This is a genomic window from Catenuloplanes indicus, from assembly GCF_030813715.1.
GTDB lineage: Bacteria > Actinomycetota > Actinomycetes > Mycobacteriales > Micromonosporaceae > Catenuloplanes > Catenuloplanes indicus.
In genome coordinates, this window is record NZ_JAUSUZ010000001.1 from 4,227,854 (window position 1) to 4,340,911 (window position 113,058).

The following is a 113,058-nucleotide window of genomic DNA, read 5'->3' on the forward strand; positions in this document are numbered from 1 at the left end:
CCGCTCCCGACGCACTCCCAGCGCCCCGCGTCCACGTCCGCCGCACAGCCGGACGACCCGGCCGGTGCGGTCACGCGTCCAGGCGGCCCGGCCGCCGCCATGCAACCAGACAGCCCGATCGACGCCACCACGCAACCGGGCGACACCATCGCTACGCCGCCGGACACCCTGACCGGCGCCACCACGCAGTCGGGTGTCCCGGCTGCGGCGGCGTTCCAGCCGGGGGCCTCGGCCGGCGCAGGTTCCTCCGCCACGCCGCCGGGTGGCGAGCCCGGCACCGCCGCGCAGCCGGGTGGCGGGGTCGCGGCCGACTCCGTCCCACAGGAGGCCGGGGCGGTACCGGTCGCTGGTGCGGCCACCGCATCCGGCGGGACCGATCCGGCCGAGACGTTCGCACCGGCGCCGACGTCCACGCCGGAGGCGACGCCGCCGGCCCCGGACACCACGCGGCCAGCGCCGGAGGCGACGTTCGCGCCGGAGGCGACGCGGATGGCGCCGCCGGTGATCGAGCCGGAGTTCCGGGTCGTTCCGCCGGACCCGCCCGCCGACGACTCCCTCACGGTCGCGTCGCCGGTGCAGGCCGTCCCGGTCCCGGGCCCGGCCCCGGCCCGCACACTCGGCGAGCGCCTGGTCGAGGCCGGCCTCTTCGACAAGGACTACTTCACACCGCGCCGGGAGACCGAAACCCCCGCCGCCGACCAGCCACCGGCGCACGGCGACGTGTGGACCCCGCGTCAGGAGCCGACCCAGACGGAGGCACCCGCCGCCGACCAGCCAGCAGCACACGGCGACGTGTGGAGTGCGCACCAGGAGCCGGCCCGGGCCGAGGCCCAGGCAGCCGCCGGCCTGCCCGCGGCACACGACGACGTACGGGGCACACGCCAGGAGCCGGTTCAGGACGATCCGGCGCGCAGCCCTTCCCCGGCGACCGCTCACGGGGACGTCCCGGCCGCGCCCGCGGAGCAGAGCCGCCCGGCCGGTGACGCGGCCGAGCCGGCGTACCCGGCGCGGGTCTTCCCCCGGATCTTCGATCCGATAGAGCCTCCCGCGGAGATGCCCGGTCTCTTCGAGTCGGCCGGTTCCCGCGCCGCTCCGGCGCCGTCGCTCTTCGAGCCGGTCCGGCAGAAGCTCAGTGAGCCGCCCGCCGAGCAGCCCGCAGCCACCCCTGCCGCGCTGCGTCCCACCGGCACCGCCCCGCAGTGGCCCGCGGACACGCCGCCGGCCGGTCCCGGCACGCCATGGGGCACGCCCGCGGACGTCGCGTCGGCCGCCCCGGGTGCACAGTGGGCCGCCGCCTCGCAGCCACAGGACACCACCTCACGGCAGGCCGAGCCGGGCGGGATGGATGAGGAGCACTCGCAGCGACGCGAGGCCGCCCCGCCGGCCTTCGCCGACCGGCCAGCCGGTGCCGCCGACTCGGCGGCGGCGCACGGCGCCACGCCTGCCTCAGCGGCGCATGGCGCGACTCCGCCTTCGGCGGCGCCGCGGCCGCCGGAGCGTTCAGGGCTGCCCCGGTTCGCCGTCAGCCGCCCGGAGAACAGCACGCTGCCGGATGTGCCGGCTCCGTCCCGGTTCGGCACGGGGCCGGCGCCCGCCGGGCCCAGCCCGCGCGTCAACCCGGCACCGAACGCGACGGGCGATAACGCCGCGCGACCGCAGCTACGGTTCCCCGGTGGTGCCGGTGATGCCCGGGATGCCGGTGCGCACCCGGCAGCCCCGGCGGCGCAGTTCGGTGACCCGGCGGTGACCGGACCGACCGCGCAGCCGGATTCGTGGCCGGTCGCCGGTACCGGACGGCCGGGCTTCCCCGCGCCGGAGACCACCGGGCCGGCTCAGCAGATCCCACCCGGACCGGCTCAGCAACCCCCAGCGGGCCCGGCCGTCCGTCCGCCGAACATCCGGACGGCGAACGACATCGTCGCTCAGGCGGACCTGCGGTTCCCGGCCGCGTCCGCGCAGCCGGACGCACCGGCATCGCGGCCCACCAGCCCGGCGGCGACCGGACTCAGCGCATCGCCGGCCCCGAACGACGCCGCGACGTGGCAGGATGCCGCCGCCTCACACTCGGGCGCCACCAGCACACCGCCGACGCTGCGTTTCCCGGCGGACACCGGCGCACGGCCGGACTTCCCGGCCACCGGCACGGCCACAGCGGATGCCGCCGCCCCGGGCGACCCGCGGCTCTCCGCCGGCGACGCCACCCACCCCGATGCCCAGACGTCGCCGGCCACCGGCCCGACTGCGGCGGACGCCGTCCAGGCTGGCCCGCCGCTATCCGGCGACTCCTCCGCTGACCAGCGCGGTGTGCCGGCCGAAGACAACCGCACCGAGCCGCACCCCGGCTTCCCGGCCGCCGAAGCCGCGCGACCGCTCTCCCCGGCGCCGCGGCCTGTCAGCCCAGCGGCACCCGGCGTCTTTGATCAGCCCGTCCCGGCGCCCCGGCCCGTCGGCCAGGCAGCGCCCGACCTCGCCGACCGGCCAGGTCCAGCACCACGACCCATCAGCCCGGCAACGCCCGGCCCGGTCGGTCAGCCGGGCCCGGTGTCGCGTCTCCCCGAGGCCGACATCACGCGGCCGGCCTCACCCGAGCCGTGGGAAACGGACCCTGCGACGACGGACCTGCGCGCGCCAGAAGCCGCGACCGGCCGCCCGCACTCGCCCACACCGTGGAACGCCGACCCGGCGACGACCGGTCTCCGCGCACAGCCGGACCGTTTCCCGGCCGGGCCGGAGGCGGATGCACCGCGACCGCACTCCCCGTCTTCGTGGGACACCGAACCGGCGACCATGGACCTCCGCGCACAAGCGGCCCGCTTCGCCACCGGACCAGAGGCCGAGGCGGCCCGGCCACACTCCCCGTCCCCGTGGGGAACCGACCCGGCGACCACGAACCTCGGTTCGGCGTCGCCGCGCCGGCCCGCGGAGGGCACGGCCGGCCGGAATGAATCCGGCGGGCGGGCGGAGACGGTGCACGAAGGGGTGCTGTTGCCGCCGGAGGAGCCGCGGGCGGCGCGGAACACCTGGTCGATGCCGGATTCGTGGGGCGCGGACGACGCCTGGTCGGTGACGGATGACTGGGCGCCGACCGCGCCGACTTCCGGTGGCCGTACGGTGCGGCCGGCCCGGGACGACGTGTGGCCCGCGCCGGACGAGCCGGCCGGTGCCTGGGGTTCCGGGTCCGCGTACGAGGCCGGTGCCCCGACCGGCGCCCGGCCGGCGCCCGAGCCCTGGCAGTCCCCGGCCCCGGACGCACCGGCCGCCGCACCGGAGGACGTGGATGTGCCGGCCGCGAAGCCGGAGAAGCGCCGCCGCGGTCTCTTCCGGCGCCGTAACCAGCCCGCTCAGCCGCCGGTGGCGGAGGCGGTCCCGCTGCGGGACGAGGAGTACGTCGACTGGGTCAGCGGCCTCGGCGACCGCTCCGACGAGGACTGACGTGCGAACGGGGGGTCCCGCACCCGGGACCCCCGTCCGGTCAGGACGTCAGCGGCAGGTACACCCGGCCACCCGAGGCGAGGAACTCCTCGCTCTTCTCGTGCATGCCCCGCTCCGCGTACCCGCGCAGCTCTTGGCTGATCTTCATGCTGCAGAACTTCGGGCCGCACATCGAGCAGAAGTGCGCGGTCTTCGCGGGTGCGGCGGGGAGCGTCGCGTCGTGGTACGACCGGGCCGTCTCCGGGTCGAGCGACAGGTTGAACTGGTCCTCCCAGCGGAACTCGAACCGTGCCTTGGACAGCGCGTCGTCCCACGCCTGCGCGCCCGGATGCCCCTTGGCCAGGTCCGCCGCGTGCGCCGCGATCTTGTACGCGATCACGCCCGCTTTCACGTCGTCCCGGTCCGGCAGCCCGAGGTGTTCCTTGGGCGTGACATAGCAGAGCATCGCCGTGCCGAACATGCCGATCATCGCGGCGCCGATCGCGGACGTGATGTGGTCGTACGCCGGCGCGATGTCCGTGGTCAGCGGCCCGAGCGTGTAGAACGGCGCCTCGTGGCACAGCTCCTGCTGCAGATCCACGTTCTCCTTGATCTTGTGCATCGGCACGTGGCCCGGGCCCTCGATCATCACCTGGACGTCGTACTCCCAGGCGATCCGGGTCAGTTCGCCGAGCGTGCGCAGCTCCGCGAACTGCGCCTCGTCGTTCGCGTCCGCGATCGACCCCGGCCGCAGCCCGTCCCCGAGCGAGAACGTCACGTCGTAGCGCGCCAGGATGGCGCACAACTCCGCGAAGTGCGTGTAGAGGAAGTTCTCCTCGTGGTGTGCCAGGCACCAGGCCGCCATGATCGACCCGCCGCGGGAGACGATGCCGGTCACCCGGTTCACCGCGAGCGGTACGTACGCCAGCCGCACCCCGGCGTGCACGGTCATGTAGTCCACGCCCTGCTCGGCCTGCTCGATCACGGTGTCCCGGAAGATCTCCCAGCTCAGCGCGGCCGGGTCACCGTTCACCTTCTCCAGCGCCTGGTAGAGCGGGACGGTGCCGATCGGCACCGGCGAGTTCCGGACGATCGCCTCGCGCGTCTCGTGGATGCGTTTGCCGGTGGACAGGTCCATCACCGTGTCCGCGCCCCAGCGCGTCGCCCAGCTCATCTTCTCCACCTCCTCCGCGATCGAGGAGCTGACCGCGGACGTGCCGATGTTCGCGTTGACCTTCACCAGGAACGCCTTCCCGATGATCATCGGCTCGATCTCCGGGTGGTTGACGTTGGCCGGCAGCACCGCGCGCCCGGCCGCGATCTCGTCCCGGACCAGCTCCGGCGCGACGCCCTCGCGGATCGCCACGAACTCCATCTCCGGCGTGATCACCCCGGCGCGGGCGTACGCGAGCTGGGTCGGCCGCTCACCCGCGAGCGGGGTGCCGGGTCCGCGCACCGGGGCCACGTCGCCGCGCTCGGCGATCCACGGCCCGCGCAGCGGCGGCAGCCCGGCGGCGGGGTCGCTGCCCGGCCCGGACGTGTCGTAGAGCCGCACCGGCTCGCTGCCGTCGGTCAGGTCGACCTCGGCGAACGGCACCCGGACGCCCGGCCGGACACCGTCCACATAGGACTTACGGCGGACAGAAGTCACCACACACCTCCGTGAGAAGAGATCTAGAAAGAGAAGTGGTCCAGCGGTCCTCGGCCGCCGCCCACCTTCCACAGCCGCGCCCCGGCCAGGGCCGCGGCCACATATCGTTTGGCGGTCTCCAGCGCGGCGAACAGGTCGTCGCCGTGCGCGAGCCGGGCCGCGACCGCGGCGGAGAACGTGCAGCCGGTGCCGTGGTCGTTGTCGGTAGGCACCCACGGCGAGCGCAGCAGGCGCACCTCCTCGCCGGTCCAGAGCACGTCGACCGCGTCGCCGTCCTCCTCGCCGCCGGTCACCACCACGCACCGCGCGCCGCTGTCGGCGATCACGCGCGCGGCCGCGGCCATCTCCGCGACCGTCTCCACCGGCGTACCCGCCAGCGCGGCGGCCTCGTCCCGGTTCGGCGTGACCAGCAGCGCGTACGGCAGCACCCGCTCGACCACCGCGAGCGCGCCGAGCCGATGGCCGGACGTGGCGTACAGCACCGGGTCCAGCACCAGGTTGGGCAGCAGCCCGTCGCGGGCCCGCGCGGCCACCTCGTCCGCCACGTCGGCGCCGCCCAGCATCCCGATCTTGACGGCCGCGACCGGCATGTCGTCCAGCACCGCGTCGATCTGCGTGCCGACCACCGCCGCGGGCAGCGGGTGCACGTCCGCGACGCCGCGCGTGTTCTGCGCCGTGATCGCGGTGATCGCCGACGTGCCGTAGACGTGCTGCGCCGCGAACACCTTCAGGTCCGCCTGGATGCCCGCGCCCGCGCCCGAGTCGGAGCCCGCGACGGTCAGCGCGACCGGCGGCGTACTCATGCCGTCACCAGCTCGGCGACCAGCGCCGCGGGATCGGGCGCGCGCATCACGGCACCCATCACGGCCACACCGGCCGCGCCCGCCGCCACACAGGCCCGCGCGGCCGCGCGGGTCTCGATCCCGCCGAGGGCAAAAACCTTCGCCACGGTACGGCCGGCGAGCGCGCGCAGTCCGGACAGGCCCAGCGCCCGGTCGTACGCCGGCTTGGATCTGGTCCGGAAGACCGGCGAGATCGTGACGTAGTCCTCGGTGGTCAGCCGCGCCAGCTCGGCCTCGTCGTGGCAGGAGCGCCCGACCAGCGGCAACCCGGCCGGCGGGACGGGATCAGATGCGCTGAGGTGCACCGCGTCACCGCCGAGCGGGTCCGGCCCGGCCACGATCAGCCGCCCGCCGGCCGGCGCCAGGATAGCCCGCAGCTCGTCGGCCAACCCCCGTCTGCTGGCGGCGGGCAGGTCCTTCTCGCGGAGCAGCACGCAGCGTGCGCCGCCGTCGACCGCCGCTTCGATCGTCGCGGTCAGGCCGTGCGACGCCTGCGCCCGGTCCGTCACCACGATGAGGTTCACAGGTCCGGCCGCCCCTCGTCCGGCGTGGACGCGAGCGCGTGGAAGCGCCGCGGGATGCGGCCGGCGTGCGCGGCCAGGAAACCGGCCTCGACCGCGAGGCGCATCGCGGTCGCCATCCGCTCCGGGTCCTCCGCCCGGGTCACGGCCGTGGCCAGCAGCACCGCGTCGCAGCCGAGCTCCATCGCCAGCGCCGCGTCCGACGCGGTGCCGACGCCGGCGTCCAGGATCACCGGCACGTCCACGGCCTGGCGCAGCAGCCGCAGGTGGTGCGGGTTGCCGATGCCGAGGCCGGAGCCGATCGGCGAGCCGGCCGGCATCACCGCGGCACAGCCGGCGTCCGCGAGGCGACGGGCCAGGATCGGATCGTCGTTCGTGTACGGCAGGACCGTGAACCCGTCCGCGACCAGGCGTTCCGCGGCCGGCACCAGCTCGACGCCGTCCGGCAGCAGCGTGCGCTCGTCGCCGATCACCTCCAGCTTGATCCACGCGGTGCCGAACGCCTCGCGGGCCAGGTGCGCCAGCTTCACCGCTTCCGCCGCGGTCCGGCAGCCGGCCGTGTTCGGCAGCAGCCGCACGCCGGTCCGGCCCACCACGTCCAGCAGCCCGTCCGATGATTTCTGCGCATTTATCCGGCGTAGTGCGACCGTCACCATCTCGGTGCCGGACGCCTTGATCGCCCGTTCCAGCACGTCCAGGTTCGCCGCGCCGCCGGTTCCCAGGATCAGCCGCGAGCCGAATCGCTCGCCGCCGATGATCAGATCGTCCATCTCCTCACCCGCCCTGTGCCGCGCTGAGCACCTCGATGCGGTCCCCGTCGGACAGCGGCGTCTCCGCCCACCGCCCGCGTGGCACCACCTCACCGTTGACCGCGACCGCCACGCCCCGATGCGCGCCGGTCAACTCCGCCACCGCGTCCGCGACCGTGCCCGTCAGGTCGCGCTCGTCACCGTTCACCGTCACGCGCACGCCGTCCTCCGTTCCGTGAGTCACGCCGCCGGTCCGCGAATCGCGCCGCCGCGAACGCGTCCGGTGGCGCCGTGCCGTCCAGCAGCAACGTCGTGATCAGATCCGCGGTGACCGGGGTCAGCAGGATCCCGTGCCGGTAGTGACCGGCCGCCACCACGACCTCGCGACTCCCCGCGGTCCAGTGCCCGAGGACCGGCCGGTTGTCCGGCGAACCCGGTCGCGCGCCGGACTGCGCCTCGACCAGCGCGTACTCCTCGATCTCCGGGATCAGGCCGGCCGCCGCGCGGAGCAGCTCCAGCACCGCGCCCGCGGTCACGTCGTCGTCCGCCCGTTCGTGCGCGGTCGCGCCGACCACCACCTCGCCGTCCCGCCGCGGCACCAGGTAGACCTCGCGGCCGTCCGCGTACCCCCTGATCACGTGCGTGAAGCCGGGCTCCCGGTGCGGTGCGCGCAGCCGCAGCACCTCGCCGCGCACCGGCCGCACCGGCAGGCCGGTCAGCGCCGCCGTACCGCATCCGGCCGCGACCACCACCCGGTCGGCGTACACCTCGGACACGTCCGCGACCCGCCGTCGAACGAACCGCACGCCGGCACGCGCGGCCGCGATCCGCAGCGCCGCGGTCATCCGGCGCGGGTCCACCTGGTGATCACCGGAGATCAGCGCGCCGCCGCGCACCCGCGGGCTCAGCACCGGCTCGTGGGCACGCATCGCCGACGGCGTCAGCGGCTCGACGGCAAGACCCAGATCCCGCTGGTACGTGATGAGGCGCGTCGCGGCGGCCAGGTCGTCCGCGGTCAGTGCCACCGCGAGCGTGCCCTCGGAGCGGTATCCGACGCCGGTCCCGGCGGCGGCCGCCAGCTCCGCGGCGAAGGCGGGCCAGCGCGCGGCCGAGTCGACCAGCAGCGCGGTCAGTTCGGTCTCGCCGAAGTAGGCCTCGCCGATCGGCGCCAGCATCCCGGCCGCCACCTCCCAGGCCCCGTGCACCCCGCCGACCGCCGCCCGCCCGCCGCCGGCCGCCGCCGGTACGTGATCCCGGCCGGTCCACGGCGTGTCCCGGGCACCGGCCGCCACCGGCCCGGCGTGGCCGTCCACCGCCGGCGTGGCGTCGTCGTAGACCGCGACGTCGAATCCGCGCCGGGCGCAGGACCAGGCGATCGACAGTCCGATGGGGCCGCCGCCCACGATGCCGATCTCGGCCCGGCCGGAACGCCGATGGGTGGTCACCGCACACCTCCCCGGGCCGGCTCGGCGTCGTCCTGCCGATCCCGGCCGTGCTGGTCCCGATCGCGCTGATCGTGGTCGACCGCCGCGCGGGCCAGTTCCCGCAGCAGCTCACTCACCGCGCGCCCGGGATCGGCGGCGCCGCTGACCGCGCCGACCACCGCCACGCCGTGTGCGCCGGCCGCGAGCAGCTCCGCCACCCGGGCCGCGGTGACGCCCGCGATCGCGACCACCGGCACCGGCACCGCGCCGGTGACCGCGGCCAGCCCGGCCGGCCCGAGCGGCGACGGCAGCCCGTCCTTCGTGCTGGTCGCGTAGCAGGGCCCCACGCCTAGATAGGACGCGCCGCCCGCGATCGCGGCCCGTCCTACGCCGGAGGTCCGCGCGGTGGCGCCGAGGATCGCGCCCGGCCCGAGCACCCGCCGCGCCGCCGCGACCGGAAGGTCCAGCGCGCCCACGTGCCCGCCGTCCGCGCCCACCGCGAGCGCCACGTGCAGCCGGTCGTTGATCAGGCAGGTCGCGCCGGCCGCGGCGCACAGCTCGCGCACCCGTACCGCCAGCTGGTAGGCGTCCAGGTCGGTGGCGTCGTCCTCGACGCGCACCTGCACGACGAGCGGCCCGGTGGCGGCCCGGACCGCGTCCCCGGCCGCCGCGTGTGCCGCCAGCGCGGCCCGCACGGTGCCGACCGGGTCCCGGCCGGGGCGTGCGTCGGTGATGAGATGCAGTCGTCCTAGGGTCGCGTCCACATCGTCCACATCCTCCCTGCGCCGGCATGATCCGGATCAGGTTCGACGGTCGGGGGCTGCACAGCCCCCCTCTCAGCCCGGTGCACCGGACTCCCGTGGGGTTGTTGTGTTCGTGGCCGACCATACGCCGACGATTACGCAGACGTAAAGCCCCGTGACACAGCGCTCATTGACCTTGTCTCACCGCGCGCGCTGGTCCATGATCGCGCGCGCGGGCGCCCGCTCCGGAGTGTCCGGTCAGGCCACGTCCCAGACCGGCTCCGGCGTCTCGACGACCTCGCCGTCACCCTGGAAGAGCACGAACCGGTCGAACGACCGGGTGAACCAGCGGTCGTGGGTGACGGCCAGGACCGTACCGTCGAAGGCCTTCAAGCCCTCCTCCAGTGCCTCGGCCGAGGCCAGGTCGAGATTGTCGGTCGGCTCGTCGAGCAGCAACAGCGTGGCGCCGGACAGCTCCAGCAGCAGCACCAGGAACCGTGCCTGCTGACCGCCGGAGAGCGTGCCGAAGACCTGGTCGCCCTGCGCTGCCAGCTCGTACCGGTTCAGCACCCGCATCGCGCCGTGCCGGTCCAGCCCGAAGCGGTGCTCGTCGCCGCGCCAGAGGATCTCGACCAGCGTACGGTCGCGCAGCTCGGGCCGGTCGTGCGTCTGCGAGAAGTGACCGGGGCGCACGCGCGCGCCGAGCCGGGCCACGCCGTCGTGCGGTACCGGCTCCAGGACCACGCCGGAGATCGGTTCGGCGTCCGGCTCAGGGTCGGTGCCGCCGCGCGCGAGCAGGCGCAGGAAGTGCGACTTCCCGGTGCCGTTCGCGCCGAGCACGGCCACCCGGTCGCCGTACCAGACCTCCAGATCGAACGGGTACGTCAGCCCGTCCATCTCCAGCTGCTCGCAGACGATCGCCCGCTTGCCGGTGCGCCCACCGCCGAGCCGCATCGCGATCTCCTGGTCCTTCGGCGGCAGCGGCGGTGCCCCGGCCTCCTCAAACTTGCGCAGCCGGGTCTGCGCGGCCTGGTAGCGCGACGCCAGCCCGTCGTTGAACGCGGCCTTGTTCTTCAGCGTGAGGACCAGTTCGCGCAGCTTGACGTGCTCCTCGTCCCAGCGCCGGCGTGCCTCCTCCATCCGCTCGTGCCGGGCGCCGCGCGCGGCGTGCCAGCTGGCGAACCCGCCCGGGTGCGTCCACGCGCCGCCGCCCTCGACCGCCACCACCCGGTCCGCGGTCTGGGCGAGCAGCTCCCGGTCGTGCGACACGTAGAGCACGGACTTGCCGGACTCGCGCAGCCGCGCCTCCAGCCAGCGCTTGCCGGGCACGTCCAGGAAGTTGTCCGGCTCGTCCAGCAGCAGCACCTCGTCGGTGCCGCGGAGCAACAGCTCCAGTGCGAACCGCTTCTGCTGGCCGCCGGAGAGCGTGGCCACCGGCCGGTCGCGGACGCGGTCCCACGGGAGCTTGAGCGCGGCGACGCTGGCGGTGTCGAACGTGACCTCCGCGTCGTACCCGCCGGCCTCGCCCCAGGCGGCGAGCGCGGACGCGTACCCCATCTGGGTCTTCTCGCTCTCCGCCCGGTGCATCGCGGCCTCGGCCGCGGTCAGCCGCGCACCGGCGTCGCGCAGCGCGGGCGGGGAGAGCGACAGCGCGAGGCCGCCGAGCGTGGTCTCGTCCGCGATCATGCCGATGAACTGCCGCATCACTCCCAGGCCACCGACCCGCGCGATGCTGCCCTGCTGCACGGCCAGATCGCCGGCGATCATGCGCAGCAACGTCGTCTTACCGGCGCCGTTCGGCCCGACCAGCGCGATCTTGGCGCCCTCGCCGACGCGGAACGAGACGTCCTCGAACAGCACCCGCCCGTCCGCCAGCGTATGCCCCGCTCCGGCCACGTCCACATATCCCACGGCCGGATGATGGCCGATCCGGTGCCCCGCCGACCAGCCCTTTTCCGCGTCAGGGGCGACTGACCCGCAGGACCCGGTACCCCTTCTGGCTGGCGTGCCGCTCGACGGCCCAACCGCGGTCGGTCAGCCACTGGTGCAGCGAGTCGCCGCCGAGGTGCCGCGCGATGACCAGCCACGCGACGCCGTCCGGCGCGAGCCGCGGCAGCCAGCGGTCGAGCAGGTCGTGCAGCTCCGCCTTACCGATCCGGATCGGCGGATTGCTCCAGATCTGATCGAAGACCACATCAGCGGGTACGTCGTCCGGCGCGTTCACCACGACGCGGCGCGCGGCACCCAGCCGCTCCGCGTTCTCCGCGGTGAGCTCGCGGGCACGCGCGTTGACGTCCACCGCATGGACGGTCGCGGCCGGCGCCTCGGTCGCCAGTACGGCCGTGATCGGGCCGAAGCCACACCCGAGATCGAGGAAGGATCCCTTAACTCCCGGTTCGGGGAGGTTTGCCTTTTTGAGCAGAACGGCCGTACCAGGGTCGAGACGCGCCGCCGAGAAGACGCCACGGGCCGCGACGAGCACGTAGTCCCGTCCCTGAACGGTGAACGACACCTCGTGCCGCCCTGCGGGGGCAGCCGGTTCAGCGCTGAAGTAGTGCTCGGCGGTCACGCCCCGCATTCTTCCTCCCCGCCCGCACGCCGCAGAACCGGGGTTCCAACGCCCGGAACAAGCAAAATGTCTAATCTGTCGACTCGCGCGCTATGTGGATAGAGGCGAACCGGCCAGGATGTCCATTACCCTGTGCGACATGGCGTACGGGCAGCACGGCGAAGCGGACGACGGTCGCCCAGCCGCAGAACACGAACCGCGCTCACGCCGCACCGCCACCCCACCCAGCGGCGCCTGGCCCGCCCTCGAAGTGCCGGGCCCCGACGTCATGCTCTGGGACACCGACCGCACCACCCCGCCCCGCCGCAGCCGCGCCGACTCCACCGCTTCCGGCGGCCGCCGGCGCGCTCCAGAGCCACCGGCCGGCCACCGCCACACCACACCAGCCACGCCGGACCCGTCCGCCCCGGCCCCCGGCGGCCGCGCCACACCGGCCACGGCCAACCCGGCACCCACGGCCCCCGGCCGCTGGGCAGCACCTGACCCGTCGGCGCCCGCGAACCCGGCCGGCGGTGGCCGGGCCGCGGCGGGCATGACGGATCCGGCGGCACCCGCCACCGGCCGCCGGGCAGCACCCGGACCGGCGACGCCCGCGAAAACGGCCGGCGGCGGCCGGGCTGCGGCAGGCATGACAACCCCGGCAGGTCCTGTGGTGCCCGCCCCCGGGCGCCGGGCGGCGGCTGGCGCGCTCAGCAGCCCAGACACCGCAACCGACCTGGCGGGGACCACGAGCCCGGCAACCGCCGGGCGTCGGGCTGCGCCGGATGCGCCGACCGGGTGGCGTGCCGCGCCTGAGGGCACCGGTCCTGTCGAACCGGGGCGGCCGGGCGCCGTGTTCGGTGATCCCCACCCCACCGAGGACGATGCGGCGGCGCTGATCCGCCGCACTACCGGGGAACATTCGACCGGACGACGCGCGGCCCCGGGCGAACCTGCTCCCACCGGTCGCCGGGCGGCCCTGGACGAACCGGTTTCCGCTGGTCGCCGAGCCCGGGTCGACGATCTCGCGATGCCGGGCCACCGCGTCGCCGAGGAGCCGCCCGACCCGCTGCGCCAGGCCGCGCCGGGCGGCAACCCGGCCGGACGCCGGGCGGCGGCGGAGGGCACGGCGTGGTCCGCGCCTCCGGCCGGACGACGTGCGGCGCCCGAGCCCGCCGAACACCCCGCGCCGCGCGGCCGTCGCGCGGCGCCGGAGCTGGCGCCGGAGCCGCCGGCCACCGGCGGCTCACCCGCCGCCGGCGACGGGACGGCTGGGCGGCGCCATGCCGCGACCGACGAACCGGGTGGGCGGCGGCGTGCCGACGGCGAAAGCTCCGGCGGGTTCCGCATCGAGGCCGGACCGGCGGGAACCCCTGCCGCAGGCGGGCGACGGCGTGCGGTCGAGGGAGCGGAAAGTTCCGGATCCTGGCGGCTTCCCGCCCAGCCGGAGCGAACGGCCGAGCCGCAGGCGGGTATCGCCTCAGCCGAGGCGACCGGTGGGCGCCGACGAGCAGCCGACGAGCCCTCCGGCGGCGCGGCGGAACGCTCCGGCGGACATCGGTTCGACCCGGCCGCGGTCACCCCACCGGAACAGCCGACCGGCCGCCGCACGACACAACCCGGTCCAGCCACCGCCGCCGCACCCGGCCAGCCGACCGGCCGCCGCGCGACGCTCGATCCGGCCGCCACCGCCGCGCCCGGCCAGCCGGCCGGGCGTCGCGCGAGGCTCGACCCGCCGGCCGCGTCAGGCGCGCGAGAAGCGCACGAGGCGGGCATGAGTGGCTCTCATGCGCTTCCCGAGGCCGCTGCGGGCCGCCGGGCCGTCCCCGAGCCCGAGAGCGGCCGACGGCCCCCGTCCCCGGACGACGACCGCGCCATCACCGACACGGGCAGCCTCCGGCGACGCCGGGCCGCCGAGGGCAACGCGGTACCGGACGACGACCGGGCCCTCACCGACACCGGCAGCATCCGGCAACGCGGCACCGCAGCGGGCCGCCCGGTACCGGACGACGACCGGGCCCTCACCGACACCGGCAGCCTCCGGCGACGCCGGGCCGCCGAGGGACACGCCGTCCCGGGCGCCGAACCACAACCGGCCGGGCTGCCGCCCGCATGGTCGGCGCCACCGGGGCGGGCCGGGTCGGCGCAGGCGCCACGCGACCGGTTCGCGGCCGACAGGGAGCCGCGTGACCGCGACCCGTCCGGCGACGTGACGGCCGGGCGCGGCCGAAGCCCATGGAGCAGCCTGCCCGAGACCGGCCCCACCGGATCGCCGGGCGACCGGAACGCTCCTGGCGCGGTGCGCCCCCGGGGCGCCTCGACGGCCCCGGGAGCGGAGGTCCGCGGTGCGGCGCCGCACGACGACCCCCAGCGTGGCCGGACCGGGATCCCGGTTCAGGTCCCGCACGAGCCCGCCCGCGCCGCCGTGCCCCCGCCACATGCCGACACACCCGCCGCCGGCCCACGAACGCCGCACACCGACGCTCCGGTGGCACCGCACGACGGCCGCAGAACGCCGCAGGCCAGCGCTCCGGGAGTGCACGCCACCGGACCACGCGCATCGCACCCCGGCGTCGCCGGTGCCGCGCGGCCGGTGCCTCCGGCCGGTCAGGATCCGGCTCAGGGTTCGGCCCGTCCGCCGCGGGTTCCGGCGGACCGCCCGCCACCCGGCGCGGGCCCGTCCGGCGGCAATCCCACGCTCTCCGGCTCGGCCAGGGTGCCGGTCCCCGGCACCGTCCCACCTGCCGGCAGCGCGCCCGCCGCCCCCGTCGCCGGCGGCGTGCCCGTCTCACCCGCACGCGGCGGCGCCTCGGTCCCCGGCCGCGCCCAGCCACCGGGCCAGGCCCAGCCGCCCGGCCAGGCCCAGCCGCCCGGCCAGGCCCAGCGCCCCGGACAAGTCCAGCCACCCCGCCAAGCCCAGCCACCCGGCCAAGGCGCAGCTCCGGATCAAGGACCCACCCCGGCCCAGGGGGCAACCCACGGCCAGATCCAGCCACTCGGCCAAGCGCAACTGCCCGGCCAAGCCCCGCTACCCGGCCGTGCACCCGCCGTCCGGGGTCAGGACCACACCGCCGCCGGCCCGCGCCGGAGCGGCCGCTTCGACAAGCCACGGGACCCGGTCCAGCACCCGGAGGCCTCCGGTCCGCACTACCGGCACGACACGTCCAAGGCCATCCGGCTGAGTTCCGACAGCTCCGGCATCTACCGACCGGCCCAGGACGCCGGCCAGGACCCCGCGGACTCCGGCGGTCACCGCCTGGAATCCGCGTCCGACGTCTCCGGGACCTCCCTCGCCACCCGCCCGCCGAGCACGGTCGCCCGGATCACGCCGACGCCGCCCGAGAACGACAAGAAGCCGGCGGACGACAAGAAACCCGCACCGGAGCCGCGCAAGCCCTGGCAGGTCCTGGTCGGCGCGCTCGCCGTACTGGTGCTGGTGGCCGTGTGCGGTCTGAGTTCGTTCTTCATCCTGGCGGACGAGCAGAGCGGCCGGGACGCCCGCGCGTCCGGCGGGAACGCGCAGGCGACCGCGGAGGCACGCGACATCAGCTCGCGCGGCGTCGACGGCGAGCCGCTGAGCACGAACGAGGTCTTCCCCGCCGCCACCATCGCGATCACGCCGCAGGAACCGCCGTACACGGTGCTGAAGACGGAGCAGCTCGACGACTGCGGCAAGGCCGCGTCCGGCGAGATTCCGCAGCTGCTGAAGGACCTGGGCTGCAACCAGGTGGTCCGCGGCACGATGCGCTCGCCCGACTCCGGCTACCTGGTCACCGCGGGCGTCTTCAACCTGGAGGACGAGACCGGCGCGAAGTGGGCGCACGAGCAGATCAAGGGCATGGTCGACGGCCAGAGGGGCCGGTTCGCCGGGATGAACGCGGGCGCCGGCACCGAGGTGGTGGAGGAGTCGTCCGCGCAGGTCGGCTGGAACATCCGCGGTCATTACCTGGCGTACTGCGTGATCGCCCGCGCGGACGGCGAGAAGATCATTGACGGTGATCCGAAGGCCCGGCAGATCCTCTACGACATGGTCGAGCTGCACCTGCGCAACGGCGTGCTGGAGAAGCGCGCCACCCAGCCGGCTAAGAACTGAGCGTACGGATCCGCCGGGTGGCCTCGGCCCGCGCCGCGAACTCGTCCGCGGCCGGGTAGCCGACCGCGACCAGCGTCAGCCCATGCGCCGGTGCGACCGTTACCTCGCTGGACCGTGCGGTGAGCCGCAGCAGCGAGCCCGGCCACTCCGGCGGCCGGCGCCCGTCGCCGACGTGCAGCATCGCGCCGACCAGGCTGCGCACCATGGCCTGGCAGAACGCGTCCGCCTGCACGGTCGCGACCAGCACCCCGTCGGCGTCGCGATCCCACTCCAGCCGGTTGATCGCCCGTACCGTGGTGGCGTTGTCCTTGCGACGGCAGAACGCGGCGAAGTCGTGCTCGCCGACCAGCCCGGCCGCGGCCGCGTTCAGCAGCGCCGGGTCGAGCCTGCGCGGCCAGGCGAGCGTGTCGTGACGGCGCAGCGGCTCGGCGCCGTGCACCGCGTCCGTGACCCGGTAGTGGTAGCGCCGGAACGTGGCCGAGAACCGCGCGTCGAACGTGTCCGGCACCTCGGTGGCCGCGTGCACCCGCACGTCGCCGGGGAGCAGCGCCGCGAGCCGCCGCAGCAGCGTCGGCGCGGTCGTCTCCCACGCGTCGGCCGGCAGCTCGATGTGACACACCTGCCCGGTCGCGTGCACGCCCGCGTCCGTCCGCCCGGCGACGACCATGCCGAACGCCGTGTCCGCCCCGAAGAGCCGGCCCAGGGCCTCCAGCAGCACCCCCGCGACGGTACGGCGGGTAGGCTGCACCGCCCAGCCGGAGAAGTCGGTGCCGTCGTAGGCGACGTCCAGGCGTACCCGTGGCATGAAAGCTCCTGATCCACGAGCAGGGCCCGGTCCCCAGAAGGAGACCGGGCCCTGCCAGAAAACGGACTTACTTGTCGTCGCCCTCGGCCTGCGTACCGGGACCGTCCGCGTCCTTGTCACCGGAGGCGGAGATCGGCGCGTCGGCGTCCTGGTCGGCGTCGGTGTCCGCGGCGGCCGGAGCGGAGGTCGTGGCCGGAGCCTCGTCCTCGCGGGCCAGCGCCTCGACCTTGTCCTGCTGGCGAGCGGCCTTCTTGGCGGCCTTGGACGGGCCGGTGACGGCCGCGACCTCGAGCGCCTCGACCAGCTCGATGATCGCCATCGGAGCGGCGTCACCGCGGCGCGGCCCGGTCTTCACGATCCGGGTGTAGCCGCCGGGACGGTTCTCGAACCGCGGTGCGATCTTGTCGAACAGCTCGAACACCACGTCCTTGTCGCGGACGACGGTGAGCACCCGCCGGCGCGAGTGCAGGTCGCCGCGCTTGGCCTTGGTGATCAGCTGCTCGGCCAGCGGACGAACCCGCCGCGCCTTGGCTTCCGTGGTCTTGATCTTCCCGTGCCGGAACAGCTCGGTGGCCAGGTTGGCCAGGATGAGCTTCTCGTGCGCGGGTCCGCCGCCGAGGCGGGCTCCCTTGGTGGGCGTAGGCATTTCGGTGCTCCTGAATACGCTTCAGCCGGAGAGAACCCGGCGGGGAAAGTTACAGCTGCTCGGTCTCGCGGTAGTCGTCGCTGTCGTAGTCGACCTCGCCGAACGAGTCCACGACGTTGGTCGGGTCGAAGGAGGGCGCGGAGTCCTTCAGGCCCAGGCCCATGCCGGCCAGCTTCATCTTGACCTCGTCGATGCTCTTCTGCCCGAAATTCCTTATATCGAGGAGATCAGCTTCCGTGCGCCCGATGAGCTCGCCCACGGTGTTGATGCCCTCGCGCTTGAGGCAGTTGTAGGACCGGACCGTGAGGTCCAGCTCCTCGATCGGGAGCGCCAGGTCGGCGGCCAGCTGCGCGTCCTGCGGAGACGGCCCGATGTCGATGCCCTCGGCGGTCTCGTCCAGCTCGCGGCAGAGACCGAACAGCTCGACCAGGGTCGAACCGGCGGACGCCAGCGCGGTACGCGGGGAGATGGACGCCTTGGTCTCGACGTCGATGATCAGCCGGTCGAAGTCCGTGCGCTGCTCGACACGGGTGGCCTCGACGCGGTAGGTCACCTTCATCACCGGCGTGTAGATCGAGTCGACGGGGATCCGCCCGATCTCCGCACCGGCCTGCTTGTTCTGCGCGGCGGTGACGTAGCCACGACCCCGCTCGACGGTCAGCTCCATGTCGAGCCGGCCCTTACCGTTCAGCGTGGCCAGCTTCAGGTCGGGGTTGTGCACGGAGACGCCGGCCGGGGGCTGGATGTCCCCCGCGGTGACGTCGCCCGGGCCCGCCTTGCGCAGGTACATGCTGACCGGCTCGTCGTGCTCGGAGCTGACGCACAGCTCCTTCACGTTCATGACGAGCTCGACCACGTCCTCCTTGACGCCCGGGATCGTGGTGAACTCGTGCAGAACGCCGTCGACCTTGATGCTGGTGACGGCCGCACCCGGGATCGAGGAGAGCAGGGTACGACGGAGCGAGTTGCCGAGCGTGTAGCCGAAGCCGGGCTCGAGCGGCTCGATGATGAACTTCGAGCGGGTCTCGCTGATCGGCTCCTCGGAGAGGGCCGGCCGCTGGGTGATAAGCACAGAACTTCTTCTTTCGTTCGGGGCAGCCGCTATTTGCTGCCCAAACTTGACGACCGGCGGCGCCTCCGCGAGGCGCCGCCGGACAACAGCCTTACTTGGAGTAAAGCTCGACGATCAGCTGCTCCTGGACCTGCGTGTCGATGACCTGCCGGCTCGGGAGCGAGTGGACCAGAACCTTGAACTGGCTCGGGATCGACTCCAGCCACGCCGGAATGGTGCGACCGCCGGCCTGGGCCGACGCGACGACGAACGGGGTCATCTCGCGAGACTTCTCGCGGACCTCGACGATGTCGTGCTCCTTGATCCGGTACGACGGGATGTCGACCTTCTTGCCGTTCACCAGGAAGTGGCCGTGCTTGACCAGCTGCCGCGCCATGTCGCGCGACGAGGCCCAGCCGGACCGGTAGACGACGTTGTCGAGACGGGTCTCCAGGATCTGGAGCAGGACCTCACCGGTCTTGCCCTTCTTGGAGACGGCCTCGTCGTAGTAACCGCGGAACTGCTTCTCCAGCACGCCGTAGACGCGACGGGCCTTCTGCTTCTCGCGGTGCTGGAGCAGGTACTCCGACTCCTTGGTCCGGCCGCGGCCGTGCTGGCCGGGCGGGAACGGACGGGACTCGAAGGGGCACTTCGGTCCGTCGCACTTGCTGCCCTTGAGGAACAGCTTCATCTTCTCGCGCCGGCAACGGCGGCAGTCGGCACCCGTGTAGCGAGCCATTTTCTTCCTCTACCTCTCAGACCCGGCGACGCTTCGGCGGACGGCACCCGTTGTGCGGCTGCGGCGTGACGTCGGAGATCTGCCCGACCTCGAGACCGACGGCCTGCAGCGAACGGATGGCGGTCTCCCGGCCGGAGCCGGGGCCCTTGACGAACACGTCGACCTTGCGCATGCCGTGCTCCATGGCGCGACGCGCGGCGGCCTCGGCGGCCATCTGCGCGGCGAACGGAGTCGACTTGCGGGAGCCCTTGAAGCCCACCTGGCCGGCGGAGGCCCAGGAGATGACAGCACCGGTCGGGTCCGTGATGGACACGATGGTGTTGTTGAAGGTGCTCTTGATGTGCGCCTGCCCGTGGGCGACGTTCTTGCGTTCCTTGCGCCGGACCTTCTTGACTGCGGCCCCAGCGCGTGCCTTGGGTGGCATAAGCTCTCTGCGCTCCTATATGGGTGAGATCGGGACTTACTACTTCTTGCCGGGCTTCTTCTTGCCGGCGACGGTGCGCTTCGGACCCTTGCGGGTACGAGCGTTCGTCCGGGTCCGCTGACCGCGGACCGGAAGACCCCGACGGTGCCGGATGCCGGCGTAGCAGCCGATCTCGACCTTGCGGCGAATATCCGCGGCGACCTCGCGGCGCAGGTCGCCCTCTACCTTGAAGTTCCCCTCGATGTAGTCGCGCAGCTGCACGACTTCCTCATCGGTGAGGTCCTTGGCGCGCTTGTTCGGATCGATGCCGGTCGCGGCCAGCGCCTCGACGGCGCGGGTCCGTCCGACCCCGAAGATGTAGGTGAGCGCGATCTCCATCCGCTTCTCGCGGGGGAGGTCGACGCCGACTAGACGTGCCATGTGCGGGCGTACTCCTCAACTTCTTCTCACGGAGGTCTGCGCCGTCCCCTCCCCCGCACTGGCGCGCGTGCGCCTGCCCGGCGGGGCCCCGGCCTCCGACCGGGGGTGCACCGCGACGAATCGCGGCGGGAACGAACTCAGCTGTCGGGGGCGCGTCGGACCCCGGTCGCCAGAATCAGCCCTGGCGCTGCTTGTGGCGCGGGTCCTCACAAATGATCATGACCCGGCCGTGCCGGCGGATGACGCGGCACTTGTTGCAGATCTTCTTGACGCTCGGCTTGACCTTCACGGTGCGCCTTTGCTGTTCATCCGTGTCACCGGCACGGCACGATAGCCGCCCGGCTGGCACGGGTGACGGACACAGGAAATCCCGCCCCGTCGATCAAATAGCGGTGGGCTTACTTGTACCGATAGACGATGCGCCCACGGGTGAGGTCGTACGGAGAGAGTTCCACGACGACCCGGTCCTCGGGCAGAATGCGGATGTAGTGCTGCCGCATTTTGCCGCTGATGTGAGCCAGCACCTTGTGACCGTTGGCGAGCTCCACCCTGAACATTGCGTTCGGCAGTGGCTCGATCACTCGGCCTTCGATCTCGATGGCTCCGTCTTTCTTCGGCATGTCCTCCGCTACCTGACAATCGGTTATGGGACGAGCACACAACGCCACTCGCGAGACAGAATCGCCTCACGCCAGCCGCGGCCCCGCCACCCACCGAAGCGCTGGTGGACATGACGGAAGGGACGCTGTGCGCCAATCAACGAGTGTACGCCGCGCATTACATCGACACCAAACCGAGGTCACGCATCCCGCGGTCGGGTGTGTCGCGGGCCGCCGATAACCGGACGTAAGGGCCTAAATCACTCGTCGGAGTCACCGTCCTCGGCCGCCTTCAACCGCTTCCGGGCCTGCTTCGCCGCCCACCGCTGCGGCTCACCGTTCGCCAGACCGGCCATCGTCGCGATCACCAGGAAGATCCCCCACGGCCCGGCCACCCAACCCGGCCAGAACGCACCGATGCCGTCGTCACTCTGCACCGCCTGCAGCGCCCAGATCGCCACCACCATCCCGACGACACCCAGATAGGGCGCCCAGTTCTCGATCAGCCAGCGACGCGTCGCATCCAGATACCGCCCGTCCGCCCCGACCGGCCACTCCGGCACCACCACCGCGCCCTGCACCGCACCGGCCGCCGGCACCGCCAGCCGCTGCCGCTCCGCGGGCGCGACATCCGGCAGGTCGGTCAGCAGGGGATCGAGATCGCCGTAGGTCTTGGCCGCGTAGGCCCGGCCGAGCCGCTCATCGAACTCGGCAAGGTCCAGCCGCCCCTCGTTGAGCGCGACGCGCAGCCGCTCCGCGACCGCCTCGCGATCAGCGTCGGCCGCACGCATCTCCTCACGCCCCATGCGTACCAGCATGGCACCGCCCGACAAACCAAATCAAGATCATCAGTGGGTACGGGCGCGGCCCTCCCCGGCCTCTCCTGAGCACCCGGCGCCCACCCGCCCAGACCCGCCGGCGGCGGCCTCCGTCGCCGGTCACCCCCGCGGCGTGCCGCCGGTTCATGCACCCGGTCACCCCCCGCGGCGTACCGCCGGACTACGCACACCGTCAGCTCCGCCGCCCGCCGCCCGCCGCCGGCTCATGCACCCGGTCACCGTCGCGCACTTCGCGCACCGACGCCGGGGCACTACGGAACTCGCGACCGCGCCGGGATATGCCTCAGGCGTCACCCATGTCGCTCCAGCGACGCGGGTGACGCCTGATCAGCTGTGGCCCGCCCGCCCACCGACCTGAGCGGGTGAGCGCGTCAGTTCGTGGCGGGCTGGCGCGCGGTGACCAGATCGCCGAGGCGCTCGCGGCCGCCGTCGACCGCGGTCAGCACCCAGATGCCGTCCTCCAGCAGCGCCATCGAGTGCTCCACGTGCGCCGCCACGGACCGGTCCTTGGTGATCACCGTCCAGCCGTCGGACAGCTCAATCGACTTCGGCGAGCCCAGCGTGATCATCGGCTCGATCGCCAGGCACAGCCCGTTCGTCAGCGAGACGCCCCGCCCCGGCCGGCCGTAGTTCAGCACGTGCGGGTCCTGGTGCATCTCCGTACCGATGCCGTGCCCGCCGTACCCCTCGACGATCCCGTAGCGGCCGCCCGCGCGCACCGCCTGCTCCACCGCGTGCGAGATGTCGGACAGCTTGCCCCGGCCCGACGCCGCACCGCGTGCCGCCGCCGCCAGCCCGGCCCACATCGCGTCCTCCGCGACCGCGGCCATCTTCAGCAGCTCCGGACGCACCTCGCCGACGCCGACCGTGATCGCCGAGTCGCCGTGCCAGCCGTCCAGCACCGCGCCGCAGTCGATCGAGATCAGGTCGCCCTCCTGGAGCACCTGCTTCTCGGACGGGATCGCGTGCACGATCTGCTCGTTCACCGAGGAGCAGATCGACGCCGGGTAGCCGTGGTAGCCCTTGAACGACGGCACCGCGCCGGCGTCCCGGATGACCTTCTCGGCGATCCGGTCCAGGTCCGCGGTGGATACGCCCGGCGCGACCGCCGCACGCATCTGTTCCAGGGCCTCGGCCACGACGAGCCCGGCGGCCCGCATCTTGACTATCTGGTCCGTGGTCTTCAGCTGAATCTTCAGCTGCTGGCGGCGCATGCGTACCCTCTGACTCTCGTGCACGTGTCGGCGCCGCTCAGCGACGCCCTGAACGGCCAGAGCCGGCTCAACCGCGTGTATGCGGCTGGCCGGCTCTCCCCGCTTCGATGGCGGCCGGTTCAGCCGCCGTAGGACCGCAGTGCGTCGATCGCGCGGACCGTGACGTCCTCGACCGGGCCGGTGGCGTCGATGCCGACCAGCTTGCCCTGTGCCCCGTAGTAGTCGACCAGCGGTGCGGTGTCGCGGGCGTAGACCCGCAGCCGCTCCGCGATCGTCTCGGCCTTGTCGTCGTCGCGCTGGAACAGCTCGCCGCCGCACCGGTCGCAGATGTCCTCCCGGGACGGCGCGTCGAACTCGACGTGCCAGATCTTCCCGCAACCACGGCAGGTGCGCCGGCCGGACAGGCGCCGGATCACCTCGTCGTCGTCGACGACGAGCTCCAGCACGATGTCCAGCGCGGTGCCCAGGTCGGCCAGCAGCTTGTCCAGCGCGTTCGCCTGGGGCGTGGTACGCGGGAAGCCGTCCAGCAGGAAGCCGTCCGCGGAGTCCGGCTCGGCCAGCCGCTCCCGGACCATGTTGATCGTGACCTCGTCCGGGACCAGCTGGCCCGCGTCCATGTAGCGCTTGGCCTCGACACCGAGCGGCGTCCCCTGAGCCACGTTCGCCCGGAAGATGTCACCGGTCGAGATCTTCGGCACGGCCAGGTGGGCGGCGATGAACTCGGCCTGGGTCCCTTTGCCCGCCCCCGGGGGACCAACCAGTACGAGTCTCACCTATGCGCCCCCCTGGCTCGCTCGCTCCGCCCGCCCACTAGCGCAGGAACCCTTCGTAGTTCCGCTGCATGAGCTGGCTCTCGATCTGCTTCACCGTCTCCAAGCCCACACCAACCATGATGAGCACCGCGGTGCCACCGAACGGGAAGTTCTGGAACTGGTTGTTGTCGAGCCAGATGAAGAAGAAGTTGGGCAGAATCGAGATCACACCAAGGTACAGCGAACCGGGCAGCGTGATGCGACTAAGGATGAAGTCAAGATAGTCCGCCGTCGGCTTCCCCGGGCGGATACCCGGGACGAAACCACCGTACTTCTTCATGTTCTCCGCAACCTCGGTCGGGTTGAACGTGATGGAGACGTAGAAGTAGGTGAAGAAGATGATCAACAAGAAGTAGATCACGATGTGCATCCACGACGCGGGATCCACGATGTTGTTCTGCACCCAGGTCTGCACCGGCCCCGGGTCGTTCTGGTCGAAGAACTGCAGGATCAGCTGCGGCAGGTAGAGCAGCGAGGACGCGAAGATCACCGGGATGACACCGGCCTGGTTGACCTTCAGCGGGATGTACGTCGAGGTGCCGCCGTACATCTTCCGGCCGATCATGCGCTTCGCGTACTGCACCGGGATGCGACGCTGTGCCTGCTCGATGAAGACGACCAGCGTGATGACCAGCAGGACCATCACGAGAACCGCGATGAACCAGCCCCAGCCGCGGGACTCCTTGATCGCCCAGCCCTCGCTGGGGAGGCGAGCCGCGATCGAGGTGAAGATCAGGACCGACATGCCGTTGCCGACGCCGCGGTCGGTGATCAGCTCGCCGAGCCACATCACCACACCGGTGCCGGCGGTCATCGTGATGACCAGCGCGACCAGGGTGATCCACATCGGCAGCCCGGTGTTCTCCGGGACGATCGGGAACTGGTCGCACTGGTTGCTGAACAGCTGGCCGGACCGCGCCAGGGCCACGAAGGCCGAGGACTGCAGGACCGCGAGGCCGAGCGTCAGGTACCGCGTGTACTGGGTGATCTTCGCCTGGCCGGACTGGCCCTCCTTGCGGAGCTGTTCGAGGCGCGGGATCACCACCGTCAGGAGCTGCAGGATGATCGACGCGGTGATGTAGGGCATGATGCCCAGCGCGAAGACCGACAGGGACAACAGCGCGCCGCCGGAGAACAGGTTCAGCAGCGAGAAGACCCCGCTGGTGGCACCGGACTCCATGACGTCGATGCACTTCTGCACGTTGCTGAACGAGACGCCAGGGCTTGGGAGTGTCGCTCCGAGCCGGTAGACCGCGATGATGGCGACTGTAAACAGCAGCTTTTTGCGCAGGTCAGGCGTGCGGAACGCACTGAGAAAGGCGGAGAGCAACTTCTTCCTCCTGCGCGAGGTAGCCGCCACGATGGCGGTCGGAGCGGGTCCCGGTTGCGACACCCGCGTATCCATGGGCTGGAAACGGACTCTAACAGTCGGCGACGTGCCCGGTCAGCATGGCCGGGCACATACACCGGCCCCGATATTAACGGCACGGCGTAGTCGGTTCGACACCGCGCCTCCCCTTTTAACGGTGCGATGCCTCACCAGACACTACGACGAGGGTGCTGATCCGCCCACCAACGGCAGGCGAATTCAGCACCCTCGTACGCATGTCGTGCTTACAGCTCGGTCGCCGAGCCGCCGGCCGCCGCGATCTTCTCCTTGGCCGACGCGCTGAACGCATCCGCCTTGACCTGGATCGCAACGCCGTTCAGGTCGCCCGTGCCGAGCACCTTGATCGCGTGACCGCGGCGAACCGCGCCCTTCGCGACCAGCTCGTCCGGTCCGACCTCGCCGCCGTTCGGGAACAGCTCGGCGAGCCGGTCCAGGTTCACGACCTGGAAGACGACCTTGTTCTTGTTCTTGAAGCCCTTCATCTTCGGCAGGCGCATGTGGATGGGCATCTGACCACCCTCGAACGCCGCCGAGATGTTCTTGCGGGCCTTGGAACCCTTGGTACCGCGACCGGCGGTCTTGCCCTTGGAGCCCTCACCGCGACCCACGCGGGTCTTGGCCTTCTTGGCTCCGGGCGCCGGCCGGAGGTCATGAATCCGGATGGTCATTAGTCGACCTCCTCCACCTTCACGAGGTGGTTCACCGCGAAGATCATGCCGCGAATCTCCGGCCGATCCTCCTTGACCACCACATCGTTGATCCGCTTCAGGCCGAGCGAACGCAGCGACTCACGCTGGTTGTGCTTGGCGCCGATGGTGGATCGCAGCTGCGTCACCTTCAGGCGAGCCATCTCAGACCCCCGCCCCTGCACGCGCCGCGAGCATGGCGGCCGGAGCGACGTCCTCGACCGGCAGGCCACGACGGGCCGCGACAGCCTCGGGCGACTCGAGCTTCTTGAGAGCCGCGACCGTGGCGTGCACGATGTTGATCGGGTTGGACGAGCCCAGCGACTTCGACAGGATGTCGTGGATGCCCGCGCACTCCAGCACGGCACGCACCGGGCCACCGGCGATGACGCCGGTACCGGCGGAGGCCGGCTTCAGGAGCACGACACCGGCGGCGTCCTCACCCTGCACCGGGTGCGGGATGGACGCGGCGATGCGCGGCACCTTGAAGAAGTGCTTCTTGGCCTCCTCGACACCCTTGGCGATCGCCGCGGGCACCTCCTTGGCCTTGCCGTAGCCGACGCCGACGGTTCCGTCGCCGTCGCCCACGATCACGAGCGCGGTGAAGCTGAAGCGACGACCGCCCTTGACGACCTTCGCGACACGGTTGATCGCGACGACCCGCTCGAGGTGCGGGGTCTTCTCGGCCGGAGCGTTACCCCGGCCACCGTCGCGGCCGCGGCCCTCGCGACGGCCGCCGCCACCTTCAGAACCGCCGGACCCGCCGCCTCGGCGCTGTTGACCTGGCATTGGTCTTCCTTCCTAGAACTCGAGTCCGGCTTCGCGGGCGGCCGTCGCCAGGGCGGCGATGCGCCCCGCGTACCGGTTGCCGCCGCGGTCGAAGACGACCTTGCTGACGCCAGCGGCCTTGGCCCGCTCGGCGAGGAGCGTGCCGACCTTGCCGGCCAGGGCGCTCTTGTCGCCCTCGCCGCCACGGATGGTGGCGTCCATCGTCGAGGCCGACGCGAGGGTGTGCCCCTTGCCGTCGTCCACGACCTGGGCCGTGATGTGCCGCAGGGACCGGGTGACGACCAGGCGAGGACGCTCCTCCGTGCCACGCACGACGGTGCGCAGCCGGAAGTGACGACGCGCGCGGCCGACGGCCCGCTTCGCGGCGATCCCGCCGCCGTTGCGGCGCTTGAGCAGCGTGGCGCTCACTTCTTGCCTGCCTTTCCAGCCTTACGGCGGATGACCTCGCCCTGGTACTTCACGCCCTTGCCCTTGTAGGGCTCCGGCGGACGGATCTTGCGAATGTTCGCGGAGACCTCGCCCACCAGCTGCTTGTCGATGCCGGCCACGTGGAACAGGGTCGGGCGCTCGACGGTGAACGTGATGCCCGCCGGAGGCTGGATCACCACGGGGTGCGAGAAGCCGAGGGCGAACTCGAGGTCGTTGCCCTTGGCGGTGACCCGGTAACCGGTGCCGTTGATCTCCAGCGACTTCCGGTAACCCTCGGTCACGCCGACGATCATGTTGGCGACGAGCGTCCGGCTGAGGCCGTGCAGCTCCTTCGCCTTCCGCTCGTCGTTGGGGCGGCTGACCTGAATGGTGCCGTCCTCAGCGCGCTCAGCGGTGATCGGCTCCGCCAGGGTGTGCGACAGCTCGCCCTTGGGGCCCTTCACCGTGACAACGGCACCGTCGATCTTGACATCGACGTTGGCCGGCACGGCAATAGACTTACGTCCGATTCGCGACATTAGAGCTCTTCCTCACCAGACGTAGGCGAGGACTTCCCCGCCCACCCCTCGCTTGCGGGCCTGCCGGTCGGTGAGCAGCCCCTGGGACGTCGAGATGATCGCCACGCCGAGGCCGCCGAGCACGCGCGGCAGCTCCGGGGACTTGGCGTACACCCGCAGACCGGGCTTGGACACCCGGCGGATGCCGGCGAGGCTGCGCTCGCGGCTCGAGCCGTACTTCAGCTCGACCACCAGCTTCTTGCCGACGACGTCCTCTTCCGGGTCCTCGACCGACCAGCTGGCGATGTAACCCTCGGCCTTGAGGACCTCGGCGATGTTCGCCTTGATCTTCGAGTAGGGCATCGCCACCCGGTCGTGATACGCCTGGTTGGCGTTACGCAGACGCGTGAGCATGTCTGCGATCGGGTCAGTCATGGTCATTGGTTTGTCAGCCTTTCTCGCCGGGGTTCCCAGGCGACGTGCCGGGGCCTACGGCGAAGAGGTGCCACTGTCTTCTCTGTGAAAAGCGCAGCGTGGCGGATGGTTACCAGGAAGCCTTCGACACACCGGGCAGCTCGCCGCGGTGGGCCATCTCCCGGATGCAGACGCGGCACAGACCGAACTTGCGGTAGACGGCCTTCGGCCGGCCGCACCGCTGGCAACGGGTGTACGCGCGCACCGCGAACTTGGGCTTCGCGGCCGCCTTCAGGATCAGCGCCTTCTTGGCCATGTCTCGCTCACTGCTCCTTGAACGGGAAGCCCAGGAGCTTCAGCAGCGCCCGGCCCTCATCGTCGGTCTTCGCCGAGGTCACCACGGTGATGTCCATGCCCCGGGTACGGTCGATCCGGTCCTGGTCGATCTCGTGGAACACCGACTGCTCGGTCAGACCGAACGTGTAGTTGCCGTTGCCGTCGAGCTTGCGCCCGTCGAGACCGCGGAAGTCGCGGATACGCGGGAGCGCGATCGACAGCAGCCGGTCCAGGAACTCCCACATCCGGTCGCCGCGAAGGGTGACCTTCGCGCCGATCGGCATGCCCTCGCGCAGCTTGAACTGCGCGATGGACTTGCGGGCCCGGCGGACCAGCGGCTTCTGACCGGTGATGGTGGCCAGATCACGCACAGCACCGTCGATGAGCTTGGCGTCACGCGCGGCCTCACCGACACCCATGTTGACCACGATCTTCACCAGACCGGGGACCTGCATGGCGTTCGAGTACTCGTACTGCTCACGCAGCTGCGCGATGATCTCGTTGCGGTACCGCGCCTTGAGGCGCGGCAGCGTCTTGGTTTCGGTAGCTGCCGTCATCACAGTTCCTTACCGCTGCGGCGCGAGATACGGATCTTGGTGCCGTTCTCGTCGATCCGGTAGCCCACCCGGGTCCGGTTGCCGTCGGAGTCGACCACCATCACGTTCGAGACGTGAATGGGAGCCTCCTGCGTCACGATGCCACCGGTCTTGGCGCCACGCTGGGTGGTCTGGATGCGCTGGTGCTTCTTGACTCGGTTCACGCCCTCGACCAGGACCTTGTCCAGGCGGGGGTAGGCCGCGATGACCTTACCCCGAACGCCCTTGTCCTTCCCGGCGATGACCTCGACCGTGTCGCCCTTCTTGACCTTCACGGTCACAACACCTCCGGGGCGAGCGAAATGATCTTCATGAACCGCTTGTCCCGCAGCTCGCGGCCCACCGGGCCGAAGATACGGGTGCCACGGGGGTCACCGCCGTCCTTGATGATCACGGCGGCGTTCTCGTCGAAGCGGATGTACGACCCGTCGGGCCGGCGCCGCTCCTTCGCGGTACGGACGACGACCGCCTTGACGACGTCGCCCTTCTTGACACCGGCGCCCGGGATCGCGTCCTTGACGGTGGCCACGATGACGTCGCCGATGCTCGCGTAGCGCCGACCCGAGCCGCCGAGCACCCGGATGCACAGGATCTCCCTGGCACCCGTGTTGTCGGCGACACGCAGTCGCGACTCCTGCTGGATCACGTCTATCTCCTATGTCTGCCAGTTCTCCGCCCGGGAGGGGGCGGAGCTTGGCGGAACCTGGTCCGCGCTAGGCGCGGGCTGATTTCCCGCACCGACACGTGCCGGGGCCGAAGCCCCGGAACCTGTCGGGCTACTTCGCCTTCTCGAGGATCTCGACGATCCGCCACCGCTTGGTGGCGGACAGCGGCCGGGTCTCCATCAGGGAGACGCGGTCGCCGACGCCGGCGGCGTTCTGCTCGTCGTGCACCTTCAGCTTGCGGGTACGACGGATGACCTTGCCGTACAGCGCGTGCTTGACCCGGTCCTCGACCTCGACGACGACGGTCTTGTCCATCTTGTCGCTCACGACAAGGCCCTCACGGACCTTGCGCTGGCGGCGAGCGGCCGTGGCGTTCTCTTCACTCATCACGCAGTCACCTCAGACGGCGCGGACGAGAGACCGAGCTCCCGCTCACGCAGAATCGTGTAGATCCGGGCAATCTCCCGGCGGACGACAGGCAGCCGCCGGTTGTTGTCGAGCTGCCCCGTGGCGCCCTGCACTCGGAGGTTGAACAGCTCCGCCTTGGCCTCCTTGAGCTTCGCGGTCAGCTCCTCATCGGAGAGCTCACGGAACTCGGTGGCCTTGGTACCGGCTGCCATCACGCCTCACCCACTTCGCGCTTCACGATGCGGCACTTCATCGGCAGCTTGTGAATCGCGCGGCGCATCGCCTCACGCGCGATCGCCTCGTTCGGGAAGGACATCTCGAACAGGACGCGGCCCGGCTTGATGTTCGCGACCCACCACTCGGGCGAGCCCTTACCGGAACCCATGCGGGTCTCAGCCGGCTTCTTGGTCAGCGCCTGGTCCGGGAAGACCGTGATCCAGACCTTACCGCCACGCTTGATGTGGCGGGTCATCGCGATACGGGCCGACTCGATCTGCCGGTTGGTGACGTAGGCCGGCTCCAGAGCCTGGATACCGAACTCACCGAACACCACTCGGTTGCCGCCCTTACTCGCACCGTGACGGTCCGGGTGGTGCGGCTTGCGGAAGCCCTTCGGGGGCTTGCGCGGGATCAGCATGTGTCAGCCCTCCTGCTGCGTTTCTGCGACAGCCGGCGCGGCCGCGACGGCCGCGTTGCTGACGGACTCACCGGTCGGCGTGTCCGACTGCTGCTGCGCGGCAGCCGCCGCGCGCCCGGCCTCGGTGCCGCCCGCGGTGGTGCCGGACGAACCGGACCGGCCACGACGCGGCCGCTCGGGCCGGTCGCCACGCTCACGGCGCGGACGGGACGGGGCCGTGTCCTGCGGAGCCTCGCGGCCCGGCACGGCGTCACCCTTGTAGATCCACACCTTCACGCCGATCCGGCCGAAGGTGGTACGGGCCTCGAAGAAGCCGTACTCGATGTTGGCCCGCAGCGTGTGCAGCGGGACGCGACCCTCACGGTAGAACTCCGTGCGGCTCATCTCGGCGCCGCCGAGGCGGCCCGAGACCTGCACCCGGATGCCCTTGCAGACCGGGTTCTTCATCGCGGACTGCATCGCCTTGCGCATGGCACGACGGAAGCTGACCCGGCTGGAGAGCTGCTCGGCAACGCCCTGGGCGACCAGCTGCGCGTCCGACTCGGGGTTCTTGACCTCGAGGATGTTCAGCTGCACCTGCTTGCCGGTGAGCTTCTCCAGCTCGCCACGGATCCGGTCCGCCTCCGCGCCCTTACGGCCGATGACGATGCCCGGACGGGCGGTGTGGATGTCGACGCGGACCCGGTCCCGGGTGCGCTCGATGTCCACCTTGGAGATGCCGGCGCGCTCCAGGCCCCGGGACATCATCCGGCGGATCTTGACATCCTCGCCGATGTAGTCCTTGTAGAGCTTGTCCGCGAACCAGCGGGACTTCCAGTCGGTCGAGATGCCGAGTCGGAACCCGTGCGGGTGAACCTTCTGACCCATTACTCGGCCGCCTCCGTCTCGTTCTTGGGCTGCTCGGCCGCGGGAGCGGCCTTCTTGGCAGCGGCCTTCTTGGCCGGCCGCGCCTTCGGCGCCACAGCCTCGACGGCGATCGTGATGTGGCAGGTGCGCTTGCGGATGCGGTAAGCCCGACCCTGAGCGCGCGGCCGGAACCGCTTGAGCGTCGGGCCCTCGTCCACAAACGCCTCGGCGACCAGCAGCGCGTCAGGATCCAGCCGCTCGTTGTTCTCAGCGTTCGCGATCGCGCTGGCCAGCACCTTGTAGACCGGCTCGCTCGCCGACTGCGGTGCGAACTGCAGCACCGTGAGTGCCTCCTTCGCGGGCAGACCACGAACGAGGTCGACCACCCGACGCGCCTTCATCGGCGAGACGCGCACGTGCCGCGCCACCGCCCGCGCGCCCGGCAGCACCGGAGCGTCGCCTTTTCCTGGCATCGCTGTAACCCCTTGATCCTCTAATCCGTGACTTCTGCTCAGCGCCGGCGGCTCTTGCGGTCGTCCTTCTCGTGACCCTTGAACGTGCGGGTCAGAGCGAACTCACCGAGCTTGTGGCCGACCATCGCCTCGGTGACGAACACCGGGACGTGCTTGCGCCCGTCGTGCACGGCGATCGTGTGCCCGAGCATCTCGGGGATGATCGTCGAGCGACGCGACCAGGTCTTGATGACGTTCTTGGAGCCCTTGTCGTTCTGGACTTCCACCTTCTTGAGCAGGTGGTCGTCGACGAACGGGCCCTTCTTCAGGCTGCGAGGCATGTCAGTTCTCCAGTCCAGCTGTCTCTATCAGCCGCGCTTGCGGGTCGCGTAGCGGCGGCGGACGATCAGCTTGTCGCTCGCCTGGCCCTTGCGGCGGGTACGGCCCTCGGGCTTACCAGCCGGGTTGACCGGGTGGCGACCACCGGAGGTCTTGCCCTCACCACCACCGTGCGGGTGGTCGACCGGGTTCATGGCGACACCACGGACGGTCGGGCGCTTGCCCTTCCACCGCATACGGCCGGCCTTGCCCCAGTTGATGTTCGACTGGTCGGCGTTGCCGATCTCGCCGACGGTGGCGCGGCAGCGCACGTCGACGCGCCGGATCTCACCGGACGGCATACGCAGCGTCGCGTACTGGTCCTCGCGGCCCAGCAGCTGGATGCCGACGCCGGCCGAGCGGGCCAGCTTGGCACCGCCGCCCGGGCGCAGCTCCACCGCGTGCACCTGAGTGCCCACCGGGATGTTGCGCAGCGGCAGGTTGTTGCCGGGCTTGATGTCGGCGCCGACGCCGGCCTCGACCTTGTCGCCCTGCTTCAGGTCCTTCGGAGCGAGGATGTAGCGCTTCTCGCCGTCCAGGTAGTGCAGCAGCGCGATCCGGGCGGTGCGGTTCGGGTCGTACTCGATGTGCGCGACCTTGGCCGGGATGCCGTCCTTGTCCGCCCGCTTGAAGTCGATCAGGCGGTACTGACGCTTGTGGCCACCACCCTGGTGACGGGTCGTGATCCGGCCGTGCGCGTTGCGGCCACCCTTCTTGGGCAGCGGCACGAGCAGCGACTTCTCCGGGGTGGAGCGCGTGATCTCGGCGAAGTCCGCGACGGAGCCACCACGGCGGCCCGGCGTCGTCGGCTTGTACTTACGAATAGGCATGTCCTACACCCCTCAGCTGACCGGGCCGCCGAAGGCCTCGATGCGGTCGCCGTCGGCCAGCTTGACCAGAGCGCGCTTCGTAGCCTTGCGCTGGCCGAAACCGGTCCGCGTCCGCTTCCGCTTGCCCTCGCGGTTCGCAGTGTTCACGGTCAGTACGCGCACGTTGAAGATCTGCTGGATAGCGATCTTGATGGCGGTCTTGTTCGCGTCCGGGTGGACCAGGAACGTGTACCAGTTCTGGTCGAGAACGCTGTAGCTCTTCTCGGAGACCACCGGCGCGATGATGATGTCGCGCGGGTCCGCGATGGTGGTCACTTGTCGCCCTCCTCGGCCTTGCCGGCGCCCGTGAACTCGTCGTAGGCGTCCTTGGTGAAGATCACCGCGGAGGAGTTCAACACGTCGTACGTGTTGAGCTGCCCGACCTCGAGCAGGTGCACGGTCGGCTCGTTGCGCAGCGAGAGCCAGTTCAGCTCGTCCACGCCGGTCAGCACGACCAGGACCTTGGTCTCCTCGGTGACCTTGCGCAGCGTCGCCAGCGCGGCCTTCGTCGACGGCGTCTCGCCGGAGACGAACGCCTCGACCACGAACACCGCGTTGTCGCGGGCCCGGTCCGAGAGGGCGCCCCGCAGCGCGGCGGCCTTCATCTTCTTCGGGGTCCGCTGCGAGTAGTCGCGCGGCACGGGGCCGTGCACGACGCCACCGCCGGCGAACTGCGGCGCACGGGTCGAGCCCTGACGGGCGCGGCCGGTGCCCTTCTGCTTGTACGGCTTCTTGCCGCCGCCGGAGACCTCACCGCGGGTCTTCGCCTTGTGCGTGCCCTGCCGGGCGGCCGCCAGCTGAGCCACCACGACCTGGTGCATCAGCGGGATGTTGGCCTGCACGTCGAAGATCGCCGCGGGCAGCTCGACGGAGCCGGCCTTCGCGCCCTCGGTGTTCAGCACGTCAACGGAGCTCACTTGGCAGCACCCTTCTTGACGGGGGCCTTCGCCGCGGAGCGAACCAGGATCAGCGCGCCCTTGGGGCCGGGAATGGCACCGCGGACGAGCAGCAGGTTGTTCTCCACGTCGACCGCCTGAACGGTCAGGTTCTGCACGGTGTAGCGCGCGCTGCCCATCCGGCCCGCCATGCGGACGCCCTTGAACACGCGACCGGGGGTCGCGCAGGCGCCGATCGAGCCCGGGGAGCGGTGCTTGCGCTCGACACCGTGGCTCGCGCGGAGGCCGTGGAAGCCGTGCCGCTTCATGACACCGGCGAAGCCCTTGCCCTTGGTCCGGCCGGTCACGTCGACCGGGGAACCCACCGGGAACGAGTCGACGGTGACCTCCTGGCCGAGCGAGTACTCGCTGGCGTCGGTCGTCCGCAGCTCGACGATGTGGCGACGCGGCGCGACATCGGCCTTGGCGAAGTGCCCGGCCCGCGGCTTGTTGGCCTTGCGGGGGTCGATCGCACCGAACGCCAGCTGGATCGCGGAGTAGCCGTCCGTGTCAGCGGTGCGGACCTGGGTCACGACGCACGGGCCGGCCTGCACCACGGTCACCGGGACAACCTTGTTGTTGTCCCAGACCTGGGTCATGCCGAGCTTGGCGCCCAGGATGCCCTTCACTTGCCTGTCCATGAGTTCGCAGTCCCTACAGCTTGATCTCGATGTCGACGCCGGCCGGCAGGTCGAGACGCATGAGCGAGTCGACCGTCTTCGGAGTCGGGTCGATGATGTCGATCAGACGCTTGTGCGTACGCATCTCGAAGTGCTCGCGCGAGTCCTTGTACTTGTGCGGCGAACGGATCACGCAGAAACGGTTGATCTCCGTGGGCAGCGGCACCGGGCCCGCGACCTGCGCCCCGGTGCGCGTCACCGTCTCGACGATCTTCCGCGCCGAGGAATCGACGACCTCGTGGTCGTAGGCCTTGAGCCGGATGCGGATCTTCTGTCCCGCCATGGTGGCTTCTGTTTCCTTCTCTCGATGCCGCTACCTGCCGAGTAGAACTCCTCGGCATGCCCCCGGATCAGACTCGGCCGGGTGTTTCACCGGCCGGATTTGACCCGGGGCACAGGGCCCTCGACCCTGTGCTGTCCGACCCCCGCGGTCGGGCGTGTCGCGTTTTAACTTCACGCCCCGCCCCGGAATCCGGAGCAGATTGCCCGTCAGCCCTCGGTGAGGACTTCGTCCGCCGGGATCGGGGCGCCCTGGGCGATCAACCAACTATTCATTGATCAACAAACCCCAGACGCCGGGCGAGGGCGACCGGACATGACACATCCAGCCGCCCCGCGCGGACGCAACCTGACTAGTATGCCGTATTACCGAACGGCAACGCTAATCGGGGTACCTGTTTACTTACTTGATGATCTTCGTGACCGTGCCGGCGCCGACGGTGCGGCCACCCTCACGGATCGCGAACTTCAGGCCCTGCTCCATGGCGATGGGCTGGATCAGCTTGACCGCCATCGAGGTGGAGTCGCCCGGCATGACCATCTCGGTGCCCTCGGGGAGGGTCACGACGCCGGTCACGTCGGTGGTCCGGAAGTAGAACTGCGGACGGTAGTTCTGGAAGAACGGCGTGTGCCGGCCACCCTCCTCCTTGGAGAGGATGTAGACCTGGCCCTCGAACTCCGTGTGCGGAGTCGTGGTGCCCGGCTTGATGACGACCATGCCGCGCTCGACGTCCTCGCGCTTGATGCCGCGGAGGAGCAGACCGACGTTCTCGCCGGCACGCGCCTCGTCCAGCACCTTGCGGAACATCTCGATACCGGTGCAGATCGTCTTGGTCGACTTCTCGCGGATGCCGACGATCTCCACCTCCTCGTTCGGCTTGAGGATACCGCGCTCGGCGCGGCCGGTGACGACCGTTCCACGACCGGTGATCGTGAAGACGTCCTCGATCGGCATGAGGAACGGCTTCTCGGTCTCACGGTCCGGCTGCGGGATCGCGGTGTCGACCGCGTCCATCAGCTCGAGCAGCTTGCCGGTCCACTCCGGGTCGCCCTCCAGCGCCTTGAGCGCCGAGACACGCACGACCGGCAGGTCGTCGCCCGGGAACTCGTAGGTGCTGAGCAGCTCGCGAACCTCGAGCTCAACGAGCTCCAGGAGCTCCTCGTCGTCGACCATGTCGCTCTTGTTGAGCGCCACGACGATGTACGGAACGCCGACCTGGCGGGCCAGGAGCACGTGCTCCTTGGTCTGCGGCATCGGGCCGTCGGTCGCCGCGACCACCAGGATCGCGCCGTCCATCTGCGCGGCACCGGTGATCATGTTCTTGATGTAGTCCGCGTGGCCGGGGCAGTCGACGTGGGCGTAGTGCCGCTTGTCGGTCTGGTACTCGACGTGCGCGATGGAGATCGTGATACCGCGGGCCTTCTCCTCCGGCGCCTTGTCGATCTCGTCGAACGGCGTGTAGGGGTTCAGGTCCGGGTACTTGTCGTGCAGGACCTTGGTGATGGCCGCAGTCAGCGTCGTCTTACCGTGGTCGATGTGACCAATGGTGCCGATGTTGACGTGCGGCTTAGTCCGCTCGAACTTCGCCTTCGCCACTGGGTCCTCCTGTGGACTGTCTGGTTCGTTTGCGCACGGCGCCGGCTGGGGCGCCGCGAACATTGTCGACTGTGCGCCACGGGCCGGATTGGCATCCGGCCCGTGACACTGCGGTCTTTGAGGCCGCTTCGGCCGTCAGGCCAGGTCTCACACAGCCCGCCGAGACGGGCCCGGGGTGGAATTACTCCCCGGTCGCCTTGGCGATGATCTCCTTGGCCACGGACGCGGGGACCTCGGCGTAGGAGTCGAACTGCATGCTGTAGCTCGCCCGGCCCTGGGTCTTCGACCGCAGGTCGCCGACGTAGCCGAACATCTCCGACAGCGGCACCTGAGCGCGGACGACGCGAGCGCCACTCCGCTCCTCCATGGCCTGGATGATGCCGCGGCGGGAGTTGAGGTCACCGATGACGTCACCCATGTTCTCCTCAGGAGTGGTGACCTCAACGGCCATCATCGGCTCGAGCAGCGCCGGGTCGGCCTTGCGGGCCGCCTCCTTCAGCGCCATCGAGCCGGCGATCTTGAACGCCATCTCGGACGAGTCGACCTCGTGGTACTGGCCGTCGACCAGCGTCAGCTTGACGCCGACCAGCGGGTAGCCAGCGAGGATGCCGTACTGCATGGCGTCCTGTGCACCGGCGTCGACCGAAGGGATGAACTCCTTCGGGATGCGACCACCGGTGACCGCGTTCACGAACTCGTACGTCGCGGCGTCGTTGTCCAGCGGCAGCGGCTCAAGGCTGACGATGACGCGGGCGTACTGACCCGAACCACCGGTCTGCTTCTTGTGCGTGAACTCGACCTTCTCCACCTTGCGGCGGATGGTCTCGCGGTACGCCACCTGCGGCTTGCCGACGTTCGCCTCGACGTTGAACTCACGGCGCATGCGGTCCACCAGGATGTCCAGGTGGAGCTCGCCCATGCCGGAGATGACCGTCTGGCCCGTCTCCTCGTCGTTGCGGACGCGGAAGGTCGGGTCCTCCTCGGCCAGGCGCTGGATCGCGGTGCCCAGCTTCTCCTGGTCCGACTTGGTCTTCGGCTCGATCGCCACCGAGATGACCGGCTCCGGGAACGTCATCGACTCGAGGATGACCGGGTTCGCCGGGTCGGACAGCGTGTCACCGGTGGTGGTCTGCTTCAGACCCTGGACCGCGATGATGTCACCGGCCTGCGCCTGGGGGCGCTCCTCACGCTTGTTCGCGTGCATCTGGTAGATCTTGCCGATCCGCTCCTTGCGGTCCTTGGTGGAGTTGACCACCTGAGAACCGGAGTCGAGCGTGCCGGAGTAGACCCGCACGTAGGTGAGCTTGCCCAGGTGCTTGTCCGTCTGGATCTTGAAAGCCAGGCCGGAGAAGGGCTCGTCGTTCGACGGCTTGCGGAACAGCGGCGTCTCGCCGTCGGTCTTGGTGCCCTCGATGGCCGGGATGTCCAGCGGCGACGGCAGGTAGTCCACCACGGCGTCGAGCATGGGCTGGACGCCCTTGTTCTTGAACGCCGAACCGGTGAGCACCGGGTTCGCCTTGCCGGCGATCGTGGCGCGGCGGATGCCGGCCTTGATCTCCTCGATCGAGAGCTCCTCGCCCTCCAGGTACTTCTCCATGATCTCGTCATCGTTCTCGGCGAGCGTCTCGAGAAGCAGCGAGCGCCAGGTCTCGGCGTCCGCCTGGAGGTCCGCCGGGATCTCCTCGATCGCGTAGTCCTCACCCTTCTGGGTCTCACCACGCCAGGTGAGAGCCTTCATGGTGATGAGGTCCACGACACCGATGAAGTCCGACTCGTTGCCGATCGGAATCTGCAGGACCAGGGTGGTGGCGTTGAGCCGGTCCTTCATCATCTGCACGCAGCGGTAGAAGTCCGCGCCGGTCCGGTCGAGCTTGTTGACGAAGCACATACGCGGGACGTTGTACTTGTCGGCCTGCCGCCAGACATTCTCGGTCTGCGGCTCTACGCCGGCGACGCCGTCGTAGACCGCCACCGCGCCGTCCAGCACGCGCAGCGACCGCTCGACCTCGACCGTGAAGTCGACGTGGCCGGGCGTGTCGATGATCTGGATCGTGTGGCCCTTCCACTCGCACTTCGTGGCGGCGGAGGTGATGGTGATGCCACGCTCCTGCTCCTGCTCCATCCAGTCCATGGTGGCCGCGCCATCGTGGACCTCACCGATCTTGTACGTGATACCGGTGTAGAACAGGATTCGCTCAGTAGTCGTGGTCTTACCGGCATCGATGTGCGCCATGATGCCGATGTTGCGTACGTTGGCGAGCGCGTCTGCGGCGGCCACTGTAATCCCTACTTCGTCGTCTCGTCGGGTTGCTGAATCACCCGGCAGGCACCGGATGAGGGTTGCGCCGGGTAATCCAGCGGTGTGCCCGGCGGCCGGCCGAGACCGGCGCCGGGCGGCTGGATTACCAGCGGTAGTGCGCGAAGGCCTTGTTGGACTCGGCCATCTTGTGCGTGTCCTCGCGCCGCTTGACGGCGGCACCGAGGCCATTGCTCGCGTCGAGCAGCTCGTTCTGCAGCCGCTCGATCATGGTCTTCTCGCGACGGGCCTTGGAGTACGTGGTCAGCCAGCGCAGGCCCAGCGTCAGAGCGCGGGACGGGCGGACCTCGACCGGCACCTGGTAGGTCGCGCCACCGACACGGCGGCTGCGGACCTCGAGGGTCGGCTTGACGTTGTCCATGGCGCGCTTGAGCGTCACGACCGGGTCAGTGCCGGTCTTCTCCCGGCAGCCCTCGAGGGCGCCGTAGACGATGCGCTCGGCGAGCGCGCGCTTGCCGTCCATCAGGATCTTGTTCACCAGCTGGGTGACCAGCGGCGAGTTGTAAACCGGGTCCGGCGTCAGCGGCCGACGGGGAGCGGGGCCCTTACGCGGCATGTCAGCTCTTCTCCTTCTTCGCGCCGTAGCGGCTGCGCGCCTGCTTGCGGTTACGCACACCCTGGGTGTCGAGCGAACCGCGGATGATCTTGTAGCGAACGCCCGGCAGGTCCTTCACGCGACCGCCACGCACGAGCACGATCGAGTGCTCCTGCAGGTTGTGACCCACACCCGGGATGTACGCGGTCACCTCGATCTGGCTGCTGAGCTTGACACGAGCGACCTTGCGCAGCGCCGAGTTGGGCTTCTTCGGGGTGGTGGTGTAGACGCGCGTGCAGACTCCGCGACGCTGGGGACTCCCCTTCAGCGCCGGCGTCTTGGTCTTACTCGTCTTCGCCTGGCGGCCCTTGCGGACCAGCTGCTGGATCGTGGGCACCGGGTACTCCGCTCCCTGTCCTGTCCGGGCCCGTGGGCCCGTTAACTTCCGTGGCGGCCGCCCTTGTGGCGACCGGACCGTCTGTCTTACCTACCCGGCTGCGCCGGTCTTGCCTCTTGCTGCCGATCGGGGGGCCTGCTGGGAGTAGGCCTCTCGACCCCCGCGGTCGGGCGTGTCGCCCGGCGCTACGGTCGCGCGGTGAAGACTCGCGCTGGTCTGCCATTGTCGTGGTGCGCATCGCTCATCCGGACTCTGAAATCCGGACCGAACGGCGCACGCACAAGTTGCCCGGGCTAGCCCGGGCACGAAGGGAAAGAGTACCCACCGTGAGGGCGCTGGTCAAAACCGGACGGTAAGGAGAGCTATCTCCCCACTACACGACTCCCAACGGATCTCCGGCTTCGGACCTCACACCCGGCGATCCGGCACCGGGAAACCCGGGATCCAGAACTCCTGATGCTGACACCTTCAGCGACGAACCACTCTGCAAAGCCAAGTGTACCCGGTCCCCAGGGACGCCATTCACTGACTCCCTACATGCCGACGGGCCGCCGGGCAAGTACCTACGACAGGCTCAGCACCACCACGATCAGCAGGGAGAGCAGCGCCACCACGGCCCCGCCACCGCCGAGCGACAGGCCGGCGATCGCCAGCCCGCGGCCGCTGAACCGGATCGACGACGCCTCGGCCGGCCGGCGCACCTGCCGCAGCGCGCCGGTGCCCTGCACCACCGCTCCGACGCCCGCGATCACCGCCAGCAACGCGAACGCACCGGCGACCAGGCCGCCCCAGCCACCCTGCGCGCCGAGCAGCCCGAAGCACGCCACGGCGAACGACACCAGCAGCGCCGCACTCCCGGTGATCAGCGACCCGATCGCGAGCCCGGACACCACCGCGGGCACCTCCAGGTGCACCACCGCGAACGGCGTCTCCGGCACCGGCTCCACCCGCTCCGCGTTCCCCCAGCCCTCCCGCGGCGGCGGCGGAAACCCGTGCAGACCCGTCCGGGGGTACGCCGCGGCCCGCGGCCCGGCCGGCAGCGGCGCACCGGCCATCGCGTACCCCGGGTGCGCCATCACCGCGACCAGCTGCTGCGCCGGCACCGCCGGATATCCCGGGTACGCCGCCGGCGGCGGGCCACCCGGCCCGGGGTGGGCCACCGGCTGCCCGGGGTAACCAGAACCGGCCTGCCCCGGATACGCCGCCGGCTGCCCGGGATACCCGGAACCGAGCGCCACCGGATTCGCCGCCGGCTGGCCGGAATACCCGGAGCCGGGCGCTACCGGATACGCCGCAGGTTGCCCGTAATACCCAGGACCGGCCTGCCCCGGATGCCCGTAGCCCGGATACATCTGCTCGCCGAACGACTGCGCCGGATACCCCTGGCCGGCATGCGGCTGCCCGGAATATGCCTGGGCCCACGAGGCCTGCCCCGGATACGGCTGCCCCGGATACGGCTGCCCCGGATACGGCTGCCCGGGATACGGCTGAGCCGGGGACGCCGACCCGGGATAGGGCTGCCCCGGATACGGCGGATGACCGGGATAGGCCGCGGGGCGCACCGGTCCCGGCGCCGCGTGTGGCGGCATTCCCGCTCCCGGTCCGTTGACGAGCGGCCCGGCTCCCACAGTGGACGGCCCCGGCTGCGCGGCCGCCGCCCCGGAAGCTGCCGGGGTAGGCGCCGGAACCTCCGTGACCGCCGGCCCTGGCTCGGCCGCACCCGCCGGCTCGGCCGCACGCGGCGGCTCGGCCGCATGCACCGGCTCGGGCGCGGACAGCGGCTCGGCCGCGGACGGCGGATCGGGCGCGCGCGACGGCTCGGATCCGGCCGCCGGTCGTTGCCACACGGAATCGGGGTGCCCGCCCTGCGGCTGTTCGGTCACGCCTGTGTTCTCCTCCCACTGTCCCCGCGGCCTCGCGGGGCCTCGCGTGCGTCGAGGGCGTCCGCCGAGCATGGCACAGCGGAGCACGCCCGTGTCAGTCGATGCCGGGCGCGAAGTCCTGCAGCGGTGCGTTGGCGTAGTTGAAGATTCCGACGACCAGCGCCAGCACCAGCGCGCAGGCCGCGAGCGTGATCCCGGACCAGGCGAGCACGGTGCCGCGGCGGATCCACGCGGCCCCGGTCAGGTAACCGCCGGACGCGTACGCCTCGCGCTCCGCCTGCCGGGCCAGCAGCAGCGCGATCGTGGCCGGCACCAGGCCGCCGACCAGCGGCCCGGCGAGGAACGCGATCAGCCCGAGCGCGAATACGGCCGGCGCCTTGGTGGACCGCACCGGCTCCGGATCGAGCGGATGCCGCCCCGGCCCGACCACCGCCTGAGGAAAGCTCATGCACCCATCATCCCTCGCGAAACACCGGAGGCGGGGACGCATCCCGCGTCCCCGCCTCCGGCGGTGGTTCAGAAAACTAGATCAAGCAGCTCAGCGGTACGACCCGAAGTCGAAGTCGTCGAGCGGCACGGCCTGCCCGCTGGCCGGCCCGAAACCGTAGTCGGTCTCCGGGTACCCGGTCATCGAGTAGACCTTGGCCTTCGCCTCCTCGGTCGGCTCGACCCGGACGTTGCGGTACTTGGAGATACCGGTACCGGCCGGGATGAGCTTACCGATGATCACGTTCTCCTTCAGGCCCACGAGCGAGTCGCTGCGCGAGTTGATCGCCGCGTCGGTGAGGACGCGGGTCGTCTCCTGGAAGGAGGCCGCCGACAACCACGAGTCCGTGGCCAGCGACGCCTTCGTGATGCCCATGAGCTGGGGACGGCCGGCGGCCGGCTCCCCGCCCTCGGCGACCAGGCGGCGGTTCTCCGACTCGAAGAGCGCGCGGTCGACCAGCAGGCCCGGCAGGAACTCGGTGGAGCCCGAGTCGATGACGGTGACCCGCTTGAGCATCTGGCGAATGATGATCTCGATGTGCTTGTCGTGGATCAGCACACCCTGCGAGCGGTAGACCTCCTGGACCTCCTGGGTCAGGTGGACCTGGACCGCGCGCGGGCCGAGGATGCGGAGCAGCTCGTGCGGGTCGATGGTGCCCTCGGTGAGCTTCTCGCCGACCTGCACGTGCTCGCCGTCCTGGCGACGGAGCTTGGCGCGCTTCGAGATCTTGTCGTACACGATCTCGTCGCTGCCGTCGTCCGGCACCACAATGATCTTGCGAACCCGCTCGCCGTCCTCGATCCGGACGCGTCCGGGAGTGTCTGCGATCGGCGCCTTGCCCTTGGGCACGCGCGCCTCGAAGATCTCCTGGACACGCGGCAGACCCTGGGTGATGTCCTCACCCGCGACACCACCGGTGTGGAAGGTACGCATCGTCAGCTGCGTACCCGGCTCACCGATGGACTGGGCCGCGATGATGCCGACCGCCTCGCCGACGTCCACGGTCTTACCGGTCGGCAGCGAACGGCCGTAGCACGCCGCGCAGACGCCCAGCTTCGACTCGCAGGTCAGCACGGACCGGACCCGGACGTTCTCGACGCCGGCCGCGTGCAGCTTGTCGACCAGGATCGAGTTGATGTCGGTGCCGCGCTCCGCGACCACCTGGCCGTCCGGCCCGGTGATCGTGTCGGCCAGCGTCCGCGCGTGCACACCGGTCTCGGCGTGCTCGTGGATCTGGAGCACACCGGCCGCGTCCCGCTCGAGCACCTGCATCGGGATCGCGCGCTCGGTGCCGCAGTCCTCCTCACGGATGATCACGTCCTGCGACACGTCCACCAGACGACGGGTCAGGTAACCCGAGTCGGCGGTACGCAGCGCGGTGTCCGCGAGACCCTTGCGGGCACCGTGCGTGGAGATGAAGTACTCCAGCACGGACAGACCCTCCCGGTACGAGGCCTTGATCGGCCGCGGGATGATCTCGCCCTTCGGGTTGGCCACCAGACCACGGATCGCCGCGATCTGACGGAGCTGCAGCAGGTTACCGCGAGCACCCGAGTTGATCATGACCCAGAGCGGGTTGTTCTGCGGCAGCGCGGTGTCCATCTCCTTGGCGACCTCGTTGGTCGCCTTGGTCCAGATCTCGATCAGCTCGCCGCGGCGCTCCTCGGCCGTCATCAGACCGCGCTGGTACTGCTTGTCGATCTGCGCGGCCTCCTTCTCGTACCGCTCGAGGATCGCCGGCTTGCCGGGCGGCGCGACGACGTCGCCCATACCGATGGTCACGCCGGACCAGGTCGCCCAGTGGAAACCGGACTCCTTCAGGGCGTCCAGCGTCGCCGCCAGCGTCACCTTCGGGAAGCGCTCCGCGAGGTCGTTGACGATCGCGGAGAGCTGACCCTTGCGAATCTCGTAGTTGACGTAGCGGTACCCGACCGGCAGCGTCTCGTTGAAGAGCACGCGGCCCAGCGTGGTGTCGACCAGCAGCTGCTGACCCGGCTCCCAGCCCTCCGGCGCGTCCCACTTCTCGCCCTTGGCGCCGTTGTCGACGCTGACCACGTCCCGCAGCCGGATCTTGACCGGGGCACCGAGGGCCAGCTCGCCGTTGTCGAACGCCATCCGCGCCTCGGCGTCCGAGCTGAACACCCGGCCCGCACCCTTGCCCTCGGGCTTGAGGTGGGTCAGGTGGTACAGGCCGATGACCATGTCCTGGGTCGGCATGGTGACCGGCTTGCCGTCGGACGGCTTGAGGATGTTGTTCGAGGACAGCATCAGGATCCGCGCCTCGGCCTGGGCCTCGGCGGACAGCGGCACGTGCACCGCCATCTGGTCGCCGTCGAAGTCCGCGTTGAACGCGGTGCAGACGAGCGGGTGGATCTGGATGGCCTTGCCCTCGACCAGCCGCGGCTCGAAGGCCTGGATGCCGAGACGGTGCAGCGTCGGCGCACGGTTCAGCAGAACCGGGTGCTCCGTGATGACCTCGTCCAGCACGTCCCACACGACCGGGCGCTGACGCTCGACCATGCGCTTGGCCGACTTGATGTTCTGCGCGTGGTTCAGGTCGACCAGGCGCTTCATCACGAACGGCTTGAACAGCTCCAGCGCCATCATGCGAGGCAGGCCGCACTGGTGCAGCTTGAGCTGCGGGCCCACCACGATGACGGAACGGCCGGAGTAGTCCACGCGCTTGCCGAGCAGGTTCTGACGGAACCGGCCCTGCTTGCCCTTGAGCATGTCGGACAGCGACTTCAGCGGGCGGTTACCCGGGCCGGTGACCGGCCGGCCGCGGCGGCCGTTGTCGAACAGCGCGTCGACGGCCTCCTGCAGCATCCGCTTCTCGTTGTTGACGATGATCTCCGGGGCGCCCAGGTCGATCAGGCGCTTGAGCCGGTTGTTCCGGTTGATCACGCGGCGGTACAGGTCGTTCAGGTCGGAGGTCGCGAAGCGGCCACCGTCCAGCTGCACCATCGGGCGCAGGTCCGGCGGGATGACCGGGACGCAGTCCAGGACCATGCCGAGCGGCGAGTTCCGGGTGTTCAGGAACGCCGCCACGACCTTGAGCCGCTTGAGCGCACGGATCTTCCGCTGGCCCTTGCCGGACCGGATGATCTCGCGGAGGTTCTCCGCCTCGGCGTCGAGGTCGAGACCCTCCAGCAGCGCCTTGATCGCCTCGGCGCCCATGCCGCCGGTGAAGTAGTCACCGAAGCGGTCACGGAGCTCGCGGTACAGCAGCTCGTCCGTGACCAGCTGCTTCTTGTCCAGCTTGCGGAAGGTGTCGAGCACCTCGTCAAGCCGGTCGATCTCACGCTGCGCGCGGTCGCGGATCTGGCGCATCTCGCGCTCGCCGGACTCCTTGACCTTGCGGCGCACGTCGGCCTTCGCGCCCTCGGCCTCCAGCTCGGCGAGGTCCTGCTCCAGCTTGGCGGCGCGCTTCTCGATCTCCGAGTCGCGGCTGTTCTCCGACTGGCGCTTCTCCGCGAAGATCTCGTTCTCGATCGTCGAGAGGTCGCGGTGGCGAGCCTCGGTGTCGACGCTCGTCACGACGTACGACGCGAAGTAAATGATCTTTTCGAGGTCCTTCGGCGCCAGGTCCAGCAGGTAGCCGAGCCGGCTCGGGACGCCCTTGAAGTACCAGATGTGGGTCACCGAGGCGGCGAGCTCGATGTGGCCCATCCGCTCACGGCGGACCTTGGAGCGGGTCACCTCGACGCCGCAGCGCTCACAGATGATGCCCTTGAACCGGACCCGCTTGTACTTGCCGCAGTAGCACTCCCAGTCCCGCTGCGGACCGAAGATCTTCTCGCAGAAGAGTCCGTCCTTCTCGGGCTTCAGGGTGCGGTAGTTGATCGTCTCAGGCTTCTTGACCTCACCGTGCGACCACTGCCGGATGTCGTCGGCGGTGGCCAGCCCGATGCGGAGCTCGTCGAAGAAGTTGACGTCGAGCACGTTATATATCCCTCGTGTCGTGTCTTTAAGGCTAGTTGGGCTCCGGGGCAGGTGAGGGGCGGGCGGACCCGCCCCTCACCTGGAACCTCAGACTTCTTCGACGCTGCTCGGCTCGCGCCGGGACAGGTCGATACCCAGCTCCTCCGCGGCCCGGAAGACCTCGTCGTCCGTCTCGCGCATCTCAAGAGCAACGCCGTCGCTGGAGAGCACCTCGACGTTCAGGCACAGCGACTGCAGCTCCTTGAGGAGCACCTTGAAGGACTCCGGGATACCCGGCTCCGGAATGTTCTCGCCCTTGACGATGGCCTCGTACACCTTCACGCGGCCCAGAACGTCGTCGGACTTGATCGTCAGCAGCTCCTGCAGCGCGTAGGCGGCGCCGTAGGCCTGCATGGCCCAGCACTCCATCTCGCCGAAACGCTGACCACCGAACTGCGCCTTACCACCCAGCGGCTGCTGCGTGATCATCGAGTACGGACCGGTCGAGCGAGCGTGGATCTTGTCGTCGACCAGGTGGTTCAGCTTCAGGATGTAGACGTACCCGACCGAGATGGCGTCCGGGATCGGCTCACCCGAGCGGCCGTCGAACAGCTTCGCCTTGCCGGAGCTGCCGATCAGCTGCGTGCCGTCGCGGTTCGGCAGCGTGCTCGCGAGGAGACCGTGAATCTCGTCCTCCCGCGCGCCGTCGAAGACCGGCGTCGCCACGTTCGTGTTCGGCTCGCTGGTGTGCGCGTTGATCGAGCGGAGCTGGCGCTTCCACTCCTCGTCGTCACCCTCGACGTTCCACCCGGTCTTGGCCACCCAACCGAGGTGGGTCTCCAGGACCTGGCCGATGTTCATTCGCGAGGGCACACCCAGCGGGTTGAGCACGATGTCGACCGGCGTGCCGTCCTCCAGGAACGGCATGTCCTCGACCGGCAGGATCTTGGAGATGACGCCCTTGTTGCCGTGCCGGCCCGCGAGCTTGTCACCGTCCTGGATCTTGCGCTTCTGGGCCACGTACACCCGGACCAGCTCGTTCACGCCCGGGGGCAGCTCGTCGCCGTCCTCACGCGAGAACGTCCGGACGCCGATGACCGTGCCGGTCTCGCCGTGCGGCACCTTCAGCGAGGTGTCCCGGACCTCCCGGGCCTTCTCACCGAAGATCGCGCGGAGCAGCCGCTCCTCCGGGGTCAGCTCGGTCTCGCCCTTCGGCGTGACCTTGCCGACCAGGATGTCGCCGGGGACGACCTCGGCGCCGATCCGGATGATGCCCCGCTCGTCCAGGTCCGCCAGCATTTCCTCGCTGACGTTCGGGATGTCGCGGGTGATCTCCTCCGGGCCGAGCTTGGTGTCCCGCGCGTCGACCTCGTGCTCCTCGATGTGGATCGAGGTGAGCACGTCCTGCTGCACGAGGCGCTGCGACAGGATGATCGCGTCCTCGTAGTTGTGGCCCTCCCAGGTCATGAACGCGACCAGGAGGTTCCGGCCGAGGGCCATCTCGCCCTCGTCGGTGCACGGACCGTCCGCGATGACCTGGCCGGCCTCGACCCGGTCACCCTCGAACACGGTCGGCTTCTGGTTGACGCAGGAGCCGGCGTTCGAGCGGCGGAACTTGTGCAGCAGGTAGGTACGACGGTGACCGTCGTCCTGGTGGACCGTGATGTAGTCGGCGCAGAGGTCCTCGACCAGACCGCCGACCTCGGCCACCACCACGTCACCGGCGTCGACCGCGGCACGGTACTCCATGCCGGTGCCGACCAGCGGGGCCTCCGCCTTGACCAGCGGCACGGCCTGACGCTGCATGTTCGCGCCCATGAGCGCGCGGTTCGCGTCGTCGTGCTCGAGGAACGGGATCATCGCGGTGGCGACCGAGGTCATCTGCCGCGGCGAGACGTCCATGTAGTCGACGGACGTGCCGGGCACGAAGTCGACCTCACCGCCCTTACGGCGGACCAGGACCCGCTCCTCCGCGAAGGTGCCGTCGCTCGACAGCGGCGCGTTTGCCTGCGCCTTGACGAACCGGTCCTCCTCGTCGGCGGTCAGGTAGTCGATCTCGTCGGTGACCCGGCCGTCGACCACCTTCCGGTACGGCGTCTCGATGAAGCCGAACGGGTTGACCCGCGCGAACGTCGAGAGCGCACCGATCAGGCCGATGTTCGGGCCTTCCGGCGTCTCGATCGGGCACATCCGGCCGTAGTGGGACGGGTGCACGTCACGGACCTCGAAGCCGGCCCGCTCCCGGGACAGACCACCCGGGCCCAGCGCGGAGAGGCGCCGGCGGTGGGTCAGACCCGCCAGGGGGTTGGTCTGGTCCATGAACTGGGACAGCTGCGACGTACCGAAGAACTCCTTGATCGCCGCCACGACGGGACGGATGTTGATCAGGGTCTGCGGCGTGATCGCCTCGACGTCCTGCGTGGTCATCCGCTCGCGGACGACGCGCTCCATCCGGGACAGGCCCACGCGGACCTGGTTCTGGATGAGCTCGCCGACCGTACGCAGACGACGGTTGCCGAAGTGGTCGATGTCGTCGGCCTCGTAGCCCTCCTCACCCGCGTGCAGGCGAGCGAGGTATTCCACGGTGGCGACGATGTCGTCCTCGGTCAGCACGCCCGTGGTGATCGGGACGTCGATCTCGAGCTTCTTGTTGAACTTGTAACGGCCGACCTTTGCCACGTCGTACCTCTTCGGGTTGAAGAAGAGGTTGTCGAGCAGGGTCTGCGCGTTCTCCCGGGTCGGCGGCTCGCCGGGACGGAGCTTGCGGTAGATGTCGAGCAGGGCCTCGTCCTGCCCGGCGATGTGGTCCTTCTCCAGCGTCGTCATGAGCAGCTCGGACCAGCCGAACTTCTCGCGGATCTGGTCGGCGGACCACCCGATCGCCTTGAGCAGAACCGTGACGGCCTGCCGGCGCTTGCGGTCGATGCGGACACCGACGGTGTCGCGCTTGTCGATGTCGAACTCCAGCCAGGCACCCCGACTCGGGATCACCTTGACGCTGGAGAGATCGCGGTCGGACGTCTTGTCCGGCTGCTTGTCGAAGTAGACGCCGGGCGAGCGGACCAGCTGGCTGACCACGACGCGCTCGGTGCCGTTGATGATGAACGTGCCCTTGGGGGTCATCATCGGGAAGTCACCCATGAACACCGTCTGGCTCTTGATCTCGCCAGTGGTGTTGTTGGTGAACTCCGCGGTCACGAACAGCGGGGCACAGTAGGTCAGGTCCTTCTCCTTGCACTCCTCGATCGAGGCCTTGACCTCGTCGAAGCGCGGTGCGGAGAAGGAGAGGGACATGGTGCCGGAGAAGTCCTCGATGGGACTGATCTCGTCGAGAATCTCCGCAAGGCCCGAACGTGCGTTCGGGTCGTCAGCCGATCGGTTCTGCCAAGCGTCGTTGCCGACAAGCCAGTCAAAGGACTCGTTCTGGATTGCCAGGAGGTTCGGGACCTCAAGATGCTCGGTGATCCTGCCGAAGGAGATTCGGCGGGGAGCGAATGCGCTCGACGTACGACTGGTCTTCGCAGGGCGGGAAGCTGCCAAGATGCGTCCTTCCGAGGACCGGTGCTGCAAAACGGCCGTTATGCGCGCACCCCAACTGACCCCGCATGGGCGGAATGACCGGTCTGAGCATTCCAGGGCAGGGCTGTAGTGAGAAGGCAGCGCAAACTAGCAGTGTAGCCGCACGGCTAACCGCTGTCCAGCCCCCCACCACAGGTCGTCGCGGAACAGGCCGGGCGCACCTGATCGGTGCTCGCCGGGCCGCTCGGAACGCGGCGTGACTCTGTCGGTTCGCCCCCGGTATTACCCGGGTCGGGGCCGTCGCAAGCGCGGAAGGTCTTGCTGCCGTTTAGCGTGCCTGCCCCCACAGCCCACGTCAAGGGCTGCGAGGCGGGTCGGAGCCCGGTGATCGACGACAAGCGTCCGAAACGGGCCACATAAGCCGTAAATCCGGCAATATGCCTGGCGAATCAGAAGGTTTAGTGATCACCTAATACGGTCCGCAATCGGACGATGCCGAACAGCATCCCCCAGCGGCGGTACGGCCGACCTGCCCGACTACGCCGGCCGGCTAAACCGGGCAGCGCCGTACCGATGCCCGGAGCGACCCCGCGAGTGACGAATGCCACTGCGGAACGCCGGAAGGCGGGCGCCCCGGCCGGGACGCCCGCCTTCCGCGGAAACGCAGGACTTACTTGAGGGTGACCTTGGCGCCTTCGCCCTCGAGCTTCTCCTTGGCCTTCTCGGCCGTCTCCTTGTTGACCTTCTCGAGGATGGCCTTCGGCGCCGACTCGACGACGTCCTTGGCCTCCTTCAGGCCCAGGCCGGTCAGCTCGCGCACGACCTTGATGACCTGGATCTTCTTGCCACCGTCGGCCTCGAGGACGACGTCGAACTCGTCCTTCTCCTCCTCCTGCGGCGCGGCGGCGGCCGGGCCGGCCGGGCCCGCGACGGCGACCGGGGCGGCGGCGGTGACGTCGAAGGTCTCCTCGAACTGCTTCACGAACTCGGAGAGCTCGATCAGCGTCATCTCCTTGAACGCGTCGAGCAGCTCGTCGGTGCTGAGCTTCGCCATGTCGGCGGTCCTTCCTCTTGCTTCTGCAACACGCGAGCGGGCTCGCGGGTCAGGTCTGTGGTTGGGGTCTTACCGAGCGCAGAGGGCCTCAGGCGGCCTCCGCGCCCTCCTTCTCACGCTTTTCCTGCAGCGCGGCCGCCGTGCGGACGGCCTTGGACAGCGGCGCCTGGAAGAGCGCAGCGGCCTTGCTGAGGCTGGCCTTCATGCCGCCGGCCAGCTTGGCCAGCAGCACCTCACGGGACTCGAGGTCGGCGAGCTTGTTGACCTCGGCGGCCGAGATGGCCTTGCCCTCGAAAACGCCGCCCTTGATGACGAGCGCGGGGTTGGCCTTCGAGAAATCACGAAGGCTCTTCGCCGCCTCGACGGGGTCGCCGGAAACGAAGGCGAGCGCGGTAGGACCGGTGAACAGCGTGTCGAGGCCCGAGATGCCCGCGTCCGTCGCGGCGCGCTTCGCGAGCGTGTTCTTCGCGACCGCGTAGGTGGTCTCGCGACCCAGCGAGCGCCGCAGCTTGGTCAGCTGCGCGACCGTCAGGCCCCGGTACTCGGTGAGCACGGTGGCGCCCGAGTTACGGAAGTGCTCCGTCAGCTCGGCGACGGCAGTGGCCTTGTCGGCCCGAACCGGCTTGTCCGCCATGTCCCTCCCTTCTCGTTGCTTGCGGCTGGTCTGCCCCGGACAACGAGAAAGCCCCGGCGCAGGACAGCGCACGGGGCCGGGCGCGGCTCGGGAGCCGCGGCGGATCCAACGTTCTAGCGCTCGCCCTGCGCGGGTCGCCCGTCGGACGGGACCTTCGGCCACACCATGAGGCGCGGCGACCAGCGGTCTATGGGTGAAACTCCGACCAAGACTAGCGGCCCGTCCGGTCATCGCCAAATCCGGGGGCGGGCGGGCCCCGTCAGGTTAAATCTTGAGAACTTTTCGCCCCGAAGTCGGACATCCGCTTGCCCTGCGTGCCGACGCGCTCCATGATCAGCCGCCGTGCCCGCAGAGACACCCACCCAGCGTACGGTCGAGAACGGCGATCATGCCGACGCTCCGAAGGCCGGCTCGAACCCGGCTACCCGGCCCGCCGCCCCGCCGGCGTCCGAGGGCCCCGGGAAGTCCTGGTGGCCCGCGATCCGGATCGGCGGTGCGGTCTGGGCCTCCTCCTATCTGGCCTGGATCACCGTCACGCTCTTCACGCAGTACGGCCGGCCGCACGGCAACCCGATCGCGTTCGTGGACCTCATGCGCAGCTGGTGGCGCTACGACGCGATGGTCTTCACCCGGCTCGCCGAGAACGGCTACGGCACCCATCCGGTCGACCCGGCTTTCTTCCCGCTCTACCCGATGCTGGTCCGCGGCGCCGACATGCTGCTGCCCGGCAGCGCGAAGTTCACCGCGATCGCCGTCGCCGCGGTTGCCATGTTCGCCATGTACACGCTGCTCTACCGCCTGACGGAGGTCGAGTTCAGCCCGGCGGTGGCGGTGCGGACCTGCTGGGCGATGGCGGCCTGGCCGGTCGCCTTCTTCCTCGGCATCGGGTACAACGCCTCGTTGTTCATCGCGCTGATGCTGGGCGCGGTCTACGCGATGCGCCGCGGGCACTGGTGGGTGGCCGGCGTGCTCGGCGGGTTCGCGTCCGCGACCCGCTCGGTCGGCGTGCTGCTCGCGCTCGCGTTCGCGTACGAGTACCTGCGCCAGAACGGCTTCCGGTGGCGCTGGAACGTGCTCGCGGTCGGCCTGATGCCGGGCGGCCTGGTCGCGTACGCCGGCTGGTTGTGGTGGCGGTTCGGCGATCCGCTGCTGTTCCTGGAGGCGCAGAAGCCGTGGGGCCGCGAGCTGGACTGGCCGTGGACCGGCATCGTGGACGCGGCCGAGGTGGTCGCCACCGCGCCGCTGGCGCAGAACGGTACGCTGCACAACTTGCTCGACCTTGCCTCGGTGCTGGCGCTGATCGGGCTGCTGACGCTCTGCTTCGCCGGGCCCTGGCGGATGCGCCGCGACCAGTGGATGCTGCCGCTGCTCGGCATCGCGCTGCTGCTCTTCGCGATCTCGTTCCCCGCGGGTGAGAACCGCAACCAGTCGCTGATGTCCGCGCCGCGCTTCGCTCTGGAGGTGTTCCCGGCGTTCATCATCCTGGGTCACCTGAAGCTGCCGACGCAGGTCTACGCGACGGCCGCGCTGATGCTCCAGGGCGTCCTGCTGGCGCACTTCACCGCGGGCGGCTGGGTCGGCTGACCACGCATGCGAAAACGCCCCCGGCCGTCGCGGCCGGGGGCGTTTCTCGTCGAGCGGTACTACTCGGCGTTCTCCACGTTCTTCACGATGTTCGGGTCGACCGGGATACCCGGGCCCATCGTGGTGGTGAAGGTGATCTTCTTCAGGAACTTGCCCTTGGCCGCGGACGGCTTGGCCCGGAGGACCTCGTCCAGCGCGGCGGCGTAGTTCTCCACCAGCTGCGCCTCGGAGAACGAGGCCTTGCCGATGATCAGGTGGAGGTTGGAGTGCTTGTCCACCCGGAAGGTGATCTTGCCGCCCTTGATCTCCGAGACGGCCTTGGTGACGTCCATGGTCACGGTGCCGGTCTTCGGGTTCGGCATCAGGCCGCGCGGGCCCAGGATCCGCGCGATCCGGCCGATCTTGGCCATCTGGTCGGGCGTCGCGATAGCGGCGTCGAAGTCCAGCCAACCACCCTGGATGCGAGCGACGAGCTCGTCGCTGCCGACGGCGTCGGCACCGGCGGCCTCCGCCTCCTCGGCCTTGGCGCCGGCGGCGAACACGATCACGCGGACCGTCTTGCCCGTGCCGTGCGGGAGGTTGACCGTGCCGCGGACCATCTGGTCCGCCTTGCGCGGGTCGACGCCGAGGCGCATCGCGACCTCGACGGTGGGGTCGAACTTCGTGGCGGTCGTCTCCTTGGCGAGCTTGACCGCCTCGGCCGGGGTGTAGAGCTTCGACTTGTCGATCTGCTCCGAGGCCTTCTTGTATGCCTTGCTCAGTGCCATGTTCGGCGTACTCCTGTGGTCATTGGCGGGTCACGCCCGTCTGGCGTGCCCTCCCACGATGGGTGTTACGAGGGAAAGTCAGTCCTTGACCGTGATGCCCATCGACCGGGCGGTGCCGGCGATGATCTTCTCGGCCTGCTCGACGTCGTTCGCGTTCAGGTCGGACATCTTCTTTTCGGCGATCTCGCGCAGCTGGGCGCGGCTGACCGAACCGACCTTGGTGGCCTGCGGGACGCCCGAGCCCTTCTGGACACCGGCGGCCTTGAGCAGCAGACGCGCGGCCGGCGGGGTCTTCAGGACGAACGTGAACGACCGGTCCTCGTAGACACTGATCTCGGCCGGGACGATGTCGCCACGGCTCGACTCGGTCTGCGCGTTGTAGGCCTTGACGAACTCCATGATGTTCACGCCGTGCTGACCCAGCGCGGGGCCGACCGGCGGCGCCGGGGTGGCCTGGCCCGCCGGCAGCTGCAGCGTGAACGTCTTGACCAGCTTCTTCTTGGGAGGCATGTCTCTTCCTGGGCTTCGAAAGGTGCGGCTTTGTCTTCTGACTTCGGCGCATCTGCCGCCGGGAATGCGCCGCTGCCACCTCGCCTAAGGCGGCACAGTCAAACAACCTGATCATCGGACAAGCGGACACGCCGAAGCGTGCCCGCGGGCCGACGTTCAAGACTAGCGCAGTCGACGACGCGCCAGTGTGGGACGGGTCAGATCTTGGAGACCTGGTTGAAGTTCAGCTCGACCGGCGTCTCGCGACCGAAGATCGAAACCAGCACCTTGAGCTTCTGCTGGTCGGCGTTGATCTCGCTGATCGTCGCGGGCAGCGAGGCGAAGGCACCGTCGGTGACCGTGACGGAGTCGCCCTCCTCGAAGTCGAGGACCTTGACCTCCACCTTGGCCTTCTTCTCCTCCTTCTCCACCGCGGGCGCCAGCCACTTCAGCACCTCGTCGAGGGAGAGCGGGGCGGGCCGGTCGGCCCGGTCGGTCGCGCCGACGAAGCCGGTGACGCCCGGAGTGTTCCGGACGCAGGAGTACGACTCCGGCGTGAGCTCCAGCCGGACCAGGATGTAGCCGGGGAAGACCTTGGCGCTGACCTGCTGACGCTTGCCGTTCTTGACCTCGACCTCCTCGCGGACCGGGACCTCCACCTGGTAGATGTAGTCCTCCATGTCCAGCGAGGTGATGCGGGTCTCGAGGTTCGTCTTGACCTTGTTCTCGTAACCGGCGTACGAGTGCACCACGTACCAGTCGCCGGGCGCGTAGCGCAGCTTCTGCCGCAGCTCCGCGACCGGGTCGTAGTCCTCGTCGTCCTCCGCCGGGGCGGCCGCGACCGGCGCGGTCTCGACCTCCGGCTCGCTGGCGGCCTCGGCCGACTCGTCGTCGGCCGCGGCGAGCTCGCCATTGGCCGTGGCGATCGACGACTGCTCGTCGACGCCGTCGGTCTCGTCGTACTCAGGCACGCTTGCTCACTTCCATAAACAAATCGAACTCGGCCGGAACCGGGCGCGGCTCAGCCGAAGATGGCCAGAATGCCCTTGGCGAAGCCGAAGTCCAGCAGGGCCACGATCGTCATCATGACCGCGACGAACACGATCACGACGGCGGTGTAGGTCAGCAGCTCGTTCCGCGTCGGCCAGATGACCTTACGAAGCTCGGCCACGACCTCGCGGAAGAACCGGCCGAGTCGCGCGAACGGGCCGCGGCGGGGCTTCTTCTCCTTGGAGGGGCTGTCGGCCGCCTCGGTCTTGGCCTTGGACAGCGTGGCGGTGCCGCCACGCGAGACCGGCTCGTCCGCGACGTCATCCTCGTCCTCGACGGCGTCCTCGAACGTCTCGTCGTTCAGGTTGTCGTCGGCGGGGTCCTCGCCGCGTCGCTTCCTCTCGGCCACTTCGCCCTCTTCCATCGCGGGGTCGTTGGTCAGACGCAAACGCATGAACGTCGACGCCCTTACACGCCCGCCGCCCGACGGTCCGGGTTGCGGCGGCGGATCCGGCTGACACCGCCCGGGCTCACACCGCGGCCGATCCTCGGCGAAGCTGCCGCAGCCGATCCTCGGCGAAGTTGCCGCACACCACCACCACGGGATCAACGCCGTCTACCAGCGCAATCCCCCGGGCCGGTTAGGCCTTAGGCGCAGGGGTGACAGGACTTGAACCTGCAGCCTGCGGTTTTGGAGACCGCTGCTCTGCCAATTGAGCTACACCCCTTTGAGGAAGTCACGAGTAGTGACTACCCCACGGCGCACCAGTGTACGGGTAGCCGGCGGACTTTCCCAACCGGCCACCCCCATAACTGGCGCACGGCCCCCTCAGGGCCGCTTGATCACGGCCTTGGCCTGGGCCAACACCTTCACTCCGGCGCAGGTCGCGGTCAGGTCGAGCCGCACCAGGCCCGGGTCGTCCGTGTCCTTCGCCACCGCGGAGACCTGAACCTCGGTCCCGTCCTCGGTGTCCGGCACCTCGACCGGACGGGTGAAGCGCACGCCGTACTCGACGATCGCGTCCGGGCGGCCGGCCCACGTGGTGACCGCGCGGCCGACCAGCGCCATGGTGAGCATGCCGTGCGCGATCACGCCCGGTAGGCCGACCTTGGCCGCGAAGCTCTCGCTCCAGTGGATCGGGTTGAAGTCGCCGGAGGCGCCCGCGTACCGCACGAGGTCGGCCCGGGTGACCCGGTAGCGCTGGGTGGGAAGCTCCATGGTGCTCAGCCCTCCTCGCCGCGGACCACGAACATGGTCCAGACCGTGACGACCGCCTCGCCGGCACTGGTGCCGATCTCGCTGCGTGTGGTCAGGAAGTCGTGCCCGCCACGCGCGTTGATGCTCTCGATCGAGTTCACGCACACCAACTCGTCCCCGGCGGTCACCGGACGGCGGTAGGCGAAGCGCTGATCGCCGTGGACGACCCGGCTGTAGTCGACGCCGAGCGCCGGGTCCTCGACGATCTGGCGGCTCGTGGCCATGCTCAGCACCATCGGGAACGTCGGCGGCGCGATCACGTCCGGGTAGCCGAGCGCCCGCGCGGCCTCCGGGTCGTGATAGGCCGGGTCCTCGGCGCCGATCGCGGTCGCGAACTCACGGATCTTCTCGCGCCCCACCTGGTAGGGCGCGCTGGGCGGGTAGCTGCGCCCGGTAAACGACTGGTCCAACCCCATGGGCGGACACCCTACCGGCCGCCTGGACGCACTCAGGGCGCCCCCGGATCAACCGGGGACGCCCTGAGGATGCGTGTGTCTACCGCGACCGGATCAGCGGGTCTCGCGGTGGAGCGTGTGCTTGCCGTCCCGGGGGCAGAACTTCTTCAGCTCGACGCGGTCCGGGTCGTTACGGCGGTTCTTACGCGTGATGTAGTTGCGCTCCTTGCACTCCACACACGCCAAGGTGATCTTGGGACGGACGTCGGTCGCCTTAGCCACGGCGGGGTGCCTTCCTCGAAACGCGGGGTAAAAATCCCTACGACCTGAATACTACGACGTACCAGCGTAGGAGATTGACCACGCGGTACGCAAAGTGGGGGCCGACGTGGTGCACCCCCGGACCGGGGATCAGGACCCCGGACGTAAGTAGCGGTGGCCGGACTTGAACCGGCGACACAGCGATTATGAGCCGCTTGCTCTGCCATCTGAGCTACACCGCCGCGATCCAGGCCGCGTGCCCGCATGGGCGAGCGAAGCCTGAGGGTCGGTTGTCACTCCGACCGAAGAGCCCCCTTACGGAATCGAACCGTAGACCTTCTCCTTACCATGGAGACGCTCTGCCGACTGAGCTAAGGGGGCCTACTCGCCTGGGAGTTTGTCGCTCCCGTGACGTGCAGGCATAAGCGTACACGGCCCCTCTCGCCAGGCGAAATCGGATACCCCCCGGCGCGTCGTGCGGTGCGAACACCCAGCTCAGCGCGGGTTTCAGGGCACCGCTCGGAGCCGGCGGAACTCGCCGGACGGTGTCGCCTCCACCTCGGTCTGCGCCCAGTACCAAGCCTCCAGGCGCTCGTACGGCAGCGGCCGGCTGAACAGGAAGCCCTGGCCGATCTCGCACCCCATGTCGGTGAGCAGATCCAGCGCCAGCTCGCTCTCCACGCCCTCGGCCACCGCACCGAGCCCGAACTGCCGGGCCAGCATCACGGCCGCCCGCACCACCGCCAGGTCGCCCGGGTCCGTCGCCATGCCCTGCACGAAACGCCGATCCACCTTCAGCTCCACGATCGGTAGCTGCCGCAGGTAGCCGAACGAGGACGCGCCCACGCCGAAGTCGTCCACGGAGATCCGGACGCCGAGGTCGCGCAACCGGCGCAGCACCGGCAGCGGCCGCTCGTTCTCCACGGTCAGCGCGGGTTGGCCGATCTCGAACGTGACCCGGCCGGCCGCCACGCCGTAGTGCTCCAGCAGCGCCTTGACCTGCGCCGGGAACTCCGGCTCGTCGAGCAGCCGGGCGGAGATGTTGACCGCGATGGAGAGCGGGTCGTCGGCGTCCGGCCAGTCCCGGCAGCGCTGCAGCCCGGCGCGGAGCACCGCCTCGGTGAGCGCGCCGATCTGCCCGGTGTTCTCCGCCACCGCCACGAAGTCCTCCGGCGAGACCGTGCCGAGCACCGGGTGTTCCCACCGGGCCAGGCACTCCACGCCGACCAGGCGCCGGTCCGCGAGCGTCACCTTGGGCTGGAAGTAGACCTCGATCTCGTCCCGCTCCAGCGCCTGACGCAGGTCGTCCGCGAGGCCGAGCCGGCGGGTGACCCGCGACTCCAGGCCGGCGTGGAAGCGCTGCACGCCGGACGGTGACGTGCGGGCCGTGGCGCAGGCCAGCTTGGCCCGTTGCAGCAGCCGGTCCGCCTTGTCCGCGTGGCCGAACTCGCCGCGGCTGTCGTCCGGGTACACGGCCACGCCGACCGCGACGTCCACCACCAGCGTCAGGTCGTCGATCCGCACCGAGCCGCGGATCTCGTCGCGCAGCCGGGTGGCCAGCTGCGTCGCGGCCTCGACGGACGGCTTGCGCAGCGTGACCACGAACTCGTCACCGGCGGCCCGGCCGACCAGCGCGGCCGGTGGCGCGGCCGCGCGCAGCCGCTCCGCGATCTCGGCCACCAGGCGGTCACCGGCGACCTGGCCGAGCGACTCGTTCACCTCGTGCAGCCGCTCCAGCCGCAGCAGCAGCACCGCGACCACCTCGTCCGGCGCGTTCACCGTGACCGACTCGGCGAGCGCCTCGGTGATCCGCCGGCGGTTCGGCAGCTTCGTGAGCCCGTCGTGGTACGCGTCGTACCGCAACCGATCGACCAGCCGGGAGTTCTCCACCGCGACCGCCGCGTGCGCCGCCACCGTCTCCATCAGCGCGACCGTGGCGGAGTCGAAGTGCGCGTGCCGGTTGCGCTCGCCCGCCACCTCCAGCGTGCCGATCGGCACCTCGCCGGAGAACAGCGGCACGATCATGACCTCCCGCGGGCCGGCCGCGGGCAGCAGCTCGCGCAGCGCCGGGTCGCCGGCCCGGCCGGTGAGCAGGATGCTCTCGCCGGTCTCCAGCGCGCGGCGGCGCAGCGCGGCCGGGGTGACCACGGTGTCCAGCAGACCGTTGGCGTTGTGCCGCGCGCTGAGCAGCACCTCCAGGTGCCGGGAGGAGGCGGGCAGCCAGAGCGTGGACCAGTCCGCGTGGGTGAGCGCCAGCACGCGGCGCAGCAGCACGTCCGGCAGCGCCCGGTCGTGCACCGTGCCCTTCAGGTCGCGGACCAGGTCGTACAGCTCGGAGAGTTTGCGGTGTTGCTCGGTGAACTGCGAGTACGACCGGTAGGCGAAGACGCCGAAGACGACCAGTGCGCCGATGATCGTGAGCGCCCAGGGCGTCTGGTCGATGAGCAGCAGCACGGCCAGGCCGAGCATGATGTTGCCGCAGGTGACGAAGAAGCCGGGCACCGCGATGCGCAGCACCGTGGAGCCGGACAGGTTCCCCTCGACCAGCCCGAGCACCAGCACCACCGCGACCAGGCCGAAGTGGGTGGCGGCCAGCACTCCCGCGATCAGCACGAGCCAGGTGCGCGGCGTGACGTCGGTGCCGACCGAGCCGAGCGCGCGGATCACCACGTACCCGAAGGCCGCGGAGGACGTCGCCAATGTCACGTTGAACCAGAGCCTGGCCGGTATCTCCCGGCGGTACACCCCGATCGCGATCCGCTCGACGCAGCGCAGCACCACCATGGTGAGCGGCGAGATGAAGAAGAACGCGAGGACGATCGCGACCTCGTTGAGCGTGACGTTCAGTCCCTGCCGGCGCGAGGTGGTCCACAGCGTGGTCGCGTCCGTGATCAGGAACAGCGCGAAGAAGATCGGAATGAGCAGCAGGTCGGACTGCGGGATATCCCGGTCGATCTGCGCGACGACGGTGAGAACCACCGTGAGGACGGCGAGCGGGCCGGACACGTACCAGGCGCGCTGCGGGGAGGGTCGTCTGACGGCTTCAGGCACGAACCCTCCTCGCGCGCCAAGATCTCAAGCGAGACCGGCCGGACGGCCGGCTGCGTGATCGGGCGTCACCACTCCCAGCCGTCGCCGGCCACCACGACGACGTCGGACTCGCCGGAGGCGTGGACACCGGCCTCGGAACCCGTCGTCTGCGCCAGGAAGAGGCCCGTAGCGACCGCGGCCACCAGGAGGAGGGCAACAAGGATGAGCTGCTGAGCCTTGGTTCCGACAACACCTGCGGACATCGGGGGACTCCATTTCGCACCGTTTGAGCAGACCCCGTCGGAGCCGGGGTTTTTAGATCGTCCCACACGGTCAGAGGGCCACAAAACCCGCAACCATTGGTCGGACGTTAGTACCGGTAATTCTGTCCGTAAGTACGAGGATGCGCGACCGAATGGCGCTACAAATCCGCAACGACGCTCGCCGGGTCCACCATGCGTGCGCACTACCCACATTGTCCGTTGCCAAGTCCAGCCGCGTGACCATAATGCCTCCAGATCGCACGGCATGGGGCCAAAGCGACAAAGGTTAGAAGCAGGAGGAAAAGCGAATGAAGCTCACCTTCATCCGCAAAACGGTGCTGTCGGGCAACACGAACTGCCCGTCGCTCTACCGCACCGACCGCGACACGTTCGTCGTGCAGGGCTGGCGGGTGACCGACCCGGACGCGCTCGCCCAACTGCAGATCCCGTCACACGAGACGGTGGTCGAAGTGCCGGTGGACGTACTGGCGGAGGTGCTGGCCGCCAAGGTCGGCTGACCTCGCGCGCCTTCTCCCCCACGGTCCGGCCGCTCGCCGGTACGCCACGCGGCCGCAACAGCCCAGTGAGCCGGATCGTTCACGCCGAGGAGCAACGGATTTCACCTCGGCCCCTGACCGATGCCTTTCGGTCAGGGGCCGGCGAGAAATTCGTACCCTCGTCGAAATGATTGTGCATTTGCACGTGCGCACCATTGCATTGGGCCCGGCAAATCGTCAGCACGGCAGCGAACATAGGCTGGGCACTCCACCCCGCCCTGGAGCCGCACGTTGACCGAGAAGCCGCTGCACGCCGACGCAGCCCACAACCGCGCCCGCATCCTCGCGACCGCGACCGAGGTCTTCGCCGCGAAGGGCCCGGCTGCCAGCACCGAGGAGATCGCCGCCCACACCGTCGTCACACTGCTCTCCAGGGACGTCACCGCCGCACCCGCGCTGGCCGGCCCCAACGACGCCGTCGCCACGCTCCTGGAGAACGACCAAACCCGCGCACGGGTACGTCCGGAGATCCACCTCGACGAGGTCACGGCGCTGCTCACCGCGGCCAGCCAGGGCGCACTCACCGCCGCCTGGCCCGCCGGCCTCCAGGCCCGCACGCTCGCCGCCATCTTCACCGGCCTGCGCCCATGACCGCCCGCACCCGGGTCCGCCGCCGGCTCCGCTCGCTCGCCACGCTCGAACTGATCAACATCCCGCTCTGGGCCTGGGTCACGTTCGGCGTCCTCGACATCGCGCCCACCGCCCCCGCGTTGACCGGTTTCGCGCTGTTCGCCCTCCTGCTGCTGCAGGGCGCCGCCTACTGGCTGGCCAAGCTACGACAAACCGGCCGTACCGTTCCCGGCCTGTGGTTCTTCCGCGCCGCCCGCCTGATCAACCCGGCCCTGCTGCTGGCCGGCCTGCTGCTCACCGCGCTGACGCAGTCGTGGCCGGGCTTGTTTTTCACCGCGTTCGCCACCCTCGAACACATCAACTACTTCCACACCCAGCTGATGCACGACACCCGCGCCGACCTCCACCGCCTCACCCGCGTCGGCCTCCGCCGCTCCCACCTGGCCCGCGACCTGGCGGCGTAGCTGCGGCCCAGCGTCTTCACCGCACCGCTACTCGACCCGCCACCACCCGGACGCGCAGGTCACGCCGGATCTTGCGCCCAACCGAAGTCCATCCGCGCGGGGAAGGCCGAGTTCAGCCATGCGGCCACCGCCGCCGGGTTGCCGTAGCCCTTGGCGCGGAGCAGATCGACGATGTCGCGCCCACAGATAACGACAATGGGATGCGCGTCCTCCCGAATTTCCCGATATGCCTGATCGTGGACGAACGACGTCGTCACAAGCACGCCGAACATCCGATGCCGGATCCGGGAGATCAGACGGGACGTCTCTCGCACCCCGACGGACTTGTCCGGCGCGTAGCACTTGGCTTCGAGGGCGAAGTCCAACGGGATCCGGTCAGCGACGGGTCCGAGGTGATAGATCCCAACGGCATCCCGGCCAAAATCCCGGCTCGCACGGGTCACCATCGTCGTACCGGTGTTCGGAGCCATCATCCGCCATAGCTCGACCGCGCAGGCCTCGAAGTCGGTCCAGCGACCCTCGAAGTGCTGCCTCATTGTGGCCAGCATCTGCCGTCCCGTCTCATCCGCCGGCGTCTGGTCAGCACGGCTCCGAACGACTTGGGTCGCTGGCGCTACCAGCGCGTCATATGCGCGACCACGAACCCACTCCGACCACGCCCGCGGGCACGAGTCGGCAAGCGGCTCACCGGCGAGGACCCGATCGATCCAGTGCCGGTCGATCACCGGCACGTTCAAGACGGTGAAGTGCGCACGGTAGTTCTGGAAACGCTTCCCGCCGGTACTGCGCCAGATCGCCTGCAGGTCATCGTCGGCAGCCAGGTTCGCTGCGCCCGGAGCCAGCAGGCCTCGGAAGCTGACCGTGCGCCCTTTCGCTCCTGCCTTGGCGAAGAGCAGAAAAGGTGGAACCTCCCGGCGAGCCGTGTCGTCGGCATGGGTTGCTTCGAACGCGCGCTGGAGAATCAGGTTCCCGGACCGTGGCGTCCGGTGCAGCAGTCCGCCGGGCGTCCGGTTGTCGCCGTAGTAGGTGAAGAGCCCGGTCTTCTCATCCAGAGCATCGGGCCAGTCCGGGTTGCCCCCAGACGTGTAGAGCACCACGAGCTTGACACTTCCCCGGGCCGGCGACCCGCTATACCGAAAGCCACCCTGATTACCGACCGGCAGCAGCCGCTGTAGCGGATCATCGGAAGCGTTGCCGGCTCTGCCGCCTGCGTACTCGGCATCGATGACCAGATCCGCCCTGCTCAGCGCCTCGAAGGGCACCGGACTCCCCGGCAGTGTCATCCCCGCACGATACGACACGATCATCAAGGCATACGCCGATGCTGACCGTCTACCTGTAGCACTCATGGCGCCTCATCAAGCGGGGCGTTGTTCGCGGACGATTCATGTTGATTACCGTCAATCGAGCATGGGTGAGCGCTGTGTTCGAGAAGACGTTATAGATCATCGGCTGGGAGCGGGCCTACCAGGGGAACCTTCCCGGCGACTCCGATCTCTGAGGCCCGGAAGATCTATTACGAGTGTGCTCGCATGAGGACGGTCGAGAGGGCAGGATGAGGCGCATGGCTGTGCCTGGCGAAGGGTTGGCGAAAGGGCTTGCCGTCACCCTCAAGACGATGACCCGCCGGTCGACCACGCAGCAGTACCCGGATGTGCAGCCGGAGCTGCCGCCGCGGTCGCGGGGGGTGATCGCGCTCCTGGAGGAGAACTGCACGGTCTGCATGCTGTGTGCCCGGGAGTGCCCGGACTGGTGCATCTACATCGACTCGCACAAGGAGGAGGTGGTGGTGCCGGGGGCGGCCCGGGCGCGGCAGCGGAACGTGCTGGATCGGTTCGACATCGACTTCTCGCTCTGCATGTACTGCGGGATCTGCATCGAGGCGTGCCCGTTCGACGCGCTGTACTGGACGCCGGAGTTCGAGTACGCGGAGCATGACCTGAGGGATCTGCTGCACGACAAGACGCGGCTGGGTGAGTGGATGGCGACGGTGCCGCCGCCGCCCGCGCACGACCCGAACGGTGAGCCCTCCAAGGAGGAGAAGGCGGCGGGCGCGTGACCGGCGCGGACGTGCTGCTGCTGGCGCTGGGCGCCGTTGCGGTGGGATCGGGCGCGCTGGTGGTGCTGACCGATCATCTGGTCCGGGCCGGGCTCTACCTGGTGGTGTGCCTGGGCGCGGTGGCCGGCCTCTACCTGGTGCTGGCGGCCGAGCTGGTCGCCTGGGTGCAGGTGCTGATCTACGTGGGCGCGGTCGTGGTGCTGTTGCTCTTCGCGGTGATGCTGACCCGCGCGCCGATCGGCCGCTCCGACGACCTGAACCGGCCCGCCTGGCCGGCCGCGATCATCGGCGCCGGCGCGGGGCTGGGGCTGGCGGCGCTGCTGACGGACGCGTTCCGCTGGACCCGCGTCGACATGGAAACCCCGGGCACCGCCGAGCGCATCGGTGAGGCGGTGTTCCAGACCTGGGTGCTGCCGTTCGAGGTGCTGTCGATCCTGCTGCTGTCCGCACTGGTCGGCGCGATCGTGGTGAGCCGGCGCTGATGCATCCCACGATTCCGTACGTGACCGCCGCACTGCTGTTCGGCCTCGGCGTGTTCGGCGTGCTGCGCCGGCGGAACGCGATCCTGCTGCTGATGGCCGTCGAGCTGATGCTGAACGCGGTCAATCTCGTGCTGGTCACCGCCGGCACGGTCACCGGGCAGGTCTTCGCGCTCTTCGTGATCGTGCTGGCCGCGGCCGAGGTCGGCGTGGGGCTGGCGCTGGTTCTGCGGCTCTACCGGCTGCGGACCACCGTGGCCGTGGACGAGATCGACCTGGCGGAGAAGCACTGATGGCGCTGGTCACCTTCATGATCGCTGCTCCGCTGCTGGTCGGTCTGGGCTGCCTGCTGCTGCCGTCGACCAGGCGGGGGCGCTTCCCGGCCGCCGCGTTCGGCATCACCGCGGCCGCGCTCTCGCTGGCGGCCGCGCTCACGCTGCTGGCCACGGCCGGTGAGCCGGTCAGCGGGACGGTGGAGTGGGTCCGGATCGGCGATCTCACGGTCACGCTCGGGCTGCGCGCGGACCTGACCGCGATCCAGGTGTCGGTGGCGGTGACCGCGGTGGCGCTGGCCGTGCAGGTCTACTCGCTCGGCTACCTGCACCACGACGAGCGGTACGCGCCGTACGCCGCCCAGGTCAGCCTGTTCACGGCCGCGATGCTGCTGGTGGTGACCGCGGACGACCTGATCCTGTTGCTGATCGGCTGGGAGGTGATGGGCGCCTGCTCGTACCTGCTGATCGGCCACGACCGCTCGCTGCCGGAGGCGCCGGCCGCGGCCGTGAAGGCGTTCCTGGTCACCCGGGTCGGCGACGTCGGCTTCCTGCTCGGCATCGCGTTCCTGGCCGCGCACGCGGGCACCTTCAAGATCCCGGAAATCCTCGCGGGTACGTACCCGGGCTGGATCGCTCTGCTCCTGCTCGCCGGCGTGGCCGGCAAGAGCGCGCAGTTCCCGCTGCACACCTGGCTGCCGGACGCGATGGCCGGCCCGACGCCGGTCTCCGCGCTGATCCACGCCGCGACCATGGTGGCGTCCGGCGTGTACGTGGTGGCCCGCCTCTACCCGGTCTTCACCCAGACGCCGCTCGCGATGAGCGTGCTGGGCCTGATCGCGGCCGTGACGCTGCTGCTCGGCGCGCTCGCCGCGACCGCGCAGGAGGACATCAAACGCGTGCTGGCCTGGTCGACCGTGTCGCAGATCGGCTACATGACGGCCGCGCTCGCGGTCGGCGCGCCCGGCGCCGCGATCTTCCATCTGCTCACCCACGCCGCGTTCAAGGCACTGCTCTTCCTGGCCGCCGGTTGCGTGATCCACGCGGTCGGCAGCAACCTGATGTCCCGGATGGGCGGCCTGCGGCGGAACATGCCGGACGTCTTCTGGTGCACCGTGATCGGGCTGGGCGCGCTGGCCGGGCTGCCGCCGCTGGCCGGGTTCTGGAGCAAGGAGAGCGTGATCGGCGCCGCGGCCGAGGCGAGCGACGGGCACGGTCAGGTGCCGGCCTGGATCGCGCTGGTCGTCTGGGTCGCCGCGCTGCTCGGCGTGGCACTGACCGCGTGGTACTCGACGCGCCTGCTGCTGCGCGTCTTCTTCGGTCCGGTCCCGGCTGCCCGCGCGGAGGAGCCGGAGCGGCCGGCCACGCCGGAGCCGTCGGTCCGGCCCGCGTTCGTCGGCAAGCCCACCTACCTGGAGCTGGAGGCAGCGCGGAAGGCGAAGGCGCTGGCCCGCAAGGAGGTGCAGGAGGCGGCGGAGACCGCGGAGCCTCCGCCGCCACCGGCGCCACGACCGCTGGACCCGCCCGCGCTGCTGCACTGGCCGGTGATGGCGCTGGCCGTACCGAGCGCGCTGCTGGGACTGGTCGCGCTGCTGCCGGACGCGCGCGCCGGCCTCGGGCTCGCCGCGCCGCACGTCTCGCCGTCGCTGATCCTGGCGCTCGCGCTGCTGGCCGCGGGCGCGGCGACCGCGTGGTGGCTCTGGCGCCGCCGGCCGGACGCGGACCCGGCCGGCGTGCTCGGCCACTTCCGGCCGCTACTCGCCGACGCGTTCCATCTAGATCAAATTCAAGATCTTTCCATGGTACGGCCGACCCGTGAGCTGTCCGCTGTGCTGCTACGCGTCGACGAGTCGGTGGTGGACGGCGCGGTCGAGGGCGCCGGGCGCGGCACCAGCGGTCTCGGCGGACTGCTCGCCCGCGCGCACCGAGCGCCGCTGCCCCGCGCGGCCACCGCACTGCTGGCCGGTGTGGTGCTGATCGGCCTCGCGGCCGCGATCCTCGGCGGTGCCGCATGAACCCGGACGTCTCCGCCGTACTGCTGGTCGCGGTGCTGGCCGTGCCCGGGCTCGGCGCGCTCGCGGTGGCGCTGCTGCCGGCCGCGCGCGACCGTCAGGCCCGGGTGCTCGGCACCGTGATCGCCGCGGTGACGCTGGCCGTTGCCGTGCCGCTGCGGTGGGGTAGCGCGGAGTTCGGCTGGTTCGCGTACACCCCGTCCCAGGCGCCGCCACTGGTGCCGTGGGCGCTGGTCGACCTGCCCTGGGTACCCGCGCTGGATCTGCGGTTCCAGCTCGGGGTGGACGCGATCTCGTACCCGCTGGTGGTGCTGACCGCGCTGCTCACGTTGCTCTGCTGCGGCTACACGGTCTGGCGCGTGCCGCCGGGCGGACCGGGACGGCTGCTCACCGCGCTGCTGCTGGCGATCGAGGTCGGCATTCTCGGCACGTTCCTCGCATTCGACCTGCTCCTGTTCTTCGTGTTCTTCGAGGTCGTGCTGCTGCCGATGTACGCGGTGATCGCGGTCTGGGGCGGCGCGCACTACGGCCCGGACTCGGCCGGCCGCGCACCGCAGCGCGCGGCGGCCCGGAAGTTCGCGCTCTACACGCTCTTCGGTTCGGTGCTGCTGCTGGTCGGCGTGCTGCTCGTGGTGACGTCCGCCGGGACGTCGTCCATGTTCGCGTTCCCGCTGCCGCTGGACCGGGGGACGCAGGTCTTCGCGTTCACGCTGCTGGCGATCGCGTTCGCGGTGAAGAGCCCGCTTTGGCCGCTGCACACCTGGCTGCCGGACGCGCACACGCAGGCGCCGACCGTGGGCAGCGTGATCCTGGCCGGGGTGCTGCTCAAGATGGGTACGTACGGTCTGATCCGGGTCGGGCTCGGCGCCGCACCGGAGGGCGCGCAGGCGGCGTCCGGCGTGCTCGGCGTGCTGGCGGTCGCGGCGATCATCATCGGGTCGCTGGTCTGCCTGGCACAGACCGAGCTGAAGCGGTTGATCGCGTACTCGTCGATCGGGCACATGGGCTTCGTGCTGCTCGGCATCGCCACGCTCACCGCCACCGGGATCCAGGCCGCGCTGCTCGGCAACATCGCCCACGGCGTCATCACCGGGCTCCTGTTCTTCCTGGCCGGGGCCGTGAAGGACCGCGCGCACACCGGCCGGCTGGACGAGTTGGGCGGCCTGCGGGAGAACGCGCCCCGGCTGGCCGGGCTGCTCGGCTTCGCCGCGATCGCGTCGCTCGGGCTGCCCGGGCTGGCCGGGTTCTGGGGCGAGGCGTTCGCGGTGGTCGCGGCCGTGCAGCGGGGCGGCGGGCTGTGGATCACGCTGGCCGTGCTGGCCGCGGCCGGTGGCGCGCTGACCGCGGCGTACCTGCTGCGGCTGCTGCGCCGGGTGACCCACGGACCGGCCTCGCCGGCGGTGTCGCTGCTGGTCCCGTCGTGGTCGGTGGCGGGCGCGCTCGCCGCGGCGGTCGCCTCCCGCACCGGCGGCGACGGCCCTTCCGGGAGCGGCAGCAGCGGCGACGAGGAGGAGCCGGTGGTGGCCGGGCTGCCGGAGCGGCTGGCGCCCGGGTGGCCGACCGCGGCCGAGCTGCTGGCCTGGTCGCCGCTGGTGATCCTGGTGCTGCTGCTCGGCGTGTATCCCGCGCTGGTGCTCTCCGGCACGGACGTGCCGATCGGTGACCTCCTGGAGGCGGTACGCCCGTGACCATCGACCAGATGGCGCTGCTCCCGGCGTACGTCGCCGCCGTGACCGCCGTGCTCGTGCTGCTGATCGACCTGTTCGGGCCGCCGCGCGCGGTCCTCGCCGGTACCGCGGCCGGTGCGGTGCTGACCGCGGCCGCGGCGGTGGTCACCGGCACCGGGCCGGACCGGGGCTCGTTCTGTGCCGGTGACGCCTGCTCGTACCTGGCGACGAACCGCGCCGCGCTGGTCGGCGCGCTGTTCGCGCTGCTGGCCCTGGCGGTGCTGGCGCTCTCCACGCCGATGCTGCGCGCCGGTGCGGTGCCGGTCGGCGAGCACTGCTTCCTGCTCGCCTGCTCGATGACCGGCGGCGTGGTGCTCGGCGCGGCCGGCGACCTGATCACGCTGATCGTGGCGCTGGAGACGCTGACGCTGCCGCTCTACCTGCTGGTCGGGCTGCGCCGCAGCGCCTCGCCGCAGGCGGTCTTCACCGGCGCGGGCGCACCGGCCTACCCGGAGCCGGACCCGGAGGACGGCGACGTGCGGCTGCACGCGGAGGAGGAGGTGGCGGCGGAACAGCTGCGCATGCAGCGCGCCGGTGCGGACTCCGCGGTGACGTTCTTCGTGGTCAGCGTGGTGGCGACGTCGATCACGCTGCTCGGTGCCGCGCTGCTCTACGCCGCGACCGGCGCGCTGCACCTGTCCACGCTGTCGGCCGCGCTCGTCTCCGGCCCGGCCGGCGACGGCGCGCTCGGTTCGGGTCCGGCCGGCGCGCTCGGGGCCGGTGCGCCTGGATCCGCCGGGGTGCCGCCGGGATCCGCCGCGGCACTGGTCGGGGCCGGGTGTGCGCTGCTGGTGGCCGGGCTCGCGTTCAAGGTCGCGGCCGTGCCGTTCCACGCGTGGGCGCCGGCCACCTACGACGGCGCGCCGCTGCCGGTCGCCGCTTACCTCTCCACCGCGTCCAAGCTCGGCGGCGTGGTGGCGCTGCTCGCGGTCGCCGGTGTGCTGCCGGTCGCGGACACCGGCCGGGTGCTGGCCGTGCTCGCGGTGCTGACCATGACGGTCGGCAACGTGGTGGCGCTGCGCCAGACCCGTACCGTCCGCCTGCTGGCCTGGTCGTCCGTCGCGCAGGCCGGATACATCCTGGCGCCGCTCGGCGCGCTCGCGAGCGGGTCCCCGCTTTCGATCGTGGCTGCGTCGCTCGCCTATGCCGCGTTCTTCGTGCTGCTGGAACTGGCCGCGTTCGCCGCCGTGGTGGCACTGCGCCCGGTCGCGGCGGACGGTGGCGACCTGGCCGACTTCCACGGCGTGGCCCGGCGGGCGCCGTGGACCGGCGGGATGCTGGCGTTCGCGCTGATCGGCCTGACCGGGCTGCCACCGGCGCTGGCCGGCCTGTTCGCCAAGGTGACCGTGGTCCGCGCGCTGGTCGACGGCGACGCCGCGTGGCTGGCCCTGGTCGTGGCGCTCAACGCGGTGATCGGCCTGGCCTACTACGTGCGCGTCGCCGCGCTGCTCTACGGCACCCCGACCCGCGACGGATCGGCCGGCACCGGCTGGTCTCACGTCCCGTGGCCGGTCGGCACCGTCCTGGTCATCGCGACCGTGCTCGCCGTCCTGCTCGGCTTCGCCCCGGAGCCCCTGCTGCGCCTCACCGCCCTCTGACCGCGCCCGTCGTTGCGGCGCACGCCGCGGTTCTCGGTGACCAGCGGCGGAACCGGAAGGGAGGCCGCCCGCGGCCGACCGGTGCCCGCGGGAGCGTGCGGGCAGCACCACGCCGGAAGCGGGAAGATCGAGCTTTTGATCTTCGGCCCTTTCAGCCCGTGCTGAGTGATTGCTCAGCCAAGTCACAGCGCGGCGCGGACTATCGAGAAGCACGAACCGGTTTCACCTTGCGTGGGCCACCAGCCCACTCGATGGAGGAGTCACCGTGCACAGTCACCACAACGGACTCAAGACGGCCGCCCTGTTGGGCCTGCTCACGGCCATGATCCTGGGCGTGGGGTACTGGTTCGGCGGCAGCGGCGGCCTGGTCGCCGCCGTCCTGCTCTCGCTCGGCATGAACGCGGCCGGCTACTTCTGGAGCGACCGGATCGCGCTGCGGTCGATGAACGCACGGCCGGTCAGCGAGGCCGAGTTCCCGGCGCTCTACCGGATGGTCCGCGAGCTCGCGACCGAGGCCGGCCAGCCGATGCCGCGGCTCTATGTGAGCCCGACGATGCAGCCGAACGCGTTCGCGACCGGCCGCAACCCGGCGCACGCGGCCGTCGCGGTCACCACCGGCATCACTCAGCTGCTCGACTACCGCGAGCTGCGCGCCGTCATCGGCCATGAACTCTCGCACGTCTACAACCGCGACATCTTGATCTCCAGCGTCGCGGCCGGCCTCGCCGGAATCATCACGATGCTGGCGAACCTGGCGTTCTTCATTCCGCTCGGCGACGACGAGGACGCGCCGAACCCGGCCGTGCTGCTACTCATGATCGTCCTGGGCCCGATCGCGGCCGGCATCATTCAGCTCGCGATCAGCCGCAACCGCGAGTTCGAGGCGGACGCATCCGGCGCCCGGCTCACCCGCGACCCGCTCGCACTGGCCGAGGCCCTCCGCAAGATCTCCTACGGTACGCAGCGCCTCCCGCTGCCGGCCGACGCGAAGATCGCCACGTCCGCGCACCTCATGATCGCCAACCCGCTGTCCGGCGGCGGCCTGTCCGCGCTGTTCTCCACGCACCCACCGATGGAGGAGCGCATCCGCCGCCTCCACGCGATGGCCTGATCCTCACTCCCGCGGCCCCCGCCTTCCCCCGTGGCGGGGGCCGCTTCACGTCCACGGCCCGGCGGCCGGACCTCATCAGCGGCGCCGACACGCCAGCGGCGGCGTCATGGCGACTGACAGCTGGGAGCGCTGGCGTCGGCCGCGGTGTCGTGGCGGCCGGCGGTTGCTGTCGGTGGCGGCGTTCTGTTGGCCAGCGGGGCTGGCACGCGGGCTGCGGTGTCCTGGCTGCCGGCGGTGCTGTCGGCGGCGGCGTTCTGTTAGCCAGCGGCGCTGGCGCGGGGGCGCGGCGTCGTGGTGGTCGGCGGCATCCATGCCCGGTAGCTGCCGCATACGCAGCGTCGCGGCTGGTGAAGCGCCGCGCCCGCGGGACGCTCCGTGCCCGGTGGCTGCCGCGCGCAGTGTCGCGACTGCAAACGCCGCGTCCCGCGGCCGGGGGCCGGGGGCCGGTGAGCATGCCGCCTCGCCACGGAGGGCTCCGGTGTGACCGCGGTGTGACCGAGCCCTCCGTGCGTCAGCGGACGCCCTCGCTCAGCGGTAGTTGGTGAACTGCAGCGCCACGCCGAAGTCCTCCGACTTCAGCAGCGCGATGACCGCCTGCAGGTCGTCCTTCTTCTTGCCGGTCACCCGCAGCGAGTCACCCTGGATCTGCGCCTGCACACCCTTCGGCCCCTCGTCCCGGATCTTCTTGCTGATCTGCTTCGCCTTGTCCGTCGCGATGCCCTGGATGATCTTGCAGTCGATCTTGTGCGTCTTGCCCGACGACCGCGGCTCACCCGCCTCCAGCGACTTCAGCGAGATGTTCCGCTTGATCAGCTTCTCCTTGAAGACCTCCAGGGCAGCATTCACCCGATCCTCGGTCTCCGCCGTGATCGTGACGCCGTCCTCACCCGCCCAGTCGATCTCCGCACCCGTGCCACGGAAGTCGAAGCGCTGACTCAGCTCCTTCGCGGTCTGGCGAAGGGCGTTGTCCACCTCCTGGTGCTCCACCTTGCTGACGATGTCGAACGACGGGTTGGCTGCCATGCCTCTGCTCCTGCTGTTCCTGCTGGGACCTATGAGATTGTCTCGGTCGGGCTCGTTTCCGACCCCGCCCACCCTGCCGACCGTACCCGGTTGCAGACCCCCCGAGGGCTCCCGCTATTCTGGCTCTCGCCAGCGCGTCACGTACGCGGTGGTGCGCCTTGGCGGGTTGCCCGAGCGGCCAATGGGAGCGGACTGTAAATCCGTCGCGAAAGCTACAGAGGTTCGAATCCTCTACCCGCCACCACAGGCAAAGAAAGGCCCCTCACCTGCTGAAACAGCGGGGAGGGGCCTTCTTCGTGGGTCTTACTCGATCGCACGTGATCTGATTCGTCGCGGCGAATGAGCGGCGAGCTTCGAGCAATGTTCAGCCTGTTTCAGTAGCAGCCCATGCCGCAGGTGGTATGGCACGACCACCACGCCGGCCTGGATCTCCTCAGCGGTAGGCCCGCTCGCGCTTCCAGGCGGTCAAACGCGCGTTGCCGGTCACCGCCCGCCCGGGGCGCCGCCTCGTACCGGCAGGTGGATTCGACCCATGGCCGTAAATGAGCGGGCCGGGTTTGCAGGTGGTCGTAGAGCGGCCCGCCGCCAGCCACGCTCAGCAGAGCCGCCCTTGACCGCAGCGGTGTGACCGATGACACCAAAGCCGCCCGGAAGCGTTCTGCCCAAGGCAGGCCGAGCTTGTGGAGTATCGGCTGGCGTCGGAGTCTGGTCTTGGCGATGCGGAACCGGGTCCCGCGGGAGCGTGCGGAGAGCGGCCACGCCGGAAGTAGGAGAGGCTGCTTCTGGTCTGTTGCTAGATCGCCAGCCGGACCGCGGCTGTCAGGACCAGCTGGGCCAGGGCAACCGGGACGAGGATGAGCCAGCAGAGGCGTTGGAGTTGGTCCTCGCGGAGGCGGGGGTAGGAGACGCGGAGCCAGATGATGAGGAAGGCGACCGCGAAGATCTTGGTTAGGGTCCAGAGCCAGCCGAGGGTGTCGTCGGCGAACGGGCCGCGCCAGCCGCCGAGGAAGAGGACGGTGGTGAGGGCGGAGATGACGACGATGCCGACGTATTCGGCAAGCAGGAAGAAGGCGAAGCGGAGCCCGGTGTATTCGGTCAGGTAGCCGAAGACCAGCTCGGAGTCGGCGATCGGCATGTCGAACGGGGGGCGGCGGATCTCGGCGAGTGCGGCGATGAAGAAGACCGCGAGTGCGGGGGCCTGCCAGAGCAGCCACCAGGGGTGCCAGGCCTCGACGATGCCGGGGAGGGACAGCGTGCCGGCGGCCATGGCGACGCTGGCGGCGGCCAGGACCAGCGGGAGTTCGTAGCCGAGCAGCTGTGCGGCGCCGCGGAGGCCGCCGAGCAGGGCGTACTTGTTCGCGGAGGCCCAGGCGGACATCAGGACGGCGACCACGCCGACGCCGACCACGGCGAGGACGAAGAAGAGGCCGATGTCCAGCGGCTGGGCGACCAGGTCGCCGGGGCCGAGCGGGATGACCAGCAGGACCAGCAGGTACGGGACGAGCGCGATCAGCGGGGCGAGTTTGAAGACCGGGGCGTCGGCGGCTCGCGGGGTGACGTCCTCCTTCTGCACGAACTTGACGCCGTCCGCGACGAGCTGGGCCCAGCCGTGGAACGCACCGGCGTACATCGGGCCGAGACGGCCCTGCATGTGCGCCATCACCTTGTGTTCGACCTGGCCGACGATGAGCGGCAGGGTGAGGAACGCGACCACCACGCCGGCGATCCGGATCAGCAGTTCCAGCCAGAGCGGCATGTCAGGCACCGGTCCCGTCGGTTTCCGCGGCCGGCGGCGGTTCCGGCACCGGCATGGTCCCGGGCATGTCCGCGGCCGGTCGCGCGGGTCGCGCGGGTCGCGCAGGTCGCGCGGGGCGGGCCGGGCGCTCCGGGAGCTGGCCGGCCTGCGGTCCCCACTCGTTCGGGTCGGGTACGCCGGGTGGCCGCATCGGTGCGCGTTTGCCACCGCCGGCCGCGGCCTCGCCGGGCTCCTTCGCGCCCGGCCACGGCTTCGCCACCCGGGCGGCCAGCACGAAGTCCTTGCGCAGCGGGTGGCCCTCGAACTCCGGCGGCAGCAGCAGCGGTTTCAGGTCGTGGTGCCCGGTGAACCCGATCCCGAACATCTCGAACGTCTCGCGCTCGTGCCACGCCGCGCCGGGGTAGAGCCCGACGATCGACTCCAGCTCCGGCGCGTCCCGCGGCACCCGGGTGCGGATCAGCACGCCGTCGCGGCGGCGGGTCGACCACAGGTGCGCCACCACCGCGAACCCGCCGTCGAGTTCGTCCACCGCGGAGAGCCAGTCGAAGAAGTCGCAGGCCAGTCCGGCCGGGGACGCGGCCGCCTGACACGCGGCCCACCAGCGCCCGGGCGGCACGTCCACGGTGGCCCGCGCGAACGCGTCACCGGCCGAGACCGACGCCTCGGCGTCGCCGAGGCGGCTGATCAGACGGGTACCGACCTCTTCGGGCGTCATAGACCAGATCCTAGGGACATCGACGGTACGTGTCAGAGCATCGACGACCAGGTTTCTTCGACGAGGTCGCGGCCGTGCGCCCGAACCGGCACCGCATCGTCCAACGCAAATCCCGCTCGGGTGTAGATCCGGCGGGCGGCGGCCATCGCGCTGTACGTGCCGAGCACCATCCGGGTGTAGCCGGCCGCGCGCGCGAACCGGACGCACTCGCCGACCAGCCGCCCGCCCACGCCGAGCCCGCGCGCGGGCGCCTCGACCAGCAGCACACGCAGCTTGGCGGTGGCGTCGTCGGCCCGGACGCACATGATCGACCCGACCGGTTCGCCGGCCACCTCCGCGATCCAGACCGCCTCGCGCGCGGGGTCGTGCGCGGTGGCGAAGTCGGCGACGATCCGCGCCACCCACGCCTCGAACGTCACGTCGAAGCCGTGCTCGGCAGCGTAGACCGCGCCGTGCCGCTGCACGATCCAGCCGAGTTCGCCGGGCCGCGGCCCGCGGAGCGTCACGTCGGCCATGGCCCGAAGAATAGAGCGCCGCCGACGGGGAACATCGGTGGACATGCGGGGACTGACCATCACACCGGGTACGGCCGGATCGCTGCGGCTCGCCGAGGATCTGCCGGAGCCGCCGGAGGACGAGGGCCAGGTGCTCGTCGAGGCGGTCGCGGTCGGCGTCTGCGGCACCGACCGGGAGATCATCGACGGCGACTACGGCGAGGCGCCCGGCGACGGCGACCTGGTGATCGGGCACGAGTCGCTGGGCCGGGTGCTGGCCGACCCGACCGGCGCGTTCCAGGCCGGCGATCTGGTGGCCGGCATCGTCCGCCACCCCGACCCGGTACCGTGCCCGAACTGCGCGGCCGGCGAGTGGGACATGTGCCGCAACGGGCGGTACACCGAGCACGGCATCAAGGGCCGGCACGGGTTCGCACGCGAGCGCTACCGGCTCGAGCCGGACTTCGCGGTACGGCTCGAGCCCGGGCTCGGGCTGGCCGGTGTTCTGCTGGAGCCGGCCAGCGTGCTGGCGAAGGCGTGGGAGCACATCGAGCGGATCGGCGCCCGCTCGGTCTGGCGGCCGGAGACCGTGCTGGTCACCGGCGCCGGCCCGATCGGGCTGCTGGCCGCGCTGCTCGGCACCCAGCGCGGGCTGGACGTGCACGTGCTCGACCACAACACCGAGGGGCACAAGCCGGCGCTGGCCCGCGCGCTGGGCGTGACGTACCACTCCGAGCCGGTCAGCGAGATCGACTTCGAGCCGGACGTGATCATCGAGTGCACAGCGGTGCCGTCGATCGTGCTGGACGTGATGGCGAAGGTCGGCCCGAACGGCATGGCCTGCCTGACCGGCGTCTCCGATCCGGGCCGGCGCAACCAGGTGGACGCGGGCGCGCTCAACCGCGAGCTGGTGCTGGAGAACAACGTGGTCTTCGGCACCGTGAACGCCAACCGCCGGCACTGGGAGGCCGCGGCGGACGCGCTGGCCCGTGCGGACCGCTCCTGGCTGACCGGGCTGATCACCAAGCGGGTGCCGGTCGCGTCCTTCGAGGATGCCTACGGCGACGGCAAGGGCGAGGTGAAGATCGTGGTGGAGTTCTAGAGGCCGGGAAGCTTGCCGTTGCGGAAGAGGTCGACGAACTCCCGGTGGTCCTCGCGCGCCCGGGCGCCGTAGACGTGGGCGAACTCGACCAGGTGCGCGACGAAGCCGGCCTCGTCCCGGTCGACCTCGGCCACGATCTCCTCCTCGGTGGAGAAATCGACCAGGTCGTGGGCGGACTCGTCGTCCGCGACCGAGTGCATGCGGGCCACCGCGCGCCCCAGGTCCGCGACCACGCCGGTCAGTTCCTCGCGCTCGTTGACGTCGGACCAGTCCAGGTCGGCCGCGTACGGCGAGACCTCCGCGACCAGCTGGCCGACGCCGTCGATCTCGGTGTAGCCGAGCCACGGGTCCGCGTGCGCCTGCAGGGCCCGCTGGGACTCCGACGTACGGTGGCCCTGGTGTGTGAAGTAGCCGTGGACGGCGCGGTCGCCGATGTGCCGTGCGACCGCGGGGACCTGCGCCTGCTTCATGTAGATGATCACGTCGTTCTCCAGCGCCTGGGTGTGCCCCTCCAGCAGGATGTTGTACGACGGAAGCCCGGCCGACCCGATGCCCACACCCTTGCGCAGCACGATGTCCTTGATGTGCGCCTCGACCGAACGCCGGCGCGGCAGCGTGCCCAGGTAGTGCTGGAACGCCGCGGTCACGGTCTCCCGGACGACGTCGTCGATCTCGTAGACGCCGTCCGCGAGCGTGAACCGCCGCTCGTAGTTGTCGATCGTGGTCTGCGCGGCCAGCAAGTCCACCCGCGTGTTGAGCCGGGCCTGCTGCAACACCTTGAGCAGTACGCCGTCCGCGTTCGCCAGCGTGATCGAGCCGATCGCGTCGTCGCCGCCGCGCGCGATGGCCCCCAGCTCCGTCAGGTACGCGCGGGCGAACACGGTGACCAGCCCGCCGATCACGTCGTCGGAGAGCGCCTTGGCGTACCCGATCAGCGCCACGCTGGCCGCGAAGCGCTTGAGGTCCCAGGAGAACGGCCCCACGTACGCCTCGTCGAAGTCGTTGACGTTGAAGACCAGCTCGCCGGAGCCGTTCATGTACGTCCCGAAGTTCTCCGCGTGCAGGTCACCGTGGATCCAGACCCGGCTGGTGCGCGCGTTCAGGAACCGCTCGTCCGCGAAGTCACCGGTCATGTCCGCGTAGAACAGCGCCGCGCTGCCCCGGTAGAACGCGAACGGCGACGCCGCCATCTTCCGGAACTTCCGGCGGAACGCGGCCGGGTCCACCGCGATCAGTTCCCCGAACTCCCGCATGAGCACGTCGACGATGTGCACGGCACGCTGATCACTTCCCATGGTCGCGAGGCTAGACCGACCACGCCAACGACAAGCTGTAATGCCCGAATCCGGCCGGTCCGTCCGGCCACCGCGACGTCAGGACGGCGGCGGGACGATCGGGGCGGTGAGCGCGCGGGGGTCCGGGCGGGAGACGCCGCCGAAGCCGGACTGCTCCGCGGCGATCTTCTCCTGGAGGCGGAGGATGCCGTGCAGCAGGGCCTCGGGGCGGGGTGGGCAGCCGGGGACGTAGACGTCGACCGGGATGAGCTGGTCGACGCCCTTGGTGACGGAGTAGGAGTCCCAGTACGGGCCGCCGCAGTTGGCGCAGGAGCCGAACGAGATGACGTACTTCGGCTCGGGCATCTGGTCGTAGAGGCGTTTGATGGCCGGCGCCATCTTGTCCGTCACGGTGCCGGAGACGACCATCAGGTCGGCCTGCCGGGGGCTGTGCGCGAACGGGATGACGCCGAGCCGCATGAAGTCGTGCCGGCCCATGCTGGCCGCGATGAACTCGATCGCGCAGCAGGCCAGGCCGAAGTTGAACACCCAGAGTGAGTAGCGCCGCCCCCAGTTCAGCACGAACTTGATGGGCTCGCCGAGGACCTGCGGGAAACCGGTCACACAGGCACTCTAGACCGGTCAGCGGGCGACGAGCGCGGCTTCTTCCTCCTCGACCCGCCGGTTCCACTCGGCCTTGGACGACTGCCAGCCGTCCTCGTCCGCGCCGCGGCGCCAGTAACCCGAGATGGAGAGCCGGTTCATGGGTACGCCCAGCTCAAGCTTGAGAAGCCGACGGAACTCCTTCACGAAGTTCGCCTCGCCGTGCACGAACGCCTGCAGGTCGCCGGCCGGGAACGCCGGGACGGCCGCGCGCACGGTCTCGATCAGCTTCGCGCCGACCACGGCGTCGCCGCGGTGCACCCAGATGATCTCGGCGAGCCCGTCGGTGGGCAGCTTCTGCTCCTCCTCAAGGCCGCTGACCTCGATGAACACGCGAGCCTGGGCGCCGAGCGGGAGCCGTTCCAGCGACGCGCCGATGGCCGGCAGCGCGCTCTCGTCGCCGATCAGCAGGTGCCAGCCGGCGGCCGGGTCGGGCAGGTAGGCGCCGCCAGGGCCGAGCATGGTGAGCGTGTCGCCGGGGCGTGCGCGGTCGGCCCACGGGCCGGCGATGCCCTCGTCACCGTGGTGCACGAAGTCGATCGCCAGTTCCAGCGTGGCCGGGTTCCAGGAGCGCACCGTGTACGTCCGGACGCGGGGCCACAGCTCGCGGGGCATGTCACGGCGGACCGCGGCCATGTCCAGCGGGTCCGGGTAGTCGACGCCGTCCTGCGGGAAGCACAGCTTCACGTAGTGGTCGGAGAACTCACCGGCACCGAAACCGGCCAGCTCGTCGCCGGTGAGCCAGACGCGGATCATGTGCGGTGTGATCCGCTCGGTGCGGGTCACGCGCGCGGTCCGCGCCTGCGGCGTGCGCCGGGGCTCAGGCATGCCAGGCCTCCCGAATCGAAGAATGGAACTAAGGCTAGCCTAACCACAACTCGCCCTTTGTGCGCCAGCCCCCGATGCCGCAATTTTCTGTGACGCGTGTTCCCATCCGCGCAGCCCAGAGGAGAATTCCCGGCGCGAGGCGCAATACACCTCAGAATGGCAAGATCAATTCTTCGCCGGTACGGCGGGACGCTGCAACAGACTCAGGAATTCGATCAAGAACTGTTCCCGGAGTCGCGGTGGTGCCACGTTCAGCAGCGTGTTCACCGTCGCGCCGGGCGCTCCCCCGCCGGTCACGCCGAGCGACTCGGCCAGGCCAGCGACCAGCTCCGGCGTGAGCGTCTCCGGCGTCAGCGCGGCCGCCGTCGCGGCCAGGCCGTCCGGGAGCACCACCGGGCCGTGCGCGCGGGCCGCCGCGGCCGCCGCGGCGAGCGCGGGCCCGAACTCCCCGGCGGTCGGCGCGACCGCGGCGGTGACCGTCAGGTGCAGCGTCGGCGGGAGGTGGCCGTACGCCATCTGGGGCTGGGTGTGCCAGCCGCGTGTGGCCAGCTCGTCCGCCAGCACGAACACGTCCAGGCCGGGGTCGTCCGAGGTCAAACAGACCACGGTGGTCTCCGGCGGGACGAGCGGGCGCAGTCCGTCGACCGCGTCCACGGCTGCGGCCAGCGTGCGGACCGCGCCGAGCGTGCGGGCGGTCAGCCGGCGGTAACCGGACTCGCCGAGATGCCGCAGCGTGGCGTACGCGGCCGCGATCGGGCCGCCGGAGCGGGTGGAGGCGAGGCCGGCGTTCAGCATCGTGTAGCCGGGCCAGTCCGCGGACGCGAAATACTGCGGGCGGCGCAGCGCAGCGTCCGCGTGCAGCAGCACGGAGACACCCTTCGGCGCGTACGCGTACTTGTGCAGGTCCACCGAGATCGACGTGACTCCCGGAACGGAGAGGTCGAACGGCGGGACCGGCAGGCCCAGCCGGCGCAGGTAGGGCAGCGTCCAGCCACCGAAGCAGGCGTCCACGTGGCACCGTGTGCCGGCCGCCGCCGCGATCGCCGCGATCTCGCTCACCGGGTCGACCACGCCGTGCGCGTAGGACGGCGCCGAGCACGCCACCAGTACCGTGTCGGGTCCTATCGCTTTTGTCGTGGCTTTCGGATCGGCCTTCAGCGTGACCGGATCGACCGGCACCCGGTCCACCGCCACCCGCAGCAGGTGCGCGGCCTTCAGGAACGCGGCGTGCGCGGTCTCCGGCACCACCAGCCGCGGGTGCGCGACGTCCGGGCGCGCGTCCCGGGCCGCCTGCACGGCCAGGATCAGCGACTCGGTGCCGCCGCCGGTGACCGTGCCGACCGTGGCCGGGCCGCCGCCGAGCAGCCGGGCGGCGGCACCGGTCAGCGCGTTCTCCACGGCCAGCAGCGACGGGAACGCGGTCGGGTCGAGGCCGTTGACGTGCGCCGCGAGCGCGTGCGCGCTCGCGGTCAGCGCGTCCAGGCCTTCGATCGCGGGGTCGTAGACGTACGCGAACAGCCGCCCGCCGTGCGTCGGCAGGTCACCCGCACGCAGCGCACCCAACTCGGCCAGGATCGTCTCGGCCGGAACCCCGTCCTCCGGCAGCGCATCAAGGGACACGAGATCAGCTTCGCAGGTGCGCGGCGCTTATCAAGAGCGCAAATGCGCATCGCCGGTGACGACATACTTCGTCGACGTCAGCTCCGGCAACCCCATCGGGCCGCGCGCGTGCAGCTTCTGGGTGGAGATGCCGATCTCCGCGCCGAAGCCGAACTCGCCGCCGTCGGTGAACCGGGTCGACGCGTTGACCATGATCGCGGCCGCGTCGACCCGCGCCACGAACTCCCGCGACGCGACCACCGAGTCGGTCACGATCGCCTCGGTGTGCCCGGTCGAGTAACGCCCGATGTGCGCGATCGCCGCGTCCAGCGACTCCACCACGGCCACCGCGATGTCCGCGGACAGGTACTCCGTGGCGTAGTCCTCCTCGGTCGCGGGCACCACGCGCTCGTCGTACGCCTGCACCCGCGGGTCGCCGTGCACGGTCACGCCCGCCTCCGCGAACGCGGCCAGCGCGGACGGCAGGAACGTGTCCGCCACGGCCGCGTGCACCAGCAGCGACTCGGCCGTGTTGCAGGTGGAGAGCCGCTGGGTCTTCGAGTTGAGCGCGATCGCCAGCGCCTTGGCCAGGTCCGCGTGCGCGTCCACGTACACGTGGCAGTTGCCGACGCCGGTCTCGATCACCGGGACCGTGGACTCCTCCACCACCGTCTTGATCAGCGAGGCGCCGCCGCGCGGGATCAGCACGTCGACCAGGCCGCGCGCCCGCATCAGCTCCTTGACCGAGTCGCGGGTGGCGGCGTCGAGCAGCTGCACCGCGTCGGCCGGCAGTCCCTGGCCCTGGACCGCGTCGCGCAGCACGGCGACGATCGCGGCGTTCGAGTGCGCGGCCGAGCCGGAGCCGCGCAGCAGCGCCGCGTTGCCGGACTTCAGACAGATGCCGGCCGCGTCCGCGGTCACGTTCGGCCGGCCCTCGTAGATGATGCCGACCACGCCGAACGGCACCCGGATCTGGCGCAGCTCCAGCCCGTTCGGCAGCGTGGAGCCGCGGACCACCTCGCCGACCGGGTCGGGCAGGCCGGCCATGTGCCGCAGCCCGTCCGCCATGCCCGCCACCCGCGCCGGGTTCAGCGACAGCCGGTCGATGATCGCGTCGGAGAGGCCGGCCGCGCGGCCCACCTCGACGTCCTTCGCATTCGCCTCGACGATCTCGGCGGTGCGCGCCACCAGCGCGTCCGCCATCGCGACCAGCGCCGCGTCCTTGACCGTGCGGGACGCGGTGGCCAGCGCGGCGGCGGCCGTGCGCGCCCGTCCCGCCTGCTCGATCACGCTCGACATCTTCTGGGAGGCCCTTCCTAGAGCAGTACCAGGTCGTCGCGGTGGACGACCTCGCGTCGGTAATCGGGGTCGAGATCCTTCGTGGACCGGCCGAGCAGCACCGGCAGCTCCACCGCGTCATAGTTGACCAGCCCGCGGGCCACCGGGACCCCGGAACCGGCGTCGACCAGGTCGACCGGCTCACCGGCCGTGAACGAGCCGTCCACCGCCGTGATCCCGGCCGGGAGCAGCGACTTGCGGCGCACCACGATCGCCTGCACCGCGCCCGGGTCCAGGTGCAGCCGGCCGCGCGGCGTGGTCGCGTGCGCCAGCCAGAACAGCCGGGCCGCGGGCTTGCTCGGCTCGCGGTGGAAGAACGTGCCGACCGGCTCGCCGGTCAGCGCCGCGGTGGCCAGCGGTGCGGCGGTGAGCACCACCGGGATGCCGGCGCCGGTGGCGATCCGGGCGGCCTCCACCTTGGTGACCATCCCGCCCGTACCCACGCCGGCCTTTCCGGTTTTTCCGATCGTGACGCCGGCCAGGTCGTCGTCGCCGCGCACCTCGTCGATCCGCCGGGACTCCGGCCTGGCCGGGTCGCCGGTGTAGAGCGCGTCCACGTCCGACAACAGCACCAGCAGATCCGCCTCGACCAGCGCGGCGACCAGCGCGGCCAGCCGGTCGTTGTCGCCGAAGCGGATCTCGTCGGTGGCGACCGTGTCGTTCTCGTTCACGATCGGCACGGCCTCAAGATCCAGAAGCTTCCGGAGCGTGCGGTACGCGTTGCGGTAGTGCGCGCGGCGGGTCACGTCGTCCGCGGTCAGCAGCACCTGCCCGACCGTGCGGCCGAACCGGGCGAAGCTCGCCGCGTAGTGCCCGATCAGCAGGCCCTGGCCCACGCTCGCCGCGGCCTGCTGGGTGGCCAGGTCACGCGGCCGGCGGCGCAGGCCGAGCGGGGCGAGCCCGGCCGCGATCGCGCCGGACGAGACGAGCACCACCTCCCGCCCGTCGTCGATCAGCTTCGCCAGCGCGTCGACCAGCGACGACACCCGCTCCCCGTCGATCCCGCCGGCGGCCGTGGTGAGCGAGGACGACCCCACCTTGACCACGATCCGCTTCGCTCCGGTCACCGCTTCGCGCACCCGCCCATTCTGCGCGCCCTCGGCCGGTACACCTTTCGCAGATCCCATATCGTGGTGCGACATGACACCGGAGGAGTACGTCGAGGCCGTGCTCACGCTGGTCGAGAGCATCCCACCGGGCCGGGTCATGTCGTACGGCGCGATCGCGGACGCGCTCTACGACCGCTCCGGACGCGCCTCCGCCCGGCTGGTCGGCACGATCATGTCGCGGCACGGCGGCGCGGTGCCCTGGTACCGGGTGGTGAACAGCGCCGGCCGCCTCCCGCCCGGCCACGAGCAGCGCGCGCGGGAGCTGCTGGCCGCGGAAGGGCTGATCTTCACGGGCGAGCGGGTGCCGATGCGGGAGTTCGGGTGGAACCCGCCCACATGAGCGAGCGAATCCGCTGGCTCAGGCCCGGCGAAAGCCATCGGCGGAGCGAAGCGAAGGAGATGGCATAAGCGGCAACGGCAGCGCCACCAGCAGCGCGGGCAGCACGGTGAACCCGAGCAGCACGCCCAGCTTCGCGGTGCCGGTTTGCGCCGCGGCCTGCCCGGTGTCCGAGGAGACGTAGCCGAACAGCGCCAGCACCAGCGCGAACACGCCCGGCCCGAGCGCCAGGCCGAACGTCTCGCCGGCCGTCCACAGTCCGGTGAACACACCCGCCTGGCGCTTGCCGGTGCGCGCCTCGTCGTCCGCGATCCGGTCCGGCAGCAGCGCCATCGCGAAAACCTGCTCGCCCGCGTACCCGGCGCCCATCACGGCCACGATCAGGTAGACCGCGACCGGCGGCAGCACCGGCGCCGCCAGCAGGGCCAGCGCACCGGCCGCGAACAGCAGCGACGCGATCATGAACGCGCGCGTCTTCCCGGCCTGCGCGCCCACCCGCCGCCAGAGCGGCATGACCAGCAGCGCCGGGCCGACGAACGCGGCGAACAGCAGCGTCGGTCCGTCGTCCGGGCGGTCCAGGATCTGCGCCGCGAAGTAGTTGACGCCGGCCAGCACGGTGGCGATGCCGACCGCCTGCACCACGAAGACGATCAGCAACCGGGTGAACGCGCGGTTCCCGGCCGCCACCCGCAGCTGCGCGCGGAGGCTGGGCTCGCTCTCCCGCGCCCGGCCGACCGGCGCGCCCGCGGTGCCGAGGAACGCGCCGACCGCACCGGCCGCGATCAGCGCGCCGACGAAAACCCCCATCCAGCGGTGCCCGGGGACCCCGCCGCCGCCCGCGGCCACCACCAGCGGGGCCAGCGCACCGGAGACCAGGATGGCCAACGCCAGCACCGCGACCCGCCAGGTCATCAACCGGGTCCGTTCGGCGGGGTCGGTGGTCAGCTCGGCCGGCATCGCCACGTAGGGGACCTGGAAGAACGCGTACGCGGTGGCGGTCGCCAGGAACGCGACGGCCACGTAGGCGCCTCTGTGCTGGCCGAACGGCGCCGCGAAGATCGAGGCGAAGAGCAGAGCCACACCCAACCCCGCCACCAGAAGGTACGGGCGCCGCGCGCCCCACCGCGTACGGGTCCGGTCGGATATTCGCCCGGCGAGCGGATTGATCACCACGTCCCAGGCCTTGGGCAGCAGCACCAGCAGGCCGGCCATGCCCGCGGCCACGCCCAGCGTGTCGGTCAGATAGGGCAGGAGCAGCAGGCCGGGTACGGTGCCGAACGCGCCGGTGGCCAGCGACCCCAGCGCGTAGCCCCCGTGCACCCGGCGGGACAGAGACTCATCCGTACGCTGACTCATGCCGTCTCCTCTGCTCCGCTCCCCCGGCGACACTCGCCAGATTCACTCGCAAGCTCGCTCATCGGGCGCGGATGTCAGCCATCAGCACCCGATCACGGATGGACCCGTTTACGCTGCCGCCGGTGACGACTACGCAAAGCGCCCGAACGTCCGTACCGCCCGCCGTCGCCGCCGGGCACCCGGCCACCGCCGAGGCCGGTCTGCGCGCGCTCGCCGCCGGCGGTACCGCGGCCGACGCAGCGGTCGCGGCCGTGCTGGCCAGCGCCGCGACCGAGAGTATCTTCACCGGCCTGTGCGGCGGTGGGTTCGCGATCTGGTACGACGCCGCCACCCGCGCCGTGACCTGCCTCGATTTCTTCTGCGCCGTACCCGGCCTGGACGGCGACGTCACACCCGGCGCGATGATGCCGGCCGAGGTCGCGTTCGGCGCGGTTCCGGTCACGTACTCGATCGGCGGTGCCAGCGTCGCGGTCCCCGGCGTCCCCGCCGGTGCCGGCGAGGTGCACCGCCGCTGGGGCACGCTGCCCTGGTCCCGCGTGGTCGAACCGGCGATGCTGCTGGCCCGCACCGGCGTGCTGCTGCCCGCGGAGCACGCGCAGACGCTGATCGGCATCGGCCCCGCGCTGTCCTACGGGGACGGTGCGGCCGTCTACCGTCCCGGGGGCCGCTACCTGGCCGCCGGTGAACGCCTCTTCCACCCCGGCTTGGAGGCCGCGATGACCGAACTCGCCGACGAGGGCCCGGCCGGCTTCTACACCGGCCGGCTCGCCAAGCTGATGGTCGACGCGGTCCGCGCCACCGGCGGTGCACTCGGCCCGGCCGACCTCGCCGCCTACCGGGTACGGGAACTGCCGGTCCACGAGGCACCCCTGGCCGGCCGTCGGGTGCTGGCCCGCCAGGACCTGAACGCGCTGATCGCCACGATCGGCACGCTCCCCGCCGACCTCGCCGCGCTGCCCCGCCCCGCCCGCTCCGTGGCCGTCGCCCGCGCCCTGGCCGACCGCACCCCGCAGCGCCTCGGCGACACCACGAACGTCGCCGCCGTCGACGCACACGGCAACGCCTGCGTCATCACCACCACACTCGGCCTCGGCGCCGGCGTCTGGCTCCCCGGCCTCGGCGTCCACCTCAACTCCATGCTCGGCGAAGCCGAACTGATCACCGCGGACCCGGCCCCCGGCGACCGGATGTCCTCGATGATGTGCCCGCTGGTGGTCCTGGACGACGACGGCGCCCTGGTGCTGGCCGGCGGCTCCGCCGGCGCCTCCCGAATCCGCACCGCGCTGATCCACACACTGATCGCCACCCTGATCGACGGCCTGGACATGCCGGCCGCGATCGCCCGCCCGCGCTTCCACGTGGTCGGCGACGAGGTCCACGCCGAGGGCGGCGTCCCGGACGACGAACTGACCGCGATGGAGGCCGCCGGCTTCCCGGTCACCCGATGGGACCAGATCAGCCACTACTTCGGCGGCGCCTCCGCCATCGGCCGATCCGGCGCCGCCGCCGACCCCCGCCGCGGCGGCACCGCCGCGTTCCTCTGACCTTTGCTCTGCTTACCCGGACAGATCACCCACCGGGCCACCCTCGTTCGGCGCCGCTTTGCTCTGCTTACCTCGACAAATCGCCCACCGGGCCGCCCTCGTCCCGCGACGCCCTCGTCCCGCGAAGCCTTGCTCTGCTTACCTCGACAAATCGCCCAACACGCCCCATCGTTCCGCACCGCTTTGCTCTGCTTATCTGGATAAATCGCCCACCTTAGCTCTGCTTACCCGAACGGAAAGAGCATCGACGCCGGCATCGCCCGGCTACGCGGGCTTGTCTGCTTGGGGTTCGTCGGAGATCGGCCCGCCGGACGCGAAGCTTCGCCGTGACATGGCACTGCCTGTCGCAACCGGTGTCAGCCGAAGCGATCGAGGCGCAGACCCGGGCACCCCGTGCCCGAAATTTCGCCATAAGGCCGTCGGGTATGGCGCCCGCTTTCCTGCGCGGCCACTCAGCGGGCTATGCGTGGCCGGCAGCACCTGACAGCGACAGCAACAGCGGCGAGCGCGATTCATGTTGCTCTCGACGAAATATCGTGAATTCCGGGCACGAAGTTCCCGGACGGCCATCTCGACAACCACGGCCCCCGCCGACTGCCGCATGCGGACAACGCACGCAGGGTCCGGGCGGCGACACGACGTCTGCAGATCGGGAGGCGAGGCGCAAAGACCGCCAGCCAGTCGCGTCCCGAAAGGCGCGGAGTGCCCGACCGATGTCGCGTCATGGGCCTGCCGGCCGCAGTAGCCGCGAATTCCTCGCCACCAACGACGCGACCGGCCGCGACGCTCGCGAAATCGCCGCCACCAACGGCGCCACCGGCCGCGACGCGGCGGCTGCGGATTTGCCGCCACCAACAACGGAACCGGCTGCGACGCGGCATATAGGCCGCTCCGAACGGCGGACCCGGCTGCGACGCGGCGGCCGGGGATTCGTGGTTGGCAACGGCGGGGCCGGCTGCGACGCGGCGGCTGGAGCGGAGCGCCGGCGGGGCCGGAGGCCTCCGCGCGGTTTGCCCGCTCCGAGCATGCGGGCCGTGCCACGCCGGAAGCGGGAAGATCGGGGTCTGGGTGGGCCGGGTCAGGGGTGGGTGGCGCGGATGGCGAGGAGGGTGGTGTGGACGTCGAAGGCGTTGCCGTCGTCGCTGGGCCAGCCGCCGTCGGGGCGCTGCGTTTCGCCGAGGCGCTGGCGGGCGGCCTTGGGCAGGGGATCGTTGCCGGGGACGCCGGCGCGGCGAAGCGAGGCGGCGAGGTAGGCGGTGTCGCCGGGGCTGAGTTTCGGCAGGCGATCGGCGAGGATGAGCTGCATGCGGGCGGACTCGTAGAACATGTCCTGCCGGTAGAGGACGGCGGCGCCGAGGGCGCCGGTGATCAGGTAGGAGGGCCAGCTGCCGTCGGGGCGTAGGGAGCCGGCGATGGCCTGGGCGGCGGAGCGGGCGACACCGGCGTAGGCGCCGCCGAGGCGGGGGTCGAAGTGGCCGCTCTCGGCGGAGGCCTGGCCGCCGCCGATGATCAGCCAGTAGGCGGCCAGCGCGGTCAGGTGCAACCGTGCCTCGGGGTCGCCGGGGCGGGCCCAGGGCGGGGCGGTGTGCGCGTAGGAGGCGTCCTCCTCCCAGGTGCCGTCCGGGCGCTGGCGGCCGGCGAGCCAGTCGAGCGCCTTGCGGCCCGCGGGGCGGCCGAGCGCGCCGAGGTCGTCGAGTTCGGTGAGGCGGAAGCAGGTGGCGTCGATGGACGCGATCTCGCCGCCCCACTGGGCCGGCCAGCCGCCGTCGGGGGCCTGGCCCATCTCGGTACGGGAGATCGCGTCATCGGGCGCGGCTGCACCGGTGCGCAGGTAGGAGAGCCGGGCTCGATCCACCTGATCGCCTCGGGCAACCACGAAGCCTATCGCGGCATCCATGTCGACCACCGCGCCAGGCTACCCCCGGAAACCGGGTTCTGCTCTCGGCGAGTCAGGCTAGATCAACTATCCGTGAGGGGGATCTCGTCTTAAGGGCAAGCAAAATGCCCGCCTCCGGGAGGAAGCGGGCATTTTGCGTGAAGGCCTAGTACTCCGGCAGCGACGGGTCGATGTTCTTGACCCAGGACACCACGCCGCCCTGCACGTGCACCGCGTCCGTGAAGCCGGCCGCCTTGACCGCGGCCAGCGCCTCGGCCGAGCGCACGCCGGACTTGCAGTGCAGCACGATCTGCTTGTCCTGCGGCAGCTTGGACAGCGCCTCGCCGTTCAGGATGTCGCCCTTGGGGATGAGCGTGGAGCCGGGGATGCGGACGATCTCGTACTCCGCGGGCTCACGCACGTCGACCAGGAAGAAGTCCTTGCCGGCGTCCTGCCACTCCTTGAGCTCGTTGACCGTGATGGTGGAGCCGAGCGTGGCCTCCTGCGCCTCCTCGGAGACCGCGCCGCAGAAGTCGTCGTAGTCGATCAGGCCGGTGATCGGCTCCGCGTTCGGGTCCTTGCGGATCTTGATGGTGCGGTACGACATCTCCAGCGCGTCGTAGACCATCAGGCGGCCGAGCAGCGGGTCGCCGATGCCGGTGATCAGCTTGATCGCCTCGGTGACCTGGACCGCGCCGATCGACGCGCAGAGCACGCCGAGCACGCCGCCCTCGGCGCAGGACGGGACCATGCCGGGCGGCGGGGGCTCCGGGTAGAGGTCGCGGTAGTTGGGCCCGTACTGGTCCCAGAACACGCTGACCTGGCCGTCGAAGCGGTAGATCGAACCCCACACGTACGGCTTGCCGAGCAGCACGCACGCGTCGTTCACCAGGTAACGGGTGGCGAAGTTGTCGGTGCCGTCGACGATCAGGTCGTACTGCCCGAAGATCTCGAACACGTTGTCGTTGTCCAGCGACGTGTTGTGGATCTGCACGTTCACGTACGGGTTGATCTCGCGCACGGACGCGGCCGCGGACTCCGCCTTCGGCCTACCGATGTCGGACTGGCCGTGGATGATCTGGCGCTGCAGATTGGACTCGTCCACCGTGTCGAAGTCGACGATGCCCAGCGTGCCGACGCCGGCGGCGGCGAGGTACATCAGCGCCGGGGAGCCCAGGCCGCCCGCGCCCACACAGAGGACCTTGGCGTTCTTGAGCCGCTTCTGCCCCTCGACCCCGACGTCCGGGATGATCAGGTGGCGGGAATAGCGACGGATCTCGTCGACGGTCAGCTCGGCGGCGGGCTCGACGAGCGGGGGTAGGGCCACGATATGACTCCCCGGATCGATTGGGTATACGGACGCCATTGTTGCTCGGCCGTAACGGGACACGCCATGAGAAGCGACACGCGCCCGCACTGCGGGACAAGGGAATAGTTCATCTCACTGCCTTGCCCTGGTAACGGCGGCCGGCGAGATACGGCCAGGCGTTGGCGAGGCAACCGCGCAGGCCGTACGTCTGCTGCTGCATCACCGGCGCCGGCGAGCCCGGCCCGGGACAGGCCTCGTGCCCGTGCCCGAACTGGTGACCGGTCTCATGGTTGATCGCGTACGCCCGATAGTCGGCGATCGGCGCGTCGTAGTCCGGGATCGCGGTGTGCCAGCGCGCGGCGTTGATGATGACCTTGCCGGACAGCCGACAGGACGTGTAGGCGGACGTGGCCAGCCCGCCCGCCGCGCACATCTTCTCGCTGGTCTTCGGCGTGGCGAGGTAGATGACGAACTCCGCGTTCTGGCCCTGCGCCACCCGCTGCAGGCGGAACTGCCCGGACGCGGTCCAACTGCGCCGGTCGCCGAGGATCCGGTCCACCTCGGTCGCGAACGCGTCCACCGGTACGCCGGTGCCGCCCTCCGCCGCCACGCGGAACCGGCGCAGCATCCCGGCCCGGCCGAGCACCGGACCGGGCCCGGTGGCGTGGCCGAACGTGCCGGTGCCCTGCTGCGCGAACGTGGTGGCCTTCTCCGGCATCACCGTCTCGCCACCGGGCGGCGGCGGGGCGACCGACCGGGTCGCCACCGGCGTCTTCGGCACGATCGGCGTCTTCACGGACGGAGTCGGCCTCGGAGCGGGCGACGCGGGGCGGGGCGGGTCGACCGAGCGGGTCGGCGGCTCCCCCGACGCGACCGGCCCGGCCTCGCCGCCGGGCGCGCTGACCGGGCGGTAGTCCGGCCCTCGTGCGAGGTCCACCCCGACCAGCGCGGCCGCGGCCAGCAACAGGGCGACCACGCCGGTACGCCGCCGTTTGCGCCGCAACCGGCGGATCGGCTCGGCCGGAGCCGGTGCCCGGGCCGGGCCCGGTATGCGGACCGAGCCGGCGTCGCGGCGCGGCCGCCCGGACCGGCCCTCGGCACGGGTGACGGCCAGCGACCGGGACATCGGCGCGGCGGGCAGCCCGAAGTTCGCCCGCCGCTGGCGCCGGCGCTCGTCCGGGTCGAGGCGGACACGCCGGATCGCCGCCGCGGCGGCCGCGCGTTCCTCGGCGGTACGGCCACTGGCGGCACTCAGGGGATAGAGTCGGTTACCCGGAGTAGCCATCGCCCTTCAAGATTGCCACCAACCGCGGCCGGAAACGGCGTAACCCGCCCGAGAAGGTGGTTTCGCACCGTCCGTCCGGCCGGGTCAGGACGGCAGCAGGCCCTCCAGCCGGCGGTTGACGGCCGCGAGCGTGGCGCGCACCACGGCCTGCCGCCGGTCGTTGCCGACCACGGCCGAGCCGCTGAGCTGCTCCACCCAGCCGTCGCAGGCCAGCAGCAGCACGACCAGCGCGACCTCGGTGGTGCCGAACGGGACCACCGCTGCGTGCTCGACGTAACAGCGGCCGGGCTCCTCGCCCTTCTCGTCGGAGCGCAGGAGCTCGTCCACGGCGGAGGCGGCCGCGACCGCGCAGAGGCGCAGCACGTAGCCGTCGACGGCCGGGCCCGTGGCGACGCCGGTAGCGACCTGCTCGCCGACCGCCAGCTCCACCTCCACGGTCACGTCCAGGCCGAACGTGCGGGTCTGCACGTGCTCGATCAGCACGCGCGGGCCGGGACGGCCACCCGGGTCGAGCGCGGGCGGGCCGACCACGGCCGCGGTCGGCTGGCCGGGCAGGTAACCGGTCGCCAGCTGCTCACCGGTCTCGTCGGTGGCGGCGGCCGGCTCGATCGGCAGGCTTTCCGCGGGCGGTGCCACCCGGCGTCGCCGGGCCGGCTCGTCCACCGGCGCGGGCTGCGCCGGCACCGCGGGTGCGGGCTGGCTCGGCACCGGCCGGACGCCCGGCTGGATCGGCACGTGCGCGGACGCGGCGGACGGTTCGGGCTTCGGCGCGGCGGCCGGCCGCGGCAGGTAGCTGACGCCGCTGCGGCTCTGCGGCCGGGACGGCGCCTCGGCCGGTGGCTCCGCGGCCGGGCGGATCGGCGTGACCGACGCCGGGATCGGCGCCTCCGCGCCGATCGGCAGGCCCTCCTGGGAGGACGCGGCCAGGCCCATGCGCTCCTGCAGCAGCCGCGCCACCATCCGGGAGACCTCGGCCGGGTCGGCACCGTCCGTCAGGTCCAGCCGCAGCTTGTGCGCGCCGCTCTCGGTGATGTGCACGGTCGCGTGCCGTACGCCGGCCACCTCGCGCACCGCGGCCTGGATCGCGTCCACGTCGAACCCGTCCGGCCGGTCCCGCTCCGGTGCCGGGTCCTCCCGGCGCAGGCTGTCCCGGATCCGGGCCAGGTCGGGCGTGTCGGCGGCGGGCGGGCCGGCTATCGGCGCCGCGGGTATCTGGGGCACGTCGTCGGACGGCACGCGCTTGGGCAGCGCCTCCGGCGCCCGGCCGAAGTCGTCGAACTCGTCGCGGCCCGGCGGCAGCAGGCCGGGGGGCGGCGGCGGGTACGACGGGAAGCCCCCGGCGTACCCGGACTGGCGGAACGTCGGCTCGTCCGCCGGGTCGGGTATCGCGCGCCGGCGGCCCTCCTCGGGCGCGTCGGCACGCCTGCTGTCCAGGTCCAGCGGACGGAACTCGCGCCGGCCGGCCACGCGCGGCTCCGGCCCCTCCTCGCCCGCGCGGGACGAGCGGCGCGGCGGCAGCTCGTCGTCCGTCTCCGGCGAACGGCTCTCGCTGGACCGGCGCGGCTCGTAGGCCGGCGGGGCCGGCGGCTCCTCCGGCGCGGCGGGCGCGTCGGCCGGTGACTCGGCGCGGTCCCGGCCGAACCCGCGGCCGAACTCCGGCGAGCGGCGGCGCAGACCCTCCAGCAGGCGGCCACCGGCCTCGCTGATCCGGTCGCGCCCCTGGCGGGTGGGCAGCCCCTCCGGCGAGTCGATCAGGCGCGGCCCGTTCACCTCGGTGTCCGTCAGATCGGCCCGGGACGGCTCGCGACCCTCACGGGACAGACCGCCGTCGATCGCGCGCAGTCCGCCGGCCGGGCTGTCGCCACGACGGCCGGTGCGCGGCTCGTCCGCGCGCGGCGCACCCATCGGGCGCAGCGGCTCGACCGGCCGCGGCCCGCTCACCGGGCGGGGCCCGCTGTACCGCCCCGGCGGGGTCTCCGGCTCGCGATTCCACGCGGGCTCGCCCGGCGAGTGCCACGAGTCACGCGGTGTGATCTCGGACTCGGTCGGCTCGCCCGGGTAGGTCGGGCGCGGGAGGAGACCTGCGTCCTCCAGGTCACCTTCGTACGGGTACGGGGGCGCGCTGGCCGGCACCTGAGCGGCTGGCAGCGGAGATTGCGGCTCTACCGGGTGCTCCTCGTGATCATGGCCGTTGACCGGCCGACGCTGGGACCGGCCGGTGGCGGCCGGCGGGGACGGCGACAGTTGCGCCATCAGGTCTGCATATCGGGCCTGCGGGTCGATCCATGAGGACGCGTCGCGGTCGTTCGGCCGACGCCAGGCCGGGGGCATGGGCTCCGGCTCGTGCGAGGGACCAGCGTTCGACCATGCGGAATCGACCGGCGCCCAGCCGTTCGGCCGGGCGCGGTCGTCACGCGGAGCCGCACCGTTATGGTTTTCACCCGGCGTGGCGTCGTCCGCTTCCCTCGATTCGTCCACCGTGCGCTCCTCCGTCGCCCCCGCTGAGGCTACCGTGTGCTGACAGCAGCGATAAGTTGCTACGTCGGGCTAATTCGGCGACCGGGCGGGGGACGGTGGTGGAAACCACGTCGCGTCGGATACTTGAGCCCATGGCGCGAGCGGTGCACAGTCCGCCCGCAGCGAGGAGGTAGATCCATGACCGCAGCGTCGGGGGGCGCTCAAACGGCGGGACGGCCGACGCGTCTGCCGCGCTCCGCGCGCCGCAAGCAGTTGCTCGCCGCGGCGCAGCAGGTCTTCGTCGCGCAGGGTTACCACGCGGCCGCGATGGATGACATCGCGGAGCGTGCCGGCGTCTCCAAGCCGGTTCTCTACCAGCACTTCCCGGGCAAGCTCGAGCTCTACCTGGCACTGCTGGACACGCACTGCGAGGCGATCGTCGCAAAGGTCCAGGCCGCGATGCAGGCCACGCCGGACAACAAGGAGCGCGTCCGCGGTGCCGTCACCGCGTACTTCGACTTCGTCGACCACGAGAGCGAGGCGTTCCGCCTGGTCTTCGCGTCGGACCTGCGCAACGAACCGGCCGTGCGGGAGCGGGTGGAACGGGTCGAGAAGGGCTGCATCGCGGCGTTGACCGACACCATCATCTCGGACACCGGTGTCGACCGGGCGCACGCCGAGCTGCTCGCCTCCGGCCTGGTCGGCGCCGCGGAGACCGCCGCGCAGTTCTGGCTGGCCAACGGCCGTCAGATCCCCAAGCAGGAGGCCGAGTCGCTGCTGACCGCGCTGCTCTGGCGCGGGATCGCGAGCTTCCCACTGCAAGGTGACTAATTCAGCTGTGCGCGAGCACGGCGGTTGAGCTGCCGATCGGCGCCCCGGATCGGCTAGCCTTCGAAACGGAACATCTTCGTCCCATGAGGAGGACCCGTGGAGGTCAAGATCGGCGTCCAGTACGCGCCGCGCGAGCTCGTGCTGGAGAGCGGACAGACGCCGGACGAGGTCGAAAAGGTCGTGACCGAGGCGATCAACGGCGACGGCGTCCTCACCCTCACCGACGAGAAGGGCCGCAAGGTCATTGTCCCGGTGACGAAGGTCGCCTACGTGGAGATCGCGGAGGCGAGCCAGCGCTCGGTCGGCTTCACCGCCCGCTGAGCCACGACGGATGTGACCGGGCCGCCGGGGCCGTGAGACCCCGGCGGCTCAGTTGTTCAGGTCGAGCGCGTTCATCCGGGCCGAGTGCGCCGTGGTGAGCCGCTGGAAGAGCTTCTGCACGCCGTCCTCGCGCCCGGCGCCGGTGACGATCAGCTCGGTCAGCGACGCCCGCTCGGCCGCGACCCGCTGCGCGTGCGAGAGCGTCTCGCCGACCAGCCGCCGCGCCCACATGGAGAGCCGGTTCGCGACCTTGGGGTCCGCCTCGATCGCGGCCCGCAGCTCCGCCTCGGCGAACGCGGCATACCGGCCGTCGTGCAGCACCTGCCGCACCAGGTCGCCGTCGGGCGCGTCGAGCAGCGCGGCCACCTCGGCCAGGAAGTCGTCCGCGATGCCGTCGCCGACGTAGACCTTGGTCAGCGCCTCCAGCCAGTCCTTCGGCTCGGTGGCGTCGTGGTATTCCTCGACCGGGCGCACGTACGGCGCCATCGCGGCCTGCGGGTCCACGCCGTGCGCCGCGAGCCGGGCCGCGACCCGCTGGTAGCCGTCCACCTCCACCGCGGCCATCTCGCCGAGCACCGCGCGCCGCCGCAGGTCGGGGGCGAGCGCGGCGTCCCGCGCCATCCGCTCGAACGCGATCAGCTCGCCGAACGCGACCAGGCCGAGCAGCTCCACCACGGGAGCGCGGAGATCTTGCGATCGTGAATCGTCACCGGACACGAGCGCAGGCTACCGCTCAACGCTGAACGCGGCAGTGCACCGCGGTGACCAGCGGAGCCGATGCCAGTTGTGACCCACGCCACTCACGCGCACCCCAGCCGAATCGAGATATTCCAGCTGAGGTGCCGTTCATGCTGGTCGGGTATGCTGGCACCAGATCAGGCGCAGGTATCGATTTCATCGCTCCGCACGTGATGCCGCACGAGACGTGAGGCTCTCGCCGCCACAACGGCCCGAGCCCCGTGTCGTACGAGACACGTCGGCTGATGAACCCAAGCCCTGCGACGGCGTGCGGGCCCGCGGCCGTCTCCGGACGACCGCGCGCGGCCCGCGCCTCGACCCACACGCGCCCTCGAACGAAGCGGGGCGCACCACGAGAGGGCACCCCCAAAACTTTATGAACGACATCGAAGAGCAGGAGAACGCTCCCACCCGAGCCCCGGCCGTCAGCGACAAGCCCACCTTCGCCGAGCTCGGCGTGCGCGACGAGACCGTCGCCGCGTTGGCCGCCGCCGGCATCGAGCGCGCGTTCGCCATCCAGGAGTACGCGCTGCCCATCGCGCTGCGCGGCTCCGACATGATCGGCCAGGCGCCGACCGGCACCGGCAAGACCTTCGCGTTCGGCCTCCCACTGGTCGACCGCGTGTTCGCACCGGCCGAGGGCGGCGACGGGCTGCCGCAGGCGCTCGTCGTGGTCCCGACCCGCGAGCTGGGCCTCCAGGTGGCGAAGGACCTGGCGATGGCCGGCAAGACCCGCGGCGTGCGGGTGCTGCCGATCTACGGCGGCGTGGCCTACGAGCAGCAGACCGACGCGCTGAAGACCGGCGTGGAGATCCTGGTCGGCACGCCGGGCCGCCTGATGGACCTGGCGAAGCAGAAGAAGCTGCGGCTGGACCGGATCCGCGCGCTGGTGCTGGACGAGGCCGACCGCATGCTCGACCTCGGCTTCCTGGACGACGTGGAGAAGATCCTCGCCATGCTGCCGGAGGACCGGCAGACCATGCTGTTCTCCGCCACCATGCCGGACCCGATCGTCACGCTCGCCCGCCGCTTCCTGCGACACCCGGTGACCGTGCACGCGGGCCACACCGTGGAGACCGGGCCGTCGCCGCAGACGTTGCAGGTAGCGTACCGAACGCACCCGATGAACAAGATCGAGATGGTGGCCCGCATCCTCCAGGCGCGCGGCCGCGGTCTCACGATGATCTTCACGCGTACCAAGCGAGCGGCCGACCGGCTCTCCGAGGACCTCGACTTCCGCGGCTTCGCGGTCGCGGCGGTCCACGGTGACCTGGGCCAGGGCGCGCGCGAGCGGGCGCTGCGGGCGTTCCGGGCGGGCAAGATCGACGTGCTGGTCGCCACCGACGTCGCGGCCCGCGGGCTGGACGTCTCCGGCGTCACCCACGTGATCAACTACGACTGCCCGGAGGACCCGGACACGTACACGCACCGCATCGGCCGGACCGGCCGGGCCGGCGCAACCGGCGTCGCGGTCACGTTCGTGGACTGGGAGGACATGCCGCGCTGGCACCTGATCGACAAGTCGATCGGGCTGGACATGCGGGAACCCCCGGAGACCTACCACACCTCGCCGTACCTCTACACGGACCTGGACATCCCGACCGACGTAGCGGCCGCGCTGCCGTCCGCGGACCGCACCCGGGCCGGGCTCGCCGCCGAGATCGAGGAGGACCTGGGCAGCACCCGCCCGCGTCGTTCCGGCCGCCGCGGCGAAGGTCGCGGCGCTGACCGGGCAGCCGCTCCGGCGCAGCGCACGCCGCGCACCCGCAAGCGCACACGGCGCGTCGAGCCGGTCGACGGTGGCGACACCGAGACGCCGACCGTGACCGAGACCGCGGAGGGCGAGGCACCGGCGAAGCCGCGTCGCCGCCGCCGGCGGGCCGGCGAGGCCGTGTCCGGCGAGGGCGCCGCGGTGGCCGCCGAGGTCACCACGGCCGAGGTGCCCGAGTCCCGGGAGAGTGACGGCGATCCCGCCGAGGCGTCCGGCGACGGGCCCAAGCGCCGGCGTCGCCGCCGGGGTGGCCGGGGCGGTCGCGGTGCCGGTGCCGAGGGCGCTGAGAGCACCGAGGACTGAGCGCACGAAACGCGATGAAAGGCGGGTCTCCGGCGACGGAGGTCCGCCTTTTCGCTGCGGTTCTCATTCTTGATATGCCCGCTTCCGGCGGCGCGGGTTCCGCATGCTCCCGCGGGCACCGATCGTCGCTGGCGCTCCTCCCTGCACGATCCGTGGCCGCAAGACCAGAACCAGGTGGTTCCGCCGCACCCGTGGCGCGACGCACGAGCCGCACGCTCCCCGGCACCACGGGTCGCCGGTGACCGCGGCGGTCGCGGGTCGCGGCCGCGGCCGTACCGCTGCTTGATCTTGGTTTTTGATCTCAGGGTCGGTGGGCCGGCGCCGATTCTGTGACCTGCGAGCCACGGATGGCCTCGCACCCGCGAGAGACGGACCTCTCGCGTGCGCCATGGACGGTGAAGGGCGGGTGTACCGATGGATCGGCAGGCGATGGGGCTCACCCTCACCGCCAACGGCTTCGTGCCCGCGGTACGGCCGGGTGCACTGGCCACGGCGGCCACGCGGCCGGTGGTGCGCGGGCACGTCGCGCTCACGTTCGACGACGGGCCGAGCGCGGGGACCGGGGTGGTGCTCAACATCCTGGCCGAGGCGCACGCGCGGGCCACGTTCTTCTTCGTGGGCGGCGGCGTGGAGACGGACTGGCGGTACGCGAGCCGGGCCGCGCTGGCCGGGCACGCGATCGGCAACCACAGCTACAGCCACCCCGACCTGGCCGCGATCCCGCTCAAGGACGCGGCGGTCGAACTCGGGCGTACCCAAGCCGCGATCACCCGGTACACCGGCGCGGTCCCGGTCATCGGCCGGCCGCCGTTCGGCAGCGCGAACGAGGACGTGGTCATGCTGTTCCGCGAGTACGGCGTGGAGCCGGTGCTGTGGGCGTTCAACCCGGACGACGGCGCCGGTCAGGCCGCGGCCGCGATCGGCGCGGCGATCCTCGGCACCGTCCGGGACGGCGACATCGTGCTGCTGCACTGCGCGCAGCGGGAGACCCAGCGGATGCTGCCGGAGCTGATCACCGGACTGCGGGCCCGCGGCCTGGAACCCGGCCGGATCGAGATCACCGGCGAGTACCAGGAGCGCAACCACTCCTACGCACGCGCCGTCGCCTGGTGATCCTCGCCTGGTGCCGGGTTACTCGTTGGAGTGCGGAGGCAGGTACGGCTGATTCAGTGATCCGACTTACGGCAGATACCGCCTGGTCGTGGACCGATCCAGCATGACACTGTGAATCTGCAAACCGAGGTTCCGGCTCTTCCGGTTCTCGTCCCACTGGTCCTGATCCTGATTACTGCCGGCGTCTTTCGCCTGCACCGCACGGGCCGGCTGACCGCGATGCGAACGTTCACGGTGGTGGCCGCAACAATCTATCTAGCGGCCGTCCTACGCCTGACGACGCTGCCGTTGCAAATCTCGCTGGGCAAGTACGCCAACACAGTCTCCTGGTACGAGAAGCTCAACTGGATCCCGCTGTTCATCGACCCGCGGACATTCGTGCTCAACATCATCATGACCGTGCCGCTGGGCATCATGCTGCCACTGCTGACCCCGATCCGCGGCGTCCGGCAGGTCGCGATGGCCGGCCTTGCCTTCAGCGCCGCGATCGAGGTCGTCCAGCTCTGCACCAACCTGCTCCTGAGCAGCGGCGACCTGGCCGACGTGAACGACCTGCTGGCCAACACCCTGGGCACGGTAATCGGCTTCCTGCTCCTCCGACGCCTGACGCGGATCGGCGCCATGGCGGACCTGGCCGCCCGGTTCCGCACCTTCGACGAGCCTGCAGCGTGGGAGGACGGGTTGTCATCGCGGCCGGGTCACTGGCAGCCGAGCAGGTAGAACCGTCTGGCGCCCAGCAGCGCGGCGAGACGCTCGCCGTCCACGCCCACTCGAGTCGCGTGCTATCACGCTCAGCGGGGGCGGTCATAGGCTCGCGGCAGGACCGGTGGCGCAGGTCGTACTCGGGGCTGTCGTTGGTGCCACAGCATGCGGGAATGCTCAAGCGCCCGCCGAGCTGCGCCAGCACCGGTGCCCGGTCTGTGGCGTGCGGCTGCCGAGCCAGGTGCGAGCGTCCAGGGTGTTCTGCGCGGCGGAATGCCGGGGGGCACAGGCGTGCGGTCGTGCACGGCCGCGCCGGGTCACGGCCGAAGCGCTGGTCGAGTTAGCCCGCGGATCACCGTGATGGCCACGGCATTCTGGCCAGGGACCGCCGGCGCACATCCAGCCACCGCTGCTCATCCAACGTCCCCCCATCGCCGGCCGCCACCTGGAATAACAGAGCCGCCCCTTCGCGCGCTGCAATCGCGAAAGGGGCGGCTCCGGCTACTCACCCGTCAGCGTCAGGACACCGTGCAAGGCGCGAGGTTCGCGACGTCGAGCTGCGGCTTGTCGGTGTGCCGGCCGATCGCGGTCGCGATCCGGTTGATCGCGGCGACGCGCTTGTCCTCCAGCGGGCCGTTGATCGCGTTCTGCACGAAGTTCGCGCCGCCCTGACCGGCCGAGTTGGCCAGCCGGGTCTCCGCCTCCTGGATCTGCTTCTCCAGCTGTGCCAGGTTGCTCTCCACCTCGGCCAGCGCCTGGTTCGGGATGGCCGGCAGCTGGTCCGCGACGGTCGGGCAGGAGAACGCGCCGTCCGAGCCGCCGTCGTTGCCCTCGTTGATCACCAGCTGGGTGAAGCCGGCGCCGGCGTTGCCGCCGTTGTTGTTGCCGTTGTTGCCGTTACCGCCTTCGACCGGGTCGACGACCGGCACCTCGTCCTCGTTCAGCTCGCACGGCGCCAGCGTCGCGACGTCCAGGTTCGGGCGCTCGGCGTTCCGGCCGATCGCGGTCGCGATGCGGTTGATCGTGGCGACGCGCTTGTCCTCCAGCGGGCCGAGGATCGCGTTCTGCACGAAGTTCGCCCCGCCCTGGCCGACCGTATCCACCAGGCGCTGGTTGGCCTCGGCGATCTGCGTGTCCAACAGCTCCAGGTTGCGGTCCACCTCGGCCTGCGCCTGCGCCGGGATCGCGGGCAGCTCACCGGCCACGTCCGGGCAGGAGATCGCGCCGGTGCCGGTGTTGCCGCCACCCTCGTTGCCGCCGGCGTTCTCGCCCTCGCCACCGGCCTGCTCGTCGCCGCCGGCCTCGGCGCCGCCACCGCCGCCCGCGCTCAGCGAGCACTCCGCGAGGCCGCCCAGGTTCGTCGGCTTCTCCGCGGTCCGCCCGATGGAGATCGCGATCCGGTCGATGGTGGAGGCGCGCTTGTCAGCCAGCGGACCGAGGATCGCGTTCTGCACGAAATTCGCCCCGCCCTCGCCGGCGGACGTGGCCAGGCGGTTGTTCGCCTCCTGGATCTGCGTCTCCAGCAGCGCCAGGTTGCGGTCCACCTCGGCCTGCGCGCTGGCCGGAATGGCGGGGAGCTTGTCCTCCACCGTGGGGCACACGATGGTCTGCCCGCTCGCGCTCGACGACCCGGTGCCGGCCATCGCCACACCGAGACCGCCGCCGAGCAGCGTGAGCGTACCCACGGCGATCATGCCGGGGACCTTGTAACGACGCCAGTCGCGCCAGCCAGTCTTCTCGTCATCCCAGCTCGGTGCCATCCGCCTGAACCCAACCCTTCGCGCAGAGTCTGTGGCCGATAGCCTGCGTCGCTCGTCGCGGGCGTACCGGTGAGCCTTGTTCGCTCTGGCTCCGCCGGCCCGTCCGAGCGAGGACGGGTGCGGCAGAGCCCCGGAGTGATCGAGGCTTACCGCCTCGCCCGGTCCTACGGGGTTGGACAGCGCTGGGGTTCAACGAATTTCGGGGAGTTTCCGGTCTTCTTTAGGGAAGCTTTAAGGGAGCCTGGGGCATCGATTAGATTCGCCGTTTCGACGATCATTTCGACGGCCGGAACGGGTCAGGCCCGCGGTGTGACGCCCAGCACAGCGCAGGCCTCGTGGTACATCCGGGCCGCCTCGCCGCGGACCTGACGCCGCTCGGTGAGCCGCTCCGCGAACGGGATCCGCACCGGGACCTCCGCGCCGTCCACGGTCGCCACGAAGTCCATGCCGTCCGCATCCATCCCGGACATGCGCGCCGCGGTGGTGGTGTCCGGCTGCCCGCCGAGACCGCGGACGATGAGGACGTTGTCGTCCGCGTGGTCGTCGTTCATGTGCCGCATGATCTGCGCCACCACGTCCGGGGTGAAGACGGTGTCTGCCATGGCTGGCAGCGTAGGACATGCACCCGGCCGGGCACGGCGTCGTGGGCCACACCTCGGGCCCGGCTGCCCGGCGCGAACCCGCCCTAGACTGGACGGATGCCCGAATCGCTTCCCGACGCCCTCGCCGAGGTGCGCGACCTGCTGCTCCGCCCCGACCTGACCCGCGCGGTGGCCGCCGGGCGCCGCAAGGGGCAGACGCCGTCGGTGGTCCGGGCCGAGCTGCGCCCGGTCTCGCTGAAGGGCGGCACCAGGCTGCAGATCGTGACGAACGACGGCGCCCGGCCGTTCACCCGCAACGTCGCGTTCGGCGACGAGGCGGCCTCGGCCGTGGACGAGCTGCTGGCCGAGCCGTTCGGCAACTGGCACGTGGAGTCGCCGGGCGGCACCGTGCAGCTGCGGGTGACCAAGAAGGGCGAGGCGCAGGTGCATCGCGCCGCCGCCGCGCGCCCCGGCCCGGCGGCCTCCGGCGGCCCGGTTGCGGCCCTGCCGGACGATGCGGGAGCGGCGGTCCCCGCGGTGCCGGTCGCGCACGATCGGGTCAAGGAGCACCTGCTTGACCCGGGTGACCCGCTGTTCACGGAGATCGGCGGCGGTGCGGCGAAGCGGCGGCAGGTCGACGCGTTCCTCCGCGCGCTCGCCGCCACGCTGCCGGCCGAGCTGCCCGCGCGGCTGCGCGTGGTGGACCTGGGCTGCGGTAACGCCTACCTGACATTCGCGGCCTACCGATACCTGTCCGGACGCGGCGTGGCGCTCGACGTGGTCGGCGTGGACGTGCGCGAGGACCAGCGAGTCCGCAACACCGCGCTGGCCGAGCGGCTGGGCTGCGCCGAGGAGGTCCGGTTCGTGGCCGGCACCATCCTGGACGCGGACGTCGAGGCCGCGGACGTGGTGCTGGCGCTGCACGCGTGCGACACCGCCACCGACGAGGCGCTGGCCCGCGCGGTCGAGTGGCAGGCGCGCTGGGTGCTGGCCGCGCCCTGCTGCCACCACGATCTGGCCGCCCAGCTGCGCAAGGCACCCGCACCGACGCCGTTCGAGGGGCTCGGCCGGCACGGCATCCTGCGCGAACGGTTCGCGGACGTGCTCACCGACACGGTCCGGGCGTCACTGCTGCGGCTGCACGGGTACCGCGTCGAGGTGGTGGAGTTCATCGACTCCGCGCACACGCCGCGCAACCTGCTGATCCGCGCGCGCCGCACCGGCGCGGCGCCGACCGAGGCCGCACGCGCCGAGTACACGGCACTGACCGGCGGATTCCACATCGAACCGGCGCTGGAACGGCTGCTCAGCCGAGCGTGATCGTGTACGCCGCGGTGTGCACCACACCGTCCACCTGGAAGTCGAAGAACGCGCGGTAACGGCCCTCGCTCGGCGCGGCAAGCCAGAACTTCACCGCACCGTCCACGGTGAGCTGGTCCTCCGGGTGCACGTGGACATAGCCGAGGTCGCCCTCGCGCAGCACCACCAGGTGCCCGTACGCCCCGAGGTACCGCTCCGGCCGCACCACGGCACCGTCCCGCCGGAGCGTGAAGATCATCGGCTGGACCGAGCCGAGCGCGGGCGTTCCGGCCATGTCCACCTCGAAGCCGCCGGTGGACACCGTCGGCGCGGGCGCGGGCAGCGCGGCGGCCGCGTAGTCGCCGCCGACCGACAGGTCCACGCCGAGCGTGGTGGCGACCTGCGCGCCGGTCGCGGTGGTGGCGGTGAAGTCGGCGAACACCCGCCACGCGCCCGCGGTGGGCAGCGCCAGCTCGGTGCTCCAGGTGCCGTCCGGCGCCAGCTCCGGATGCAGGTGCTGGTAGCCGGACAGGTCGCGGCGCACCACGATCAGGTGCAGCCGCTTGTCGTGCACCACCGCGAAGTCGGTCACCGGTGTGCCGTCCGACGCCTGGATGACGAACCGGAACGGCGCCCGCTCGGCCGGCGCCGGAAACGCGGTCTCGGCCGGCACCAGCCGGAAGTCGGCCGACCCGACCACCAGCCCGCTCACGTCGCCCGCGGCCGGGCTACCGCCGACCGTCACGCCGGTACCGCCACCGCCGCTGCTGCCGCCGTGCGTGTGCGGCGCCACGCCGGGCGCGTCCGTGTGTACCGCGTTCACGCCGGTCGCGGCCGGCAGCGGCGCGGGCTCGGCGACGCCGCCCGAGGTGATCCGCCCCAGGCCGAAGCCGGCGAGCACGGCCAGCACCAGACCGCCGACCACCCCGAGCAGGCGCATCGAGGTGCGCTCGTCCGGCCTGGCAAAGCCGGTCTCGCCGCCATCGCCGGTCCCAGCCCCGGCCACGCCGGCCTTGCCATCGCCAGTCACTGCCCCGTCGGCACGAACCTCCGCTGAGCCGTCCTCAGCCTGGCCGGCCATGGCCGCGCCAGCGCCGGCCTTACCGGCTAGGGCAGAGCCAGCGTCGACCTCAGTGGCGACGACCGGGCCGACTTCCGCCTTACCGGCGAGGGCCGAGCGATCCTCGGCCTCAGTGGCCACAGCCGAGCCGGCCTCAGTGGCGACAGCCGAGCCGGCCCCAGGGGCGACAGCCGAGCCGGCCCCAGGGGCGACAGCCGAGCCGGCCTTATCGGCGAGGGCTGGGCGGGCCTTACCGGCGAGGGCCGGGCCAGCGTCGGCCTCGGTGGCGACAGGCGAGCCAGCCTCAGCCTTACCCGCGAGGGCCGGGCCAGCGTCGGCTGGTGCGGCGCCGGCCGAGGCTGCTGAAGCCGGGCCGGCCGGGGCGCCGGTTATCTCCGGGTCGGGGCTGTGGCCGGGCGTCGTGGCGGGGGTCGGGTCGGGCATGGGCGTCAGGCGCCGGCCGAGGCGAGCTCGTAGCCGGCCTCGTCGACGGCCGTGCGGACCTCGTCGATCGGGAGTGGGCCGTCGCTGGTGACGGTCACGGTGCCGGTCGGCAGGTCGACGCTGACCTCGTGCACGCCGGGCAGCTGCCCGAGCTCACCGCTGACCGCCTGCACGCAGTGCGCGCAGGTCATCCCGCTGACGGCGTAGGTGTTGGTGACGGACATGGTTCACACTCCCCTTCGACTCGACGCCACCGACTATACCCCCGGGTGGTATGCGCGCCTCCGGCCGCGGGAGCCTCGTTGACCCGGTGTGCTCTCTTCCATCGTCGCGCGAGCGCTCGTCGTGGCCGCCCTGGTCGGGATCGCGCCGTCGCCCGCCCAAGCCGACCCGGACGCGCCGCCCTCGGTCCAGGAGCTGCGGCAACGGCTCGCCGCCGCGGCGCACGAGCTGGAGGTGGTCGTCGAGGAGCACAACGCGCTCCGCGAGGACCTGGCCGGCACGGAACGGCGCCGGCGCGAGATCGGCACCGAGAAGGCCCCGGTCGAGTTCGCCATGGTGCAGCACCAGGAGCGGATCGGTGAGCTGGCCGCCGCCGCGTACCGCTCCTCGGGCAACGCCCGCGCGCTGATGATCGCTGCCGGTGGTGGCTCCGACATGGTCGAACGTCTGCTCACGCTGGACGTCCTGGCCCGGGACCAGCACCGGAAGCTGGACGACCTGGCCGCGGCCCAGGCCCGCTATGCCGAGATGGAGCGCGAGGCGGACGCGCTGGCGGAGAAGCAGCGCGACCAGCAGGTGGAGCTGGCACTGCGCAAGAAGGAGATCGAGCGGGAGATCGAACGTCTGCACCGCATGCGTCTGGCCTCCGGCGACCGGGTCCGCCCGCTGGACCTGGCTCCCCCACCGCCACCGTCCGGGCTGGCCGGTGACGCGATCCGCTTCGCCTACGAGCAGCTCGGCAAGCCCTATCGCTGGGGCGCGGACGGCCCCGGCTCCTACGACTGCTCCGGTCTCACCATGGCCGCGTGGCATCGCGCGGGCAATCGCCTGCCGCACAACGCGGCCCGGCAGTGGCGGACCGTCCGGCGGATCAGCCGCGATGATCTGCGGCCGGGCGACCTGGTCTTCTACTACGGCCGGATCAGCCACGTCGCGCTCTACGTCGGCGACGGCAAGATGATCCACGCGCCGAGCTTCGGGGAGAACGTCCGGATCGACGCGGTGGGCTACCAGCCGGTGCACGGTTACGGCCGGGTCGTCGACGGGCGCTGAGGTCACCGCGACGGGCGCTGACGTCGCTCAGCCCGCCACGGCCAGCGCGAGCGGCAGCACCGCGGACGCGCCGGACCGGCGCAGCAGCCGGGCCGCGAGCGTCATCGTCCAGCCGGAGTCGACCAGGTCGTCGACGAGCAGCACCGGACCGGACACCGACCCGTCCAGCTCGAACGCGTCGTGCAGCAGCCGGACGCGCTGCGCGCTGTTGCTGCGGGACGGCGTGAAGCCGTCGTCGTCGCGGCGGGTGATCGTGCCGAGCACCGGCAGGCGGCCGACCGTGGCGATCAGGTCGGCCAGGCTGCGGGTGAGGACCGGCCGGCGGCGGGACAGGATCGGCACGATGCCGACCGGGCGGGACTCCCACTGCTCGGGACCGTGCGACCAGTCCTTGAGCACCTCGACCACGGCGCCGAGCAGGTCGTCGGGCAGCGGGACGTCGGGCGCACCGTCGGCGAGCAGCGCGCGCAGCCGATCGCCCCAGCCCAGGTCGGAGAGGCGGCCGACGGCACGGCCGGTCGCGGCCTGCTCGGTCGCCGGGATGCGGCCCTTGAGCGGCACGCCGACCGACTCCATGCCGGTCGGCCACATCGCCTTCGGCGGGAGGTCGAGGCCCGGGCGGCCGAGGAAGGCCTTGGCGGCCGCGAGCGCCTGTGCGGAGACGTCGGCCGGCAGCACCGGGCCCGCGCACAGGTCGCAGCGCCCGCAGGCGGTGGCCCCGGCGTCGTCGAGGCGCTCGCGGAGGAAGAGCATGCGGCAACCGGTGGTCATCGCGCCGTACTCCCGCATGGCGCGCTGCTCGGCCTCGCGGGCCTCGGCGACCCGGCGCAGGCGAGGGGCGTCGTAGGTCCACGGCTGGCCGGTGCTGATCCAGCCGCCCTTGACCCGGCGAACGGCACCGTCCACGTCCAGCACCTTCAGCATCAGTTCCAGGCGGCTGCGGCGCAGGTCGACGCGGGGCTCCAGTGCGGGCACCGAGATCGGGCGGTCGGAGAGCGCGGCCAGCACGGTGTGCACCTGTTCCTCCGGCGGGAACGCCATGGAGGCGAAGTATCGCCAGATGGCCGCGTCCTCCGGGCCGGGGAGCAGCAGCACCTCGGCGTGGTCGACGCCGCGCCCCGCCCGCCCGACCTGCTGGTAGTACGCAATGGGCGACGGCGGTGCGCCGAGGTGCACGACGAAGCCGAGGTCGGGCTTGTCGAAGCCCATGCCGAGCGCGGACGTGGCGATCAGCGCTTTGATCTTGTTGTCCAGCAGGTCCTGCTCGGCGGCGCGGCGCTCCGCGTCCTCCGTCTGGCCGGAGTAGGACGCGACCGCGAACCCTCGCGAGCGCAGGAACTCGGTGGCCTCGGTCGCGGCGGCCACGGTCAGCGTGTAGACGATGCCGGAGCCGGGCAGCGCGTCGAGGTGGTCGGCGAGCCAGGCGAGCCGGTGCGCGGCCGACGGCAGCCGGTGCACGGCCAGCCGCAGCGACTCCCGGTCGAGCGGACCGCGCAGCACCAGCGCACCGGCACCGAGCTGCTCGGCCACGTCGGCCGTGACGCGCGCGTTGGCGGTGGCGGTGGTGGCGAGCACCGGCGTGTGCTCGGGCAACCCGGCCAGGAACGTGCGCAGCCGCCGGTAGTCCGGCCGGAAGTCGTGGCCCCAGTCGGAGACGCAGTGCGCCTCGTCCACCACCAGCAGGCCGGTGGTGGCGGCGAGCTCGGGCAGCACATTGTCGCGGAAGTCGGGGTTGTTCAGCCGCTCCGGACTGATCAGCAGCACGTCGACCGCGCCGGACGCGACCTCCGCGGTGATCTGACCCCACTCCTCCAGATTCGCCGAGTTGATGGTGCGGGCGTGGATGCCGGCCCGGGCCGCGGCCTCGACCTGGTTGCGCATCAGCGCCAGCAGCGGCGAGACGATCACGGTGGGCCCGGCACCCAGCTCGCGGAGCAGCGCGGTCGCCACGAAGTAGACCGCGGACTTGCCCCAGCCGGTGCGCTGCACGCAGAGCACCCGCTGGAACGAGACCACCAGCGCCTCGATCGCCCGCCACTGGTCCTCACGGAGGCGGGCGTGCTCGCCCGCCAGCCGCCGCAGCACAGCTTCCGCCCGCTCCCGCACCTCAGTCACCCGACCTGTCTACCACCGGGCACCGACACCGAAGGGGCAGCCTGTGGATAACTAGCCTGCCTGTGGAAGACCCGCGCGCGCCGCCACCGCGGTGTCCGGGTGGTCGGCGAAGACGCCGTCCACGCCGAGCGAGTAGAACAGCTCGTACTCCGCGGTGATGTCGCCGCGCGCGTTCGGGTCCGTGCCGATCCGGAAGTCGGCCGGCAGGAACTGGTTCTCCGCCCGGAACGTCCACGCGTGCACGACCATCCCGAGCCGGTGCGCGTCCCGCACCACGGCCGTCGGCGCCAGCAGTTTCCCGGACGCGTCCCGCGGCACGATCAGGTTCTTGTTCGCGCCGACGCCGGACGCGTACCCGCTGACCCACCTGAGCCCGTCGGAAGACGCCAGATCGGCATAGGTCCGCGGGTCACCGGCGACGACGAAGTCGTAGGGCCGCCCCGCCGCGTCCATCAGCTGCGCCAGCCGCACCCCGGTCAGCCGGCGCAACCGCCGCAGGTTCGCGGTCTCGAACGACTGGATGATCACCGGCGACCGGCGGTCCCGCCACCCGGCCGCGTGCAGCGTCCGGACCAGCGGCTCCTCCAGCGGCAGCCCGATCGACTGGAAGTACGTCGGGTGCTTCGTCTCCGGGTACACCCCGATCGTCCGCCCGCGGCTCCGCGACTCCGCCTTCGCCAGGTCGACGACCTCCTGGAACGTGGGGATCTGGAACCGGCCGTCGAACGCCGTGTTCGCCGTCCGGACCAGCGGCAGCCGCTCCTCGGCCCGCAGCGTCCGCAGCTCCGCCAGCGTGAAGTCCTCGGTGAACCAGCCGCTCACGGCCGTACCGTCGATGGTCTTGGTGGTCTTCCGCGACGCGAACTCGGCGCGGGTGGCCACGTCGGTGGTCCCGGAGATCTCGTTCTCGTGTCGCGCGACCAGCACGCCGTCGCGCGTCGACACCAGGTCCGGCTCGATGAAGTCGGCGCCCATCCGGATCGCCAGCCGGTAGGCCTCCAGCGTGTGTTCCGGCCGGTAGCCGCTGGCCCCGCGGTGCGCGATCACCAGCGGCTTCGTGCGGGCGGCGGGGGCGGCGGAGGCGGGGGCGGCGGGGGCAACGGCCAGCCCGATTCCGGCCAGCCCGAGGGAAGTGGTCACGGCACGACGTCTCATCACCGCATCCAATCGACAGGAAACGAAATATTCACGACCCTGAGGTGAACCGCGCGAGAGTGTCAAGTGGCCCGGATCGCACCCGGGTGATAGACAGTCCCACGCCATGCGTCGTCAACTGCAGCACCCCGCCCGCATCGTGCCCGCGGCGTTCCTCGCCCTGGTGGTGGTCGGGACGGTGCTCATGATGCTGCCCGTCTCGCGCGCCGAGCCGGGCTTCGCGCCGTTCGTCACGGCCCTGTTCACCGCCACCTCCGCGGTCTGCGTGACCGGCCTGGCGGTGGTGGACACCGGCACCTACTGGTCCCCGTTCGGCCTCGGCATGATCACCGTGCTGACCCAGATCGGCGGCCTCGGCATCATGGTGATGGCCACGCTGCTCGGCGTGCTCATCTCGCAGCGCCTCGGCCTGCGTGGCCGCCTGATGGCGCAGACCGAGAGCCGTACGCTGGAGACCGCGGACATCGGCCGGATGGTGCTGCGGATCGTGGCCGTCTCGTTCGTCTGCGAGGCGGTGATCGCGGCCGTGGTCGGGCTGCGGTTCTGGCTCGGCTACGACTACTCGTTCGGCCGCGCGGTGTGGGAGGGCGTCTTCCACTCGATCCAGGCGTTCAACAACGGCGGCTTCGCGCTCTACCCGGACAGCCTGATGCGGTTCGTCGGCGACGACTGGATCTGCATACCGCTGGTGCTGGGCGTGATGCTCGGCAGCATCGGCTTCCCGGTCATCTTCGAGCTGGCCCGCGAGTGGCGCACGCCCGCGAGATGGTCGACGCACACCCGGCTGACCGTGTGGGGCTCGATCGTGCTGGGCGTCTTCGGCTTCATCTTCGTGCTGGCGTTCGAGTGGAACAACCCGTCCACGTTCGGCCCGCTGAGCTGGGGTGACAAGGTGCTGGCCGCGTTCACCCAGGACGTGATGACCCGGTCCGGCGGCTTCAACAGCGTCGACTTCGGCGCGATGCACCAGGAGACGCTGACCATCAGCACCGCGCTGATGTTCATCGGCGGCGGCAGCGGCTCCACCTCCGGCGGCATCAAGCTGACCACGTTCTTCCTGCTGGCGTTCGTGATCCTGGCGGAGATCCGGGGCGAGCCGGACGTGGTGATCGGCCGCCGCCGGATCGCGGAGACCACGCAGCGGCAGGCGATGACCGTGGCGCTGCTCGGCGTCGCGCTGGTCGGCACCGGCACGCTCGCGCTGCTCGCCATCGACCGGGACATCACGCTGGACCGGGCGATCTTCGAGGCCACGTCCGCGTTCGCCACGGTCGGCCTGTCCACCGGCATCACGCCGACCCTGCCGGAGAGCGGGCAGGTGGTACTCGTCATCCTGATGTACGTGGGGCGGGTCGGCACCATCGCCGTCGGCTCCGCGATCGCCCTGAACACCCGCCAGCGGCTCTACCGCTATCCCGAGGAGCGACCCATCGTTGGCTAGCAACGGCAGAAGCAACCTCGACGACAACGTGGTGGTGATCGGGCTCGGCCGGTTCGGCGGCCAGGTCGCCGACTCGCTGCTGCGCCTGGGGCATGAGGTGCTCGGCATCGACGAGAGCCCGAAGATCGTCCAGCAGTGGTCGGACCGGCTCACCCACGTGGCGCAGGCCGACTCGACCGACAACGACGCGCTGCGACAGCTCGGCGTGCACGAGTTCCAGCGTGCGGTGGTCGGCATCGGCACCGACATCGAGGCCAGCGTGCTCACCGTGCTCGCGCTGACCGAGATCGGCATCACCGAGATCTGGGCCAAGGCGATCTCCGCGAAGCACGGCAAGATCCTGTCCTCGGTCGGCGCGAACCACGTGATCTATCCCGAGGCGGTGATGGGCGACCGCGTGGCACACCTGATCACCAGCAAGATGATCGACTTCATCGAGTTCGACCAGGGCTTCGCGATCGCGAAGGTGCGCGCGCCGCAGGACACCGCCGGCCGCTCGCTCGCCGACATCGGGCTGCGGAAGCGGCACGGCATCACGGTGATCGCGGTCCGGCCCCCGGACGGCAGCTTCATCTTCGCGGAGGCGGCGACGCTGGTGCCGGCCGGCAGCAAACTGATCGTGGCCGGCACCCCGAAACAGGTCCAGGCGTTCGCCGCGACGACCTGAAAACGTTTCCACGGTACGGCCGAGAGCGCCGGGCTACCGGGAGAGCAGCTGGTCGACCGGCGCGTAGTCGTCGGTCAGCACCCGGGCGTCGTCGACGAACGCGGCCAGCTCCGCGCCGTCCAGCATGGTCACCGGGCCCGGCACGGTCTGCGCCATCCGCGCCCGGATCGCGTCCAGCGGCAGCGGCGCGGCGGACGCCACGATCACGAAGTTCGCGCCCTCCTTCCCGGCCAGCCCGTCCGGCGGCCCGATCAGCGCCACGTGCGGGAACACGTCCTGCACGGTCGCGGTCTGCGCGCGGATGAAGTGCAGCGGCGGGTAGTCGATGACGTTCTGGGCGTAGATCGCGCCGTCCTTCATCGCGCCCCGGACCTGCACCGCCATCTCCCGCGTCGACAGGTGCCACGGCACCACCAGGTCGCCGAACGCGTCGCCGACCACGAAGTCCGCGGCACCGGCCGGCTGCCCGGCCAGCGACACCCGCGCGTCGCCGACCACCACGCGCAGGTCCGGGCCGGTCTCCAGGCCCAGTTCGGCCTTGTCCAGCTCGACCAGTTCGCCGTCCAGCTCCAGCACGGTCTGCGCGCTGCCCGGCCGGACCGCGGCCAGGTACTGCGGCAGCGTGAAACCGCCGCCGCCGACGTGCAGCGCGGTCACCGGCGCACCGGCCGGTGCGGCCACGTCGGAGACCGCCGCGATCCACTGCACGTACTCGAACTCCAGGTGCCGCGGGTCGTTCAGGTCCACGTAGGAGTGGTCGCCGGCGTTCAGCACCAGCGTGCGGCCGCCCGGCCGGTTCTGGTCCGCGACCACGGAGGCGCAGCTGTACTCCGTCTCCACGTCGCACGGCGTCGGCGCGATCGCGGTCAGCCCCGCGGCGACGAGCCCCACCACCGCGGCCGTGACCCGGGCCTTCGGCGTACCGGCCGCGTCCAGCCGACGCAGGTACCAGCCGAGCGCCAGGCCGCTCACGCCGAGCAGCACCGCCAGGCTCAGCATGATCACCCGGCTGGGCAGCGCCGCCACCAGCACGAACCCGGTGCCGAGCGTGGCCGTGATGCCGCCGAGCGTGCCCAGGCCGGAGAGCCGGCCCACCACCTGCCCGGTCCGGCGCAGGTCGGACAGCTGCAACTTCACCACCATCGGCGAGATCGCGGAGAGCAGCCCGGCCGGGACCACCACGGCGAGCGCGGTCAGCAGCAGCACGCCCCCGGCCGCGTTGCCGCGCAGGATCTCACCGGCGTAACGGATCAGCGGGAAGGTGAGCGCGGTCGCGATGCCGGCCAGGATCAGCGCCGGTGCCAGCATGGTGCGCGGGTCCCGGCGGTCGGCCAGCCAGCCACCGGCCCAGGCGCCGTACGCGATCGCGGCCAGCGCCATCCCGATCACCGAGCTGGTGGTCTGCAACGTGAGCCCGACGTACGGCCCGATCAGCCGCTGCGCCACGATCTCCAGCACCAGCACCGCGCCGCTGGACCCGAAGACCAGCGTGGCGGCGAGCGCGTCGGGCAGGGCTTTCGGCTGGTCTTCCACGGCTTTGGATTCGTCGTCCACCCGGCAAGTAAACACGGGCTTCAGTAGAGCGACACGTGTACGTGGTTCGTGTGCGTCGCGGACGGTGATCCTCGCCCGCTGTACGAGCGCCAGCCGTTGCCCGGCATCCAGATCTGCCGGTACCAGATCACGTAGAGCACGCCGAGCGAGTCCGCGTTGTGCACCAGGTAGGCGGCCAGCCGGTCGCCGTACTCCCGGTCGCCGCCGCGCGCGTTCACGTCCTCGAAGCCGTCCGCAGCGGCCGCGAAGTCGCAGGCCCGGCCGCGCGGATGCTCACCGCCGCCGCCCGGGCGGTAGCAGGAGACGAACCGCCGGAACCCGTCCGCCCGCGCCTGCCGCATCGCGTGCAGCGTGCGTGGCGTGACGCAGCCGCGCGTGGTCGGGTCCGCGACCGTGCACGACTCGTCCGGCCAGGCGCCGCCCGCGCTGCGCGGGGCCGGTTCCGCGGCGGCCGAGTCCGCGTCGACGAAACCGCCGGGGCCGCCGCCACCGGCCGCGGCCAGCGCGCGTTCGGCATCCTTGCGCCGCTTGGCCTGGATCTCCACCTGGCGTGCCTGCTCGCGCACCTCGTCGTCGATCGCGGTGCGCGCCCGTCGCGCCTCCGCCCGGGCCGTCCGCAGGTCACGCAGCCGCGCGTCGTCCAGCACCGCGATCGTCTCCAGCCCGGTGGTCCGCTCCAGGAACTCCAGCCGGTCGCGCGCGGCGAGCAGGAGCATCGGGCCGGAGATGCGGCCGCGCCGGTACGCCTCCCCCGCGACCACGCCGACCCGCGCGGTCAGCGTCACGATGTCCGCCTCGGCCTGCTTCAGCCGCAGC

108 protein-coding genes, 4 tRNA genes, 3 pseudogenes and 1 riboswitch (2 of these 116 only partly in view) are annotated in these 113,058 nt (G+C 71.1%); of the genes and pseudogenes, 26 read left to right on the plus strand and 89 right to left on the minus strand.

Annotated features, from left to right (window positions below):
- On the plus strand, positions 1-3,432 hold the 3' portion of the coding sequence (locus tag J2S42_RS18935; protein WP_307240999.1) for a hypothetical protein. It extends 822 nt beyond the left edge of the window; 3,432 of the gene's 4,254 nt are visible here — the last part of the coding sequence; its start codon lies beyond the left edge, outside the window; the stop codon is at positions 3,430-3,432.
- Positions 3,433-3,472: 40 nt separating this feature from the next.
- Here J2S42_RS18935 and thiC read toward each other — a convergent pair whose 3' ends face one another.
- From thiC to J2S42_RS18980, 9 genes and pseudogenes are all read right to left on the minus strand, one after another.
- On the minus strand, positions 3,473-5,062 hold the full coding sequence (gene thiC / locus J2S42_RS18940) for a phosphomethylpyrimidine synthase ThiC (RefSeq protein ID WP_307241002.1): 1,590 nt from the start codon (positions 5,060-5,062) through the stop codon (positions 3,473-3,475).
- A gap of 23 nt (positions 5,063-5,085) precedes the next feature.
- Entirely contained in the window at positions 5,086-5,865 is a 780-nt protein-coding gene (gene thiD / locus J2S42_RS18945; protein ID WP_307241004.1) for a bifunctional hydroxymethylpyrimidine kinase/phosphomethylpyrimidine kinase, read from the minus strand.
- Complete coding sequence (locus tag J2S42_RS18950) at positions 5,862-6,428, minus strand: thiamine phosphate synthase (RefSeq protein WP_307241006.1); 567 nt, start codon at positions 6,426-6,428, stop codon at positions 5,862-5,864. The genes thiD and J2S42_RS18950 overlap by 4 nt, the downstream gene beginning before the upstream one ends.
- A complete protein-coding gene (locus J2S42_RS18955) occupies positions 6,425-7,195 on the minus strand; it encodes a thiazole synthase (protein ID WP_307241008.1) in 771 nt (256 codons plus the stop codon). The genes J2S42_RS18950 and J2S42_RS18955 overlap by 4 nt, the downstream gene beginning before the upstream one ends.
- Before the next feature lie 4 nt (positions 7,196-7,199).
- On the minus strand, positions 7,200-7,394 hold the full coding sequence (gene thiS / locus J2S42_RS18960) for a sulfur carrier protein ThiS (RefSeq protein ID WP_307241010.1): 195 nt from the start codon (positions 7,392-7,394) through the stop codon (positions 7,200-7,202).
- Positions 7,372-8,619 (minus strand): glycine oxidase ThiO, encoded by a 1,248-nt coding sequence (gene thiO, locus J2S42_RS18965; RefSeq protein ID WP_307241012.1) that lies wholly within the window; start codon positions 8,617-8,619, stop codon positions 7,372-7,374. Before thiO ends, thiS begins: the two co-directional genes overlap by 23 nt.
- A 92-nt stretch (positions 8,620-8,711) precedes the next feature.
- A pseudogene (locus tag J2S42_RS18970) lies at positions 8,712-9,362 on the minus strand (thiamine phosphate synthase); the annotation flags it as partial.
- Positions 9,358-9,469: riboswitch (TPP riboswitch) on the minus strand. (Overlaps the previous pseudogene by 5 nt.)
- A 130-nt stretch (positions 9,470-9,599) precedes the next feature.
- A complete protein-coding gene (locus J2S42_RS18975; protein ID WP_307241014.1) occupies positions 9,600-11,252 on the minus strand; it encodes an ABC-F family ATP-binding cassette domain-containing protein in 1,653 nt (550 codons plus the stop codon).
- Between the two features lie 49 nt (positions 11,253-11,301).
- A complete protein-coding gene (locus J2S42_RS18980) occupies positions 11,302-11,910 on the minus strand; it encodes a class I SAM-dependent methyltransferase (RefSeq protein ID WP_307241016.1) in 609 nt (202 codons plus the stop codon).
- 1,009 nt (positions 11,911-12,919) lie between these two features.
- Between J2S42_RS18980 and J2S42_RS18985 the strand changes: the two genes are divergently transcribed.
- Positions 12,920-15,982, plus strand: coding sequence for a hypothetical protein (locus tag J2S42_RS18985; RefSeq protein WP_307241017.1), 3,063 nt, complete (start codon positions 12,920-12,922; stop codon positions 15,980-15,982).
- On the opposite strand, the gene truA is transcribed toward J2S42_RS18985, so the two are convergent.
- The 43 genes from truA to rplJ form a co-directional block, all read right to left on the minus strand.
- Positions 15,972-16,787 (minus strand): tRNA pseudouridine(38-40) synthase TruA, encoded by an 816-nt coding sequence (gene truA, locus J2S42_RS18990; RefSeq protein WP_307241020.1) that lies wholly within the window; start codon positions 16,785-16,787, stop codon positions 15,972-15,974. The two genes, J2S42_RS18985 and truA, sit on opposite strands and share 11 nt — an antisense overlap.
- Positions 16,788-16,854: 67 nt before the next feature.
- Entirely contained in the window at positions 16,855-17,433 is a 579-nt protein-coding gene (rplQ, locus tag J2S42_RS18995; RefSeq protein ID WP_307241022.1) for a 50S ribosomal protein L17, read from the minus strand.
- Between the two features lie 49 nt (positions 17,434-17,482).
- Positions 17,483-18,505 (minus strand): DNA-directed RNA polymerase subunit alpha, encoded by a 1,023-nt coding sequence (locus J2S42_RS19000; protein ID WP_307241024.1) that lies wholly within the window; start codon positions 18,503-18,505, stop codon positions 17,483-17,485.
- A 91-nt stretch (positions 18,506-18,596) separates the two neighbouring features.
- Positions 18,597-19,223, minus strand: coding sequence for a 30S ribosomal protein S4 (gene rpsD / locus J2S42_RS19005; protein WP_307241026.1), 627 nt, complete (start codon positions 19,221-19,223; stop codon positions 18,597-18,599).
- A gap of 16 nt (positions 19,224-19,239) precedes the next feature.
- Positions 19,240-19,647, minus strand: a complete 408-nt coding sequence (gene rpsK, locus J2S42_RS19010) for a 30S ribosomal protein S11 (protein ID WP_033342844.1) — start codon at positions 19,645-19,647, stop codon at positions 19,240-19,242.
- A gap of 39 nt (positions 19,648-19,686) precedes the next feature.
- Positions 19,687-20,067: a 30S ribosomal protein S13 gene (rpsM, locus tag J2S42_RS19015; protein WP_306837834.1), complete on the minus strand. Its 381-nt coding sequence runs from the start codon at positions 20,065-20,067 to the stop codon at positions 19,687-19,689.
- Positions 20,068-20,242: 175 nt separating this feature from the next.
- Complete coding sequence (rpmJ, locus tag J2S42_RS19020; RefSeq protein ID WP_085066825.1) at positions 20,243-20,356, minus strand: 50S ribosomal protein L36; 114 nt, start codon at positions 20,354-20,356, stop codon at positions 20,243-20,245.
- 109 nt (positions 20,357-20,465) lie between these two features.
- Complete coding sequence (gene infA / locus J2S42_RS19025; protein ID WP_007073013.1) at positions 20,466-20,687, minus strand: translation initiation factor IF-1; 222 nt, start codon at positions 20,685-20,687, stop codon at positions 20,466-20,468.
- Between the two features lie 239 nt (positions 20,688-20,926).
- A complete protein-coding gene (locus J2S42_RS19030) occupies positions 20,927-21,472 on the minus strand; it encodes a DUF1707 SHOCT-like domain-containing protein (RefSeq protein ID WP_307241028.1) in 546 nt (181 codons plus the stop codon).
- A 404-nt stretch (positions 21,473-21,876) separates the two neighbouring features.
- Entirely contained in the window at positions 21,877-22,719 is an 843-nt protein-coding gene (gene map, locus J2S42_RS19035) for a type I methionyl aminopeptidase (protein ID WP_307241030.1), read from the minus strand.
- A gap of 119 nt (positions 22,720-22,838) precedes the next feature.
- Positions 22,839-23,492 (minus strand): adenylate kinase, encoded by a 654-nt coding sequence (locus tag J2S42_RS19040; RefSeq protein WP_307241033.1) that lies wholly within the window; start codon positions 23,490-23,492, stop codon positions 22,839-22,841.
- Positions 23,493-23,529: 37 nt separating this feature from the next.
- Positions 23,530-24,861 carry a preprotein translocase subunit SecY gene (gene secY / locus J2S42_RS19045; protein WP_306837775.1) on the minus strand — a complete coding sequence of 444 codons (1,332 nt, stop codon included), beginning with the start codon at positions 24,859-24,861 and terminating at the stop codon, positions 23,530-23,532.
- Positions 24,862-25,145: 284 nt separating this feature from the next.
- Positions 25,146-25,589: a 50S ribosomal protein L15 gene (rplO, locus tag J2S42_RS19050; RefSeq protein ID WP_307241035.1), complete on the minus strand. Its 444-nt coding sequence runs from the start codon at positions 25,587-25,589 to the stop codon at positions 25,146-25,148.
- A complete protein-coding gene (gene rpmD, locus J2S42_RS19055; protein WP_307241036.1) occupies positions 25,589-25,771 on the minus strand; it encodes a 50S ribosomal protein L30 in 183 nt (60 codons plus the stop codon). Before rpmD ends, rplO begins: the two co-directional genes overlap by 1 nt.
- Position 25,772: 1 nt before the next feature.
- Positions 25,773-26,396 carry a 30S ribosomal protein S5 gene (gene rpsE / locus J2S42_RS19060; protein ID WP_307241039.1) on the minus strand — a complete coding sequence of 208 codons (624 nt, stop codon included), beginning with the start codon at positions 26,394-26,396 and terminating at the stop codon, positions 25,773-25,775.
- Positions 26,397-26,408: 12 nt separating this feature from the next.
- Complete coding sequence (gene rplR / locus J2S42_RS19065; RefSeq protein ID WP_307241040.1) at positions 26,409-26,804, minus strand: 50S ribosomal protein L18; 396 nt, start codon at positions 26,802-26,804, stop codon at positions 26,409-26,411.
- Entirely contained in the window at positions 26,801-27,343 is a 543-nt protein-coding gene (gene rplF / locus J2S42_RS19070; protein WP_307241042.1) for a 50S ribosomal protein L6, read from the minus strand. Before rplF ends, rplR begins: the two co-directional genes overlap by 4 nt.
- Positions 27,344-27,355: 12 nt before the next feature.
- The gene (rpsH, locus tag J2S42_RS19075) at positions 27,356-27,763 is read right to left on the minus strand and encodes a 30S ribosomal protein S8 (RefSeq protein WP_307241044.1); all 408 of its coding nucleotides are present in this window, start codon (positions 27,761-27,763) and stop codon (positions 27,356-27,358) included.
- 103 nt (positions 27,764-27,866) lie between these two features.
- Positions 27,867-28,052, minus strand: a complete 186-nt coding sequence (locus J2S42_RS19080; RefSeq protein ID WP_033342853.1) for a type Z 30S ribosomal protein S14 — start codon at positions 28,050-28,052, stop codon at positions 27,867-27,869.
- Between the two features lie 7 nt (positions 28,053-28,059).
- Positions 28,060-28,629 carry a 50S ribosomal protein L5 gene (gene rplE / locus J2S42_RS19085; protein ID WP_307241047.1) on the minus strand — a complete coding sequence of 190 codons (570 nt, stop codon included), beginning with the start codon at positions 28,627-28,629 and terminating at the stop codon, positions 28,060-28,062.
- Positions 28,629-28,949 carry a 50S ribosomal protein L24 gene (gene rplX / locus J2S42_RS19090; protein ID WP_306837755.1) on the minus strand — a complete coding sequence of 107 codons (321 nt, stop codon included), beginning with the start codon at positions 28,947-28,949 and terminating at the stop codon, positions 28,629-28,631. Before rplX ends, rplE begins: the two co-directional genes overlap by 1 nt.
- Positions 28,946-29,314, minus strand: coding sequence for a 50S ribosomal protein L14 (gene rplN / locus J2S42_RS19095; protein WP_007465279.1), 369 nt, complete (start codon positions 29,312-29,314; stop codon positions 28,946-28,948). The genes rplX and rplN overlap by 4 nt, the downstream gene beginning before the upstream one ends.
- Positions 29,315-29,444: 130 nt before the next feature.
- Entirely contained in the window at positions 29,445-29,720 is a 276-nt protein-coding gene (rpsQ, locus tag J2S42_RS19100) for a 30S ribosomal protein S17 (RefSeq protein WP_306837748.1), read from the minus strand.
- Entirely contained in the window at positions 29,720-29,953 is a 234-nt protein-coding gene (gene rpmC, locus J2S42_RS19105; RefSeq protein WP_306837746.1) for a 50S ribosomal protein L29, read from the minus strand. Before rpmC ends, rpsQ begins: the two co-directional genes overlap by 1 nt.
- Complete coding sequence (rplP, locus tag J2S42_RS19110) at positions 29,953-30,378, minus strand: 50S ribosomal protein L16 (protein WP_306837743.1); 426 nt, start codon at positions 30,376-30,378, stop codon at positions 29,953-29,955. The genes rpmC and rplP overlap by 1 nt, the downstream gene beginning before the upstream one ends.
- Positions 30,379-30,381: 3 nt before the next feature.
- Positions 30,382-31,245 carry a 30S ribosomal protein S3 gene (rpsC, locus tag J2S42_RS19115; protein WP_306837741.1) on the minus strand — a complete coding sequence of 288 codons (864 nt, stop codon included), beginning with the start codon at positions 31,243-31,245 and terminating at the stop codon, positions 30,382-30,384.
- Positions 31,245-31,697, minus strand: coding sequence for a 50S ribosomal protein L22 (rplV, locus tag J2S42_RS19120; RefSeq protein ID WP_035086821.1), 453 nt, complete (start codon positions 31,695-31,697; stop codon positions 31,245-31,247). Before rplV ends, rpsC begins: the two co-directional genes overlap by 1 nt.
- A 38-nt stretch (positions 31,698-31,735) precedes the next feature.
- A complete protein-coding gene (gene rpsS, locus J2S42_RS19125) occupies positions 31,736-32,017 on the minus strand; it encodes a 30S ribosomal protein S19 (RefSeq protein WP_007465299.1) in 282 nt (93 codons plus the stop codon).
- A 27-nt stretch (positions 32,018-32,044) separates the two neighbouring features.
- Positions 32,045-32,884: a 50S ribosomal protein L2 gene (gene rplB / locus J2S42_RS19130; RefSeq protein WP_307241049.1), complete on the minus strand. Its 840-nt coding sequence runs from the start codon at positions 32,882-32,884 to the stop codon at positions 32,045-32,047.
- A 12-nt stretch (positions 32,885-32,896) separates the two neighbouring features.
- Complete coding sequence (gene rplW, locus J2S42_RS19135; RefSeq protein ID WP_306837735.1) at positions 32,897-33,199, minus strand: 50S ribosomal protein L23; 303 nt, start codon at positions 33,197-33,199, stop codon at positions 32,897-32,899.
- Positions 33,196-33,840 carry a 50S ribosomal protein L4 gene (gene rplD / locus J2S42_RS19140; protein WP_307241051.1) on the minus strand — a complete coding sequence of 215 codons (645 nt, stop codon included), beginning with the start codon at positions 33,838-33,840 and terminating at the stop codon, positions 33,196-33,198. The genes rplW and rplD overlap by 4 nt, the downstream gene beginning before the upstream one ends.
- Positions 33,837-34,499 (minus strand): 50S ribosomal protein L3, encoded by a 663-nt coding sequence (rplC, locus tag J2S42_RS19145; RefSeq protein WP_307241054.1) that lies wholly within the window; start codon positions 34,497-34,499, stop codon positions 33,837-33,839. The genes rplD and rplC overlap by 4 nt, the downstream gene beginning before the upstream one ends.
- A gap of 13 nt (positions 34,500-34,512) precedes the next feature.
- Positions 34,513-34,821 carry a 30S ribosomal protein S10 gene (rpsJ, locus tag J2S42_RS19150; protein WP_007073037.1) on the minus strand — a complete coding sequence of 103 codons (309 nt, stop codon included), beginning with the start codon at positions 34,819-34,821 and terminating at the stop codon, positions 34,513-34,515.
- Between the two features lie 399 nt (positions 34,822-35,220).
- The gene (tuf, locus tag J2S42_RS19155) at positions 35,221-36,414 is read right to left on the minus strand and encodes an elongation factor Tu (protein WP_307241055.1); all 1,194 of its coding nucleotides are present in this window, start codon (positions 36,412-36,414) and stop codon (positions 35,221-35,223) included.
- A gap of 181 nt (positions 36,415-36,595) precedes the next feature.
- Positions 36,596-38,692, minus strand: coding sequence for an elongation factor G (fusA, locus tag J2S42_RS19160; protein WP_307241057.1), 2,097 nt, complete (start codon positions 38,690-38,692; stop codon positions 36,596-36,598).
- A gap of 124 nt (positions 38,693-38,816) precedes the next feature.
- Positions 38,817-39,287, minus strand: coding sequence for a 30S ribosomal protein S7 (rpsG, locus tag J2S42_RS19165; RefSeq protein WP_307241059.1), 471 nt, complete (start codon positions 39,285-39,287; stop codon positions 38,817-38,819).
- Position 39,288: 1 nt separating this feature from the next.
- Positions 39,289-39,663 (minus strand): 30S ribosomal protein S12, encoded by a 375-nt coding sequence (gene rpsL / locus J2S42_RS19170; RefSeq protein ID WP_033342866.1) that lies wholly within the window; start codon positions 39,661-39,663, stop codon positions 39,289-39,291.
- Between the two features lie 563 nt (positions 39,664-40,226).
- Positions 40,227-40,766, minus strand: a complete 540-nt coding sequence (locus J2S42_RS19175; RefSeq protein ID WP_307241061.1) for a hypothetical protein — start codon at positions 40,764-40,766, stop codon at positions 40,227-40,229.
- A gap of 874 nt (positions 40,767-41,640) precedes the next feature.
- Complete coding sequence (locus tag J2S42_RS19180) at positions 41,641-41,994, minus strand: hypothetical protein (protein ID WP_307241063.1); 354 nt, start codon at positions 41,992-41,994, stop codon at positions 41,641-41,643.
- 90 nt (positions 41,995-42,084) lie between these two features.
- A complete protein-coding gene (locus J2S42_RS19185; RefSeq protein WP_307241065.1) occupies positions 42,085-45,975 on the minus strand; it encodes a DNA-directed RNA polymerase subunit beta' in 3,891 nt (1,296 codons plus the stop codon).
- Positions 45,976-46,062: 87 nt separating this feature from the next.
- On the minus strand, positions 46,063-49,494 hold the full coding sequence (gene rpoB, locus J2S42_RS19190; RefSeq protein ID WP_307241067.1) for a DNA-directed RNA polymerase subunit beta: 3,432 nt from the start codon (positions 49,492-49,494) through the stop codon (positions 46,063-46,065).
- Between the two features lie 649 nt (positions 49,495-50,143).
- Positions 50,144-50,527 (minus strand): 50S ribosomal protein L7/L12, encoded by a 384-nt coding sequence (rplL, locus tag J2S42_RS19195; protein ID WP_307241069.1) that lies wholly within the window; start codon positions 50,525-50,527, stop codon positions 50,144-50,146.
- Positions 50,528-50,615: 88 nt separating this feature from the next.
- Complete coding sequence (gene rplJ, locus J2S42_RS19200; RefSeq protein ID WP_307241072.1) at positions 50,616-51,161, minus strand: 50S ribosomal protein L10; 546 nt, start codon at positions 51,159-51,161, stop codon at positions 50,616-50,618.
- 342 nt (positions 51,162-51,503) lie between these two features.
- On the opposite strand from rplJ, the gene J2S42_RS19205 reads away from it, so the two are divergent.
- The gene (locus J2S42_RS19205; protein ID WP_307241074.1) at positions 51,504-52,745 is read left to right on the plus strand and encodes a glycosyltransferase 87 family protein; all 1,242 of its coding nucleotides are present in this window, start codon (positions 51,504-51,506) and stop codon (positions 52,743-52,745) included.
- A gap of 59 nt (positions 52,746-52,804) precedes the next feature.
- Here the strand turns inward: J2S42_RS19205 and rplA are convergent, their stop codons facing one another.
- The 12 genes from rplA to J2S42_RS19265 all read right to left on the minus strand — a co-directional run bounded on the left by rplA (position 52,805) and on the right by J2S42_RS19265 (position 60,198).
- A complete protein-coding gene (gene rplA / locus J2S42_RS19210) occupies positions 52,805-53,512 on the minus strand; it encodes a 50S ribosomal protein L1 (protein ID WP_307241076.1) in 708 nt (235 codons plus the stop codon).
- Positions 53,513-53,590: 78 nt separating this feature from the next.
- Entirely contained in the window at positions 53,591-54,022 is a 432-nt protein-coding gene (rplK, locus tag J2S42_RS19215; protein WP_307241078.1) for a 50S ribosomal protein L11, read from the minus strand.
- A gap of 197 nt (positions 54,023-54,219) precedes the next feature.
- Positions 54,220-54,972, minus strand: a complete 753-nt coding sequence (gene nusG, locus J2S42_RS19220; RefSeq protein WP_307241080.1) for a transcription termination/antitermination protein NusG — start codon at positions 54,970-54,972, stop codon at positions 54,220-54,222.
- A gap of 50 nt (positions 54,973-55,022) precedes the next feature.
- On the minus strand, positions 55,023-55,400 hold the full coding sequence (gene secE, locus J2S42_RS19225) for a preprotein translocase subunit SecE (RefSeq protein ID WP_307248850.1): 378 nt from the start codon (positions 55,398-55,400) through the stop codon (positions 55,023-55,025).
- Positions 55,401-55,646: 246 nt separating this feature from the next.
- Positions 55,647-55,719: transfer RNA gene (locus J2S42_RS19230), tRNA-Trp, on the minus strand.
- A gap of 101 nt (positions 55,720-55,820) precedes the next feature.
- Positions 55,821-56,210 (minus strand): MaoC family dehydratase, encoded by a 390-nt coding sequence (locus tag J2S42_RS19235; RefSeq protein ID WP_307241082.1) that lies wholly within the window; start codon positions 56,208-56,210, stop codon positions 55,821-55,823.
- A gap of 5 nt (positions 56,211-56,215) precedes the next feature.
- Positions 56,216-56,665 carry a MaoC family dehydratase N-terminal domain-containing protein gene (locus J2S42_RS19240; protein WP_307241084.1) on the minus strand — a complete coding sequence of 150 codons (450 nt, stop codon included), beginning with the start codon at positions 56,663-56,665 and terminating at the stop codon, positions 56,216-56,218.
- A gap of 93 nt (positions 56,666-56,758) precedes the next feature.
- The gene (rpmG, locus tag J2S42_RS19245; protein ID WP_306837514.1) at positions 56,759-56,926 is read right to left on the minus strand and encodes a 50S ribosomal protein L33; all 168 of its coding nucleotides are present in this window, start codon (positions 56,924-56,926) and stop codon (positions 56,759-56,761) included.
- A 148-nt stretch (positions 56,927-57,074) separates the two neighbouring features.
- A tRNA-Met gene (locus tag J2S42_RS19250) sits at positions 57,075-57,147 on the minus strand.
- 66 nt (positions 57,148-57,213) lie between these two features.
- A tRNA-Thr gene (locus tag J2S42_RS19255) sits at positions 57,214-57,286 on the minus strand.
- 126 nt (positions 57,287-57,412) lie between these two features.
- Positions 57,413-59,956 (minus strand): putative bifunctional diguanylate cyclase/phosphodiesterase, encoded by a 2,544-nt coding sequence (locus J2S42_RS19260; RefSeq protein ID WP_307241086.1) that lies wholly within the window; start codon positions 59,954-59,956, stop codon positions 57,413-57,415.
- Positions 59,957-60,021: 65 nt separating this feature from the next.
- Positions 60,022-60,198 (minus strand): hypothetical protein, encoded by a 177-nt coding sequence (locus tag J2S42_RS19265; RefSeq protein WP_307241087.1) that lies wholly within the window; start codon positions 60,196-60,198, stop codon positions 60,022-60,024.
- Positions 60,199-60,506: 308 nt separating this feature from the next.
- On the opposite strand from J2S42_RS19265, the gene J2S42_RS19270 reads away from it, so the two are divergent.
- The 3 genes from J2S42_RS19270 (at position 60,507) to J2S42_RS19280 (ending at position 61,789) form a co-directional block, all read left to right on the plus strand.
- Entirely contained in the window at positions 60,507-60,716 is a 210-nt protein-coding gene (locus J2S42_RS19270) for a hypothetical protein (protein WP_307241089.1), read from the plus strand.
- Positions 60,717-60,986: 270 nt separating this feature from the next.
- On the plus strand, positions 60,987-61,346 hold the full coding sequence (locus J2S42_RS19275; protein ID WP_307241091.1) for an SbtR family transcriptional regulator: 360 nt from the start codon (positions 60,987-60,989) through the stop codon (positions 61,344-61,346).
- Positions 61,343-61,789: a hypothetical protein gene (locus tag J2S42_RS19280; protein WP_307241093.1), complete on the plus strand. Its 447-nt coding sequence runs from the start codon at positions 61,343-61,345 to the stop codon at positions 61,787-61,789. Before J2S42_RS19275 ends, J2S42_RS19280 begins: the two co-directional genes overlap by 4 nt.
- A 59-nt stretch (positions 61,790-61,848) precedes the next feature.
- Here the strand turns inward: J2S42_RS19280 and J2S42_RS19285 are convergent, their stop codons facing one another.
- A complete protein-coding gene (locus tag J2S42_RS19285) occupies positions 61,849-63,072 on the minus strand; it encodes a restriction endonuclease (protein WP_307241095.1) in 1,224 nt (407 codons plus the stop codon).
- Between the two features lie 272 nt (positions 63,073-63,344).
- Here J2S42_RS19285 and J2S42_RS19290 point away from each other — a divergent pair.
- From J2S42_RS19290 to htpX, 7 genes and pseudogenes are all read left to right on the plus strand, one after another.
- Positions 63,345-63,839: pseudogene (locus J2S42_RS19290) on the plus strand (NuoI/complex I 23 kDa subunit family protein); the annotation flags it as partial.
- 5 nt (positions 63,840-63,844) lie between these two features.
- A pseudogene (locus J2S42_RS19295) lies at positions 63,845-64,324 on the plus strand (NADH-quinone oxidoreductase subunit J family protein); the annotation flags it as partial.
- A gap of 5 nt (positions 64,325-64,329) precedes the next feature.
- Positions 64,330-64,620 carry an NADH-quinone oxidoreductase subunit NuoK gene (nuoK, locus tag J2S42_RS19300; protein WP_307241097.1) on the plus strand — a complete coding sequence of 97 codons (291 nt, stop codon included), beginning with the start codon at positions 64,330-64,332 and terminating at the stop codon, positions 64,618-64,620.
- Positions 64,620-66,614 carry an NADH-quinone oxidoreductase subunit 5 family protein gene (locus J2S42_RS19305; protein ID WP_307241099.1) on the plus strand — a complete coding sequence of 665 codons (1,995 nt, stop codon included), beginning with the start codon at positions 64,620-64,622 and terminating at the stop codon, positions 66,612-66,614. The genes nuoK and J2S42_RS19305 overlap by 1 nt, the downstream gene beginning before the upstream one ends.
- On the plus strand, positions 66,611-68,299 hold the full coding sequence (locus tag J2S42_RS19310) for a complex I subunit 4 family protein (RefSeq protein ID WP_307241100.1): 1,689 nt from the start codon (positions 66,611-66,613) through the stop codon (positions 68,297-68,299). The genes J2S42_RS19305 and J2S42_RS19310 overlap by 4 nt, the downstream gene beginning before the upstream one ends.
- A gap of 11 nt (positions 68,300-68,310) precedes the next feature.
- Complete coding sequence (locus J2S42_RS19315) at positions 68,311-69,936, plus strand: NADH-quinone oxidoreductase subunit N (RefSeq protein ID WP_307248852.1); 1,626 nt, start codon at positions 68,311-68,313, stop codon at positions 69,934-69,936.
- A gap of 265 nt (positions 69,937-70,201) precedes the next feature.
- Positions 70,202-71,047 carry a zinc metalloprotease HtpX gene (gene htpX, locus J2S42_RS19320; RefSeq protein WP_307241101.1) on the plus strand — a complete coding sequence of 282 codons (846 nt, stop codon included), beginning with the start codon at positions 70,202-70,204 and terminating at the stop codon, positions 71,045-71,047.
- A gap of 528 nt (positions 71,048-71,575) precedes the next feature.
- Here the strand turns inward: htpX and J2S42_RS19325 are convergent.
- Positions 71,576-72,070 carry a YajQ family cyclic di-GMP-binding protein gene (locus tag J2S42_RS19325; RefSeq protein WP_307241103.1) on the minus strand — a complete coding sequence of 165 codons (495 nt, stop codon included), beginning with the start codon at positions 72,068-72,070 and terminating at the stop codon, positions 71,576-71,578.
- 160 nt (positions 72,071-72,230) lie between these two features.
- Between J2S42_RS19325 and J2S42_RS19330 the strand changes: the two genes are divergently transcribed.
- Positions 72,231-72,314 (plus strand) — tRNA-Tyr (locus J2S42_RS19330).
- A 549-nt stretch (positions 72,315-72,863) separates the two neighbouring features.
- On the opposite strand, the gene J2S42_RS19335 is transcribed toward J2S42_RS19330, so the two are convergent.
- Genes J2S42_RS19335 through J2S42_RS19345 form a run of 3 tightly spaced genes read right to left on the minus strand, consistent with a single transcriptional unit; the run spans position 72,864 to position 75,056 of the window.
- Positions 72,864-73,826, minus strand: coding sequence for a complex I subunit 1/NuoH family protein (locus J2S42_RS19335; protein ID WP_307241105.1), 963 nt, complete (start codon positions 73,824-73,826; stop codon positions 72,864-72,866).
- Position 73,827: 1 nt separating this feature from the next.
- Positions 73,828-74,541: an NADH-quinone oxidoreductase subunit C gene (locus J2S42_RS19340; RefSeq protein WP_307241107.1), complete on the minus strand. Its 714-nt coding sequence runs from the start codon at positions 74,539-74,541 to the stop codon at positions 73,828-73,830.
- Positions 74,542-74,573: 32 nt separating this feature from the next.
- Entirely contained in the window at positions 74,574-75,056 is a 483-nt protein-coding gene (locus J2S42_RS19345) for a GNAT family N-acetyltransferase (protein ID WP_307241109.1), read from the minus strand.
- 43 nt (positions 75,057-75,099) lie between these two features.
- Here J2S42_RS19345 and J2S42_RS19350 point away from each other — a divergent pair, with 43 nt between their 5' ends.
- The gene (locus tag J2S42_RS19350) at positions 75,100-76,137 is read left to right on the plus strand and encodes a glucose 1-dehydrogenase (protein WP_307248854.1); all 1,038 of its coding nucleotides are present in this window, start codon (positions 75,100-75,102) and stop codon (positions 76,135-76,137) included.
- Here the strand turns inward: J2S42_RS19350 and J2S42_RS19355 are convergent.
- The 6 genes from J2S42_RS19355 to proB all read right to left on the minus strand — a co-directional run bounded on the left by J2S42_RS19355 (position 76,134) and on the right by proB (position 82,918).
- A complete protein-coding gene (locus J2S42_RS19355) occupies positions 76,134-77,432 on the minus strand; it encodes a DUF2252 domain-containing protein (protein ID WP_307241111.1) in 1,299 nt (432 codons plus the stop codon). The two genes, J2S42_RS19350 and J2S42_RS19355, sit on opposite strands and share 4 nt — an antisense overlap.
- A gap of 78 nt (positions 77,433-77,510) precedes the next feature.
- Entirely contained in the window at positions 77,511-78,035 is a 525-nt protein-coding gene (locus tag J2S42_RS19360; RefSeq protein WP_307241113.1) for an NADH-quinone oxidoreductase subunit B, read from the minus strand.
- An 18-nt stretch (positions 78,036-78,053) separates the two neighbouring features.
- A complete protein-coding gene (locus tag J2S42_RS19365) occupies positions 78,054-78,902 on the minus strand; it encodes a siderophore-interacting protein (RefSeq protein WP_307241115.1) in 849 nt (282 codons plus the stop codon).
- Positions 78,903-79,067: 165 nt separating this feature from the next.
- Complete coding sequence (locus J2S42_RS19370) at positions 79,068-80,522, minus strand: pyridoxal phosphate-dependent decarboxylase family protein (RefSeq protein WP_307241117.1); 1,455 nt, start codon at positions 80,520-80,522, stop codon at positions 79,068-79,070.
- A 30-nt stretch (positions 80,523-80,552) separates the two neighbouring features.
- On the minus strand, positions 80,553-81,800 hold the full coding sequence (locus J2S42_RS19375; RefSeq protein WP_307241119.1) for a glutamate-5-semialdehyde dehydrogenase: 1,248 nt from the start codon (positions 81,798-81,800) through the stop codon (positions 80,553-80,555).
- A gap of 17 nt (positions 81,801-81,817) precedes the next feature.
- Positions 81,818-82,918 carry a glutamate 5-kinase gene (gene proB, locus J2S42_RS19380; RefSeq protein WP_307241121.1) on the minus strand — a complete coding sequence of 367 codons (1,101 nt, stop codon included), beginning with the start codon at positions 82,916-82,918 and terminating at the stop codon, positions 81,818-81,820.
- A gap of 61 nt (positions 82,919-82,979) precedes the next feature.
- Between proB and J2S42_RS19385 the strand changes: the two genes are divergently transcribed.
- The gene (locus tag J2S42_RS19385) at positions 82,980-83,288 is read left to right on the plus strand and encodes an MGMT family protein (protein WP_307241123.1); all 309 of its coding nucleotides are present in this window, start codon (positions 82,980-82,982) and stop codon (positions 83,286-83,288) included.
- Between the two features lie 18 nt (positions 83,289-83,306).
- Here the strand turns inward: J2S42_RS19385 and J2S42_RS19390 are convergent, their stop codons facing one another.
- Positions 83,307-84,641 carry an MFS transporter gene (locus tag J2S42_RS19390; RefSeq protein WP_307241125.1) on the minus strand — a complete coding sequence of 445 codons (1,335 nt, stop codon included), beginning with the start codon at positions 84,639-84,641 and terminating at the stop codon, positions 83,307-83,309.
- A 122-nt stretch (positions 84,642-84,763) separates the two neighbouring features.
- Here J2S42_RS19390 and J2S42_RS19395 point away from each other — a divergent pair, with 122 nt between their 5' ends.
- Complete coding sequence (locus J2S42_RS19395) at positions 84,764-86,185, plus strand: gamma-glutamyltransferase (protein ID WP_307241127.1); 1,422 nt, start codon at positions 84,764-84,766, stop codon at positions 86,183-86,185.
- Positions 86,186-87,263: 1,078 nt separating this feature from the next.
- On the opposite strand, the gene J2S42_RS19400 is transcribed toward J2S42_RS19395, so the two are convergent.
- The 4 genes from J2S42_RS19400 to J2S42_RS19415 all read right to left on the minus strand — a co-directional run bounded on the left by J2S42_RS19400 (position 87,264) and on the right by J2S42_RS19415 (position 92,908).
- Positions 87,264-88,082, minus strand: a complete 819-nt coding sequence (locus J2S42_RS19400; RefSeq protein ID WP_307248856.1) for a prenyltransferase/squalene oxidase repeat-containing protein — start codon at positions 88,080-88,082, stop codon at positions 87,264-87,266.
- A gap of 145 nt (positions 88,083-88,227) precedes the next feature.
- Entirely contained in the window at positions 88,228-89,427 is a 1,200-nt protein-coding gene (gene moeZ, locus J2S42_RS19405; protein ID WP_307241129.1) for an adenylyltransferase/sulfurtransferase MoeZ, read from the minus strand.
- A 70-nt stretch (positions 89,428-89,497) separates the two neighbouring features.
- Complete coding sequence (locus J2S42_RS19410; RefSeq protein ID WP_307241131.1) at positions 89,498-90,655, minus strand: DUF3152 domain-containing protein; 1,158 nt, start codon at positions 90,653-90,655, stop codon at positions 89,498-89,500.
- An 84-nt stretch (positions 90,656-90,739) separates the two neighbouring features.
- On the minus strand, positions 90,740-92,908 hold the full coding sequence (locus J2S42_RS19415; protein ID WP_307241133.1) for a chromosomal replication initiator protein DnaA: 2,169 nt from the start codon (positions 92,906-92,908) through the stop codon (positions 90,740-90,742).
- Positions 92,909-93,310: 402 nt separating this feature from the next.
- Here J2S42_RS19415 and J2S42_RS19420 point away from each other — a divergent pair, with 402 nt between their 5' ends.
- Positions 93,311-93,943 carry a TetR/AcrR family transcriptional regulator gene (locus J2S42_RS19420; protein WP_307241135.1) on the plus strand — a complete coding sequence of 211 codons (633 nt, stop codon included), beginning with the start codon at positions 93,311-93,313 and terminating at the stop codon, positions 93,941-93,943.
- Between the two features lie 96 nt (positions 93,944-94,039).
- Positions 94,040-94,264 (plus strand): DUF3107 domain-containing protein, encoded by a 225-nt coding sequence (locus J2S42_RS19425; protein WP_306837461.1) that lies wholly within the window; start codon positions 94,040-94,042, stop codon positions 94,262-94,264.
- Between the two features lie 48 nt (positions 94,265-94,312).
- Here the strand turns inward: J2S42_RS19425 and J2S42_RS19430 are convergent, their stop codons facing one another.
- Positions 94,313-94,981, minus strand: a complete 669-nt coding sequence (locus J2S42_RS19430) for a ferritin-like fold-containing protein (protein WP_307241138.1) — start codon at positions 94,979-94,981, stop codon at positions 94,313-94,315.
- Between the two features lie 397 nt (positions 94,982-95,378).
- On the opposite strand from J2S42_RS19430, the gene J2S42_RS19435 reads away from it, so the two are divergent.
- The 3 genes from J2S42_RS19435 to J2S42_RS19445 all read left to right on the plus strand — a co-directional run bounded on the left by J2S42_RS19435 (position 95,379) and on the right by J2S42_RS19445 (position 98,909).
- Positions 95,379-97,076 (plus strand): DEAD/DEAH box helicase, encoded by a 1,698-nt coding sequence (locus J2S42_RS19435; protein ID WP_307241140.1) that lies wholly within the window; start codon positions 95,379-95,381, stop codon positions 97,074-97,076.
- A gap of 429 nt (positions 97,077-97,505) precedes the next feature.
- Positions 97,506-98,189 carry a polysaccharide deacetylase family protein gene (locus J2S42_RS19440; RefSeq protein ID WP_307241141.1) on the plus strand — a complete coding sequence of 228 codons (684 nt, stop codon included), beginning with the start codon at positions 97,506-97,508 and terminating at the stop codon, positions 98,187-98,189.
- Positions 98,190-98,300: 111 nt separating this feature from the next.
- The gene (locus J2S42_RS19445; RefSeq protein WP_307241143.1) at positions 98,301-98,909 is read left to right on the plus strand and encodes a VanZ family protein; all 609 of its coding nucleotides are present in this window, start codon (positions 98,301-98,303) and stop codon (positions 98,907-98,909) included.
- A gap of 500 nt (positions 98,910-99,409) precedes the next feature.
- Here the strand turns inward: J2S42_RS19445 and J2S42_RS19450 are convergent, their stop codons facing one another.
- On the minus strand, positions 99,410-100,585 hold the full coding sequence (locus J2S42_RS19450; protein WP_307241145.1) for a hypothetical protein: 1,176 nt from the start codon (positions 100,583-100,585) through the stop codon (positions 99,410-99,412).
- A 362-nt stretch (positions 100,586-100,947) separates the two neighbouring features.
- On the minus strand, positions 100,948-101,253 hold the full coding sequence (locus tag J2S42_RS19455; RefSeq protein ID WP_307241147.1) for a DUF2470 domain-containing protein: 306 nt from the start codon (positions 101,251-101,253) through the stop codon (positions 100,948-100,950).
- Positions 101,254-101,349: 96 nt separating this feature from the next.
- On the opposite strand from J2S42_RS19455, the gene J2S42_RS19460 reads away from it, so the two are divergent.
- Positions 101,350-102,552, plus strand: coding sequence for a class I SAM-dependent methyltransferase (locus J2S42_RS19460; RefSeq protein ID WP_307241149.1), 1,203 nt, complete (start codon positions 101,350-101,352; stop codon positions 102,550-102,552).
- Here the strand turns inward: J2S42_RS19460 and J2S42_RS19465 are convergent.
- Both J2S42_RS19465 and J2S42_RS19470 read right to left on the minus strand, forming a co-directional pair.
- A complete protein-coding gene (locus tag J2S42_RS19465; RefSeq protein WP_307241152.1) occupies positions 102,539-103,471 on the minus strand; it encodes a DUF8832 domain-containing protein in 933 nt (310 codons plus the stop codon). The genes J2S42_RS19460 and J2S42_RS19465 overlap by 14 nt on opposite strands.
- A gap of 569 nt (positions 103,472-104,040) precedes the next feature.
- Positions 104,041-104,259 carry a heavy-metal-associated domain-containing protein gene (locus J2S42_RS19470; protein WP_307241154.1) on the minus strand — a complete coding sequence of 73 codons (219 nt, stop codon included), beginning with the start codon at positions 104,257-104,259 and terminating at the stop codon, positions 104,041-104,043.
- Between the two features lie 88 nt (positions 104,260-104,347).
- Here J2S42_RS19470 and J2S42_RS19475 point away from each other — a divergent pair, with 88 nt between their 5' ends.
- Positions 104,348-105,310 carry a C40 family peptidase gene (locus J2S42_RS19475; RefSeq protein ID WP_307241156.1) on the plus strand — a complete coding sequence of 321 codons (963 nt, stop codon included), beginning with the start codon at positions 104,348-104,350 and terminating at the stop codon, positions 105,308-105,310.
- 27 nt (positions 105,311-105,337) lie between these two features.
- Here J2S42_RS19475 and J2S42_RS19480 read toward each other — a convergent pair whose 3' ends face one another.
- Together J2S42_RS19480 and J2S42_RS19485 are read right to left on the minus strand one after the other, a co-directional pair.
- On the minus strand, positions 105,338-107,425 hold the full coding sequence (locus J2S42_RS19480) for a RecQ family ATP-dependent DNA helicase (protein WP_307241158.1): 2,088 nt from the start codon (positions 107,423-107,425) through the stop codon (positions 105,338-105,340).
- A 51-nt stretch (positions 107,426-107,476) separates the two neighbouring features.
- Positions 107,477-108,580 carry a glycerophosphodiester phosphodiesterase gene (locus J2S42_RS19485; protein WP_307241160.1) on the minus strand — a complete coding sequence of 368 codons (1,104 nt, stop codon included), beginning with the start codon at positions 108,578-108,580 and terminating at the stop codon, positions 107,477-107,479.
- Between the two features lie 106 nt (positions 108,581-108,686).
- On the opposite strand from J2S42_RS19485, the gene J2S42_RS19490 reads away from it, so the two are divergent.
- Together J2S42_RS19490 and J2S42_RS19495 are read left to right on the plus strand one after the other, a co-directional pair.
- Positions 108,687-110,021 carry a TrkH family potassium uptake protein gene (locus tag J2S42_RS19490; RefSeq protein ID WP_307241162.1) on the plus strand — a complete coding sequence of 445 codons (1,335 nt, stop codon included), beginning with the start codon at positions 108,687-108,689 and terminating at the stop codon, positions 110,019-110,021.
- The gene (locus J2S42_RS19495) at positions 110,014-110,688 is read left to right on the plus strand and encodes a potassium channel family protein (RefSeq protein ID WP_307241163.1); all 675 of its coding nucleotides are present in this window, start codon (positions 110,014-110,016) and stop codon (positions 110,686-110,688) included. Before J2S42_RS19490 ends, J2S42_RS19495 begins: the two co-directional genes overlap by 8 nt.
- A 33-nt stretch (positions 110,689-110,721) precedes the next feature.
- Here J2S42_RS19495 and J2S42_RS19500 read toward each other — a convergent pair whose 3' ends face one another.
- Positions 110,722-112,242 carry a fused MFS/spermidine synthase gene (locus J2S42_RS19500; protein ID WP_307241165.1) on the minus strand — a complete coding sequence of 507 codons (1,521 nt, stop codon included), beginning with the start codon at positions 112,240-112,242 and terminating at the stop codon, positions 110,722-110,724.
- Positions 112,243-112,262: 20 nt separating this feature from the next.
- Positions 112,263-113,058: the 3' portion of a coiled-coil domain-containing protein gene (locus tag J2S42_RS19505; RefSeq protein WP_307241167.1), read on the minus strand. 191 nt of this gene lie beyond the right edge of the window; the window shows 796 of its 987 coding nt (coding positions 192-987); the start codon falls outside the window, past its right edge — the gene reads right to left on this strand; the stop codon is at positions 112,263-112,265.

Bases quoted from the DNA above. Each gene is read 5' to 3' on its own strand.
- J2S42_RS19345 (WP_307241109.1), bottom strand. From the start codon at position 75,056: ATGGCCGACGTGACGCTCCGCGGGCCGCGGCCCGGCGAACTCGGCTGG.
- J2S42_RS19235 (WP_307241082.1), bottom strand. From the start codon at position 56,210: ATGGAGCTTCCCACCCAGCGCTACCGGGTCACCCGGGCCGACCTCGTG.
- J2S42_RS19410 (WP_307241131.1), bottom strand. From the start codon at position 90,655: ATGGCTACTCCGGGTAACCGACTCTATCCCCTGAGTGCCGCCAGTGGC.
- J2S42_RS19400 (WP_307248856.1), bottom strand. From the start codon at position 88,082: ATGGATGCCGCGATAGGCTTCGTGGTTGCCCGAGGCGATCAGGTGGAT.
- J2S42_RS19485 (WP_307241160.1), bottom strand. From the start codon at position 108,580: ATGAGACGTCGTGCCGTGACCACTTCCCTCGGGCTGGCCGGAATCGGG.
- J2S42_RS19385 (WP_307241123.1), top strand. From the start codon at position 82,980: ATGACACCGGAGGAGTACGTCGAGGCCGTGCTCACGCTGGTCGAGAGC.
- J2S42_RS19350 (WP_307248854.1), top strand. From the start codon at position 75,100: ATGCGGGGACTGACCATCACACCGGGTACGGCCGGATCGCTGCGGCTC.
- rpsS (WP_007465299.1), bottom strand. From the start codon at position 32,017: ATGCCTCGCAGCCTGAAGAAGGGCCCGTTCGTCGACGACCACCTGCTC.
- rplL (WP_307241069.1), bottom strand. From the start codon at position 50,527: ATGGCGAAGCTCAGCACCGACGAGCTGCTCGACGCGTTCAAGGAGATG.
- rplP (WP_306837743.1), bottom strand. From the start codon at position 30,378: ATGCTGATCCCGCGCAAGCCCCCGAAGGGCTTCCGCAAGCCGCACCAC.
- rplB (WP_307241049.1), bottom strand. From the start codon at position 32,884: ATGCCTATTCGTAAGTACAAGCCGACGACGCCGGGCCGCCGTGGTGGC.
- map (WP_307241030.1), bottom strand. From the start codon at position 22,719: ATGCGCCGCCAGCAGCTGAAGATTCAGCTGAAGACCACGGACCAGATA.
- infA (WP_007073013.1), bottom strand. From the start codon at position 20,687: ATGCCGAAGAAAGACGGAGCCATCGAGATCGAAGGCCGAGTGATCGAG.
- J2S42_RS19310 (WP_307241100.1), top strand. From the start codon at position 66,611: ATGAACCCGGACGTCTCCGCCGTACTGCTGGTCGCGGTGCTGGCCGTG.
- thiD (WP_307241004.1), bottom strand. From the start codon at position 5,865: ATGAGTACGCCGCCGGTCGCGCTGACCGTCGCGGGCTCCGACTCGGGC.
- nuoK (WP_307241097.1), top strand. From the start codon at position 64,330: ATGCATCCCACGATTCCGTACGTGACCGCCGCACTGCTGTTCGGCCTC.
- J2S42_RS19465 (WP_307241152.1), bottom strand. From the start codon at position 103,471: ATGCGCCTGCTCGGGGTGGTCGGCGGTCTGGTGCTGGCCGTGCTCGCC.
- J2S42_RS19390 (WP_307241125.1), bottom strand. From the start codon at position 84,641: ATGAGTCAGCGTACGGATGAGTCTCTGTCCCGCCGGGTGCACGGGGGC.
- rplV (WP_035086821.1), bottom strand. From the start codon at position 31,697: ATGCCAGGAAAAGGCGACGCTCCGGTGCTGCCGGGCGCGCGGGCGGTG.
- J2S42_RS19455 (WP_307241147.1), bottom strand. From the start codon at position 101,253: ATGGCAGACACCGTCTTCACCCCGGACGTGGTGGCGCAGATCATGCGG.
- rpsC (WP_306837741.1), bottom strand. From the start codon at position 31,245: ATGGGTCAGAAGGTTCACCCGCACGGGTTCCGACTCGGCATCTCGACC.
- rpsM (WP_306837834.1), bottom strand. From the start codon at position 20,067: ATGGCACGTCTAGTCGGCGTCGACCTCCCCCGCGAGAAGCGGATGGAG.
- J2S42_RS19305 (WP_307241099.1), top strand. From the start codon at position 64,620: ATGGCGCTGGTCACCTTCATGATCGCTGCTCCGCTGCTGGTCGGTCTG.
- rplK (WP_307241078.1), bottom strand. From the start codon at position 54,022: ATGCCTCCCAAGAAGAAGCTGGTCAAGACGTTCACGCTGCAGCTGCCG.
- rplQ (WP_307241022.1), bottom strand. From the start codon at position 17,433: ATGCCTACGCCCACCAAGGGAGCCCGCCTCGGCGGCGGACCCGCGCAC.
- J2S42_RS19240 (WP_307241084.1), bottom strand. From the start codon at position 56,665: ATGGGGTTGGACCAGTCGTTTACCGGGCGCAGCTACCCGCCCAGCGCG.
- J2S42_RS19270 (WP_307241089.1), top strand. From the start codon at position 60,507: ATGAAGCTCACCTTCATCCGCAAAACGGTGCTGTCGGGCAACACGAAC.
- J2S42_RS19030 (WP_307241028.1), bottom strand. From the start codon at position 21,472: ATGGGGCGTGAGGAGATGCGTGCGGCCGACGCTGATCGCGAGGCGGTC.
- J2S42_RS18985 (WP_307241017.1), top strand. From the start codon at position 12,920: ATGCCGGGCCACCGCGTCGCCGAGGAGCCGCCCGACCCGCTGCGCCAG.
- rpsH (WP_307241044.1), bottom strand. From the start codon at position 27,763: ATGACCATGACTGACCCGATCGCAGACATGCTCACGCGTCTGCGTAAC.
- J2S42_RS19440 (WP_307241141.1), top strand. From the start codon at position 97,506: ATGGGGCTCACCCTCACCGCCAACGGCTTCGTGCCCGCGGTACGGCCG.
- rplF (WP_307241042.1), bottom strand. From the start codon at position 27,343: ATGTCGCGAATCGGACGTAAGTCTATTGCCGTGCCGGCCAACGTCGAT.
- rpmD (WP_307241036.1), bottom strand. From the start codon at position 25,771: ATGGCTCGCCTGAAGGTGACGCAGCTGCGATCCACCATCGGCGCCAAG.
- J2S42_RS19375 (WP_307241119.1), bottom strand. From the start codon at position 81,800: ATGTCGAGCGTGATCGAGCAGGCGGGACGGGCGCGCACGGCCGCCGCC.
- J2S42_RS19080 (WP_033342853.1), bottom strand. From the start codon at position 28,052: ATGGCCAAGAAGGCGCTGATCCTGAAGGCGGCCGCGAAGCCCAAGTTC.
- J2S42_RS19470 (WP_307241154.1), bottom strand. From the start codon at position 104,259: ATGTCCGTCACCAACACCTACGCCGTCAGCGGGATGACCTGCGCGCAC.
- J2S42_RS19265 (WP_307241087.1), bottom strand. From the start codon at position 60,198: ATGTCCGCAGGTGTTGTCGGAACCAAGGCTCAGCAGCTCATCCTTGTT.
- J2S42_RS19285 (WP_307241095.1), bottom strand. From the start codon at position 63,072: ATGACACTGCCGGGGAGTCCGGTGCCCTTCGAGGCGCTGAGCAGGGCG.
- J2S42_RS19355 (WP_307241111.1), bottom strand. From the start codon at position 77,432: ATGGGAAGTGATCAGCGTGCCGTGCACATCGTCGACGTGCTCATGCGG.
- J2S42_RS19450 (WP_307241145.1), bottom strand. From the start codon at position 100,585: ATGATCGCCGTGGGTACGCTCACGCTGCTCGGCGGCGGTCTCGGTGTG.
- J2S42_RS19365 (WP_307241115.1), bottom strand. From the start codon at position 78,902: ATGCCTGAGCCCCGGCGCACGCCGCAGGCGCGGACCGCGCGCGTGACC.
- J2S42_RS19490 (WP_307241162.1), top strand. From the start codon at position 108,687: ATGCGTCGTCAACTGCAGCACCCCGCCCGCATCGTGCCCGCGGCGTTC.
- truA (WP_307241020.1), bottom strand. From the start codon at position 16,787: ATGCCACGGGTACGCCTGGACGTCGCCTACGACGGCACCGACTTCTCC.
- rpsJ (WP_007073037.1), bottom strand. From the start codon at position 34,821: ATGGCGGGACAGAAGATCCGCATCCGGCTCAAGGCCTACGACCACGAG.
- J2S42_RS19460 (WP_307241149.1), top strand. From the start codon at position 101,350: ATGCCCGAATCGCTTCCCGACGCCCTCGCCGAGGTGCGCGACCTGCTG.
- J2S42_RS19415 (WP_307241133.1), bottom strand. From the start codon at position 92,908: ATGGCGCAACTGTCGCCGTCCCCGCCGGCCGCCACCGGCCGGTCCCAG.
- rpsD (WP_307241026.1), bottom strand. From the start codon at position 19,223: ATGGCTCGCTACACGGGTGCCGACTGCCGCCGTTGCCGGCGCGAGAAG.
- rpsK (WP_033342844.1), bottom strand. From the start codon at position 19,647: ATGCCACCCAAGGCACGCGCTGGGGCCGCAGTCAAGAAGGTCCGGCGC.
- rplE (WP_307241047.1), bottom strand. From the start codon at position 28,629: ATGACGGCAGCTACCGAAACCAAGACGCTGCCGCGCCTCAAGGCGCGG.
- rpmC (WP_306837746.1), bottom strand. From the start codon at position 29,953: ATGGCAGCCGGTACCAAGGCCACCGAGTTCCGTGAGCTCTCCGATGAG.
- rpsQ (WP_306837748.1), bottom strand. From the start codon at position 29,720: ATGAGTGAAGAGAACGCCACGGCCGCTCGCCGCCAGCGCAAGGTCCGT.
- rpsE (WP_307241039.1), bottom strand. From the start codon at position 26,396: ATGCCAGGTCAACAGCGCCGAGGCGGCGGGTCCGGCGGTTCTGAAGGT.
- J2S42_RS19325 (WP_307241103.1), bottom strand. From the start codon at position 72,070: ATGGCAGCCAACCCGTCGTTCGACATCGTCAGCAAGGTGGAGCACCAG.
- J2S42_RS19340 (WP_307241107.1), bottom strand. From the start codon at position 74,541: ATGACGCCCGAAGAGGTCGGTACCCGTCTGATCAGCCGCCTCGGCGAC.
- moeZ (WP_307241129.1), bottom strand. From the start codon at position 89,427: ATGGCGTCCGTATACCCAATCGATCCGGGGAGTCATATCGTGGCCCTA.
- J2S42_RS19315 (WP_307248852.1), top strand. From the start codon at position 68,311: ATGGCGCTGCTCCCGGCGTACGTCGCCGCCGTGACCGCCGTGCTCGTG.
- rplJ (WP_307241072.1), bottom strand. From the start codon at position 51,161: ATGGCGGACAAGCCGGTTCGGGCCGACAAGGCCACTGCCGTCGCCGAG.
- rplO (WP_307241035.1), bottom strand. From the start codon at position 25,589: ATGACCATCCGGATTCATGACCTCCGGCCGGCGCCCGGAGCCAAGAAG.
- J2S42_RS19435 (WP_307241140.1), top strand. From the start codon at position 95,379: ATGAACGACATCGAAGAGCAGGAGAACGCTCCCACCCGAGCCCCGGCC.
- J2S42_RS19420 (WP_307241135.1), top strand. From the start codon at position 93,311: ATGACCGCAGCGTCGGGGGGCGCTCAAACGGCGGGACGGCCGACGCGT.
- J2S42_RS19280 (WP_307241093.1), top strand. From the start codon at position 61,343: ATGACCGCCCGCACCCGGGTCCGCCGCCGGCTCCGCTCGCTCGCCACG.
- J2S42_RS19335 (WP_307241105.1), bottom strand. From the start codon at position 73,826: ATGCCGCTCTGGCTGGAACTGCTGATCCGGATCGCCGGCGTGGTGGTC.
- J2S42_RS18955 (WP_307241008.1), bottom strand. From the start codon at position 7,195: ATGGACGATCTGATCATCGGCGGCGAGCGATTCGGCTCGCGGCTGATC.
- rpsG (WP_307241059.1), bottom strand. From the start codon at position 39,287: ATGCCGCGTAAGGGCCCCGCTCCCCGTCGGCCGCTGACGCCGGACCCG.
- rplC (WP_307241054.1), bottom strand. From the start codon at position 34,499: ATGGACAGGCAAGTGAAGGGCATCCTGGGCGCCAAGCTCGGCATGACC.
- rplA (WP_307241076.1), bottom strand. From the start codon at position 53,512: ATGGCACTGAGCAAGGCATACAAGAAGGCCTCGGAGCAGATCGACAAG.
- J2S42_RS19180 (WP_307241063.1), bottom strand. From the start codon at position 41,994: ATGAGCTTTCCTCAGGCGGTGGTCGGGCCGGGGCGGCATCCGCTCGAT.